The organism is Micromonospora sp. DT231 (assembly GCF_049847025.1).
Taxonomy (GTDB): Bacteria; Actinomycetota; Actinomycetes; order Mycobacteriales; family Micromonosporaceae; genus Micromonospora.
Window position 1 is genome coordinate 275,017 of record NZ_JBNCNO010000001.1, and the last position, 115,343, is coordinate 390,359.

Consider the following 115,343-nt stretch of genomic DNA (forward strand, 5'->3'; position numbering starts at 1 on the left):
TTGTGGTGCGGGGGTCGCAGGAGCATCGTGCCGCGCTGGCAGCCGACGCCGTCGACCCGTTGCCGCCGCTCGCGCCTGCCTCCGCGCAGGCGGTGGACGATGCGGAACGGGTGCTCGGGCACCCGCTGCCGCCGCTGCTTCGACGCATCTACCTGGAGGTCGCCAACGGCGGCTTCGGTCCCGTGTTGGGCGTCGCGGGCGGTGGCACGGACGACCTCGGGCGTACGGCGATCGACCGGCTCAGCCCTCGAGAACCCGCCGGCCTGCTGCCGATCGCCTATTGGGGATGCGCGATCTACTCGTATGTCGACTGCCGGGGTCGGGGCGCGATGATGTGGGGCTTCGACCCGAACTCGGGCCTTGGCGAGCACTCGTTCTACGCGGAGGGGATCTCTCTCGTGGATTGGCTCGACGGGTGGCTCACCGGGAGCCTCGAGCAGCCGCACCTCGAACCCGATCAGACGCGTTCGTGGAGCGGGACCACCTCCGAGGGAGCGAGCTGACGCAACTCCTGCGGCGGCCGGCTCGTTGGTCCGTCGGGGCGGATGGAGGCGGACGATGGCGGCGGGGCGGGGTGCCGAGCTGCTGCGTCCTTCCAGCAGCGCGGGCCGCGCGACGTTCCTCGAGCTGTTCTTCGACCTGGCGTTCGTGGTGGCCGGAGTGTTGGCCCTGGTCGCACTGCTCGACATGCTGCGCGGCAGGGGAGCGCCGTTGGAGCCTCCCGCCCCGCCGATCGGGCGGGAGGCAACCGACGTTCGCGACCCCGAGGCGTGACCCGGGGCCGTCGCTACAGGCCCAGACTCCGCAGGGTCGGCACGGTCTTGCCCACCCAGGCGAGGGCGGCGTCCTCGCGGGCGCCCTGGGTGCGCTGTGTGCCGGCCAGGAACCACAGGAAGTAGGTGGTGTAACCGGGTGCGCTGACCACGGTGTGGTAGCCCTCGGGCATCATCTGCATCACATGCTCGCGGATGGTGACGTTCTCCTCGTACCCCTCGTCGGTGTAGACCCGGCTGATGCCGAACCCGTCCGCCGGGTTGACGCGGTAGTAGTACATCTCCTCGTGTGCGGCCTCGGCGGGCAGGTCGTCGACCTTGTGCCGGTGCGGCGGGTAGGTGCTCCAGTTGCCCGAGGGCGTGTAGGTCTCCCCGACGATGAGCCGACGCGCGGGCAGGTCCGGTTGGGCGACCTCGGTGAGGATCTGGTGGTAGTCGCGGCCGAAGTTGGCCGCTCCCCAACGGCCGGTCGCGACCTGCTCGGGCGCGATGACGTAGGGGTCGGTGGCCAGGTCGCTGGGGGCGCTGGGGAGGGCGATCTCCACGTCGGTGACGGCCTCGACGGTGATCGAGGAGCCGGCCGGGAGGTAGACCGAGTGCGGCTTGCCGGAGAACACGTCCGGGCGGCTGCCGACCTGCGGGAAATGGTGGTCGGCGACGGTGAAGTTGGCGGTGCCGCCGAGGATGACGGCCAGGATCTCCCGGTCACCGGACTCGCCGGTCCAGGACTCACCGGCCGACAGCCGCAGCAGGGTGAAGTCCAGCAGCCGACAGGGATTGACGGGCAGCGTGTTCCGGCCCTCGGCGGCGGGAATGGTGCAGTGGTAGCGGTAGTCCATGGTCACCTTTCACAGGATGCGGGGCGGTGCGGGTCGGTCGGGGTGCTCACCAGGGGCTGGTCCAGCCGGGGATCGTGGCGCGGGTGAGGGCTTCCAGGTAGAAGTAGTCGCCCCACAGGGTTCCCTCGTCGACGCCGACGTCCTTGGGTTTGTCGTAGACGCCGTGCAGGATCAGCGCGTTCGAGCCCGGCTGACCGCCGGTGGAGTAGTGGTCGATGAGCGAGCGCAGGATCTCGGCGGCGGCCGTGCGGTACCGGCCGGCGCTGGCCGGGTCGGTGAGGTTGTCGGCGAGTTCGAGCAGGCCGCAGACGGCGATGGCCGCAGCGGAGCTGTCCCGCTCCTGGCCGCTGCCGTCGCCGAACTCCAGGTCCCAGTACGCGACGTGGTCCGCGGGCAGGTGGGCGAGGAAACGGTCGGCGCAGGTCATCGCGGCGGCGAGCAGCGCGGGGTCGCCGAGGTGCCGGTGGTTGAGGCTGAACCCGTAGATGCCCCACGCCTGCCCGCGCGCCCAGCAGGAGTTGTCGGCGTGGCCCTGTTCGGTCTCCCCGCGCAGCGGCGCGCCACTGGCCGTGTCCCAGTAGAAGGTGTGGAAGGTGGTGCCGTCCGGACGCAGGATGTGCTGGCGCAGTTGCGCGGTGTGCCGACCGGCCGCGGCGGCGTAGCGGTCGTCGCCGGTGGTCTGGCTGGCCCAGAAGAGCAGCGGCGTGTTCATGAGACTGTCGATGATGGTGCGGCCCCGTTGGCGGGGGTCGTTCAGGTCGCCCCAGGCCTGGATGATTCCGGCTGGTTCGAGGACGCGCGTCATCAGGTGGTCGGCGGCGGCGAGCGCCGCGCCTCGGGCCCGCGGATCGTTCGTCCGGCGGGCCGGGGTGACGCAGGAGAGGGTGTAGAGGAACCCGAGGTCGTGGGTGTCCAGGTCGACGCCGCGGTCCACCCGATCCGCGAAGCTGTCCACGTGCGACAGTGCGGCCCGCAGGTGGCGGTCGTCACCGGTCAGGTCGTGGGCCAGCCAGAGCTGGCCGGGCCAGAAGCTGGTGGTCCAGCCGACGTTGGCGCCCTCGGGTTGGCCGGCGCTCGGTGGCCGCAGCGGGTAGCGGTTGGCGTCGGTGGTGTCCGCGGGGTACCGGTCGCCGAAGGTGGCGATGTTCGCCTCGACGGTACGTATCGCGGCGGCCACCGCGGCCGCCGTGGCCTCTGCGTCGGAGCTGGGACGGACGTCGGTCGCCGTCATGGATGCTGTTCTCCCTCGTGGGTCCGGTCCGGTGCCGGGCGGGTGTGTCATCGGCGTCCCGGCTCGGTGGCCGGGACGTGTGGGTCAGGCGCGCTGGGGTGCGGCCGTCGGTGGGTCGAGGGCGGCGCGCAGGGTGAAGCGGCTGTTGGCCCAGACGACGTAGAGCAGCGGCGCGGCGGCGAGGCCGAGCGCGATCGCGGGGCGGGCCGCCAGGAGTTGGGCGAGCAGCACGAGCACGAGCAGGGACACGGCGGTGAGGTACCACCGACGCACCGCCAGGTACACGCAGGTGCGGGCCACCTCGCGCAACCGCGCGGTGGGCCGGTCGGCGAGGGTCACCAACCCGAGCAGCGCGGTCGCGACGGTGAGGACGATCAGGGTCGCCAGCACCGGCAGGGCAAGTGCTCCGACCCGGTGGCCCCACGCGGCACGGGCGTCGACGGCGAGCACCACCAGGGCGGTCATTGCCGCCGCCGTCCAGAGCATCGCCGGCCGGGCGGTGGCTCGCCAGGCGCGGCCGTAGGTGCGCAGCACGCCGCCGGTGTCGCCGGCCGAGTAGGCGGACATGACCGCGAAGGCCGCGCAGAGCCCGGGCGCGCAGAGCGGGGCGGTCAGCGCGTACAGCGGCCAGGACCGCGCCGCGTCGGTGGTGAACGCGAGCGTCACCAGTGGCAGGCAACCGAGCACCAGCAGCAGGTTGGTGGTGAGCGCGACGTAGACCCCGTCGAAGACGGCGGTGATGGTGTGGTGGCGCGAACGCACGGGCCTCAACCCTTCAGTCCGGTCGAGGCGACGCCCTCGATGAAGTAGCGCTGGCCGAGCAGGAAGATGACGGCGACGGGCAGCACGGACAGCACCGAACCCGTCATGATCAGCGCGTACTCGGCGTTGTACTGGGAGATGAAGGTGTTCAGCCCCAACTGGATGGTGCGCAGTTCCGGACTGCGCAGGTAGACGAGCGGGCCGAGGTAGTCGTTCCAGGTGGTCGTGAACATCAGCAGGGCCAGGCTGGCGAGCGCCGGCCGGGACAGCGGCAGAATGATCCGCCGGTAGATGCCGTACTCGCTGAGCCCGTCGACACGCGCCGCTTCGCTGAGTTCCTCGGGGATCGTCTCGTAGAACTGCTTCATCAGGAACACGCCGATCGCGCCGAACGCCTGGATCGCGACGATCGACCACAGCGTGTTCGCCAGGTGCAGCTTCGACATGAGGATGAACTGCGGGATCATGTACGACTGCCAGGGCACCGCGATCGTCCCGACGTACGCCAGGAAGAGCAGGTTGCGGCCGGGGAAGCGGACGCGGGCGAAGCCGTAGGCCGCGAAGCTGCCGGTGAGCACCTGCAGGAAGGTGACGATCACCGACAGCAGCAGGGTGTTCCACAGCCACGTCGTCATGTCCGAGCGCTGCCAGATGTCGACGTAGTTGCGCCACACCACCGGATCGGGGAGCCAGGTGATCGGGATGGTGAAGACGTCGTTGTTCGTCTTCAACGACGCCACCACCATCCAGAAGAACGGCAGCAGCAGCCCGGCCGCCGCGAGCACCAGGGCGGCGTACCCGAGGATCCGCCCGCCCAGGGACCGGACCCGTCGGCGGGGCGCGCGGTTGCCGGGCGCGGCGAGGGCCGGGGTGGGCAGGGAGAGGTCGGTCGCGGTCATCAGCTGTTCCTCCGCTTGTTGACCATGAACTGGATGACCGTGATGCCGAAGCAGATGGCGAACAGGACGATGGAGACCGCCGATGCGTAGCCGAACTGGTTCTCCTCGAAGCCCTTCTGGTAGATGTACTGCGAGAGCACGAGTGTCGACTGGCCCGGTCCGCCGCCGGTCATCACGAGGATGAGGTCGAAGACCTTGAAGCTTTCGATGGTGAGCAGCACCGTGACGAAGAACGTCGTGGTACGTAACCCGGGGAGGGTCACGTGCACGAACCGCTGCCACGGTGAGGCGCCGTCGGTCTCGGCCGCCTCGTAGAGCTGGGCCGGGATGGTCTGTAGGCCGGCCAGGAACAGCAGCATGTAGTAGCCCATGTACCGCCAGGTGCCGACGATGATGACCGCCGGCATCGACCAGGTCGCCGACGCGGTCCAGCCCGGCGGATTGTCCACACCGAGGGCGCCGAGGAGAGCGTTGATCGGGCCGTACTCCGGGCTGAACAGCTGGTTCCAGACGACCGCGATCGCCACGATCGAGGTGATGTAGGGGAAGAAGGCGATGGTGCGGAAGAACCGTACGCCGCGCAGTTTGCGGTTGAGCAGCAGCGCCAGCCCGAGTGCTGCCGCGAGGGTCAGCGGGATGTGGAAGACGGCGTAGTAGACGGTGTTGCGCAGTGCGGTCCAGAAGCTCGCGTCGTCCCACATCCGCCGGAAGTTGGCGGTGCCGGTCCACTCGGCCACCCCGAAGACGTTCCAGTTGGTGAACGCCACGTAGAACAGCACGACGACGGGTAGCAGGGTGAGCAGGGCGAAGCCGAGGAAGTTGGGAAGGATGAACGACCAGCCGGCGACCGTGTTGCGCGACACCAGCCGCCGGTTCCTGGGTCTCGTGCGCGGCAATGTTGCCATAGGGAGTCTCCGGAAGCGTTCAGCATGACGGCGGGACCGGCGTGCGGCTCAGGCGCGCCGGTCCCGCCATCAGCTCACTGGTTGAGGACTTCGTTCTTGGCGCGGGTCTGCGCCTTGCTCAGCTCCTCGTCGACGCCCTTGCTGTCGGAGAGGATCGCCGAGTGCGTCTCGTTGAGAAGGTTCTGCAGACCGGCGGTGTGCTTCGACACCGGGTTCTCCGGCTTGATGGTGTGCTTCGAGTAGGCGAACTTCGACAGCTCGTCCTGCGGTACGCCGTCCAGCCCGAACAGCGACGTGGTGACCGCGTCGGTGACCTGGGCCGGGGTGATGCCGATCCCGGCCAGCGCCTTGCCAGCCTCCGGGCCGGCCGCGTACTTGAGGAAGTCCTTGGCCGCGGCGGTCTTGGACTTGCTGATCTTCGGGTTGATCCCCAGGCCGGTCGGGTCACCGAAGGTGACAGGCGTGGCGGAGGTGCCGGTGGTGGACTTGTCGAACTGGGGCGCCGGCGCGATGCCCCACTGGAACTTGTCGGCGTCACCGGTCTTTCGCTGGTTGAGCAGCGTGGCCACGTACCAGGTGCCCATCAGCAGCATCGCCGACTGCTGCTTGCCGAACTGCGCCTGGTAGGTGAGCTTGTTGGTCTTCGCCGTGCCGAACGTCGGCTGCGCGCCGGACGCCTGCAGGTCCAGTGACTTCTCGTAGTACGGCTTGAGGAAGCCGAAGTCCCCGGAGAGCAGGTCCGCGTTGGGGGTCTGGGCGAGCGCGAATCCCTGCACCGTCGACTGGAAGGTGTGCTGGTAGGCGCCTGTCGCGTTGGAGCCGGCCCCCTTCAGCCCGGTGTGCAGTCGCTTCGCCGCGTCGGTGTAGTCGTCCCAGGTCCAACTGCCGTCCGGCGGCGTCACCTTCGCCTTGGCGAACAGGTCCTTGTTGTAGAACAACACCCACGAGTCCTGCCGGTACGGCACCGCGTACGCCTTGCCGTCCACCTGGTACGACGCGAGCCCCGGGGTCGAGCCGAGACCGGAGGCGGCGTCGGAGACGTCGAGCAGCTGGCTACCGCTCTGGTACGTGTAGAAGTTCTTGAGGTTCTTCATGACGTAGACGTCCGGGGCGGTGCCGGCCGCCAGGTCCGTGATCATCTGGGTGTCGTAGTCGTTGCCCGGGGCGTACTCCTTGAGCTCCACCGTCACGTTCGGGTGGGTCGCCTTGAAGCCGTCGGCGAGCGTCTTGAACTCCGGCGTGGACGACAGGCTCCAGCCGGCCAGGGTGATCGTCACCGGGGCGTTGGGGTCGACTGGCTCGTCGCCGCCGCCGCAACCGGCGAGAACAAGTGTCAGGGCCGTCGCGGCGCTGATGACGGCCGGTATCGCACGCTTCATCCCTCTCTCCTTCAGGTCAAGGGCCCGGACGGGCCCGCACTGCTACCAGGCCGCTGGGGTGGGCCGGGCATGCTCCGTGTCCAGACGGGACGACGTGCTGATCCCGTCGGGCCAGTCGACCGCCAGGTGGAGGCCGTGGCCGTCCTCGTCGACCACGGCCTGGCATGCCTGCCCGCCCGTGGTCACCGGCGTCCTGGACAACTCGGTGAGGGCGGCGACCCATGCACCCGGCCGGACGGGGTGGTCCAGCCAGGGCACGACCAGCCCGCCGGCCAGGGGCCCGCCCTGCGGGACGGCGGTGACGCCGGCCGTTCCGCCGCCGTGCACGCTCTCCAGCCTGCTGGTCAGGCCGGCGGCGGTCACGGCCGCCACCCCGCCGCGGAGGTCGGTCGTCGCATCCCCGGCGATGGCCCAGCCGCCGACGCGCAGCCGCAGCGCAGCGGCCTCGACGCCGTCGGCGAGGTCGTCGACGCGGGTCAGACGCAGCTCCCAGGGGCCGCGGACCAGCGAGTACACCGTGAGGTGCCCGGCCGCTCGGGACCGGCCCCGGAGGCCGCCGCCGTGATCGCGTTGACCCGGATCCGGATCGACCCAGTGGGCGAGGGCACGTGACCCGGCCACACCCACGCCGTCGGCGTCGACGCGCACGGTCAGCAGGCGCATGCCGGCGCGGTGGGTGACCCGACCCGCGTCGTCGACGAGAGTGACGGACTGGTCGAGCGGGGTGGCCCAGCCGCTGTCGTCGAGGACGGGGGTGGTGGCGGTGGAGTAACCCAGTCGGGCGTAGAGCGGGGAATCCGAGACGGTGGCACCCTCGACGGCGTGGTCGGTGCCGTGGTTGACGACGCGGACGATCCCGTCGGCACGGGTGCCGGAGACCAGCCAGCCGGGCGCGTGTATCGCCCGTACCGTGTCCCGCTCCCGCACCGGCAGCGGCTCGTCCGGGGCCGTCCAGACCGGATGGTCGGCGGGTAGCGCGATGCCGAGCAGGCCTTTGCAGGCCCAGTACGGCGAGCCCGGCCCGGAGTACGACTGCGCGAGTCGCGGCCACGGCCCGTGCCAGCCGAGGGTGAGCAGGCCGCGCTCGTCCGGGGCGCCGTTGGCGACGAAGTGGCGCACGATGCGGGTGGCCGCGCCGCGCAGCCGGCCGAGGCTGACCGAGGGCACGCCGGCGATGGCGCCGACCCAGAACGGCGCCGCCGCGGCGAAGCGGTAGGTCAGGCTTCGCCCCTGGATCAACGGCGACCCGTCGGCGCCCACGAGCGCGACCGCGTCGCCCAGGAAGCGGTCGAGGCCGGCCAGGTCCCGTTCGCGGCGCGGCTCGGCCAGGTCGGCGGCGCCGGCCATGCGGGCCCACAGCGTCGGGTAGAGGTGCAGGGCCCAGCCCACATAGTGGTCGTAGGCGCGCTCCGGCCCGTCGGACATCCAGCCGTCCCCGCGGACGAAGCCGTCGTGCGTGGTCAGGTCCTCGTTCATCTCGTCGAGCGAGTGCGGCCCGCCCACCGAACGCAGGAACGTCTGGACGACCAGCCGGAACCAGACCCAGTTGATCCGGGGGTACGTGTCGTCGCCGACCGCCGGACGCAGATAGTCCACCACCCGCTCTCGCACCGCCGACGGCAGCCGGTCCCAGATCCACGGGCGGGTCAGGTCCAGGACCAGCGCGATGGAGGCGGCCTCCACCTTGGCCTGGGGGTGCTCGTCCAGGCGCACCCAGCGGTCCGGAGAGCTCGGGTCGGTGCCGGCGGCGAGGCCGGCCGCGTACCGGTCCACGAGGTCGTCCACGCCCACTCCCCGGGCACCGGCGATGCGGAAACCCGCCAGCAGGAAGGTGCGGGCGAAGCCCTCCAGGCCGTCGATGGCCCGCCCGTAACCGCCCTCCGGCCCGGGAAAGGTGACCAGGGCGTGCCCGGGTGACGCGTACGGCCGGGTGGCGGCGAGCATCCGGTCGGCGAGGGCCAACCAGTCGTCCCGGCTCCAGGTCGCGGCGGTGGTGGCAGCCGGGTCTGTCCCCGGTGCCGGCCAGCCGGCCGTCCCGAACGTCATCCGAGGTCCTGTCGCATCGAAACGTCTCCGTGGAAGGTGGCGAGCGGGGCGTGCCCCTGAATGTGACGCGCAGGCATCCGCAGGGTTTCCGAAGTAAAACGCTCACAACAGAGCAAGTCAATGCTTCTCCTCGACCGATGTGAACACACCTGATCAAAAGAACGCACGTTGCGGCCTCGATGGGCCGTCCCCGCAGGACCCCGACTGCCATAAGTGCTCTGATACGATCAAAATCGTTCAGACTCGCTCTACCAGTCCGAGGGGCCATGACCGTCGCAGAGCGCTTCGCGGGCCCTCTGGCCGCGGCCTGGCCGGGCAACCGCACCGACCTGCTGGCACGGGCACTCGCGCCACCGGACCGATCGTTGCCGGTGCCGCCGGCGCGCGAGCGTGCCGTGTGGGCGCACCCGCACCCACCCACGCTACGACAGCTGCGCAGCCGGGCCGAGGACGACCTCGCCGCCCCCTGGCCACTCCCACTGGCCCACCAGTACGCCCGGTACTTCCGCGACGGCGAACGCGACGCGTACGAGCAGTTGGTCTTCGCCCGGCAGCGACGCCTGACCCGGGCCACCGTGCTCGCCGCGGTCACCCTCGATCCGACCTGGCTGGACGAGGGGGTCGACGGCGTGACCCTGCTGTGCGAGCAGAGCAGCTGGTGCTGGCCGGCGCACGACGACACCCACACCGTGCACGGCGCGGTGCTGCCGACCGTGACCGATCCCTACCTCGACCTCGGCGCGGGGGAGGTCGCCGCTCAACTGGCCTGGGTCGACCACCTGCTCGGCGAGCCGCTCGACGCGCACGCCCCCGGCCTACGGGCCCGGATCCGGCACGAGGTCGAGCGGCGCGTGCTCACACCGTTCGCCCAGCGCCGCGACTGGCACTGGCTCGGCCTCGACGGCGACGTGCACAACTGGAACCCGTGGATCCACGGCAACGTGCTCGTCGCCGTGTTGCGCCTGGTGGAGGACCCAGCCCGGCGCGCCGGGCTGGTCGACCTGGTCATCGAGGGGCTCGACAGGTACGTGGCGTCACTGCCCGCCGACGGCGCCATCGACGAGGGCTACGGCTACTGGTGGAACGGCGCGTGCCGGGCCCACGAGGCACTCGACCTGCTCGCCCACGCCACCGGTGGCGCGCTCGACGGTGCGCCGGCCGACGCCCTGCGGCACACCGTCGCCTTCCCACACCGGATGCACCTGGGCGGCGACTGGTACCTCAACCACGCCGACGGTTCGGCCCGGCCCTCCGGGGGCCAGCCCTGGCACGCCCTGCACCGGGCCGCCCGCCGGGTCGAGGACTCCGACGCGTTGGCGCACGCCGCGGCGCACCGCCGTCCCGACGCGCCCGTCGCGGACGAGGCACACGGCCTGGGCCGGCTGCTGCGGGCGTTGACCGACCCGGCGTGGATCTCCGCCACCCCGGCGTCACCACCGCTGCCACGCGACGTGTGGCTGCCCTCCGTGCAGGTGCTGCTCGCCCGCGCGGCGGCCGGCAGTCCCGACGGGCTGACCCTGGCGGTCAAGGGCGGACACAACGGCGAACACCACAACCACAACGACGTCGGCAGCTTCGTGGTGGCCCTCAACGGGGTGCCGGTGATCGTCGACGCCGGGCGTCCCACCTACACGGCGCAGACCTTCGGCCCCGGTCGGTACGACATCTGGACCATGCGCGGTGACTGGCACAACGTTCCGCGCGTCCGCGGCACCGAGCAGGCGCCCGGCCGCACCCACGCCGCCCGGCACGCCACCGCCACGACCGGCGGCGCCGACGCCGAGTTGCGTCTGGACCTCGCCGGGGCGTACCCGCGCGCGGATGTCCGGCACTGGTGGCGCAGCTCCCGACTGGAGCGCCAGCGTGGACGGGTCGTCATCGCCGACGCCTGGGAGTTCGACCCCCCAGAACCCGGCCAGGCTGCCCCGCCGACCCACGTCCACCTGCTCGTCGCCGGCCAGGTCCGGCTCGGCGACGGCCGCGCCGAGGTCACCGCGCCCGACGGCGCCGGCCGACTCGGGCTGCGCTGGCAGCCGGCATCGGCGCCCTGCGCCGCGACGATCCGGCAGATCACGGACCCCCTGCTCGTCGACGTGTGGGGAGAACAGCTGACCCGGCTCGCGATCGACGTCACCGCGTTCGGCCCGGCCGGCGAACTCGTCGTCATCATGCAAGAGCTCCCACCGCACGAAGCGTTCCTCGGAGGTCCCCCATGACCAAGGACAATCCCGTCGTCACCACGGCGGAGTCCTCCCGCGGGCCGCTTCAGGTCGTCCGCCGCCAGCAACTGTTGGCAGCCCTGCACCGCGACGGCTCGATGCGCGTCTCCGACCTGTCCCACGCGCTGGGCGCCGCGCCGGTCACCATCCGGCGCGACATCGCCGAGTTGGCCGCCGAGGGGTTGGTGCGCCGCGTCCACGGCGGGGTCGCCCTGATCCTGCCCGACGACGTCCCGGCAGCAGACGAGGCACCGGCCGCCGGCCTGGACCCGCTTGTCGGGCGCGCCCTCGGCATGCTCGTGCCCTCGTTGGACTACTACTGGCCGGACGTGGCGCGCGGGGTCGAGGGAGCCGCCCGGGAGCTCGACATGCGCGTGGTTCTGCGCGGATCCTCCTACGACACCGAGGACGACCAGCCGCAACTGGCCCGCCTGGTGGAGCGGATGGACGTCGACGGGCTCATCATCGCGCCGAGCATGGACGCGCCGAGCGCCGAGCGCACCATCGACTGGCTCGACCAGGTCGGCGTCCCGGTCGTCCTGCTGGAACGTACCGCCACGGTGGGCAGTCACCACGCGGTCATGGAGTCGGTGGTCACCGACCACGCGCTCGGCGCGGCCATGGCCGTACGCCACCTCACCTCGCTCGGACACCGCAAGGTCGGCCTCGTGCTCGACGCCAACAGCCCCACCAGCCAGCACGTGCGGCGCGGCTGGCTCGACGCCACGACCGAGTGCGGCCTCGACTCGGACGCCACGGTGGTGGCCGTGGCACCCGACGCGCGGTCACCGGAGCGGGACGCCGTCCTCAACGACGTGCTCGACAGGTGCCGGGCGACCGGGACGACGGCGTTGCTCGTGCACGCCGACGCCGAGGCCATCGCGCTGGTGCAGCACTGCGAGGAGCGGCACCTCTCCGTCCCCGGTGACCTGTCCATCGTGGCGTACGACGACGAGGTCGCCGGGCTCTTCAGCCCGCCGCTGACCGCGGTCCGACCGCCCCGACGCTCGATCGGACGGGCCGCCGTACGCCTCGTCGCCGACCGGCTCGTCGACCCCGGCCGCCCCACCCACCGGATCGTCATCAGCCCGTCACTGCGGATCCGGGGTTCGACCGCGCCGCCACGCGCGTAGGTTCCCTTTCCGTCCTCGGCCACCGGCGCAGGACATGGCACGATGGCCGTGTCCTGCGCCGCCGGTGGCCGGGCGCGACACGTATGGAGTCGGGATGTCAGAGCTGGCCGGCGCGCCGGTGCCGGGGTTGACGAAACTGTGGACGCACGACCCGGTCACCGCAGGCCCCTATCGGCTGGTCGGGCGGCTGGGCGCGGGTGGTCAGGGGGTCGTCTATCTCGGTGAGGACGACGCCGGTGACCGGGTCGCGGTCAAGATGGTGAACGTCGATCTGAGTGATCCACGGGCGCGGTCGCAGTTCGTGAAGGAAATCGCCGCCGCACGCCGCGTCGCGCCGTTCTGCACCGCGCAGGTGCTCTTCGCCGAGGTGGACGGTGATCGGCCCTACGTGGTCAGCGAGTTCATCGAGGGCCTGACCCTGCACCGGCACGTCCGCGAGCGTGGTCCGGTGACCGGCAACGCCCTGCACCGGCTCGCGGTCGGCACCGTTACCGCGCTCGCCGCGATCCACAGTGCCGGCGTGGTGCACTGCGATCTGAAGCCGGACAACGTGGTGCTGGGCGAGGACGGTCCCCGGGTGATCGACTTTGGCATCGCCCGCGCGTTGGGCGTCACCGACACGGCGACCAGCCGGGTCATGGGGACCACCGCGTACATGGCGCCCGAACGGTTCCGCAACGACGCGGTCGGTCCACCCTGCGACGTCTTCGCCTGGGCGGCCACGATCGCCTTCGCCGCCGGTGGTCGGCCGCCGTTCGGCAACGACTCGCTCTTCGCCGTGATGCACCGGGTGCTGAACGATCCGCCCGAGCTGCCCGCGTTGCCGCCCGTGCTGGACGAGCTGATCCGGGAGTGCCTGGCCAAGGATCCGGCGGACCGGCCGGCCGCCGAGCGAGTGCTGGTGCGGCTGCTCCGGCAGGACGGCAGGGTCGCCGCTCCGCTCCCTCGGGAGAGCCTGCTCGAGGTCGGCAACGAGACCGCGGGCGCGCCGACACCGAACCACCCGCTGCCCCCGGTCACGCCGACGGCAGCGCAGCCGCGCCCGACGCAGCCGCGGATACCGACCCAGGTCCAGCCGACCCAGCCCGTATCCCTTCCGGCGGCGACGCAGCCGGCGTACCAGCCGGTGGCGACGCAGCCGGCGTACCCGCAGGCGCCGACCCAGCCGGGATACCCGCCGGTGGTGACGCAGCCGGGACACCCGCCGGCGCCGACCCAGCCGGCATACCCGCCGGTGGCGACGCAGCCGGCATACCCGCAGGTGACGGAGCGCAGCGGTGGCGCGTTGCGGCGGCTGCGTCGGGAGGCCTCGGATGCCTGGGGCATCTCGACCGCGCTCTTCCTCGGCTCGGTCGGCGCCGCCGCCGGTTACGTCGCGTCGAGCGCGGTCGGCCCGGCCGCCGCGGTCGGGGCGGTCGCCTTCGTCGTGGTCTACCTGGTCCGGCTGCTGGTCGCGACGGCGATCGGGGGACGGTCCGACCGGCTCTGACAGGTGTGCCGGGGTCGGGGTCGCCGGCTGGCGCGGGATCGATAGGTTGACTGCCACCGCCCCGCCCGCCGAGGAGGACGCCCCGATGCCCCCAACCGCCACGCGTACGCGGCAGTGGTTGCCGTACACCGCCGCCGTCACCGCCGGGCTGGTGGTCATCGCCGGGGCGTTCGTGATCGTCCGGCAGCGCGACGCCGACTGCACCACCACGCTCGAGGTCAACTCCTCGACGGAGAAGGCGGCTCTGCTCGTCGACCTGGCCGAACGCTACAACCGCAAGGACCGGTCGATCGATGGCGGCGGCTGCGCCCAGGTGCACGTCAGCGCGTTGAACTCGGGCAAGGCCACCGAGGCGCTGGCCGCCGGCTGGACCAACACCGGCCTGCCGCAACCACAGGTCTGGTTGCCGACGTCGAGCCTCTGGACCGGCCAGCTCCGGCTGCTCGACCAGGCCGCCGGGCGGGATCCGCAGACCCCGGACCAGTACCCGTCGATCGCGAACAGCCCGCTGGTGATCGCGATGCCGCAGCCCAAGGCCGACCTGGTACGCCAGCGCGGGGCGCTGGGCTGGGGGGAGGTCCTGGGCCTCTCCGGGCGGGAGGGGTGGGCCGGCTTCGGCAAGCCGGAGTGGGGCCGCTTCACCTTCGGCAAGGACAACCCGAACCTGTCCACCTCAGGGCTGGCGGCGACGATCGCCACGTACTACGCGGCGGCGCAACTGTCCAGCGACCTGACCCGCGCCGACCTGGCCAACCCCGCGGTCACCCAGTTCGTCAGGCGGATCGAGGCCAACGTGTCGCACTACAGCGACGACTCGGTGGAGCTGTTGCGCAGCCTCGCCGAGGCGGACCTGGCCGGCGGGGCGGGCAGCACCGGCGACATGAGTGCCATCGTCCTGCAGGAGGAGCTGGTGGACCTCTACAACTCGGGCGCGCTGAGCCCCCGGCAGGACGGGCAGGAGCGGGGCCGCCGGCCGAACGTGCCGCTGGTCGCCGTCCATCCGAAGGAGGGCACGTTCAACCTGGACCACCCGTTCGTGGTGCTGCCCTCCGCCGATGGGCGGCAGCAGGCGGCGGCTGCCGACTTCCAGAAATTCCTGACCGAGGACGACCAGCAGAAGAGCTTCACCCGCCTCGGCTTCCGGGATCACCAGCAACGCGCCTCGGCGGAGTTGCTCGCCAGCGTCGGCCCCGAGCCCACCGCCGGACTCACCTACTTCAAGCCCCCGGATCCGCAGGTGGTCGGCGCGATGCTGGACGGTTGGCCTACGCTCCGCAAGAAGGCCAACATCCTGATCGCCCTGGACACCTCGGGGTCGATGGACGTGCAGGTCGGCACCGCAGGTAACCGTTTCCAGGTCGCCTCCGCGGCGGCGGACAAGGGCCTCGCGTTGCTCAACACCGAGGACCGGGTGGGTCTCTGGTCGTTCTCCTCCGAGACGCCACCGAAGCGCCCCTACCGGGAGGAGGTTCCGCTCGGCGAGTTCGACGAGAAGCGGATCAACAGCAAGATCGCCGGCCTTCACGTCGCCGGCGGCACCGCCCTCTACGCGACGATCCGGGCCGCACACCGGGAACTGCTCGAGAGGTACGACCCGCAGCGGATCAACGCGATCGTCGTGCTGACCGACGGCAAGAACGAGTACAACCAGGACAACGACCTGGACGGGTTGCTCGCCGAGGTGGCCCTGGACCCGGATCGTCCGGTGAAGGTGTTCTGCATCGCCTTCGACCGCGATTCGGACTTCGCCACCCTGGACCGGATCGCCAAGGCGTCGTCGGGCAAGGCCTTCGACGCCACCGATCCGGCCACCATCAACGAGGCGTTCGTAAAGCTGGTCAGCAGCTTCTGACGCCCGCGACGGGGCGGGGGAGACTCACCGGCCCCCGGGAGACCTGCCCGCGTCGACCAGACCGGTGGGGGAGGGCGTTCGGCGTCGGCCCGAGGCCAGCAACGGCTCACCCAGCAGGAGGGCGACTGTGGCGAGGGTCAGCAGTGCCCCGACGAGGAACGCGCCGCGGACCCCGAATGCCGACAGCGCGGCCCCGCCGACGAGTGCGCCGGCGCCGACGCCGACGTTGAAGGCGGCCGAGTTCGCGGCGAAGCCGATCTCCGTGCGGCCCGGGCTGACGTGCAGGATGCGCGCCTGGGTGGCCGTGAAGATGGGTGCGGCGGAACAACCGAGCAGCGCGAGGCCGGCGATCACCAGGGCCGGACTGCCCGCTGACTGGAAGAGCAGCAGCATTGCCGCCGCCTGCGCGGAGACCGCGAGCACCAGGGCCGCGCGCGGACGTCGGTCCAGCAGGTGGCCGAGCGTCACGACGCCGACGATTCCGGCGCCGCCGTAGACGAACAGCAGTGGGCCCACCATGCGTGCCGGGAAGCCGGCGACCTCGGTGATGAACTCACCGAGGTAGGTGAAGCAGGTGTACAGACCGGTCATCGCCACCGCCGTGGTGAGCAGTACGACCACGAAGTGCCGGCGGTCCGGGGCCGAGCCGAACGCGGCGTGGCTCTCCTCCGGTCGGGTGGTGGGCAGCAGCACGGCGATGAGGGCGGCGACGACGAGCGCGCTGATGCTGAGAACGATGAACGGCAGCTGCCATCGGCTGTGTTGCGCCAGCCAGGTGCCGGCGGGAACGCCGAGCAGGTTCGCCAGCGAGCCGCACACGGAGGTCACGGCGAGGACCCGGCCGCGTATCGCGGGTGTGAACAGCCCCACCGCCACCGAACCCATGACCGCCCAGAACACCGCCTGTGCGACGGCCACGACGATGCGAGCACCCAGCAGGACGCCGTACGAGTCGGTGAGTACGGACCCGACGGTCGCCACGGCCAGTACGACAAGCACGCCGGAGAGCACGAAACGGCGGGGCAGGTGCCGGGTGAGGTGCGCCATCGGCAACGACACGACGGCGACGGCGAGACCGTAGCCGGTGACCAGGAAACCGGCGGCCGGGAGGGACACGCCGAGGTCGGACGACATCAGACTGAGCAGGCCGATCGGCAGGTTCTCCGTGGTGTTGAAGATGAAGGCGGAGAGGGCGATCGCCAGCAGGACGCTGACGCGGCGTCCGACATCGAACGACATTCGTCTGTCGTTCCCTTCGAGTCAACGGGTGTCTGCCGCCAGCTCGCCTCCAGGATCACGATGGTGCCGATCCCCTCCGACGACGGTGGCACGGAATGGATCAGTACATCCTGCAGGACACGTTCCCGGAGGTGTTCGCGGCCGACGTCGACCCCGGCACCGCCGAGATCATGGCAGCGACGCAGCGGCCCGCCTCGGCGAGCGCCCAGGAGGAGGGCGTGACGAAGGCCGCCTGGAAGACGATCCCCTCCTTTTCGTCCTCCGTCGCCCGAGTGGGGTCGGCCGAGGCGTGAGACACGTTGGCGATCATCGATGGATTGGCCCATCGTCGACCTATGACATCGCGGCGCCCGTGTCGTACCTCGTGAACACCTCTTCGGCCACACCGCACCGCCGCCCCCGGACCCTGATCGGGGCGGTCACGGCCGGCCTCCTCGTCGTCTGCGCCACGCTCGGCGGCGTGCCCGCGCCCGCCTCCGCCGCGAACACGCTCAGCATGCGGGGCGCCGACGTCTCCTCGTTGCAGCGCAGCCTGGATCTGGGCGCCAGGTACTACGACGCCGGAGGGGTCGCCCGCGACCCACTGGACATCCTCAGGTCCGCCGGCGTCAACTACGTCCGCCTGCGTGTCTGGAACAACCCGGCCAGCGGCTACAACAACAAGAGCAGGGTGTTGGCCCAGGCGAGGACGGCCAGGGCGAAGGGCCTCAAAGTGCTTATCGACTTCCACTACTCCGACACCTGGGCCGACCCCGGCAAGCAGTACAAGCCGGCCGCCTGGGCCGGCCACAGCCTGAGCCAACTGGGCACCGACGTGTACGCCTTCACCTACGATGTCTGCTCCAGCCTCGGTCGGCAGGGCACCCCACCGGACAGCGTGCAGATCGGCAACGAGATCAACGTCGGGATGCTGTGGAACGAGGGCAAGGTCGTCAACAACGACTTCGCCCCGCTGGCCGGGCTGCTGAAGCAGGGCTACAACGCGACGAAGGCGTGTGGCGGCGGCATCCCGGTGATGATCCACACCGCCAACGCCGACAGCACCGCCAACGCCAGGTGGTTCTACGACGGCATCCGCGCCCAGGGTGTGCAGTGGGACATCACGGCCCTGTCGTACTACTGCATGTGGCACGGCACCCTGGCGAACCTCTACAACACCATCGTCGACCTGCGCGGCCGCTACGGCAAGCCGGTGGTGATCGCGGAGACCGCGTACCCCTTCACCCGCGACAACGCCGACAGCGAGCCGAACGCCATCGGCAACGCGACGTGTGACGGCATCAGCGCGACCTGGTCCGGGCAGGCCCAGGAGTTCGACTGGGTCCAGAACACGGCCCGCAACGCGGGGGCCGTCGGCGTCTTCTACTGGGAACCGACCTGGTACGCCGTCCGTGGCAACGGCTGGGACCCGGCCAACATCAACGGCACCGGAAACCAGTGGGACAACATGGCCGTCTTCGACTGGTCCGGGCGGGTGAACCCGGGCGTGCGCTGGACGCCCTGACCCGCCGGGACGCCCCGAAGGCCGCCGCCGGGCCCGGCGGCGACCTGGGGACGGCCACCGCCGGTCCGGTCCGGCGTCAGAGCCGGGAGGTGAAGGTGGCCAGGAAACGGTGTGGGGTGACCACGCCGGCGTTGTCGAAGCAGATCACGTCGACGTCGGCGTTCGTGGCGTACGGCCAGGGTTGGGTGAGGTGGCAGTAGTTGCTGCCGGCACCCTGCGCGACCACCTGGACGTGTGTCTCCTTGAGACCGACCTGCGGGAAGGTCGCCAGGTAGCGGCCGGCGGGCGCCAGCGGCGCCACCGTGTTCGCGCCGACACCGAGCACCGAGTTGTCGTTCGTCGGACCGCCCACGGCGGTGCCGAGGTAACCGAAGTGCGACGGTGGCGCCAGCGAGCCGATCACCGGCCGCCGACGGTGGTAGGAGAGGACGAAGTCGGTGTTGACGAACGCGCCGGCCTGGTCGTAGCAGAAGACGTACACCTGCACGCCGGTGCCGACCGCGCCCCAGGAGGAGACCTTGCACCGGCGCGGGCCGGCGTTCGGCTGCACGGCGGTGACCTGCACGTTGCCGGCGAGCACCCCGGCCAGCCCCACCCCGGGTAGCCGCACCAGGTACTGCCCGACGCCCACCGGTCCGGCCGTGTTCACCGCGCCCGTGGAGTTGTACGACTGCGCCACCAGGGCGCTTGCCCACTGCACGTACGCGTGGGAGGTGCCGGCCGGTAGCACACCGGAGCTGGTCGTCCAGAGCACTGTGAACGGGGTGTCGTCGCGTGTGCCGCCCGGCTTGTGGCACTGCACGTCGACGATCTCGTCGACGCCGGACTGGAACCAGCGAACCACCTCGCAGTAGTGCCCGGTCCGGTTCACCGGGGTCACGTGCGGCACGCCCCGCGCGCCGGCGCCCACCTGCGGGAACCGTACCTGGAACCGGCCCGGCGCGAGCTTGATGCCGGTGGCCCAGGCGGCCGGGAACGCGGTCTTCCAACTACCCCACTGCCGGCTGGTGTCCAGCACGGTCCAGACCGCGACGGTGGGGTCCTTGACGTACGCGAAGCCCCAGCGGTCGGCGGTGGCCGCCGCGGCCGGCGCCGCCGGCACGAGCGCGCCGGCGGCCAGGACGGCGGCCAGTGCCGCGGTGACGAACGATCGGAGACGCATCTATTCCTCCATTCGACGGGAACATGTCGGAGAGGAGTGTGCGCGTGGTGACTCCATGGTCACAGTCGGCAAGCGTGTGCGGCGATGTCGGCTGTCCGCCACTCCTGACCGAGTTGCCGCACGAGCCTCCGGCGGTCTGGCCGCTGGCGGGGGATTTCCCCCGGAACCGACACCGCCGGCCGGCGGCCGACGCCGTGGCCGCGACGGTGCGTCAGTCTCAGCACATCGGGGTGCGGCTGGTGCGAGACTCCGACGAACTGGGGGGCCGAGGCCGATGGCGCTGCTGTGGTTGCCGCGCTGGCTCCGCCGACCGGTCCGCGTCGCACCGCCCCCCGGCCACGAACTCTTCGTGGAGTGGCACGGCTCGGCCGCGGTGATCTCACACGGGGACGATCCGCCGTCGCTGCTGTGGCAGCTGGTGCGTACCGCCGTCGCGGCGTCCGACGACGTGCTGGTCCTGACCTCCGAGCGCGCCGTGCGCAGCGCCGCCTGCGGTGGCGTGCTGCGCGGGGTGGTCGAGGACGCGGCCCAGGAGTGGGGCGTCGGACGGGTCTGGGTGGCCGCGAGCGGCCTCGGCCGGCCGGACGAGGCGTACGCCTCCTGGCTGACCCGCCTGGCGGCCCGCACCGGCGTCGAACTGCTCGCCCCGGACGGTCCCGTACACGCCACACCGGACGGCACCCTCTACGCGGCGGGCGGCACGGGCGCCTGGGGTTGGCGGTCCTTCCGGCCGGGCGTCAGCAGCCCGGTGGTCGGCAACCGCTACCCGGCCCCGTCCTGGGAGCCGGCGTTGCCGGACCAGGCCGTGGTGCTGCCCGGGCTGGTGGCCGACCCCGTCCCCGCCGGAGTGCTTCTGCGTGCCTCGGCCGCCGCACCCGCCGCGGTGGGTGACCCGGCCTTTGACATGCCGGTGGACCGATACCGGCCGACGCTGCTCCTGCGCCATGTCGGCGAGCCACCACCGGATCCCTGGTCGCTCGCCGGGATCTTCGCGGGTCTGCCGGCGAGGACGATCGTTCGGATCGAGACCGCACTGCTCGACCCGACGGCACCGCCGCCGCGCGCCGACTGGGTGACCGCACTCGCGGCGGCCCTCGACGAATCGGCCGCCGTCGCCGAGCCCATCGGGGTGCCCGAGCCGGGCCAGCACCGACGGGCATCCGGCCAGTCACCACCCGTGCTGAGTGACGGTTGGGTACGCGCCAGCAGCCGCCTCTACCGCCACGCGACAGTGCCGGACCTGCTCGCCGAGGTGGTCCCATCCGGCGTCCTGTTGCGCACGGCTGGCGCCCGTCAGCCCGACGGCATGGCCTTCGTCGACCCCGCCGAGTGGGTGCTGGCGGTCGACGTCCGCGACTCCGACCGACTGGTCGACCAACTGTGCCGGATGCTCGTCGCGGCCGGCGGAGCACCGGGCCTCACCCTGGTGGGGCAGACCGGCGAGGCGACGAGGGTACGCCTGGAAGCGGCGCTGCGCGCCGAGGCGGCACCCCTCGCGGGGCTGCCGGTGGACGTCCGGGCGACCTCGGCGACGGGGACCGGCCAGCCTTCCGTGGCGACCGATCGGCGGAGCAGCGTCGCGAACCAGGCGACGCTTGCGGTGCCGCTGTCACCGCGTCCGCAGACGGCGGCGGTCGCGGCCACGTCGGTGGAGGCCCCCGGGCGGGGCTGGCCGCCGGCGACCGCGCACCAGTTCGTGGATCCGGCCAGGGCGGCGCAACGTTCGGCGGAGCCGGCCGTGGCAGCCGGGGCCGTGCACCAGTTCGTGGACCCGGCGGCGCCGGCCGCCGCCGCGCGGCGGCACGTGGAGTCCCTGCCGGTCGCGAGACGGTCGGCGGCCGCTGCCGAGGCGCTGCCGGGCGCCGGCGGCCAACCGGCCGTGCAGGATCTGACCGGCGAGCCCTCACCCCCGCCTCGACCGGCCGCCGGTCCGCCACCGGTGATCACCAGCTCCGGGCCGTACCTGGGCGAGCCCGAACGCCCGGTTGTCGCCAGCGCCCCCGCCTCGGCAGGCGAAGGAGCGCTCACCCCCTCGCTTCGAGGCGCGCCTGCCGCGTACCCCGGTGGGCGCGCGGTGCACCGTTACGCGCCGGCCGTGGCGGACCCCGCCGAGGACCGGGCCAGCACCGCAGCGGAACAGCGCGACCTCGCGGCCAGCCTCGGCCCGGCCTTCACCGACTCGATCACCACCGTCAACGCCGCACTGGCCGCGTGGCCCGCGCTGCGCCAGGGCATCTCCGCGTCGGCGAAGACGGACTTCGTCGCCGTGCACGTCTTCTTCGGCCGGTCGGAGGCGGGGGCGGCCCGGCTCAACGCGGGACTGCGGGCCGGGCGGGCACCGACCCTGCCCGGCTACCTGCCGTGCCTGGTGTCCGGGTTGCGTCGCCTCCCGCCGTACCGCCGGGCCATGCTCTGCCAGGGTCGGGTGGCCGACCAGGCGCGGCACCTCTACCCCGAGGGCGGCCTGCTGGTGGAGCCCGGCTTCCGCAGTGTCAGCGGCGCCACCGACCTCGCCGTGGAGGGTGCCGATGTCGACTACCTGGTCTGGTCGCGTACGGCGCGGCAGGCCGGCGCGCTTGCCGAACAGCAGGATCTGGACGAGGCGGTGTTCCTGGCCGGGGCCCGGTTCAAGGTGCTCGCCGTCCGTGAGGGAGCGGTGGCGGCGGATCGCGTCGGCATCCCGACGACCGCCGTACTGTTGCGGGAGGTGTTGCCCGACGAGCAGTCCGTGTCCGGTCTGGACGATGCCGACCGGAGCGTTCTGAGCCGCCTGGAACGGGCGCTGACCCGGCGGAGAGCGGCCTCGCCTCGCCTGCTCACCGACGCGCACACCATCGAGCGGCTGCTCGGTCCACCGCTCGGTTACCTGGAGGAAGCCGGGGCGTCTGTCGGTGCCGGCACCGACTGACCCTCCGGTCATGAGGGATAACCCCCAACTCCGCCGGTACGGCGTCGGAAACCGCCGCGTCGGCGTTCGCCGTCGCATGCTCATCCGGTGCGGGTGTGACAGGGGGGTGGAGCCGAGATGCGAACGCTGTCACTGCGACCGCGCGGCAACCTGACGGTGGGCAGCCGGGAAAGCGTCGACGGGTCGGCGTACGCCGTCGCGCCGTCGACGAGCACCGGATAGCGGGAGCGGCCCGGCATGGACACCCCCATTCCTGACTGGTTGAACCACATCTTGAACTTCTTCGTCGGCGCGACCTGGCCGACGGGCAGTGAGAGCGGGATGCGGGCGCACTCCGGGGAGTGGGAGCACCTTCGGGACGTTCTGGATACGGCCCAGGAGACGCTCGTGGCTGAGCGTTCTCGGGTGCCGGCCGTGTTGAGCGGAGTGTTCGCCGACGGGGTCACGAAGTCGCTGGACAGCCTCGTCGACTACATCGACCAGTTGCGGTCGACTGTGGAAAGCATGCGCAAAGACCTGAAGAACGGTGCGGCCGAGCTTCAGGAAAAGAAGATCCTGCTGGTGGTGCAGTTGGCGCTGTTGGCCATCCAGTTGGCCTGGCTCATCGCGTCGCTGTTCGGAGCGTTGGCGATTCCGCTGGTTGTTGGTGGGTTTCGCGCCATCATCACCGCGATTCTTCGCAACCTCTTCGTCGAGATCGGGCAGGAGATCGCGCAGGAGCCGCTGCTGATGATCGTGATTCAGGCGGCGCAGGATGCCGATGGGGTGCGGGAGGGCATCGACTGGGACGCGATCAAGAAGACTCTGGTTCAGACGGTGATCGCGGGTGCGGCTGCCGGTCTGGCCAATTCCGCTGCTTCGGGTGCCGTCGACTGGGCGGCGGGGAGGATCGCCAAGGTCGACCGGGTGGGTGCGGACGGCACGCTCTACATCACCGACGGTGTGTTCCGGGCCGGCGCCCTCTTCACGAAGGGCACGGCGCAGGCGGCCGTGGCGATGCCGGCTGAGGCCGCCGGACAGGCTGCGGTGGGGGCGCCGATCGAGTGGCGGTGGGGGACAGCGACCAGCGCCTTCGTCGGCGGCCTGTACGAGGGCAACGCCGCTACTCCGGAGCAGTTGGCCAACGGCCTCAACCTGCCGGACCTCAACGGGTACGACGAGGCGGCCCCCGTGGGTGGCGACGGGCAGCAGGGCGGTGGCGACTCCGGCGTCAACGGCGAGCAGGAGAAGCCGACGAGCGAACCACCCGCCTACTCCGTCGACGACGGCAACAACAGCGGCATCGACTGGGACAACGAGAAGTTGGTCGGCGACGAGAAGTTGGTCGGCGACGAGAAGAGTGACGCCGGGACCGGAGAGACGTCGGCCGCCACCGATGAGGTTCGGCAGTCCCTCCTCGGGGACAGCGGCGCCGGCGCCGGGCTGGGCGCCGGGTTGGGCGCTGGGCTGGGTGCCGGGTTGGGCGCTGGGCTGGGCGGCGGGTTGGGTGCCGGGCTGGGTGCCGGCGCGTCGAGCGCAGCGGATCAGCAGGCGTCGACAGGCGCGGGAACCGGCGGCATTTCGGAGGGTAGCGCGGCCGGCTCCGGCGTTCAGTCGTCCAACGGCGACGCCGGCGCGGCCGTCAGTCGTGGGGCGGGGATCGCCGATGGCGTGGCGAGTGGTGGTGTGGCGGACGGCCACGCGGCCGGTGGCGTGGCCAGTGGTGGTGTGGCGGCCGGTGGCGTGGCGAGTGGTGGCGTGGCGAGTGGTGGTGTGGCAGACGGCCACGCGGCGAGTGGCGTGGCGGCTGGTGGTGTGGCGAGTGGGGGTGCGGCGGCTGGTGGTGTGGCGAGTGGGGGTGCGGCGGCTGGTGGTGTGGCGAGTGGGGGTGCGGCGGACGGTGGTGTGGCCAGTGGTGGTGCGGCGGACGGTGGCGTGGTGGACGGGGGTGAGAGGCAGGGTGCTGGCAACTCCATAGGCCAGGGCGGGACGAATGTGGCCGGCGGTGTCGCGGGCACGCCAACCGGCGACGGCGTCGCTGACCGGTCGGGCGGAGGGCTCGGCGATGGTTCGCCTGTCGGCTCGAACGAGAATGCCGGCCACCTGTCGGACGGTTTGCCGGCCGAGAACATCGTTGGTGGCCAATCCGGCGAGGTCGCGCAGAGGGACGGCGCTCGCGTCGGCGGTGACCAGATCACCGGCGGCCAGTCCGCGGCCGGAGCCCCGGAAACCGGTGGTGCTGGTGGTGCCTCGCGGGGTGGTGTGGGGTCGGGTCCGGGACAGGCCGACGGTGGTGTGGCGTCGTCGGGTGGTGTGGCGTCACCGGTGGGTGACGCTGGCGGTGCCCGAGGGGAGGGGCAGCAGCGCGCACAGGTGGGCGCGGGCCAGTCGCTCGATGGCGGCGCCGCCCGATCGGGCCCTCCGACCACGGTGGTCGGGGGCGACGGTACTCATGGGGCCGACCGTGCGACCACCGACCCGGGCAGCTCAGCCGACCTGCGGACCGTCTCGGACCCCGGTGTCCAGCAGACACCGGGCTTCGGCACCGACCGGTCGGACGGTGCGGATCCGTCTCTGCCGCGGTCCGCAGAGGACTCGGTGGGCAGGAGCGATCCCCGCAGCGGCAATGTGGAGCGCCTGCTGGCGTCGTCGACCCAGGATGTGTCGCACGTGGTGGCCAACACCCGCGCCGCGTTCGTGGGTGCGCAGGACGCGATCATCGGCGCGCTCCAGGCGTCGCCGCCGGACCGTGGCCCGGAGGTGGCGGCCGCCCGCGACTCGGTCCGGTCGGTCCAGCAGTCGCTGACGCACCTGGAGGAGTCGCTGCCGAGCCTGTCGAAGCAGCAGGCGAGGGCCGACATCGCGAGGGTGCTGACCGCGTACGACTCGGCGCACCAACAGGTGCGCAGCGTCGCCGGCGCCGCGCTCCTGCCGTCGGTCGACACGCTTGTCGGCCCGAGCCGCCCGGAGGTGGTGGGCGGAGACCACTCGACGGTGCCGACGTCCACCGATCAGCGGTTCCATCCGGCTGCTGTCGACCAGGTCGAGCATCTGCCGGCAACGGCGCAGTCGCCGGCCAGCGAGCCGAGCAACGGACCGGCCAGCGAGCCGGCCAACGGACCGGTCAACGAGCCGGCCAACGGACCGGCCAGCGAGCCGGCCAACGGACCGGCCAACGGACCGGCCAGCGAGCCGGCCAACGAGCCGAGCAGCGAGCCGAGCAGTGAGCCGGGCGGCTTGGGCCCGGTCGGGCAGGGGGCGGACGGCGTCGCCCCGGAACGCGGCGATGTGGATCGGCGGTTGTGGTCGGCGGTGGGCCAGTTGCCGGCCTGGGACAGGGCGGCGGACTGCGCCGATCGGGTCGCGGGGGTGCTGCGCCGGGTCGGCGTGCCGATCGTGGCCGAGGTGGATGGCCCGCGAGTCCGGGATGTGGTGGCCCAGTCGCTGGGAGGTTGGTTCGGGCCGGCGGGTGGTGTCGGCCGGTTGGCCGGGTTGTCCGTTGGCGCGATGACGCCTGTGTGGTTGCCGCCGACGGGCAACGGCGAGACGCCGGCACACATGGCCCTGGTGTGGCGTGCTTCCGGGTCACGGTTCGTGCTGGTGGAGACGCAGGGGGACGTCTCGCCGGACGGGTCCGACAGTCGGTTCGTCGACTTCGAGGTGGATCGCCCGCCGGGGGAGTTGCGGGGCGCGGTGCGGTTGGTGTCCGACGCCGACGGCGCGTTGCGGCAGGTGGACCTGACGAGCGGCGCGGTGCTGGCCGGCGCCGCCGAGTCGGCGCTGCCGACGCGTGGTGACCGGCTGGCGGACGCCCTCCTCGACCGGGTGCCGCACACCCACGAACCAGGCCTGATCGGCGGCGAACTGGAGGGCTATGTCCGCATCGGCGCCCCGGTGCGCCCTGCGACAACCGCCCAACAGGAGGCGTGGCTGGGCGAGACCGTCGCCACGGTGCACTCACTCGGGCTGACGGTCAAGGGCGAGAACAAATCCCCGGTGTACGGCCGCTACTCGGACCGCTGGTACCCCGGTCTCGCTCATCTCCGAGCGGTCGAGGGGCGGCATTACCAGGGCCACCGGCAGGAGCTGTGGCTCGCCGCCGAGGTGGTTTACGACCCGGGTGCGGCGGTGCCGGGGGAGGAGGGAACCGTCCCCTTCACCGTGGCGCAGTATCACGGCCTCGGGAAGGCGCTCATGCGGTGGCTGCAGGACGCGGGACGCATCGGGCTGACGATGGGCGAAGCCCTGCAACCGTCCGCGGACTGGCAACGGGGGTATCTCGACGACTGGCTCAACCAGGTCCCACCGGAGAGCCGCGACTACGCCGACGCGCTGTACCAGGCGTTGCAGACCCCGGACAACGTCCAGGTCGAGCAGGGCATGGCCGATCAGACGCTCTTTCATCCGACGAACGTCCATGGGCAGAACATCAACCTGCAGCTCTCCGCGGGCGGATCCCTGGCGGCGCTTCCCACCTTGATGAATTCCGCCCAGTGGGACGCCGCGGGGCTCGGCGTTGCCACCGCCGGCACTGTGTCGGAGGCGGTGGGGGTCGCCGACCGGATTGCCCGGCGCCTGATGGCCGACTTCGTTCGCTCCCTTGCCCCTGGGCAGCCCCTCTCCCCGGCCGACATCGAGGACCTCGTGCAGTTCGAGGAGCCGACGCAACTGCATGGCGCCCTCGTCCAGGTCCTGACGAATGCGACAGGCGAGGTGATCGGTCCGATCGCCGGATCCAATATCAGCAAGAACTCGGTGCTCCTGCTCAGCCGGCAGGACATGATCCACTACGGTGCGAACCTGCCCCCGGCGGTGCGTGACTACGTCAGCCGCAACATCCTGGACATCACCAACGCGATCGAGAACGCCTACCGGCAGGAGCAGCAGGGCCTCGGTAACCACCCGGCCGAGCAACAGGGACTGTCGTGGATCGATGCCCTGTACCGGGTTTCCGGCACGGACCGGCGGTATTCGGTGCGACAGCTGATCCAGGAGGGACTCACCGGCGTGCCGGTGGTGAACATCAGCCAGGCTGACCTCTTCGGAAAGCTGGCCAGCTTCCCCCCACACCTGTCGCCCGACGGCACGCGCGCGATCTTCGTGGTGGAGAAGCGGAACAACCGCGCGCACCAGGACGCCACCCCCGGGGTGCAGTACGACCCGTACACCACGCTCGACAGCACCGACGACTTCGTCGCCGACATGCTCGCCCTGACGAACGAGGCGCACGAGGTGGCCGAGCGTGCCCGGGCCCGCTCCGAGCAGTGGGCACCCACCGAGACCGCGCCGTTTGGTGGCGTCCAGGCGGCGGCACAGGCGTACGGCGCAGCGCACGGCCAGCTCACGCCGATCCCGAACTCGGTGCTCAACGTCGACGCGCAGGGCAACTACTGGCAGTCGACCGCGCAGGGCTGGGAACTGGTCGTCGATCCGGATCTCGGCGGCTACGCCAACAACCCCTGGGTGTACGCGCTGACGAGCGTGCAGACCAACTCCGTCGCCCGGGTGGACCATCTGGTGCCGGCGACAGTCGACGGCGTGCGGCGCGCCGCACAGGAGGTCCTGGACCAGCTCGACGGGTTGGCGGATCGGGTCGAGTCGGCGTTGCGGGAGGCGCTGACCGACCAGGCCGGCACGGCGGACGGCCCGGACCGCACCGAGCAGGTGGAGACGGCCAGGGCGGTCCTCGACGCGGCCCGGCAGGGGCTCGCCGGTGTGGTCAACTCGGACCAGAGCCGTTCGGGGCCGGCACGCGAGCACTTGCGCGACGCGCTGCTCCAGGTGGACCACGCCCGCCACGAGGTGAACCGGGCGACCGGCGCGGAGACCGTACCGACTGTGGAACGCCTGCGGGGCGCGGCGACCGAGACAGTTGACACCGAGGTGACCCCGCGCTCGTCCGGCGCGCTGCCGACGTACACCGTGGGTCTGGCCCGTGTCGACGACGCCGCGCAGCTGGTGGCGGCGCTGCCGGGCAACGCGCAGGACATCGTGCAGGCGTTCGTGTCGCTCCGGGACGACCGGCTGGATGACATCAGGACCGCTCTGGGACAGCCGGGCTCGTCGGCCGCCTTTTCCGCGGTCACCGCGTTCGACCGGCGACTCCTCGCCCTGGAAGCGGGCATGGCCGGCATGTCCGAGCAGACGCTGAGGGCTGGCCTCGTCGACCTGGTGCGCGACTATCGGGTCGCCCGAGGCCAGCTGCTGGCGCTGACCTATGACCAGGACCTGCTCCCGCCGGTCGAGGCGATGCTGGAGTCGTCGACCTCGGACGACGACACACCGACCGGCAAGGGGAAGGGCAAGGCGACGTCGAACACCCGCGGCGCCGGGGGACAGGGCTCGTCGGCGACCGGGGGCGGTGGGGCTGGGCGCCCGTCGGGTCCGGGCGGTGGCAAGGGCGCGGACGGTCCGGGCGGTGGGGCTGGGCGCCCGTCGGGTCCGGGCGGTGGGAAGGGCGCGGACAGCCGGGGCGGGGCCCGGGACGGCGGTGACGAATCCACCCCTGCCCCGCGTGCTCCCAGGGCTTTCGCCGACCATCCCGAGGACGGTGAGCTTTACCCCAATCCGGAGATCCACGCGATGCTCCGGGAGACCAAACTGCTCCTGAGTACGGTGCTCGAACCCGGGCAGCGCGACGCCCAGCACGTCGCCGACAAGGCCGACAAGAGCCTCCGGGACCACCGGGACGAGGTACGGGCGGCGACGCAGACCAGGAACGACCTGGCGAGTGCCGAACAGACGGTGCGGGACCGGCAGCAGCAGACGGATGGTGCGGTGCGGGCGCTACAGGTCAGCCAGGGCGAGGTGGCCGCGGCAACGAAGGCGCTGGCGGACGCGACCGAGCAGCTCGCAGAGACCGAGCGGCAGCACGACGCCCTGCGGGAGACGCGTGCGGACGCGGAGCGGGCCCGGGCCGAGGCCGAAGCCGACCGGGCCGCCGCGCGAGCCAAGATCACCAGGCTGGAGGACGAGCGGGACACGGCGCAGGACCGGTTGGAGGAGATCGAGGAACAGCTCGACAACCTCAACCAGCAGAGCCTCGCGACGCTCGCCCCGGCTGAGCGTACCGCCGGTCAGCGGCGCCGCATCCACCTCATGGCGGAACAGGCCCAGCTCAACGAACGGCTCGACGCGATCGTCGGGGAGGGGCGGCAACAGGGCGCCCGGGGCAGAGCAGCCGACGCCGCCCTCACCAAGGCCAGGGCCACGATCACCACGACGGACAAGAGCCTGGAAACGGTGACGGAGAGCCTGCGCCAGCGGCGCGCCGCCCTGGACGGCGACGACGGCCTGCGGGCACGCCTGCGCCATGCCGAGGAGGAGCACGCCGAGAACAGGGCCACCGCCCAGGCCGCCACGGCGAGCCGGGACGAGGCCGCCGCGCAACGGGATGTGCTGCGTACCGAGGTCGAGCGCCTGCCCTCCGAGACGGACCTGGCGAACACCACGACCCGCCTGACCCGGGCGGCCCGGGACGCCGGCATGGTGCGTGACTCCGCCACGGCGCGAGCCGATGATGCCCGCGAGGCCCTCCACGAGTGGCAGGGCATCGCCGACGAGCGCGAGTCGGACCTGACGATCTTCGGCGATCGTGACGAGGCCGAAGGCGATCGTAGCTATCTGAGTATCGGCGCCGAGGGCGTGATCACCGAGCAGGCCGCGGCTCGGATGCGGGAGCTGGCGCTCGCTGCCGTCCGCCCGCTGGGGCGCTGGACTCAGGACGCGGAGATCCAGGGCGACATCGCCCGCCTGACCACACCGATAGCGTTGGTGGATGATCTGCCGTCCTCCACCGGGCGCAGCGGGTCGGTACAGGTGGTCGGAAGCGGCCGCCACGCGGTACGGCTGACCTTCCACTCGACGCTCACCCGACACGACGAGCGGGACCTCGCCCCGGACTACCCGCCGCCCCCGGTCACCCAGGGCGAGAAGCGGCGCTTCTCGGATGTCTCCTCCACCAGTAGCCACAGCAACATCAACTACCGCGACTTGCCGCTGCCCATCCAGGAGTTCCTGGGTCTGGGGACGACCGGCCCGCTGCGGGTGCTCAACGTGTCGGCGGTGCCCCGGCTGACCCACAACCGGCAGACCCGCACCGCCTTCGTCGAGACCGGCACCGGGCCGGCGACCATCGAGCGACTGCGGGAACCAGGACTGGCGCACTTCTACACCTGGGAGATGAGGGTCACGGCGGAGCCGGCGGGCCGCCCGCCCCGGCTGGTCACGCCCCCGGGGCGACCCACTCTCGACGATCCCGACGACCCCTGGCAGGACATCGAGGGCGACCCGGAGTCGAACAGCGTACGCGAGCGGTTGGTGGTGTTCTTTCCACAGCACATCGCCGTGCCGGATCCTCCGGAGGACACCACAGTGGCGGACGACGCGGCTCTCGCCTCGTACCCGATGTCACTGGACACGCTGCACGACCCAACGGAGCTGCCGCTGCGCATCCTGAGCGAGTTGCCCGGTCTCATCGCGGAGGCACGCGAGCGGAGCAGGGCCGCCGGGGGCAGGAACGCCGGCGGTCGGCGCGCCGGCCGTGGCGCGCCGGCCGTGCGCTCGCCCCGCCGTGGCCGCCGGCTCGGTGCCCGGCGGGGGAACCGCGCGGGGCTGCTCAACACGAGGTCGCAGAAGCACATTTTCAGCTTCGCCGGGCACGGCAACATGCACAACGTCTTCCAGCGGGCGCGCGACGGAGCTGCCTACAGCGACCCGATCCACGACGCGAACGGCAGACTGCTCGGCGTCCTGCGCCTGTCGGGAGTGCCGTTCACGGATGACACCAGCCGTATCGTCAGCCGGGCCAGCGACAACTCGCTGGAGTTCCTGACCGAGGCGCAGATGACCGAGCGGGGATCGGTCGTGCTGCGCAACGCTCTCGACCTGCCGGTCAGCGGAGGCGTGACACTCCTGAAGGCGCCGACCAAGGGGGCCACGACTCCCGGCACGTTCTTCTCGGGCGGCCCCTCGGTTACCCTCGGCCTGGGGACCGGTGCCACCATCGGCCACAACAGCGGGGCGGTCTCGTTCGTGGGCCGCGGGTTCCGGTCCGGCCGGGAACCCGACCCGAAACGGCCCGGCATGGCACCCGACCCCACGGCCACCAAGGCGATCCGACGGGGCATGGTCGCCGACGTCGGCATGAGGTGGAAGCTCGAACTGATCACCGGCGGGAAGGAGCGGCACGCCGCGCCACCCTCCCGCACGTGGTCCGGGAACTCCGCCGGCCATGGCGCCCGGGTGCGATACCTGCCGTACACGCTGCGCGACGCGGACAAGGTCCGCCACCCACCGCGCGGCGTCGTCGACGGTGACGGTCCCGGCATGGCGGTCTTCAAGAACTTCACAGTGGCCCCCCAGGGGACCGCCGAGGATCCGCGACCGGACCTGGACATGCAGGTGGAGGACTACCTGCGCAGCGAGGGGTACCTGCCGAAGACCGCGCCGGCCACCGAGCTGCTGGCGAAGAACCACAGGCGTCTGCTGGAAACTAGCTCCGGCGCGCACCGGATCGGCATGATCGGTGCCCTGCGCGGCACCGGCCTGTGGGTGCCCTACGACAAGCTCACCGCCTCCGGGACGCACCGGAAATGGATCAAGTACTCCATCCCCGCCGACCAGGACCCGGAGGTGGGGTACGAGGGTCTCACCGACGAGCTCGGCGCCAACATGACAATCGACTCGTTCTTCCGGCTGGACAGCGTCCGGTCGATGTTCCGGTCCAAACGCGCCGCGCTCGACGGCAACCTCAGCCTGCCGGTCCGGAAGTGGCTGAAGAAGCGGCTGCCCGGCTGGACGAACTCGGTGCTCAGCGGCACCGTGATCGGCAAGACCTGGGAGAACACCACCTCCCTCGGGTACGGCCAGGTCCCTGGCCGGTCGGTGGTCCTGGACACCGAGCAGGACCAGGCGATGCACAAGTTCGTCCTCTCCACGAACCTTCGCGCCGAGGCATACGACGAGGGCCACGACACACCGGACGAGACGTTCACACCGGGGGACCAACCCGTCTCCTACGAGGCGTGGGTGCCCGACATGCGCGTGCTGACCGCACCCGCGCCCCGGCGCGGGCCGATCAGTCACCGGGCCCTTACCGAATTCGACCACGCCATGCTGAGCGTCGGACCCAGCCTGCCGAACCTCGCGGGCATCGACGCCGTCCGCGGCAGCGCCGCGCTCGACGAGATGTTCGCGGAACTCGCCACGAGCCAGTTCGCCCCGCTACAGGAATGGCTCAGCAACCTTCCGGACATCCTCGTCGCACGGTGGTCGAAGCTGATCGGCAACAACCCCGGCTGGCCGACCACCCTGTCCGCGCACACCCGCCGGGTCTTCATCAGCGAGGAGCGGCTGCTGGCGGTGATGGACGTGGCGCTGCGCGGCGCGCACTCCTCGGAGCAGGCATTCGAGCCGGGCTTCCTCGCCGACGCGGAAGGCCGGCACGAGTTGCAGGCCTACATCCATCAGGTGCCCCGGTACGTGCCACAGCCCCGGGACTACGAGCTCTACGTGGAGGACGGGATCCCGGTCACCGGCACCAGCGCGTTCACCCGGAGCCGGGAGGAGACGCGGTACCACAGTGCAGGCGCCAATGCGGTGCACCCCCATGGCAACGCGCCGAGTGCCACGTACCTCACGTCCACGCGTGAGCGTGTCAGCGATACCAAGACGCTGGCGGGCACCGACTACCGGATCAACAACATCAGCGCCCGCATCTACACGATCACCATCCCGGTCACGATGGTCGGTACCTTCACCGGGGCCTCCCGCAACCTGGTGAGCAGCCTCCGCTCACTCTTCGGCGGGATGTGGGAGGCCGCACTGCCGGCGACGGCGTCGGACAGCGCGATCGACGTCGAGGACGGCATCCAGGCGCTGGTCAGCATCCTCGACATGGCGACCATCTGGCGGGATCTCGAGCGGTCCTGGCCCGACGTCGACCACTTCGCCGACATCGACGGTGTGCCGGCCGACTTCCAGCGGCCTGTCGACTTCATCGCGGGTCTGCCCCCCGCGCTGCACGCCCAGGTCAAGGCCGCCCTCGACCTGTTGCCCCCCGAGCCGGGCGAGAAACCGGGCCCGGACGCCGTGTATCCACCACGACGGATCAGCCAGCGGCTGGGCCTGGGTGACGCCTCGGTGCTGGACATCAGACTTCCCGCCGGTCGGGAGCTGCTGCACCACACGCTGCGCAGCCTGAAGGTGGACGCCGACGGCGCCACCGACCTGGGTTCCAACAGCTACTCGGCCGGGCTCTACGACTGGATCACCCTGCACGCGTCGAGCATCGTGACGCGCGGCGACATCCGCCGGTACTTCAGCTCCGGGCCGTCCCCGTACCCGGTGGTGGTGGCCGGGTTCCAACGCGCGATCACCCACCGGGGCGGCACCATGGTGGTCGACTACAAACTGCTTGCCCGCCCCGACCCACTGCACGACCCGCTGCGGCTGCACGGCCGGAAGATCCCCCACCAGATCGACCCCTCCACGACCGGCGCCGTCGACGAGAACGGTCGCCCCTTCGATCCGGTACCCGCGCCGGAGTCCGACATGGAGATGCACGGGACCCACCTGGAGTCCCGGGGCAAGGCGAGGCAACGGGTGAAGTCGCACACCGGTCGCCTCTCCGGCCCCGTGCACACGAGGGCGCAGCGGCACGAGCCGGTGCGGCTGATCGGGGGGACTCCGCAGATCGAGCTGTCTCGGCAGCGGAGCGAGGCCGACCTTGAGCGGGACCGGCAGGAACCGCGGGTGATCACCAAGTCCAAGGGTGGGCTGGCCCGCATGTACTACCCCTTCGAGATCAGCGTCGACGTGCAGGTGATGACACTGAAGGATTGGCTGATGACGGCGATCACGCCGACCATCTATTCCTGGGCGAAGTCGCTCTGGACCAATCCGGCCAACGAGGCGGGCCAGGAGTCTTGGCTGAAGGCCGGCGCCGTGCTGGAGTTCATGGCGGCCGACGGTTCCACCCAGCCGTTGGTGCCGGACGGTACGGGACGCCCGCCCGGGGTCACGGTGTTGCGCGGCGACCCGGCGGGGCGGGAGACCCTGCACGGGGTCCGGATCAACCCGACCTCCCGGGCCAACGAGATGGGCGGGTTCACCCTCGGCGCGCTCCGGTCCTTCCGTCCCACCGAGGGGTTGGGACCGGAGTTCCGGGTGAGCTGGTTCAGCGGCCTCCCCAAGCTGCAGGAGCTGGTGCTCGAGGTGCTTCCCGGCGTCAACCAGTGGGAGCTCACCGGGTTCGTGGACGGGGAGGTCGGCGGGGGCAACCTCTACTCGTTGCTCAAACGCGGCGGAGTCGAACAGACCTTCCCGAGTGGAGGGATGGGCGTCGGTGTCGACGGCACGTTGACCATCAAGACGATCGCCGCGTCGCCCTGGCGGCCCCCCGCCGAACAGCACAAGCCCAACCCCGGCGACCCCGATGTGCCCGTCGACTTCGTGCCCGGCCACGACGCCAGCGCGGTGTTCGAGTACTTCCCGATCGTCGGCAAGGTCCTGACCTCCACCAGCCAGGTCGAGCAACGCGTGACCGTGGCACTGGCCCCCCTCGTCTCGCTGAACCAGGGCGACGGGGTCCGGGCGGCGAGCAGCCCCACTGTCACGTCGCGCCAACTGGACTCCGGCGACGCGTCGGGCGACAGCGGCGGTGGCACCAGTTCGGCGGGTCGGCCGGAGTTCGGTGCGGCCCCGGGTGGCCAGAGCTTCATCAACTTCACCATCCTGGGCGTGTCGTTCATCGGCTCGGAGACCATCGGCGCGAGTACCCAACTGCGCTGGTCCGACCGACGCGGCCGGCGTTTCGCGCCGGCCAAGACCGGCTCCCACAAGGAGAAACACCCGGTCGTACTGCGCCAACGCGACGTGCTCCTGGAGATCACCGGCGAGACCTCGACGGTGTCGAGCGTCGTCTGGGAGGGCATCGTCGACACGGTCCGCAACGCCGGCCAGACCGTCGGCGACGCGGCCAAGTGGGTCGAGGATCTCGCCGGCTTCGGCGGGTCCGTCGACGCCCTCGCCGAGCGGCTGAGCCCGGACGCCCCAGTGGGGAGCAAGACAACGCGGACCTGGCTGCTCGCCGGCACCGTGGAGACCCGGATTCCGTTCGCCCTGGTGGATCCCGGCCGGCAGGTCGACGCGGGCGTCTACCTGCCCGGCGCGGCCGACCGGGACACCCATGTGGACGCCATCGAGGGGCTGCGGGGACACCCGGACGCGCCGATGGTGATCGGCCGCGGCATCACCGTGGACGGCACGACCACCATCGGCGGCCGAACGGCCGCACGGGTCCTGGACACGTTGGAAACGGCGGGCGTCTCCCGTAGTTCGCCCCTGGTCGTGATGGCCGGGACGGACCGGACGTTCGTCGAGGAGCTGTCTCGCGGGTGGGTCGGTCCCGTGTTCGCCAACCGGCATGTGGTGGTCGACAAGGACGGCCAGGTGCTCGGCTACACGAACGAGGAGGTCCGCGACGGCCTGCGAGCGGCGCACAACTGGGAGGAGTTCCGGGGTGGTCGGTTCCACAAGGAGCTTCCCTCGCACAACCTCGCCGACGTGCTGGCCGAGCGGTACGGCTCCGACAGGCGACCGCCGGCTCCGGTCCGTACGGAGTCGCAGCCGGTGTCCCTGACGGCACCGTCGGCCAGCCGGCCGCTACCGCCCGACCACCAGCCCTACGAGGGCGCACGCAAAGCCGACGGTGTCGGGAAGCCGAGGGGTGTCCTGAAGGCCAGCGGCGTCGGGAAGGCCAGCGGCGTCGGGAAGGCCAGCGACAGCGGGAACGCCGGTGGCGGGGGGCGGCAACGGAGGGTGCACTGGGCCTTACCAGAGGATTCCAGTCCGCCCACCGGTCCGCCCACCGGTCCGCCCACCGGTCCGCCCACCGGTCCGCCCACCGGTCCGCCCACCGGTCCGCCCACCGGCCCGCCCACCCCGGGGCCGGGAAGTGGTGACCTGGCCGGTGCGACGCCTGCCGACCGCAGCGGGTGGACCGAGGTCGGTCCGCCCCGGGTGGCGAGCGAGGTGCTGACCAGGCATCCGTATCTGCGATCGAGCGGCACGGATCCCACCACCTCACGGACCGACTGCGTCTTCGCGTCGATGGTGACGGACCTGCGGATACGCACGGGGGGGCAGGGCTCGTTCGTCGTTCCGGAGTCGGTGGCGACCGAGGTGGGCGTGCTGTCCTGGTACGCCGGGCATCCGCTGCGGGACGTCACGGGCTTCGACGCGGTCACCGAGGCGATGCGCAACGCGACTGACGGCGCCGCCGGCATCGTGGTCGTCAACGGCGCCGACGGCGACGTGGCGCACGCGTTCAACGTGTTCCGCGACGACGACGGTGAGGCCACCTACTGGGACGAACAGACCGGTCAGCCCGCGACGGCGCCTCCCGACCCGTCCCGGATCCGGTTCGTGGCCACCACCGAGGGCGTACCCGATCCCGCCGCGCCGCCGGTCGCGCCCGCACCGACGGACGGCGCGGTGAACCTGGCCGGAGCGTCGGCCGACGACGGACCCGGCACACCGGCCCCGCACCGGTGGCCGGCCGACGGGTTCGTCAACAATCCCGACGAGTTCCGGGCCGTCGAGGACGACGTGCGCCACCGTCTCGACGTGGGTGACGATCCCCTCCCGTACCGCACCGGTGGCGTGCTGTCCGGCCTCGCGCCCGGCGCGGACGCCGCGCTGACCCTGACCCTGGGACTCGACCCGGCGGATCCGGCACGTGCGTCGGTCGACGGCGGCGCCGTGGCGGCGCGGCTGCGTCGACCGGAGAACGTCACGGTCGCGCCCGATGGCGGCACGGTCACGATGCGGATCACCGACGACTCCGCGGACACCTGGACCGACCTGCGGGAGCTGGTCCGTCACCTGCGCTCCGCCGGCGTACGACAGGTGCACGGCGGCATCGAGGCCGCTCTCGACTCCGCTGCCGACACGCAGGGCCTGGCCACGCTCGTCGACGGGTACGCGGCCGAGTGGGGCGTGCTGCTGGCGGCGACGGCCGATCCGCACACGGCGCCCGGTGCCCTCCTGCTCACGCCGGACGCGATCACCGCGCGGATGCCCGCCGCGCGGCTGGACCTCGGCACCATCCAGGCGCAACTCGCCCTGGTGGTGGCGGTGCGGGCCGTGGACCACACCTCGATCGTGGCAACGCCGGGCCCCAGCGCCGTTGCCCGCCCGTCCGCCGCACGGGCCCTGATCGACCAGGTCGGGACCGGGCCGGCACACCGACGTGACCTGGCCCGGCTCTTCCACCTCGGCGGCCGGGTCAGCCGGGACGACGAAATGCGGTCGGAGTCGGCGACCGACTCCCTGGAGGGCTCTGCGGCCCTGACCGGTGACGGCCTGCGTAGGTTGTTCGGCGAGGTCGTCGCCGCCGGCCGCGGCGTCGATCCGGCCGGTCGGGCGACGGTGGCGGACTGTCTCGCGGTGGTGCAGGCGCTGGTGTCGCGGCTGTTTCCGGGTGGCCCGCTGGCGCACGCGGTCCGGGTGCCGCGGACGCGGGACGACTCGGATCTCGGTCGGCCGGCGGAGGCGTGGCTGGGGGATCGGCGGGACTGGGAGCGGTTCGACGGCTGGGACGGGCTGACGGCGCGGCTGGGCGCGGATGACCTCGGCCGGCGTTCGGTGGCGGTGGTGTTGGTGGAGCGGACGCGGTCGGGGTTCGGGCACGTGTACGCCGCGTATCACACGGCGGACGAGGGTGTGCTGTGGCTGAACCTGACCGATCCGGGGGCGACGCCGCGGGTGGGCGCGCCGCAGGAGACACCGGGGGAGTACGACGCGGACGTCCACGCACGTGCGCTGGTGATCGGTCCGGACGGTGTGGTCCGCGGCGGCGGCACGTCCCGGCGGCCGCTGGCCGAGGCCCTGCTGGACCCGGTGGCCAGCAAGGGGTATCGCGGCGGCGGGCTGGAGGGTGAACGCACCATGCCGATGGACCTCCACGCCAACGACTCGGAGCAGGCGTCATCGGACGGCATTCTCGCCCGTGCCCGCGACGGCAGCTTCCACATCGAGGTGGAGCACAAGGAGCTGCGCTATGCGGCCCAGGAGGCCGAGGACGGCGAGCCCCGCGGGTACCTGCTCCCCGGCGACCCGGCCAGCGGCGACCCGGTGTGGGTCGCCATGCCCGAGCTGGTCACCGGGATCATCAGCAACCTGCCCGGCGAGCAGGGCCGGATCGAGGACACCGAGGACTTCTGGCGGCAGCTGCAGGAGCTGGAGGACCGGTTCGAGGCGGTCCAGGGGCCTGCGGGCCTGCCCACTGTCGCCCTGCCCGCGACTCTCGCCTCCGCCGAGGTGGTGGCCGAACCGGCGGCCAGCGGGACGATCGGTCCGCCACCGCGAGGTGACGAGGGTGGTTGGCACTGGCACATCTCGATGGGTACGCCGATCGAGCGCCTGTCGCGGTTCCTGGCGCACGTCGGGGAGCGCACCTGGCGCGACAGCTCTGTCACCTACGAGTCGGCCCCGCTCGGTCTGCTCGCCTACCGCACGAAGGAGAACCAGCAGGACGGGGTCGCCTTCGGTGATCGCGAGGCAGAGCACGTCCTGCGGTACTTCGCCGGTGCGGGTCAGGTGCCCAGCGCCCGGGTGCTCGACGCGATCAAGGGTGTGCTCGCGCTGGTGTACGCACACACGGCCGGGGCCGCCGAATACCTGCTCGCCCCGATGAGCCTGACCAAGGCACACGTCGCCGCCCTGTCCCGGCCCGCGTTGGGCCTCTACGTCCGACAGTTGCCCTGGTGGGCGCGGCTCTATCTGAGCGATCAGGCGGACGCGATCCACAACCGCTTCGCCCGGTTCTACCTCGACCACAACAACGGCTACCTGGACGAGCTCGGAGCCGTGGCCGGCGCGGGGGTCGGTGTGCGGTTGTCGAGCCGTCAACAGCCCTGGACCGCGTCCCGCGCCGCACCACTGATGTCGCCGATGATGTACCTGCTCTCGGCGCTGCACGGGAAACTGGTCGACCAGCAGCACGTGTTCCCCGGGATGACGACGCACGACCAGCTCGACACGGCGGACGGCAGCCTTTCGGCCGAGCTCGGAGTGGTGGAGGTGCGGTCCTACGGGGCCCGCCGGGGCACTGTCGCGCAGGCCCGTGTGTGGTACCAGGAACTCGCCAGCCTGGCCCGCGACCTGTACCTGGAGGTGAAGGACCTACCACCGCTGCGGGAGGAACCGCTGCCGGAGGCCGGGCCGACCACCACCGCGCAGGCGCGCTCGGTCACGGCACCGCTGTTCGAAGCCGTCAGCCGAGCCCTCGCCGACGACCTGCCGGGCGCGCTCGACGCGCTCGAGCCGGCCCGCCGGCACCTGACGGTCAGACAGCGGGCCCAGTGGGCCATGCAGTTGACGTCGCTGAACCACACGCGGGTCGTGGCGGACGGTCCGGCAGCCAGAAGTCCGTTGCTGGGTCTCGCCGCCGAGATCGCGATGCCGATGATCAGCCTCTGGCTGGCCGCGCCCACCTGGGAAACCGCGAAGCGGGAGTGGCAACCGCTCAACGACATCCTCGCCGTCGACGGCGGCCGGCAACTGGTGCCCTTCGTCCAGGAGATTCTCCTGCCGGACGATTTCGACGACCCGCCCTGGCAGACGGTCGGCGGTGGCGGCGAGGCCGCGCATCAGGCGGCGGCCGCGGTCATCGACCTCGCCAGTGCGGGCGTCGGGAACGAGGCGCTGGCGCTGCTCGCCGCCGACGGCGCCGATGCCCGCCAGGACGCGTTGCGCGCTCTGGTGGCCAAGGCCGACCCGGATGAGTACGACAGGTTGCACCGACTCATCGAGGTGGCCAGCCCGCCCGCGGCCGACGTCGCGATGCTGACGGCCCTCGGTCGTGTTGCCGGTGACGACGTCGACGCGGCGGAGCTGATCATTCGGGACACGGTGGTTCACCTCGACTCCACGTCCCGGAACTACTGGGTCCGTCGGTTGAGCCACCTGGGCGAGCGCGGCGACATCGGTCTCCCCGAGGTGGACCGGCTGATCCTGCTCATCGCCGACGCACCGGAGACACCGTGAACGACTCGGGGCCGCGTCTCGTTTGAACAGGCGCGTCCGGCACACCGTCGGGCGTGGATGGAGGCGAGCACGTGGCACGGGTCGGGAACGAAGAGGGGCGCTACCGGATGGTCTGGGCGGCGGGGGAACGCAGCGTCAGCGCCGACGACCCGGCGGCGCTGCTCGCCGAACTGATCGCGGGATACCAGGCAGTGCCGGAGGGGAGGCGCCGGGCGGTCCGCACGGAGCACGCCGAGCTGTCCCTGCGGCGGATCCAGCGGCGGGTGCTCGACGCCTACGACTCCTTCGACTGCGATTCGGAGGAGATGCAGGTCCTGCTCAACGACCGCGCCAACCGCAGGGTCCCGCAACGGTGGTCGGCCCCGGTGCCGCTGGTGCTGATCGACGCGCACTTCGCCGAGGCCGGCGCGGATCGCCCCCGCGAGGCGGGCGGGCGGATCATCTGGCTGGAGACCGAGGACGAGGAGTCCTACGTACGTTCGCTGGCCGTGGCCGGTGAGATCTTCCTGGTGATCCGGCAGGACGCCGTCGGTGCGGCAGCGGGTGGGCGTGGCCGCCCCGGCGTCGGGGCGGCGGTCGGATGACGGCGCCGGAGGTGCCGCGACCACGCACCGTGCGGCCGGGAGCCATCCCGAGACGGCGGGCGATCGTGGGTCGCGCGACGCAGTTGGACGCCCTCGACGCGGCCCGTGCGGCTGCCGCGACCGGTGGCGGGTTCGCACTGGTCCGGGGTCCGGCCGGCAGCGGCCGGACGTCGCTGCTGGAGGCGGCCGCGGGTGCCTGGCGTACTGCCGGGGTGGTGGTGCTCCGGGTGGCACCCGCCGCACCGGGCGACACCGCCGCAGGCTTCGCGGCGCTGCTGAACGCCGTTCGCGACCAGTACGAGCTGCTGGCCGACCCGCCCCTCGCCGGCCCGCTGAGCGCGCTCGGTGCGCTCTGCGACATGCCCGCCGGCGAGGATGCCGGACGTGGCATCGCTTTGGCCCAGCAGGCCGCCGCCGCGTTCGCCCTGATCGGCCGGCGGGGGCCGACGGTGCTGATCGCCGACGACGCCGGTCCCGCGCTGGCCCCTGCGCTGGCCGCCGCCGTCCGCGCCGGTTGCCTCGTCGTGGCCGCCGGAGGGCCCGGCGACGGCCGACTCGGCACGCTCGCCGACGTCGTGGTGGACCTGCCGCCGATGAGCGCCGAGGCGGTACGCGGAATGCTCGCCCGCCGGTACGCCGTGCCGCTCGACGACGCGGTGCCCTCAGCCCTGTCCACCGCGCTCGGGCCGCTGGCCGGGCACCCCGGCACGGTGCTGGAGGTCGCACACGAGTTGACCCGGACCGGGCGGCTCGCGGTCGTCCGGGGGCACCTGTGCCTGCTGGACCCGCACGCCCCGATCGCGCTGCCGACGGACCACAGCCTGCTTGCCACGCTGCGGGCGCGCGGCCCGGTCGCCGTCCGGCTGGCCACCATGGCCGCCGTCACCAGGTTCGGCGTCGACGACCTGCCGCTGTTCGCCGACGCCACCCGCGGGCGACTGTCCGACTACGGCTGGATCATCGACGAACTGATCGACGACGGACTGCTCGTCGCCGGGCCGCGGGACGGGATCGTTCCGCAGAGCCCGGCGCTCACCGCCCGCCTGATCGCCGATGCCGGCCCGGACGCGGTGGCCCGCCTGCACCGCGCCTGTGCCGCGGCGATGTTCCGCCGAGCCGCGTCCGGCCGGCCGGCGGACGGGGCGGCCCTGGCCGACCAGGTCACCTCGGCGGGCGTCGCCCTGCCGTTCGACAGGCGTACGGCGGTGACCCTCGCCGCCACGGCCGACGAGAACACCGACCGTGCGCCGGACCGGGCGGCGCACTGGCTGCGCGCCGCGCTCTGGCACGCCGGCGACGGGCGGGCCGGAGACGACATCCTCGCCCGGCTGCTGCGGCTGCTGGTGCGCACCGGCCAGGTCGCCCGCCTCGGCGAGGTGGTGGACACGGCCATCCAGCGGGGCCACGGCGCGTCGTCCCGGCACGCCGCGGACCTCGCGGCCGCCGCCGCGCTTGTCGCCGTGCACACCGGAGAGCCGGTGCCCACCACCATCCGGTCCGCTCTGCGGGGAGCACCGGCGGGCCAGGCGATCGTGGACCTCGCCGACTGGTGGCTCACGGGCGGACCGCCCGCGAAACCGCAGCCGGGGCCGGAGCCGGCGCCGGAGCGGGAGCCGGGGCCGCCGGTCGCCCTCGCCGACGCCGGAGCGCTGCTGCACCCGGCGGAACTCGGTGTCCTGGCCGACGCCGTCGGCCCCGGGCTGGCGGATGCCGGCCCGGCGACCGAGGAGTTGCTGCTGGCCGGCGAGACGGGGGACGTGGCCGCACTCCTGGGGCTGGTCCTGGGTCCGCACCGCTACGGCGTGCCGAAGGACGGGCTCCTGTCCGCGTACCACCGGTTGCACACCTGCCAGGCCGGCGGCGACCTCTCCGGCCTGCTCTCGGCCGCCCGCGAGCTCGACCTGACCGGCGCTGAGGCGCCCCTGCCGCGCTGTCTCGCCCGGCTCTGGGCGGCCGAGGCGCTCGGCCTGCTGGGTCGAGCCACGGAGGCGCCCTCCTGGCTGCGCTCGGTCCCGGAGGAACCGCCGTACGCGGCACTTCGGTGGTGGGCCGCGAACGGGCCGGCCGGGGAGGCCCAGACGGCGCAGGAGGCGGCCCGGCGGTTGGGAGACGGGCGGCGGGCGTACGAGAGCCACCGGCGCCACGGCAGCCGCATCGGCGTCGAGCACCTCCTGGTACGCGCGGCGGGTCTCGCGGCACGGTTCGGTCTCGGCGAGCAGATGGCCTGGTTGACGGCGGTGGTCGACGCCGACGCGGCCGAGCCTCGGCGTCGGGTCAGCAGGCAGACGACGCTGCTGGTCCAGGCGCTGTGCCGGAGTGACGCGAACGCCGCCGCACGCGGTGTCGATCTCGTCCGTGCCGGTGGGAACCGCCTCGCCCTCGCGTACGCCTGTCTGGCGCTCGGCCGGGTCGCCGAGGACCCTCGGCCGTGGCTCGTCGAGGCACAGGCGGTGGCGAAGACGATGACCTCTGGTTGGCTGCGGTCCGCCGTCGCCGCCGCGATGCGGGAGCGCGACGTCCGCCAGCCCCGCACCCGTACGCCCCGGACGGGGTTCAGCCCGGTGGAGACGCACATCATCGAGTTGATCGGTCACGGACGGACCAATCGGCAGATCGCGGCGCAGGTGCGGATCAGCGAGAAGACCGTCGAGAACCACCTGACCCGGCTCTTCGCGCGTACCGGCTGCCGCTCGCGTGTCGAACTGGCCGCGGTGAGCCTCACCACGGACATCCTCGGTCCGGCGTCGTGAGCGTCGCGGTGAACCTCCCGGTCGACCTCGACGGGCCCACCCTGACCGTGCTCACCGGTCCGGCCGGCATCGGTCGCACCCATGCCCTGCGCACGCTGCGCAACGCCGCCACGCGGGCCGGCAGACCCGTTCTCGACCTGCGGTTGGCGCCGGAGTGTCGGCACGACGCGGGATATCTCGCCGGGCGGATCCTCGCCGCGCTCATCCCGACCCCCACCCGGTTGGCCGCCGGTCGTGGCCACGCCCTCACCGGCGAGCCGCCAGCGCACGCACTCTCCCGCGCCCTGCGGCGACACCCCGGCCTGGTGCTCCTCGTCGACGACGCCCAGTGGGCCGACGCCGAGTCCGTCGAGGCCCTGCGCAACGTGTTGCACGAGGTGTACCCGGTGCCCGTACGGTGCGTCGCCACCCTGCGTTCCGACGCCGTCGGTGCCGACCCGGACCAGTCGGCCGCCTTCGACCGCCTGCGCCAGGGAGGGCTCGTGCGGATCGAGCGGCTGCGGCCGCTGTCCCGTGCCGACGTCGACGCGCTCGCCCGCCAGGCATTGCAGGCAACGCCACACGACTCCCTCTCGGCGCAGCTACACCGACTCGGCCGGGGTGTGCCCGCCGCGGTGCTGGCCGTCGTCGAGGGTTACCGGGCCGCGGCGGCCCTGCGGATCGTCGAGCGCCGCGCCTACCTGACCGATGCGGCAAGCACACCCCGGATCCCCGCCGAGCACGACCTCACCCGGCCGGTACGCCAGCTGGGCCCGGCCACCCACACGGTCGCCCGCGCCCTGGCAGTGCTCGAACCGTTGGGCAGGGCCGTCCCCGGGCTGATCGGACAGGCGCTCGACACCACACCGGAGCAGGTACACCGGCAGCTGGATGCCCTGCGCGCGGAGGGTTTCGTGCGGGAGCATCGGCGCGGCTGGCGGATCCGGGTGCCCGCGTTGGCACTGGCCCTGCGCGCGGGTCTCGGCCCCTACGAACGACGCCGGCTCGCGCAGGTGGCCGTCGAGGCGCTCTGGTCGGGCGCCGCCCGGTGCGCGGATCCGGCGTACCTGCCGGATCAGGTCGCCGCCGCCGGTGGCCTGGTCGACGCCGAGCGGGCGGCGGCGCTGCTGCGCCGGCACGCGGACGACGCGGGCGTACGCGCGCCCGCCGCGGCGGCACGCTGGTGGGCCGGTGCGGCCGACCTCAGCGGCGATCCCGCGGACCGCGCCGAGGCCCTGCTGGCCCGAGCCGTCGCCGAAGTCGGCATCGGCGGGTACACCGTCGCCCAGGCGCAGATGCGCCACCTGCTCGGCGAGTACGCCGACGCTCTGCCCGACGCCGCCCGGCAGGAGGCCGAACTGCTCGCCCTCGCCAGCGCGCGGGGCGCGCGTGCGGCGCCTGACGTACAGGCCATCGCGGCCGGCGAACCCTGGCTGCCCGAGGGTCCGGTGCCGACCCGGACGACCCGGGCCGCGGCGCTCTGTTTCCTGGACCGCTGGGCCGAGGCCGTGAGTCTGCTGCCGTCCGACCCGGCCCGCTCCGACAGCGAACTGCTGATCGGCACGCCGATCACCGCCGGCAGCGCCCCGGTGGCCGACGCTTCGGCTGGCGATCTCCCGGTGGTCGATGCCTCGGCCGGTGACGGCTCGGGCGGCGGCGTCCCGGTGGCCGGCGCTTCGGCTGGCGATCTCCCGGTGGGCGGCGCTTCGGCCGGTGACGGCTCGGGCCTCGGCGGGTCGGTTCGGGGCGCTGCCCGCCGACGTTTCGCGGACACCGTCGCGCGGGTCAGCCTGGCGGCGGTCGTCGGTGCGCTGGACCGGGCGGATCGTGAGCTGACGGCGGCCGGCCTGACGGTGGACGATCTGCCGCCGCCCGAGCGGTGTCTGGTCCACTGGCGCGCGGGCCGGTGGGACGCCGCGAACGACGCCGCGCTGCTCGGTATCGCAGCCGATCTCCCCGTGACCCGCCCGGTGGCACACAGCACCGTGCATCGGGCGGCGGCCGAGATACTGCTCGCCCGTGGTTGGCCGGTGCGGGCCCGCGCACTGCTCGACGCCGCCCGCGCCGACGCCGCCCCGTTGCCGTACCTGCTGGCACCCGTGGCGGCCGAGGCGGAGTGGATCCTCGGCGACGCGCGGGCCGCCGAACGCGTCGTGGGCGACGCCTTGGCCGCCGCCACCCGGCACGGGCTGGTCGTCGGCCTGGACGAACTCTGGCTGGTGGCCGCGGAACTCGCCACCGAACGCGGCGACGGCGAAGCGGCCCGCACCGCCGCCGCATCCGCCGTGACGGCGGCGGACCAGACCACCGCCATCGGCGCGCTGCGGGTCGCCACCGCCCATTTGATCGTTCGACCGGACCGGGTGCGGGCCGGGGACCTGGTGGCACTGGCCCGGGTCGTCGGTCAGCCCCACGAGGTGGCCAGGGCGATCGAGCGGGTGGTCCGCTGGACCGGTCGGAGTGTCGAGCTGCTGGGTGAGGCGTACGAGATCCTCGGCGACCTGGGTGCGATCCTGCACCGGTCCCGGGTCCGCCAGGCGATGCGCGACCATGGCATCACGGTGCCGGGACGGGCGCAGACCCTTGCCGAGGGCGAACGGTTGCTCGCCGCCCTGGTCGCGGAGGGACTGTCGAACCGACAGTTGGCAGCCGCCACGCAGAACAGCGCGAAGAGCATCGAGGGCCGGCTCACCCGACTGTTCAACCGCACCGGCTACCGGTCCCGGGTGGAGTTGGCCACGGCCGTGCTGCTCGGTGACTACCGCATCGGTTGAGGCCGCCACACGTCTGGTGCGGGCCGATGCCCGAGGAGGTTCGGCAGGTCCAGGTCGACTCCTCTCGCCCGCTGCCGCCAGCGCCCGCCGTCGGTGTGCAGCACCTGCTCCACCCGGGTGTCGTCGTAGGAGCCCGGCGGCAACAGCAGCGTCACACCGTCGGCCACCAACTCGGGCAGGCGCGACCGAATCGAGGTATGGGCGGCCAACGCGGCGGCGCTGGCCCGCGCGTCGATCGCCCGGCCCGCCGCCACCCGAAGACGTACCAACAGATATCCGTCGCGCACCGACGGTCGACCCTGGTGCAGTGGCAGGAAGTCGTCGGTCGGCTCGTCCCCGGGGGCCGGGATCAGGGCCCAGACGCCAGCCCTCCGCCCACCTGCGGGCCAACGCACCACGTCGTCCGGGAGACCGTCCGTGCCGTGTCGCGCCCCGGTGCAGCGCAGCACGATGTCATGTCCGGGTAGCGCGGTTTCCTCCTGTGGCCGCCCGGCGTCGTCGATGTCGTAGCCCGCCTGTAGCCGCGCCTGGTCGAGCCAGCCCGCCGGCAGCAGGAACTCGCCCGCCGCACCGGCGACGCGGTGACCCAGGTCCGCCGGTAGGTCACCGACCCGGTCCAGGTCCACCAGGCCGCCGGCCTCGACCCGCAGGCACAGCAGATGCTGGTACGGGTGGGCACGGGCGACGCGCTCGCCGTCGAGGTCGCCGACGAGGAACAGGTCGGCCGACGGCACACCCTCGACCGCGACCCGCCGCGGCGACCACGGGCTGGCCAGCCAGACCCACACGGGGTCGGCGTTCACCTCGGGGCGGTCCGGCAACCACCGCAGACCGTGTGGCCGGCTGCCGGGTGCGGGAACGGTCAGTGCGGGGCGCGGGCTCGGTGCCGGCAACACCCGCTCGGGCGGCGGCGCGGCTGCCGCCGGTGCGGCGGGCGACCGCTCGGCTGCCGCCGGTGCGGCGGGCGACCGCTCGGCTGCCGCCGGTGCGGCGGGTGACCGCTCGGCTGCCGCCGGCTCGGCGGGCGACGGTCCCGGCGCAGGTGTCGACGGCTCGTCCGCGCCCCGCCGACGCGGGATCAGCCAACCATCGTCGTTGCGCCACCGACCGGTCTCGGCCCGCAGATCCGCATCGGCGGCGCGCAACCAGCGCGCCGGGCGTCGCTGTTCGTCGACGGCGCGGGCCAGGCCGTCGCGGACCACGACGACGGCGCCGGGGGCCAGCGACCAGATCTCGACGCCGAGGTCCGACTCCAGAACGCTCAGGTGCTCCCGCAGGCCCTCGGTCCACTCGTCCGCCACCGGGGTCAGCAGTTGGAGGTCGGCACCCTGCCACCCGGCGTTCGTCAACAGTGCCCGCAGCTCGACCGCGCTCACCGCGAGGTGGCTGCCATCTGGGTAGCGCAGAGCGAGACGCCCCCCGTCGAGAATTGTCAGATCGACGAGCGTCATGCCCGGCTCGGCCGACAGGTCGGCGTACCGTTCGAGGAACGTGACCTCCGACGGCCGAACCGAGCTGATCAGCGCCACCCCGCCGGCGGCGCTGACCGTGGGCCCGCCACCGGGCACGAGCCGTCCGTCACGATCGGTCTCGAAGCGAGCGGCGCCCGGCGCGTGTGGGGGGCGGTATTCCCGCCAGCGGGTGACCGCGCCGGAGCGGTCCCGGGCGGCCAGGTCCAGGCAGCCGCGCAACAGCACTGCCTCGCCGCCGACCTCCGGGGCCCACACCGTCGCGCCGGTCGCCTCGGCCAGTGCCGTCACCTCGGTGTCGAGGCGCGCGCACTGTGCGGGATCGTCCGGCCAGCGCATCCACAGGCGCAGGTCACCGCCGTACAGGAACGTCGCGGACAGGGCTGCGGCCACGTCCTGCCCGGAGTGCCGGCCCGGTCCCTCCCCGGCGGCGTCCTGCCGGTACGTCGAGAGCCGGAACTGGCCGGCCCGAGTCGCGAGGGCGACCGTCACCAGGTCCGGATGACCGACACCGAGCCGGGCGGCAGCGGCCCGGCGTACGACGAAGTCCTCGCGGTTGGCGAACTCCAGGCCGCCCGCCAGCGGCAGTGTCGCCAGCCCGCTCCTCGGCAGCACCAGGCCGCCGGCCAGGTCGAACCATCCGGGCCGGGTGGTCTGGAGTGCGGTGGGCTGCACCAGGACCCAGTCGACCACCGCCCCGCTGACCCGGTCGACCGGGACCGCCTCGGCCGGTCCGGCAAGGCCCGGGCCGGTCCGGCGCCGCACGGTCGCTCCGGCGGGCGCGACCAGGACGTCGCAGCTCAGCGCGGTGGCGACCTGCCCGAACAGGGCCGCGTCACGGGCACCGTCGTCGACGAGGATGCGAAGGTCCCGTCCCGCGACTCCGAGCGCCCGCGCGCTTTCGGCAATCTCGTCCGCGGTCAGGGCCGTGCTGTCATCGGCTTGCCGGGCCAACCCGCCGTCCTCGGTGCGGGCCAGCACGAGGTCGCACAGACCGTCGACGGGTAGCGGCAGATCCATCGGGGAAACCTGCTCCGGGCCTGCCCCGAGCGTGCGCTGTCGGCTGGGTCGCAACGTAGTCCTCGCTCTGTGTCCCGCCTCGGGCCGGCACCGGCCGCGAGGCGTCCATTCTGGGCGTACGCCCGGCGCTGGGCCAGCTCACCGTCCGGTCTGGGCCGCGACCGGTGGACCCAGCCGCAACGACCACCGTGCCGCGGGTCCCGCGCCGACGACAATCGGTACGGTTCGTTGGGGGCTGTGCGACAGGGCGCGGAAGGGAGCCCACCGCGCCACGGCATCGGGGCCCGCGCACACCACCACCCGTACCCCCGCCGACGATTCCTCGGCTGCCAACTCGGCAACGGCGTCGACCCGGCGGCAACCGTCGGGTGCCGCGTCGCCGAGCACGTCACCGACCACCACCACGTCCGTGTCGGCGTCGAACTGGCCCAGCAGGGTCAGCGTGTGCCGGCGGCAGGCGGCCAGGTCACCCCCGAGGGTGAGCACGTCGGGGGCCACCGCGAGGTCGATCCACAGTCGACGCCCGTCCCGGTCGCCCAGCACGAGAGGCGCACTCGACGGTGGCGGTCGCTGCCCGTCGGTCAGCCACCCGTAGGGGGATCCCCAGCGAGCCGGTCGTGCGCCGACCAGCCGCACGGTCGCCCGGTCCGGGCCGCAGGTCAGATCCGTGACCAGGGTGGCGAACGGGTTGGGACGGGACAGCGGAAGAAGGCCGGCCGCCCGGACGTCGGGCACCGCCCGAGCCGGGGTGCGATCTGCGGCTCGCGGCGATGGGACCGCCACCGGCGGCGGGGCGGGTGGCGTGGTCGTGACCGCCACGAGCGGCCGGGTGGGCGGCTCGATCGCGACCGGGGGTGGCGTCACGAGGGCTGGCTTCGCGGGCGCCGGGGGAGGCGGTGGCTCCGCCGGCGGCTCGGTCATCGGTGCGGGCCGTGGATCCGGGGGAGTCGCCGTCGGGACGGGCCGGACCGGGCTGCTGGCCGGTGCGGCGCCGCCACGGGCGGGTCGATGCCGTGCACGGAGGGCCACGTGTGCCCAGAGCAGCAGGAGCACGGCGAGCGCGATCAACGCCACCCGCAGCCCGGTCGGGGACCAGAGGGCCGACAGCTGCGGCAGGGTGACTGTGGACGGTGCCGGCGGGTCGACGGGTGCGGTGGACGCGGTCGACGGCCGGGACGGTGACACCGCTGTCGGTGCTGGCGTCGGTGCCGGAAGGGCGCCGGTCTGGACGCCGGGGCCTGTCGCGTCCCGGGGCAGGACGAGGATCCAGCCGGGCTGCAGACTTGTCGCGTCGGTCAGCCGACGGCCGTCGGGTTGGAGTCGCCCCTCGTTGAGCGCGAAGATCTCCGGGGACCGATTGCCGTTGCCGAGTGTCTTCGCCGCGATCGCGAAGAGATACTCCCGTTGGCCGTCGACCGGAGGTCCGACGACGTAGTACTTGCCGGTCTCGCCCGGGGCGCGCAGCGTCGAGGTGGGTGCGGCGACGGCCGCCGGAGCGGTCACCTGTGTGCTGACGCCCAGCATGAGCAGGCAGAGGCCGAGCACCGCGAGCCGTCGTCTCATCGTGGCATCGTCCTTCGCCGGGGTCGTCGGGTGCTGCCGCGATCCAAGGATCGTCGGAGGAATGGTGAACCGGGGCGTGCCACCCGTCGTTCTCAGGATGTTCTCCCGAGATCGGAGGCGTTATGAGGGGAATTACACCGTATCCGCAGGGCCAGGGCAATATCGCCGACGCGTGCCGCGATGCCGCGGCCGGCATCAGTACGCAACTCGACCGGCTACGCGCCCACCTGGCGAGCCTCGACCCGACGCGCCTGCGGATGTCCGCCTCCCGTCGCGACGCCCTGCTGACCGGGTACGACATCTACGCCCGGATGCTCGACGACGCGCTTCACGACATCGCCGGTGACCTGCAGACGGAGGCCGACCTCCGGCCGGCCGATCTGGCGCTCGCCGCCGGTGGGTCCCGATGAGCGGCGCCGAGTGGGCACCGGTCCCCGACGGCGCGGGCGACCCGGCCGACCCGGGGCCGGCCATCAACGCGCTGGCCACCGATGTCGCCAGGCGGCTCGCCACGCTGCGCGAGCAGTTGGAGCCGACGCGGGCGCGGTGGGCCGACAGCCACGACTACCTCGATCCGGCGGAGGAGTGGGCCATCGCGACGGACGGTCTGCTCGGCCCGACCGGCGTGTTGGGCATCATCAGCGACGCGGTGCGGATCACCCTGCCGGACCTTGTCGGCACCAGGTGGTCCGAGCGTACGTCCGGCCTTTCCGCCGGGCACGGGGGATCGGCAGCGGGTGGCGACTGATGGCCGCTGCCGCCACCCCCCGCGGGGAGTGACCTCCCATGGTTACGTCCACCTGCGTCGACGCCACGATGCGGACAAGTGTCTGCATGCTCGTGCTCGGTCTGCTGTCCGAGGTGGAGAGACGCGACGTCGCCAGTCACCTGGACCACTGCGCGAGCTGCCGGGCCGAGCGGGAGGACATCGGCCACACCGTCGACACTCTCGGCCTGCTCAGCGCCGCACACGTACGACGCTTGATCGCCGATTTCGGGGCGGGTCCGGCCGAGCCGGACCGTACCCCTCCTGGTGATCACCTTTTCGGCGCACCCGGCGCCGCGCCGGCGCGGGACCGGCCCGCCCGCGCCGAGGCTCCGGTCGTGATCGTGCGCGAGACCCGTGCGGTGCCCCGTCCCGGCGTCCCCGACGACGTCCGTCCGGTGACCCGGGCCCACCCGCCCGGTGCGGCCGACCGGTACCGCGCCGGACCCGGTGAGGGTTTCCTGCCCCCACGACCCGCGACCGGCCCGTTGTCCCGTGGCCCGCACTCGCACCGCCGCCCCAGGCCACGCGGTCGGCGCATCGGTGGGGTGGTGGGCCTGACCGGCCTGCTCGCCGTCGCGCTCAGCACGACACTGCTCATCGAGCCCTGGAACGCCACTGACTCGCCCGGCCCGGTCGTGGCGGTGGCGACCACCGACGACGGCGTCAGCGGCGTGGAGTTCTCCGCGGTCCTCTACGACGACGACGGTCAGGTCAACCTGCGGGTCTCGACCGACGGTCTGGCGCCGGACGCGTCGTACCAGCTGTGGGCACGCACCACGGCGGGCGAGGAGTTGCTGCTCGGTCGGCTGAACGGCAACCCGGGCCGCGGCGGCTACGCCGGTGACGTCGCGGTGTCGGTGGACGACCTGAGCCAGCTCAGCGTCCGTCAGGTCGACGGCGGGGTTCTGGTGACGGCCGACGTGGTCAAGGGATCGCCGCGACCGGACGGGGGACCGGATCCGACGTGAGTCGAGCCGACGCGCGACCCGTCCAATCGCGACCGCACCGAGCCGCACCGACCGGTTCGATGTTTCGGCAGGTCAGCGTACGCAATGGGGTTCCGACGTCGAGCCGGTCCGCGAGGGTCTGCCAAGATTCCTCGGGAAAACCCCCACGAACACTGAACGCGGGTACCGATGCACTCGTTATCGCTGCCATGAACCAGGCCGCGGGGAACATGCTCTCGGGTGCGTCGTCGCCGGAGCCGACCTACGACGACGCGCTGCGGCTCGCCTATGAGACACATGGGCCGATTCTGCTCAACTACCTGCTGCGTCTCACGATGGGCAATCGTGGCCTTGCCGAGGACATCGTCCAGGAGACGCTTGTGCGTGCCTGGCACCATCCGGAGGCGCGGACGACCGAGGGTCAGTGGAGCCGGGGCTGGCTGTTCACCGTGGCCCGACGCATCGCCATCGACCACCTGAGGGCGGCCCGGGGCAGGCCGTCCGAGCAGCTCGACGAGCGCATCGAGGAGCGGCACGCCGCCGTGGACGACATCGACCGCCTGCTCAACGGCCGCGAGGTGCGTGACGCCGTGGCCAGGTTGCCCGAGCGGCTGCGCAGCGCGCTGATCGAGATCTACTTTCAGGAACACACGGTCGCCGAGGCCGCGCGCAACCTCTCCATCCCCGAGGGGACGGTCAAGTCACGGACCTTCTACGCGCTGCGGGCGCTGCGCGAGGATCTCGCCGGGCGGGGGTTCACCATCTGAGTGGCCCACCGGCAGAAGTTCCGAAGTTGGCCCGCCCAACCGTGAACCAACCTGTCGCTCGGCTCGTTCACAGCGCACACCCGTCGGAGAGGGAAGCAACCGTGACACTGAGATCGGTGATCGGACGCCTGGCCAACCTGCACACCTCGGGCCGGCGCGCATGGGGTTCACTGCGGACGACCCGTCAGCGGATCGAGGCCGGGGTCGCCTTCACCGCGGCCGTCGTCTGCGTCGTGGCGGCCGGCCTGCAGGTCGGGCCGGCGTTGGCCGAGACCACAGTCGAGGGTGAGCCGGTCCCCGCCGACGTGCTGCCGGCGATCGTCGTCGGCGCCACCTCCTGCCCGGCGCTGACCGGGCCGCGACTCGCCGCACAACTGATGGCCGCCTCGGGGTTCAAGGCGACTGCCGTGTCCGAGTCCGGCGAGGGCATCGCCGGACTGGACTCCCGGGCCTGGCAGGCGTGGGCGCCGTGGCAGCAGGCCCAGCGCGCCGACGTCCGAGCCAACGTGCTCGCGCTGGCGCACCGCACCTGCGAGGCGATCGGTCAGGTCCGGGCCGGCGGTGCCGGCGGCGACCTCTGGAAGGCGGCCGTCGCGGCCGACAAGGTCGGTCTGGACGCGGTGGTCAAGGCCAAGGGCGTGCCGACGTCCGCCCAGGAGCACGTCGACACGGTGGCCGGGTACGCCAACTGGTACGCCAAGCAGCCGCAGTTCTCGGGCGCGACGAAGCCGGCGCGGCCGTCCGCCACTCCCGCCGCGGACAAGGTGGGCATTCCCGAGGAGTACGTCGACGCGGTGGTCCAGGCCGGTCAGGTCTGCCCGTCGACCGTGTCCGCTGCCCGGATCGCCGCGCAGCTGAGGTCGCTCTCGGCCTTCAACCCGAACCTGAAGGGCAGCGGCGGCGGCCAGGGCATCGCCCAGTTCACGCCGTCGCTGTGGGAGGAGTACAAGCCGTCCGACAGCGCATCGGTCTGGGACCCGCAGGTGGCCATCCCCACCCTGGCCACCGCGATGTGCGACCTGCGCAACCAGCTCTCCGGAATGAACCTGCGCCAGTCGGGGGAGGAGACCGACCCCTACTCGCTGGCGCTCGCGGCGTACCAGTGGGGCGTCACCGCGGTGCGGGCCAGGGGCGGAGTGCCGCGTGGCGCCGCCGTTCCGCAGCTCGTCGACACGGTCGACCTCTACCTCGACGCGTACACCTCGGACAGCCGACTGGCCAGCGCGTTCCCGTCACCGTCGGTGAGTCGCCCGGCCCCGCCGCCGTCGCCCTCGGCATCGCCGTCCTCGCCGCCGTCCTCGCCGCCGTCGTTGTCGCCCTCGGCGGTGCCCACCCCCGCGCCGACGAAACCGGCTGCGCCACCGACGCCCGCCGCGACTCCGTCGCCCGTGCCACCGCCGCCGGTCACCGCCCTGCCGGCGAAATGGGACCCGGCCGTCTCCTACCAGTTCATCAACGTCCTGAACGGCCGGGTCATGGAGGTGCCGGGGAAGGACAACGTCACCGCCGGCGGGACGACCATCCAGCTCAGTGACAACCTGCATCAGAAGGACCAGTACTGGCACGTCGCCAAGGCCGCCGATCCCAGGTACGTCGTGATCACCAACGCGTTCAACAACAAGGCACTCGGCATCCGTGGTGGCTCGATCAAGGACGCCGCCGAGTTGGTGCAGCTCGACCCGGCGTTCGACAACCCCAACCAGCAGTGGTCGTTCATCGACGGCGGCACGTGGGTCACCCTCATCAACCGCAATTCCGGCAAGGCGCTCGACATCCTCGGTGACGACTGCTGTGGCAAGCACGGCACCCCGATCACCCAGTGGAGTCGGCAGAGCTGGGCCGTCGACCAGCGCTGGGTGCTCAGCAGATGACAGGGACGCGGGACACGGATCGACGCGGCGCGACGGGCTGGGTGGCGGCGATCGTCGCGGCGGTCGTGCTCGTCGCCGGCGCACCCGCCGCGCCGGCGCGTGCCGCACTCGACGAGTACGTCCTCTACTACACCGTCACCTCGGCCTACCAGGGCAAGCCGGAGAACCTCGGCGAGATCGCCGGCCGGTTGCTGGGCAACTCGTCGCGCTCCACCGAGATCTTCAACCTCAACACGGCCCGACGGCAGCCGGACGGCGGCGCGCTCACCGACCCGAACACCCTCCATGCCGGTTGGTACCTGGTCGTGCCCTGGGACGCGGTCGGGGCGGGTCTCCAGCACGGCGTGTTGCCCAACACCGCTCCCGCCGCCGCACCAGTCGCGAGTGCTCCGGCCCTCCCGCCGCAGGCGTCCACGCCGCAGGCACCAGGCGTTCCCGCCGTTCCCGCCGTTCCGGGCAGGCCGTCGCCTCCGGCCTCCCCTCCCGGCGGAACGCCGCCGATCCCCACCCTGACACCGGGCCCGGCGCAGATACCGTCCGCGCCGCCACCACCCGCACCGCCGGGCAAATGCGTCACGGCGACCGCCGCCAGCGCACCGTCGAACTGGGCCACCGTGCGGCTGGCCGCCGACCTGGCCTGGCCGCACACCCGGGGTGTGGGGCAGCTCGTCGCGATCGTCGACTCCGGTGTGGACGGTCGCGCGGCTCAACTCGTCGGCCGGGTGTCGGTCGGGGCCAACATCGTGACCGGAGACGGCCGCGGGGACAGCGACTGCCTGGGCACCGGTACCGCGATGGCGGGCCTGGTTGCCGCGCAGCCGGTGGACGGGGACGCTTTCGCGGGTGTCGCCCCGGAGTCGGTCGTCATGCCGGTGCGGGTGGTCACCGACGTGCCGTCCGCGGACGCGGTCGCCCAGGCGACGGCCATCGAGGTGGCGGTCTCCGCCGGGGCGACGGTGATCGCGCTCGGCTCGTACGTGGATGTCACCGCCGAGGGCGTGCTGCGGGCCATCGAGGCGGCGCTCAGCCGCAACATCGTCGTGGTGGCCGGCGCTCCGGCCGGTACGGGCGCCGCCGCCCCGCCGGCGGAGCTGATCAGCGTCGCCGGTGTCGGCGTGGACGGCAAGCTCCTGGAGGAGTACGCCGCGGACCTGGTCGACGTGGTGGCCCCGGGGGTCAACGTCTCCAGCATCGGCATCAACGGCACGAAGCAGTTCGTCGGCAGCGGCACGCAGTACGCGGTCGCACTTGTCGCCGGCGAGGTCGCCCTGGTGCGTGCCGCCCACCCTGACCTGTCGGCGGCGCAGGTCGCCCACCGGGTTCGGGCCACGGCCGACAAGATGGGTGACGCGCAGCCGGATGCCCGGTACGGCGGTGGCATGATCAATCTGGAAGCCGCGGTGACCCGGGAGCTGCCCGAGGAGGCGACGCAGGTGTCCACCGGTCGGCGTTCCGGTCAGAGCACCGGGGGCGACGGCACCCGGGTCGCGTTCCTGCTGACCGTACTGGTGGGGCTCGTGCTCAGCGCGCTGCTCGTGTTCCGCCTGCGTCGCAGCGTACGGCGGGCCGAGACGGAGACCGGAGGCGAGGACGATGGATTGGACGCGGACTGGCCGGCGGGAACCGCCCCCGACGAACAGCCGAGTCAGCCGACGCTCACCGGCGCGCACTGAGCGACGGTCGGTTTCGTGACAGCACAGACGTCCCCGGTCGTGAACTCCCCCGTGGGCAGTTCCGTTCTTAGAAGGTCGGGGACCGCGGGCGACCAGCCGCGCGGGCGAGGGATTGAGGACTTGGTGCGACATGGCTGACGACGTGTGCGACGAGCCCCAGCTCCGCAGCGCGCTCGGCGTGTACCTGGCCGGCGGGTTGGCCGAGGACCAGCGCGACGCGGTCGAGAGCCACCTTGCCACCTGTGCCCCGTGCTCCGCCGAGGCCGACGCGCTGACCGAGGCGGTGGCGATGCTCGCCCTGCTCTCCGACCTCGACCACCGGGAGTTGGTGGCCGAGTACGGCGTCCCGCCGAGCGCGACGGTGGCCGGTCCGGCCCGTGTCGACGAGCGGGAAGCAGCACCGGAGCCACCGCCAGCGCCCCCCGCGGCGCAGTCGGCTCCGCCGGTCACGGCCCGTACGGCGGAGCCGGCCCGTGGACCTGTCGCGAACCGCGCCAGCACCGGTCCGGGGCGTACGCCGACCACGGCGGCCACCCGGCCCGGCCGCCAGCAGCGCCGGCGGCGGATGAGACTCGCGGGCGCCGGGCTCGCCGTGGTGACCCTGGTCTTCGCGGGTCTGCTGGTCGGCCAGTCGCTGCGTGGCCAGACGACCACCGGGGACCTGGCGGTTCCGAAGGGCCCGGACACCGTCGTCACGCTTGTCACGAACGCCACCGACACGCCCAGCGGTGCCACCCTGTCGGTGGTCGTCTCGCAGCAGGCCGGCGCGGTGAACCTGCGGGCGACCCTGGCCGGCCTGCAGGTCGGTGCGTCCTATCGGCTGTTCGTCACCGACGTCGACAAGCAGAGCTGGGAGTTGGCCGTGGTGACCGGCGGGGACTTCCGGCAGGAGGTCGCCCGCGGCTGCCCCGTGCCCTTAGACCGACTCGACCGGTTCAGCGTCACCGCGGCCGACGGGTCCCTGGCGGTCGTCGCCGTCGTGGACCGGGCATCGCGGTCGGCGACCCCGCGCTAGCCGTGGCGGGAGGCCTGGCCGGCGCGGTGGTCGTGGCGTTCACGATCGTCACCGGCTGGCCGGTGGCCGTGGCCGCGCCCACCCCACCGGCGCGCGCCGGCGGTTGCCTGCGTCCGCCGGAGACCGTCGAGACCGGAGTGCCCTGGGCGCAGGAACGACTGGGCGTGGAGCGGGCCTGGCCGCTGTCGCGCGGTCAGGGCGTCACCGTGGCGATCGTGGACACGGGCGTGGCCACGAACAGCCCGCAACTCAGCGGCCGGGTGCTCGCCGGCGTCGACCTCACCGCCGCCGGCCGGCCGCGCGCCGACGACGACTGTTTCGGCCACGGCACGTTCATCGCCGGCATCATCGGTGCGGCGCCGGCCGCGGGCACCGGCTTCGTGGGCGTCGCACCCGAGGCGCGGATCCTGCCGATCCGGGTCGCCACCAGCACGGACGACGGAACGGCGGCGCTGCTCGCCAAGGGCATCCGCACGGCGGTGGACGCCGACGCGGACGTCATCAACATCTCCGCCAGCACGTCTGCCCCGGAGCCCAGCCTGGTCGAGGCCATCGCGTACGCCGAGGCCAGGGACGTGGTGGTCGTCGCCGCCGCGGCCAACAGCGCCCAGCACGGCCAGCAGGTGGCGTACCCGGCGGCGCTGCCCACCGTGCTGGCCGTCGGCGCGATCGACGCCACAGGTGCCCTCGCCGGGTTCTCGCAGACCGGCCGGCACCTGGGGTTGACCGCACCCGGTGTGGACGTGGTGAGCATCGGCCCCGGCGGGCCGGGGCACTGGCAGGGCAGCGGCACCAGCTACGCCGTACCGTTCGTGGTCGGGGTGGCCGCGCTGGTCCGGGCGTACCGGCCGGCTCTGACGGCGGCCGAGGTGCGGCACCGGCTGCTGGTCACGGCCGACCACCCGGCGGTGGCGTTGCCGCACCCTGGCTACGGCTGGGGCGTGGTCAACCCGGCCGCCGCCGTGGCGACCGTGCTGCCCGAGGAGGACGCCGCCCGGCCCGGCCTGCCCGTGCCGGCCGCTCGCCACCCCGACCTGCCGACCCCCGACCCGATCGGGCGCTACCTGGTCACTCTCGGTGCGGGGCTCGCCGTCGTGCTGACCGGGCTCGTCGCCCTGCTCACCGTGCTGATGCCCGCCGGGCACCGACGCCGCTGGCGGCCCGCCCGCGTCGTCGAGGTCCGCCGACCGCCGACGACCTGAGGCCCCGGTACGACATCACTGCTCCGGCCGGTCCGGAGTCGGCACCTCGGGCGTCTGCACCAGGCGGACCGAGCGCCGGCGGTCGATGTACTGGCCGCGGGCGGTGGGTAGCGTCCGCGGCCGGATGTTGCCGAGGAAGGTGCCCTCCTCCCGGGGGCAGGAGAACAGGATCGCGGGAGAGCCCAACTCCCAGGCCCGACGCAGCACCGGGCTCATCATCGCCCGGGAGGCGCCCACGGTGCTCCGCGCGATGATCAGGTGCAGCCCGATCTCCGCGCCGTGCGGCAACAGCGGCAGCAGGGGTTGCAGCGGCGAGTCCCGGCCGCCCTCGATCAGCTCGAAGTCGTCGACGATGATGAACAGCCGGCCGCCGGTCCACCAGTCCCGTCGGGGCAGCCGGCTCGGCGGGACATCCGGGCCGGGCAGCCGGCCGGTCAGCACCTGACCCGCCTCGGCGATGGTCGCGGTGAGGCGCTCCGCCGACATCGAGTAGCCGATCTGGTTCGCCTGCGGGATCGCGTCGTGCAGCTCGCGGCGGAAGTCGCCGAAGACCACCCTTGCCTCGGCGGGCGGGTGGTGCGCCGCGACGCTGCGGGCGATGTGCCGCAGCAGGTTCGTCTTTCCGGTCTCGGTGTCCCCGAAGATCAGCAGGTGTGGGTTGGCGTCGAAGTCGTGCCACAGCGGAGCCAGGCGTACGTCGTCGAGCCCGAGCGGGACGCGGATCTCGGCCTCGCGGGTGGGCGCGGTCGCGACCGGCAGATCCGCGACCGGCAGCACCTCCGGCAGCAGCCGTACCTGCGGTGCGCGCGGTGCGGTGGGCACGTCCAGGGCCTCGACCAGCTCGGCCGTCGCCTCGGCCAGGTCCTCGGTCTCCGGGATCCCGTCGATGCGGGGCAGTGCCGTCAGGAAGTGCCGCCGGTCCGCTGTGATGCCCCGGCCCGGGATGGCCGGCACGGTCGCCGCCACCCGGCTGTTGACCTCGGACTCCACCGGGTCGCCGAGCTTCAGCTCGAACCGGGTGCCCAGCACGTCCCGCAGCCAGGGCCGGATCTCCGACCACCGACCGGCGGAGACGAGCAGGTGAACGCCGAAGCTCAGGCCCCGGGCCGCGATCTCACCGAAGCGGTCGTCGAGCTCCTGGAAGTCCTGTCGTGCCGTATACCACCCGTCGATCACCAGGAACACGTCTCCGTACGGGTCCTCGTCCTGGTATCCGCCGGCCTGCCGGGCCCGCCGGTAGCTGGTCATCGAGTCGATGCCGTGCTGGGCGAAGATCTGTTCCCGGCGGGCCATCAGGTTCGTCAGCTCCAACACGGTACGGGTCACCCGGTCGCGGTCGAGCCGCCCCGCGACGCTGCCCACGTGCGGCAGCCGCGACAGTGCCCCCAGCGCGCCGCCGCCGAAGTCGAGACAGTAGAACTGCACCTCGGCGGCGGTGTGGGTCAGCGCCAACGCGCTGATCAGCGTCCGCAGCAGGGTGCTCTTGCCGCTCTGTGGGCCGCCCACCACACCGACGTTGCCCTTGCTGCCCGCCAGGGAGGCCAGCAGCAGCTCCCGCCGTTGCTGCGCGGGCAGGTCGACGAGCCCGATCGGCGCGACGAGCTGGCCGGTGCCGTACCCGCCCACCGGGGCCAGACCGAGGGTGGGGTGGTCGATCAGCGGAGGCAGCAGCTTCTCCAGCGTCGTGGTCTCCGTCAGCGGCGGCAGCCACACCTGGTGCGCGGCCGGGCCGTGCCCGTGCAGCACGGACAGCAGCACGTCGGCCATGACCGGCGGCTTCTCCTCGTTCTCCTGCGCCTCGTCCGGCTCCGGCGTCACCGGCGCCTCGGGGCGCAGATACTCGGTGCCGAACGGAACGAGACCACCCTGGACCGCCTGGAGGCGGCGCTGGTGCGGTGGCCGCCACGGCCCGGAACAGTAGGCGCCCTTGAACCGGATCAGAGTCTGGGTGTCCGGTCGCAGGTAACCGTTGCCCGGCACGTTGGGCAACTCGTACGCGTCCGGCACACCCAGCACGCTGCGGCTCTCCATCGAGGAGAAGGTCCGCAGACCGATCCGGTACGACAGGTGGGTCTCGATCTGGTGGATGCGCCCCTCGTCGAGGCGCTGACTGGCCAGGAGTAGATGCACACCAAGGCTGCGGCCCAGCCGGCCGATCATCGCGAAGACGTCGATGAACTCGGGTTTGCTGCTGAGCATCTCGCTGAACTCGTCGACGACGATGAAGAGCGCCGGCATCGGCTCCAGCACGACACCCTCGGTCCGCGCCTTCTCGTAGTCGCGCCGGGACGGGTATCCGCTCGCCCGCAGGTGCTCCTGGCGACGGTTCAACTCACCGGTCAGCGCGTCCTGCATGCGGTCGACGAGCTCCAGCTCCTCGGACAGGTTGGTGATCACGGCCGAGGTGTGCGGCAGCCGCTCGAAGCCGAGGAACGCCGCCCCGCCCTTGAAGTCGACGAGGACGAGGTTCAGCTCCTCGGAGGTGTGCCGAGCGGCCAGCGCCAGCACCAGCGTACGGAGCAACTCGCTCTTGCCCGAACCGGTGGCGCCGATCAGCATCCCGTGTGGGCCCATGCCGCCCTCGGCCGCCTCCTTGATGTCCAACTCGATCGGGGTGCCGGTGGCCGACATGCCGATCGGCACCCGCAGCCGTTGCGCCGCCGTCCGCCCGGCCCGGTAGGCGGTCGGGTCCAGGGCGGTCAGATCACCGAGCTGGAGCAGGCCGGCCAGGTCGTAGTCGGTGGCCAGCGGCTCCTCGGTGTCGGTGCCCGCGCCCACCCGGTAACGGGCCATCGACCGGGCCAGCGCCGCCGCCGCCACCACACCCAACCGGTCCGGACGGCACAGTCGGCTGCTGCTGGACTTGCCGAGGTGGTCGAAGGAGACGATGTCCAACTGCTGCTCGGTGGCCCGCACCAGCAGGGTGTGCGGGTGCGCCTCCCAGCCCAGCGTCGCGCCCACGTCCAGCGTGAGCACGTTGCGATAGCCCTCCATTCCGAGGCGGTGGCCGGCCGGCAGGCGTGGTCCGTCGAGGACGAGCACCACGAACGGCTCGATGGCCGTGACCGGGGAGTCCGGTTCGTAGCCGGGGCGGTCCTGCACGTTCAGCGTGGCGAGGGCCTCCTCGATCTCGGTCCCGTCGGTGGCGAACCTCCGCCGGGTGCCGGTCACGTCGGGAACGGTGTCGTCCTGCACGTGCGGCAGCCACTTGGCCCAGTCCCATTCCGGGCCCCGGGCGGAAGCGATCACCACCAACAGATCCTGCGGGGAGTGGGCGACGGTGAGCTGAGCCAGGATCGCGCGCACCGTGGACCGGGCCACCGACACGTCGCCGCCGAACCCGATCCGCGCGAAGCCGCGCAGGTAGATGGCGATCGGCGCGTCCTGCAGGGTGGAGTAGGCCCGCAGGAAGCGACGCAGGGCATGCGCGGCCAACGGCTCCAGATCCTCCAGCGGCTTACTGTTCGGTGCGGCCAACCGCACCGTGGAGCGGCGGGTACCGAGCCCCACACGTACCTCGCCGAAGTCGTTGTGCGCCGTACGCCGCTCCCACAGCCGATGACTGAGCGCCATCGACCACAGCGCGCCCGGGTCCGGGTGCAGCCAGCGGGCGGCGCGCCGCTCCTCGGTCAGCGCGGCACGCACCTTGCGCCGAACCTGGCCGAGGTAGCGCAGGTAGTCGCGGCGCTCACCGTTGAGCCGGTGCTTGTGCTGCCCGGCGTTGCGGATCAACGGCACGATCAACATCGCGATCGCCGAGAGCACCATCAGGCAGACGCCGACATAGGCAAGTGCGCCCGCGTTGGGTCGCAGGAACATGAGCACCATCGCGAGCGAGGCGATGGCCATCGGCGCCAGCATCAGCACGGCGCTCAGGCCCCGCTCGGCCGGCTCGGGGATGACCGGCGGCTCCTGGAGCGCGATCTCCTCGGCCGGCGCGACCGGGCCGGCGCGGCGAGCCCTACGGACGTACGGCACGGTGCCCACGTTCGTCTCCTTCGGTGAGGGGTTTCCCTCCGATCGGCCCGGTTGCCTGCCGAGCACCCGTCGGGCGCGCGACAGCGGGCTTATCGTCCTGGGGATTCGGCGCTCGACCCGGAAGCGATGTCGGAGGCCGCGGTCTCGCTTGTGGAGGCAGACCGGGCACCGGAGAAACGAACAGCAGTGACCATAGCAGGAGGGGGCGGTTGTGGCGGAGACACGCGTTACCCCGGATCAGTTACGGGAGATCGGCAAGAAGATCGGCGCCCTTCTGGAAGACCACCAGTCGGTTTTCAACAAGCTGGCGAAGATGGAGCCGAACGCCGGCAAGTTCGACGCGGCGACCTGGCTGGAGGATCTCTTCGTCGATCGCCGGGACGGAATCGTCGAACACGTGAAGTACCTGCAACGGGCATTCGACGAGATCAACACCGGCCTGTACCAGATCGCCGACGACTACGAGCGGATCGACGGGAGCAACGCCGACGCGGTGTCCGCGTTCAACAAGGACGCCAAGAAGGTGGTCGGCGGGATGGGTGACGCCGAGTTCGAGCCGACAAAGGTGAAGGAGCAGTCCAGCTACAAGACCGGCGACTACGGCTCCGAGGTGGACAAGTCGACGATCGACCCGGAAAAAAACCTGATCAAACCCTTCAAGCCGGGCGACATCGAGGGCATGGACGAATTCCTCGACATCAAGGGCATCGGGCCCAAGGACGACACGAACCTCGACCTCCGCGAGAGCCCGCAGCTCAAGGACATCGACGGTTATCCCGACTCGCGGCTCAGCGAGGAGAGCGCGGAGGAAAAGCCGGAGGAGGAGAAACCGGAGGAGAAGAAGCCGGACGAGAAGAAGCCGGAGGAGACGCCGCTCTCCACCGGTGAGCACTTCGATCCGCATCACGAGCCGGTGGGGGAAAAGTACGTCCACAACCCGTCCAACGACGAGGATTTCCGGGGCAAGACGTACCGGTACTACGAGATCGACGGTAAGCACCAGACCGGTCCGGGCGGCGTCGAGATCTGGTGGACGGACCTGCAGCCCTACTACTACGACGGCCGCTACTACCGTCCGTACGAGCACTGACACCCCCCGAGATGGAACGGTTGAGCACGCAGCGCCTCTCGGCACCCGTACGTCTCCGGTTCGTGCTCGGCTCGCGTGCCGTGGACGTGGCCCTGCCCGGGGACGCGCCGCTTGTCGATCTGCTGCCGTCGGTGCTGCTCCAACTCAACCCCGAGGCCGCCGACCACGGCGCCGAGCATGACGGGTGGGTGGTGCAGCGCGTCGGCGAGCCGTCGCTGGACGAGGAGCACTCGGCCCTCGAGCTGAACCTGCTCGACGGCGAGACGCTGCACCTGCTGCCCCGGGCCGAGCAGTTACCGCCGATCGACTTCGACGACCTGGTCGACGGCGTGGGTGAGCAGGCACGTACCAGCCCGTGGCGCTGGACGGTTGCCCGCACCCGCGCGATGCTGCTCACCGACGGCGCGGTGCTGCTGGCGGTGGGCCTGGTGGTGCTCTGGCTCGGCGGGCCGGCGGTGGTGCGTGCCACCGTCGCCGCGGCGCTCACCGTCGTGCTCCTCGCCGCCGCCGGCCTGGTCAGCCGGGCGGTTCCGGACCCGCAGACGGGGACGTTGCTGGCCATGGCGGCGGCGGGATACTCGGCGACAGCCGGTTGGCTCGGGGCGGTCGCGATCGCCCCGCACTCGGCACTCTCGGTGCGGATCTGCCTGGCGGCACTGGCCGCGGTGGTGACGCTCGCCGCCGGGCTTTCCGCGGTGGCCGACGCCGGTCTGCTCTTCGCCGGTGCGCTCGCCCTCGCGGTGACCGTCGCGCTTCCGGCGCTGCTCACCGCGGCGGGCCCGGTGACCCCACCGGAGGCAGCCGCGTGTGGGCTGGTCTTCTCGATGGTGGCGGCGTTGATGCTGCCGCCGGCCGCGTTCCGCCTCGGCGGGCTGACGTTGCCGCTGCTGCCCGGCAAGCCCGAGCAACTCTCCGAGGACATCGACCCCGAGCCGCACCGGATCGTCGTGGAGCGGGGGAGCGCGGGTCTCGCGTACCTGGCCGCGCTCACGATCGGGGTGGGTGCCGCGCAGGTCCTGATGGCCGCGGCGCTGCTGGTGGCCGGCGGGCGCTGGGAGATGATCCTCGCGTTGCTGGCGGCCACCCTGCTGGGCATGCGAGCCCGGCACCTGAGCGGCCTGGTGGCACGCTGGGCGACGATGACCCCGGCCGTGGCGCTCGTCCTCTTCACCCTGCTCCGGTACGCCGCGGACCAGGGGACCGTGGCGCGGGCCGCCGTCCTGGTGCCCACCGTGGTGGCGGCCGCCGGCGCGTTCCTGACCGCGGCGTCCACCCTGCCCGGCCGTCGGCTGCGGCCGTACTGGGCGCGCACCGTGGACGTGCTGGAGATCCTTCTCGCGGTGGCCCTGATCCCGGTGCTCGGCGCGGTGCTCGGGATCTACCAGATGGTCCGGGCCTGGGCCAGCTGATGGAGTCCCGCAAGGATCAGGTCCACGCCTACTTCTACACGGTCAGCCGCCTCAACTCGGCGGTGATGCAGGGCCGTCCCGACCCGCACGAGCCGCCGAACCAACGTCCGCTCCTCGGCCTGGTCATCGGGATCCTGCTGGCCATCGTCGTCGCCGGTGGCTTCGGCATCTACGGCATCTTCCGACCCGGCGGAGACTCCTCCTGGCGGCAGGCGGGTGTCGTCATCGCGGTGAAGGAGACCGGCGCGCGGTACCTGCTGATCGAGGGGCAGCTCCGCCCGGTGCTGAACTACGCCACTGCCCGCCTGGTGCTGGGCAGCGGCAGCCCGGCACGCCTCGTCCAGGTCTCCCGCAACTCGCTGAAGGGCGTACCGGTGGGAGCCCCGATCGGCATATCGGGCGCACCCGACACGGTGCCGGTGGCGGGCCGGCTCTACTCGGGTGCGTGGACGGTGTGCGCCCAACCGCCCGAGCCCTCGGGCACGGCCGCCACCATGCTGCTCCTGGGTGACCTCGTCCGGCCTGTCGCACTGACCGACCGGGAGGGGTTTCTGGTCCAGACGACCGACCGCCAGCGATACCTGGTCTGGCAGGGACGCCGTCACCACCTGGCCGACCAGGCCGCGGTGGCGCTGGGCTACGCAGCCGTCGAACCGGTGTCCGTGACCCCGGCGTGGCTCAACCCCATCCCGGCCGGTCGGGACCTGGCCTTCCCCGCGGTGGGCGACCGCGGGCGGCCGGGACCGGCGATCGGCGGGCGAGCCAGCCTGCTCGGCCAGGTGTACGAGGTACGCAAGCCGATCGGCGACGCGCCTGAGCTGTTCCTGTCCCGTTCGGACGGATTCGTGCGGCTGAGTCGTACCGCCGCAGCCCTGGTCCTGGCTGATCCGGCGATTCAGGCGGCGTACCCCGGAGGTGGGGTCGCGCCGATTCCCGCGCGGCCCGACGAACTGGCGGGCGCCACGGTCGCCAGTAGCACCGAGTTCGTGGACGGCTATCCGCCCGAGCCGCCGAAACCGGTGAGCGGTGCGTCAGTGCTGCCCTGCGTGGGCTTCCGGCCGGCGAGGGACGCGGTGACTGTCACCCTGACCAGGATCTCGACGTCGGCGGCACGGTCCGCCCTGCCGGTGCCGCGGACCGCCGTCGCGGCGGGCGGCATCGTGGACCGGATCCTGATCGCCGCCGGCACGGGGGTGCTCGCCCGCAACCCGTACGCGCCGGGCGGTGGTGGGGCGCTCTATCTCGTCTCCGAGTACGGAGTGAAGTTCCCGCTGCCGCCCAGGGGTGCGGAGGCGCTCGGCTACGCCGGCACGACGCCTGTCGACGTCCCTTCGGAGTTGCTGGAACTGCTGCCGACCGGTCCGGCGCTGGATCCGGCCGCGGCGCTGGTGAGCGAGACCTGGGGTGGTTGACGGGGGTTTTCCCCGCGAAGGGACCGGTGGGCCCGCTGCGGCGGTGTTGTCGCCAGACCCGCTGGTTGCATGAGCCCCACCAGGCGAGAAATACCGGATCACCACAGTCCAGAGCAGGGAGAGGAAGCCATGGCGAACGGTAATACCACCCTCGATCCGAGTACCGCCAATCGGGTCGCGGGGGACCACCGACAGACGGCCGGCGACGTCGACGCCGCGAAGAACAGGTTCAGTGCGGCTGTCGACCTGATGGACGACTACTGCGACGGCGCCATGATCAAGGCGTTGCTGGAGGCGCGCGACGACTGGATGGAGGAGGTGACCCGCATCGTCGCGGACCTCAACGAGATGGCCGGCAACGTGGACGGCACGGTGCAGGACTTCGACGAGCAGGATCTGGCGAACGCCGGCCAGGTCGGTGCCATCGGTGTGGGCATTCTCAAGGACATCTGAGCCAGCACAAGCGATCGGAAAGGGGACCGGCCATGTCCGGCAACGGCCTCATCGGCTATCAGTACGACCAGATCTTCGAGGGCATCTCGCAGATGCAGCGGGTCAACCGTGATGTCGAGGGTTACATCGAGAAGTTGTCCCAGGAGACCGGCCACGCGCTCGACACCTGGACGGGGCCGGCGGCCGCGAACTACAACCAGCTCTCGAAGCAGATCGAGGACAACTTCGCCGACATGAACACCATCGTCGCGGAGTTGGCCAAGGAACTGGGAATTCGTGCCGACGACATGAAGGAGCAGGACATCCGCTCCGGCAACCGGTTCGGCAACCGCTGAGCGTTTCGAGGTGACGCCGGGGGGCCCGCGGGCTCCTCGGCGCATTCCGGCAGATCGTGACGAGTCCGAGCGGTGGGGGAATCGTGCCAACGGGTGAAGTTGGGTCCTTCGACGAGAAGAGCCCACCCACGGGAGAGACGTTCCGCAACTATGGGGTGTGGACGGAGATCGGCCCGTTCGTCGCGGACATCACCGAGCCCGGTCTCAACGCCGAGGGCGGCTGGGCCGAGGCGGAGGAGGCGTTCAACAAGGCGGAGGTCGAACTCGACCTCGTCCTGGAAGATTTCGACAAGCTGGCCAAAGAGCTGACCGGTGGGGCGAAACCGGCCTTCGCCGGAGAGGCCGCCGCCGCCTTCGACACCCATGTCGCGGAGGTGGTGGGGAAGAGCAGGAAGGGCGTCTACAACGTCCTCGACAGCAACGCCTACGGCACCAAGATCGGTGACGTCGGCGATGCCATCGTGAGCTTCCGCCGGGATTTCTGGGACATCATCGAGACCGGTCACCGGCTGACCGACCGGCTGCGGGACTGGGTCGTCTCCGAGATGGACAGGATCTACACCGGAGTCGACGACCAGAGTTCCAAGCAGGCGGACCTGGAGCGTGGGCTGGGCCAGGCCTACCAGGCCGGCGAGCGCTGGATCATGTCCAACCTGCGGGCCCGGCTGATGGAGTTGTCCACGACGTACCAGGACCTCGGTGGCCGGCTGCCCAAGCTCGACATCGCCGTGTTGAAGCCGATCGACACCAGCAGCGGTGACGACAAGAAGAACGAGGGCGGCGGCAGTGGCGGCGGCAGCGGCAGTGGCGGCGGCAGCGGTAGTGGCAGTGGCAGCGGTAGTGGGAGCGGTAGTGGGAGCGGTAGCGGTAGCGGCGGCGGGAACAGCGGCAGTGGCAGCGGTAGTGGCGGAAACAGTGGGAACAACAGCGGTGGCGATGGCCGTGCGAAGGCCCTCGACGAGGCCGAGGGCGCGGTGTCCGAGGCCATCGACGATCTGAAGAACGGTGACCCCACGCATGACGCCGCGCTCGACGAGGCGAAGAAGGCCGCGACCGACGCGATCGAGGGCCTGTCCAACGGGTCCGGCAGTGGTGCGCCACCGACAAAGGGCATCACGACCCCGGCGGAGCTGGCTCCACTGACCTCCAGCGGGGGAGCGCCCTCCGGTTCCGGCGGTGGTGCGCCGATCGGCGGTGGGAGCTCCGGTGGTGACGCCGCGCGGGACAAGGCGCTCAGTGACGCGAAGGGCGCGGCGACCGATGCCATCGATGACCTCAAGAACGGTGACCCCGCACGTGACGGCGCGCTCGACGACGCCAAGAAGGCGGCGTCCGACGCGATCCAGGGGCTCGGCTCGGCGGGTGCTGGTGCGCCCCCCACGAGCGGCGGCCCCGGCTCGGGTGCGGCGCCTGGCGCGGGTGCGCGCAAGGACGCGCTGAAGGATGCGAAGAAGGCGGCCGACGACGCGATCGATGGCCTGTTGGGTGCTGGCGGCGGCGTCCCGGTGACGTCCGGTGAACCCGGGAGTAAGAGTCCCGGTTCCGAATCCGGCAAGGCGGGGGGCGGCTCGGGTACCCCGGGTGAGGCCGCCGAGCAGGCGCGCAGGGACGCCCTCGAGGATGCCCGGGAGGCGGCCGACGACGCGATCGACGGCCTCGCCGGCGGCGGCGATTCGAAGGACGGGACACCACCGACGTCGTCGGCCGACCCGGTCGCCGAGGAGGCGCGCAAGGACGCGCTGGAGGATGCCCGGAAGGCAGCCGACGAGGCGATCGAGGGTCTGCAGGGCGGTTCGACCGCCGATCCGGCCGCCGAGCAGGCCCGCGACAACGCGTTGGAGCAGGCGCAGGAGGCGGCCGACGAGGCGATCGAGGACCTGATCGAGAAGCCGACAGGTGATCCGGAGGTCGACGCCGCCCGCAAGGACGCGCTGGAGGATGCCCGGGAGGCGGCGGACGAGGCGATCGAGGACCTGAAGGACGAGGACGCGGGCGACAGCACCCCGAAGGAGGCGCGCGAGCGGGCGTTCGACGAGGCGCAGAAAGCCGTGGACGGCGCCATCGACGATCTTGACGGCGGGAGTACGACGGGCGGTGGCGCGGACGCCGAGGCCAAGGAGGCCCGCGAGGACGCCCTCGCGGACGCCCGGAAAGCGGCCGACGACGCGATCGAGGACCTGACGGACAAGGGTGACGGCCAGTCGGGCAAGGGTGACGGCCAGTCCGACAAGGGTGACGGCCAGTCCGACCGGGGCGGCAAGGAGGGTGACGGCAAGGGCGACGGGGCCGCCGAGAAGGCCCGCGACAGCGCCCTCGTCGAGGCCAAGGAGTCCGTCAACGACGCGCTCGACGACATGATCGAGGACGAGCGGGCCGGCAAGGGTGAGGGCGACACTCCGGCCGAGCGCGAGACACGGGTGGAGGCGCTCACCGACGCCAAGGAGGCCGCCGACGAGGCCATCGACGACCTGCTCGACGAGACCGGCGGCCACTCGTCCATCTCGGACTACCTCAACGGCAAGTCCACCGCCGGCGCGGACGGCGGCTCAGGTGGCGGTTCGGGTGGCGGTCCCGGTGGCGGCCCCGGCGGCGGTTCGGGCGGCGGGTTCGGCGGTGGTGGTGATGGCGGTGGTTCCGGCGGCGGCGGCGACAGGGGTGGGGAGAACCTGCCCGCCCCACTTGAGCTGGCGCCGGTGGTCTCGGGAGATCCCGGCAGTTCTCCGTCGTCCGCGTTGTCGGCCGGCGCTCAGGCCGGTCAGGGCGCCGGGTCCGGAATGCCGATGTCCCCGCCGATGGGTGGCGGCATGGGCAACCAGGGCGATCGGGACCGCGAACGCAACACCTGGCTCGTCGGCGAGGACGGCATGTGGGGCGACGACGGCGAAGCGGTTTCCAACAAGGCCGTGGGGAGGAACTGACCCGTGGGCAGCGCGAGAAGAGGCCCGACCGGGCAGCCACAGACACTGCAGGACATCGCCCACGCTCTCGACGCGGCGTCCCCGGCGGACCTGGAGACGTCCGCCCGACTCTTCGACGAGGCCCGGAGTGGCCTGCGGGCGATCGCCGAGTCGCTCGACCGTGCGCTGGGTGAGCTGGACGACGCGTGGCGGAGCACCCAGGCCACAGTTGTCCGACTTGGCGAACCGTCACGTCGTACCCGGCAGTTGGTGCACCGCCTGGACGACGCCGAGTGCGGACAGCAGTTGCGGGTCACGGCGAACGCGCTCGGTGTCGGGCAGGCGCGGGTGCGGGACCTCCAGGTGCAGCGAGCCGCGGACAGCGGCCCGTCCGACGACGAGTGGGACCGCCGGGCGCGGGTCGTCCTCCAGGGCCTCGCCGAGACGTACCGCGAGGTCGGACTCGGACTCGGCGGCCAGCACCCACCGACGGCCGAGACCGTCGACGAGCCGGGGATCCGCCAGGCCCTCTCCGCGTCGGCGCGGGACGATCCGCCGGGGGTCGTGCTCGCGGCGGACCCCACTGCCGCCGACCTCTTCCGCCCGGCGGCCCCGACGGTCCGGGCGGGTCAACCCGGCGACGCTGCCGCTCCGCCGTCCGGCGGTGGTGGCGGGGCGGGCGGCGGCGGCCTCCCGATGATGCCGCTCATGCCCATGGGCGGCATGGGGGCCGGCATGGGCGGCATGGGCGGCATGGGCGGCATGCAGAGCGAGGCCGGTGGGCAGCGCCGCAGCAGCACGCTCGCCCAGGGCGACCCGACCGTGTGGAAGGACGCCGATGCCGGGTGGAACGTGCTCGGGCGCAGCGAACGGGTCGACGAGCACATTCGGGAAGGGCTCCGCAAGGAGCTCGGGGACGGGAGGAAGGGTGACCGGAATGGCTGACCAGACCGACCACGGACCAGGCGGCTCAGGACTGAACGCGGTCTTCGCCATGCTCGCCGAGGAGCGGCGCAAACTGGACGAGTTCCAGGCCAAGATGCGCGCGGCGAGCACCACCGTCGAGTCGCCCAACAAGATGCTCAGCGCCGTGTTCGACGGCCGGGGCGAGCTGGTGAAGTTGACGTTCAACAACACCAAGTACCGCGGCATGGCACCCAACGAGCTGAGCAGCCTGCTGGTCGAGACGCTGCGCCGGGGCCGCGCCGAGGCGTTCGGGAAGATCGACGAAATGGCCGGCCGGGACCTGGCGCCCGGCGTCTCCTTCGGCGACCTGGCCGGCGGGAAGGTGGATCTCGACGTGGTCGTCGGATCACTGATGACCTCCGCGATCGACCTGCCGTCGATCGTCCGGGCCGCCAAGAGCGAGGCGGGCCGGGCCGATGGCTGACGAGACGAGGATCGACCCGGAGGGGGCCCACCATCTCTTCAAGGTGGTCGGCAGCGTCGCCGACGACATCGACGACGCCCTGACGCGGGTCAGGAACATCCGGACGAGCCTCAACGAGCCGTGGGGCACCGACGAATACGGTCGCAAGTTCGCGCAGCAGCAGGAGCCCAACGCCGAACAGACGCTGGGTTACGTCGCGACGGTGCGTGACGGGATCAGGGAGCTGGCCGGTGAGGGGCATGGCGCGGTCGACGCGCTCGTGGACCAGGACAAAGACAACAGCGCCAACCTTTCGTAGGTCCGCGTAACCAGCCGCATCGGGGAGTCTCGGTGTCTGTGGAGGTAGGACGAGCGTGAACCAGCGGCGAATCACCGTCACCCAGTCGGCGGTCTCCGGGTACCGGACACTCACGGACGCGCTGGCCGCGGCGTCGGACGGGTCGGTGATCAGCGTCCAGCCCGGCAGCTACACCGAGAACCTGGTGCTGACGAAGATCGTCACCATCACCGCCGAGGACGGGCCGGGCACCGTGAAACTGACCGCGCCGTCCGGCGTACCGATCGTCCTCGCGGCGGAGTCGGCCGCGCTGTCCGGGCTGTCGATCATCGCGACCGACGCCGACAGCCCGGCACTGGCCCTGGTGATGGGCCAACTGAGCGTTACCGAGTGTGAGCTTGTCGCGTCGTCGTGGGCCGCCGTCTTCGTCCGGGACAGCGGCTCGCTCACCATGCGCGCCAGCCTGGTGCGCAACGAGGTCGGCGCCGGGGTCGTGGTGACCTCCTCCACCGGCAGCGTGCTCGACGACTGCCGCATCGAGCGGCTCGGCACCTCGGGCGTCGTCGTCGCCGAGCGCGGCGAGCTACGGGTCCGCGCCTGCACCGTGCGGGACGCCGGCGGCAACGGCATCTGCCTCAACGGCCAGGGCCGGATCTCCATCGAGGACACCGAGATCATCGGTACGAGCAAGCCCGCGCTCGCCGCCGAGCAACAGTCCACGGCCACCGTGCGTCGGTTGAGTATCCGGGACACCAACGGTGTCGGCATCTACCTGGCCACCGCCGGGGCGTGCCTGCTGGAGGACTGCACCGTGGACGGCTGCGCCGCCGACGGAGTCTTCACCGACGAGCGGTGCACACCGGTCCTGCGCCGTTGTCGGGTCAGTGGGGCCCGGCGTACCGGATTCCGTTTCACAGGTCGTGCGGGCGGTCGGCTGGAGGCGTGCGTCGCCACGAAGATCGACGGCGTCGGCGTGAGCGTCGACGACCGTGGCACACCCGAACTCATCGACCTGGTGGTCAGCGACTGCACCGAGGTCGGGGTGCACCTCGACGGTGGCGCGGACCCGTTCTTCCAACGGATGCAGGTGCACGGCTGTGACGGAGCGGCAGTCGAGGTCGCCGGCGGTGCCCGTGGTCGGTTCGAGAATCTCACCATCGAACGCTGCGGTGGCGTCGGCATCTCGGTCAGCGGCCGCGCCCAGCCGTCGCTGAGCGGTCTGAGCATGCGGGGCGGTGCCGCCGCGGGTGTGGTCGTCGCCGATGCCACCGCCTCGTTCAGTGACTGCGACATCGCCGACGCGGGTGGCGACGGTGTGTCGGTGGGCGCCGGTGGGGACGTCTCGCTGACCGGGTGCAGGGTCCACGCCGCCGAGGGCGACGGATGCGTCTTCGGCGACGGGTCGCGGGGGACGGTGACCGACTCGGAGTTCACCGCGAGCGGTGGCGACGGCATCGCGGTGCGGACCGGCGGTTCGGTGCGGCTGATCGGCTGCGTGGTGCGGGACAACCAGGGCTCCGGGGTACGGCAGACCGTGCCGGACAGCCACCTGACGGTCGAGGAACTCGTCAGCTCCCGCAACAGGCTTCCCGACGCGTACGGCACGGCCGCCGTTGCCACCGCCGCTAGCGCCCCCGCCGAGACGACGCCCGAGGGGGAGCGGCACATCGTCGCCCGCGGCTCCGACCCGCTGCGTGAGTTGCAGTCCCTGGTCGGACTGCACGGGGTGAAACAGGAGGTGACGTCTCTGATCAATCTCAACAAGATGTCCAAGCGCCGTCTGGAGGCCGGGTTGTCGGCCCCGCCGATGGCGCGGCACCTGGTGTTCGCCGGTGCACCCGGCACCGGCAAGACCACAATCGCCCGGCTGTACGGGCGGATCCTCGCCGAGCTGGGGGTGCTGCGCGAGGGGCACCTCGTCGAGGTCGCCCGCGCCGACCTCGTCGCGCAGATCATCGGCGGCACCGCCATCAAGACGACCGAGGCGTTCAACTCGGCCCTCGGCGGTGTCTTCTTCATCGACGAGGCGTACACCCTCAGCAACAGCCGTGGCGGCACCGGGCCGGACTTTGGTCGGGAGGCCATCGACACCCTGGTGAAGCTGATGGAGGACCGCCGGGACGAGGTGGTGGTCGTCGCCGCCGGCTACTCCGCGGACATGGAACGCTTCCTCCAGGCGAACCCCGGTCTGGAGTCACGCTTCAGTCGGACCATCGAGTTCGCCAACTACACGCCCGCGGAGCTGGTGACCATCGTGGAGAACCAGTGTGTCCGGCACGACTACCAACTGGACCCCGCCGCCGCATCGGCGCTGCTGACCCACTTCGACCGGATCCCCAAGGACGGCACCTTCGGCAACGGCCGGGAGGCGCGAAAGGTCTTCGAGCGCATGGCGGACCTGCAGGCCTCCCGGTTGGCCGCCGCGGCGGATGTGACGACCGCCGAGTTGGCGCTGCTCACCGTCGAGGATCTGCCGACCGCCGTGGTCGGGGTGGGCGTCGCCGGGGTGTGAGGTAAGGCTCAGCCGACGCAGCACGCCGGAAACACCGGGGCCTTATCATTTCCCGACATGCGTCGCGTCCGGCTTGACGAGGCGTGCCGTGGGCGGCATCCCACCGATTGACAAATTGTTGTCCCGAGTCAACTATGTGGTGGTTCTCGGGGTGGGGTGCGGGTGGAACGAGATGAGACAGGATTGGTGAGTCTCGCGTGGGAGCGGTCTCATCGGTTGCTCTGGATGCGTCCCGGGTGTCGCCGGTGATGTTCGAAGCCGCAGCGCCGCTGAGCAGCGGCCCACGGCGTGGCTCCGCGAACGCGTTGCGGTGGGTCGCGGACAACCTCGCGGTTGTCGGGCCGGACCCGGACGGCACGATCGTCGCGATGGCACGCCTGTTGCCCTCGGAGCGTGGTGTGGTGACAGTGGTCGGCCAGATCGTCGACCCCGACGACTGGGCACTGATCACCGAGGTCCTGCCGATCGCGGTTCCGCCCGGGGCGGCTGCCCGCCTCGCGGTCAGCGGCACCGGCACGACCCCGACAACCGGGCCGCCGCCGGCCGCGACCCTGGCCCGCCAGCTCCAGGCCGACGTGTACGCGCCGAGCGGTCAACTCCTGCTCGTTCCCGGCGGCGGCCTGTTCGCCGTCGACGGGTGGCGCTGGTTCCGGGCCGACGGCAGCATCTCCGACGGTGGCCACCGGTACCCGCCGCCGCACTGGGAGGCCGAGGTCGACACCCTGGTCCGGCACGTCGGCTCGGGCATCAGAGCGCACTGCGTGCCGGCCGGCCTGTGGCTCTACGCCGACTCGCCGGAGCTGCCGGCACCGAGCCCGGACGACCTGGCGCTCGCGGTGCCGATGGACGCCGAGCGGGTGACTGTGGTGCTCGGGCGTCCCGGCGCGGCCACGCCCGGAGTCGAGGCGACACTGTCGATCCTCGACGCCCTGGACCCCTCGATGGTCATCGCCCCGTACGGCGAGGCCACGGACGAGGCGATGCGGTTGGCCGTCACGATCGCCGACCGCTGGGACCGCCCGGTCGAGGTCGCGGCGGGCCTGCCGATCCTGGACGACGAGCACCGACTGGTGTCGGTCGCGATCGATCCCGGCGGCGACACCTGGTGGACGCCCCCGGTGGCACGGCTGCGGTGCGCTCCGGGCGTCCCGCCGACGCCGGTCGGGACTGTCGACTTCCTCGCGGACCTGCGACCGGCCGGCCCCGGCACGTTCCGGCTCGACGAGCGCTGGGTGGTCGAGCCCACCCAGTTCGGGCTCTGGGTGCGGCCCCCCTTCGCCGGCCAGCACACGGGTGACGTCCGTCGCCGTCCGTGGCATCCGCAGTGGTTCACGATCGTCGTCGGCCTGCCCGGTCTGCCCCTGTCCGACGACGTGTTGCCGATCCTGCACCTGTTGTTGAACCGGCTGCCGGGCAGCGTGCGGGCCCGAACGCGGTTCGTTCCGGAGGAACTGAGCCATCTGCTGGCCCCCGACCCGGTCGACCGACCCGACGTGGTGCTCGCGGCACAGCGCTCGACACCCCCACGCTGGTGGCACCGCGACGACCGGCTCTTCGCGGTGTTGCTCACCGCCGACGCCCGCGCCGGCACGGTGCACACCGATGCGGGCGAGGTCGAACCCGGCCAACTGGGCGAGATCATCGCCGCGTACCGGGAGGCGGATCCGCGTCCGGTCCTGCTGGTGTCCTCCGTGCCCGTCGCCCCGGAGATCGAGCAGCAGGTGGCCGACCAGATGCAGGTCGTGACGATCGGTCGACGGGCGGACGGCTGGTGGGCGAGCCTGCCCCGCCGGGTGGACCGTACGCCCCGCCCGGCGGTGCGCCTCGCCTCGTCCTTTCCCTTCCGGGAGGAGGACCTGGCCGAGCTGCGGGCACCGACCCGGTCCACGCCGCCGCGCGCCCAGGGCGCCCCGGATGACGACGAGCCGTTGTTGGCGCTGGCCCGGATTGCCGAGGAATCCGCCGCGGACATCCGGCGACGGACCGACGGGTCCGGGCTCCGTACCGTGGTGGCCGCGCGCGGGCCGGACTGGCGGCGGCCGTTCCTTCTGGCGGGCCAGCCGGTCACGGCCTGGGACTTCGCCACTGTCGTCGCCGACCGGCGGCCGGGATGGGTCGGCGGCGGCGAGGTGGTCTGGGTGGAGGGTGGCCAGCTGACCGAGCCCCTGCTGCGGCTGCTCGCCAACTACCTCGGCTGCCCGGTCGGCGCACGGGCACTGCTGGTGGAGGACGCGCCGCCGGCCGCGCTCGCGTCCGGATGGTGCGCGGTGCCGCCGCGTGTCGACGGTGGAGAGAGTGGTTCCGGCCAGGACGAGCACGGATGCTGCACAGAGCGGGAGAGTCACGAGCATGGAAAGTCCTGAGCGAGGGTCGACGTCCGAGTCCGTGCCCGCCGGCGAAGGCCCAGGGGCAGCGCGCCAACCGACGCCGGAAGCCGGTGACCGGGGCTCGGGCGCGAGCGTGCCAGCGGCCCCGGGCGAACGCCGACCCGCCGTGCAGCGGGCAGTGGCGCTGAGCGGACTGCCACCCTTCGCGACACCGTCCCCCGATTCCGCGACAGTTGCGCCGCCGCGGTCCGCGCCGCCGGTCCCGATCGCCGACCGTACCCGGATGCCGGTGCCGCGCCGGCCCGTCGAGGACCGATCGGACGCTCCACCGACTGTGCTCCGGCCACCCAGGCCGGTCACACCGGCGTCGACCGCGCCACCGGCGGTGCCGGTGGCCACCGCCGCTCCGGCCGGCACGCCGCCAGCTCGGCCGGAGACCGTCGCCGCCCAGCCGGACGCCGGGACCCCGCTGCCGCCGGCACCGCTTCCGGCGCCGGTCGACCGGTCGTCGGACGACGCGGCACCCGTTGCTGCTGCCACGCCGCGCACCGAGCCGATGTCGCCCTCAGCCGCCGCGCCTGCCGAGCTGGAGGCCGCGCCGGACCAGCCGACCGCCGCGACCGGGAGTCGTCCCTTCGGAGTTCTGCTCCGGCCCTGGTCGGTGTCGCTGCTGCTGGTCGGGCTGGTGGCGGTCACCGCGATCACGCTCGGCAGCCGGCTGCCCGACGATCGCGCCGAGGGCCCGACGCCCCCGCCCGGGGACGGCGAGATCGTGATCACCGCGGGTCCGGGTTACGGGCCGCCGCTGCCGCCCGGGAGTGGCCCGCCCGCCGCAGCGCCCACCTCGTCGGCGTCGGGCCCGTCGGCCCCGTCGGCGTCCGCGCCACCCGTTCCGGCGCCGCCCGCACCGGCATCGCCCGCGACGACCCGCGCCCCCGCCAGCAGCGCCGCGAATCCCCCCGGCGGTTCGGCGCCGAAGACCAACGGCGCCGTCTCCGGCCTGGCGAACCCCTCGGGCAGAAACCTGGCGTTGCGCCGCCCGGCGACCGCCTCCAGTGCCGAGAAGGCCTGGTGGAACGCCTCGTACGCGGTCGACGGCGACGCGACGACCCGTTGGGGCAGCGTGTTCGCCGATCCTCAGTGGATCTCCGTCGATCTCGGCGAGGTGTATGCGATCACGACCGTGACGCTGAACTGGGAGCACGCCTACGCCACCGCCTACCACGTCGACGTCTCGGTCGACGGCGCCTCCTGGAAGAGGATCTTCGCCACGACGGCGGGGGCGGCTGGCCCGGTGCTCATCCCGGCTGACAAGGCGGCCGCGCGGTTCGTCCGTGTCACGGGCACCGAGCGCGTCAACCAGTACGGCTACTCACTCTGGGAGTTCGGGGTCTCCTGACGACACGTGCGCCCGCCTCGATCAGGCCGGGTCACCGACGTCGCCGCGATCGAGGGGTGACCAGGCCGGACCCACGCTGACGCTCGTCGATGTTGCCAGCGCGCATCCAGACGTGTTGGAATGGGCTCATATCGCCGCAGCGCGGGGGCAACCGTGCTGAGAACGGCCAGCACGGGAGCAGCGCAGTGCCGGCAGCGCGCCGCCTTGGCGGGCGCTCGCCCGCCGTATCGCCGGGCCATCGCCATGACGACGGGCGTCCTGCCGGGCAGGCATCCGCGCCCACCGTACGTATCTGCCAGCGCACAGACCCGGCGACGAGGTGAGAAGCAATCATGGTTTCCCGAGAGAGTTTCGCGGGTTGGTACCGGCACCGCCTGGTGTGGGTGGCGGTGATCCTGCTGGCGGTGTCGGCCGGCGCGGTCGTACTCGTCAACCGGGACGACCCGGAGACGAAGCCGGCGGATCTGCAGACGCAGATCATGGCCCGGATGCGGACCACGCTCGAACAGGCGGACCCGGGGCAGCACAACCACGCCGGGCACAATGCCCAGCAGGCGGCCGCCGCGGAGAAGCCGGCGGTGATCTGCGGGGTCCGCGTCTACGGCTACGAGCCGACCGAGGTCACCGCGCTCGCCGACGTACGCACGGTCTACGGCTTCCACCTCTGCGGAGTCGCGGAGCGGGGGCGCCCCTGGGACGTGGCGGTCAAGCTGGCCGGTCCCGTGATCATGGACATGTCCAAGGAGCCGCCGGGCATCCAGGTCGTCGAGGCGACCGCGGAGGTCATGTTCACCGACCGGGTGAAGCAGATGTTCCCGGCCAAGTACGCGGAGTTGGCGCTCAAGGAGGCGCTTGCCGAGTCGGAGATGGCCGACCAGCGCCGCCGGTACGACGCCGCGGCCGGGCTCTGACCAGGCCAGGTGGCCATACCCGGACCTCGGGCGTCACTCGCGGACACCTATCGCGACGACGGGCCGCGACCGCATGGCGACCCGAGTCGAGATCATGATGGCGGCCGAGCCGAGCAGCGCGGCGACCGCGACGATTCCCAGGTAGACGAGCGGCGGAACGGACGGGATCGGCATCCTGGTCAGCGCGAGGCTCGTGCCGACCACCGACGGGGTGGCGGCCAGGCTTCCGATGAGGACTGCCGCCACCACGATGATCCTCGTCTCGCCGCGCATCATCGCGAACACCTGGCGGCGGGTGGCCCCGACCAGTTGGAGCAGCGCGAACTCGCGAAAGCGTGCGGCGGTCGCCATCACCAGGGTGTTCACCACGGCGATCGCGAGGTAGCCGAGCAGGACCGCGTTGAGGATCAGACCCGTGGCCGACTCGCCGGCGACCGCGGCGCTCTGCGCGGCGATGAACGACTCACGGTCGTTCACCCGAACGGTCGGGAGGTGCTGGACGGCGGCGCGCAACGCGTCGCCGAGCGCCCCGACGTCGGTGCCCGCGGACGCCGCGACGAGCATCGCGAAGTCTAGGCGGTCGGTGGTGTGCTCCAGGACAAGGTCGTGCGGCAGCGTGACGTCACCAAGGCCGAGCCCCCTGTCGTACCGCGCCACCACAGTGGGTCTGATCGGCGTGCCGTCACCGAGGCGGAGGTCGACGGTGTCGCCGAGTGCGGCGCCGAGGGTGTCCGCCGCCATCCGGCTCAACGCCACCGTGTCGCCCCGTAGGTTCGCGACATCGCCGTCGAGCACGTCGAGATCCATCGTCTCGGCGAGCCGGTCACCGATCACCCCCTGAGCCGCGTAGGTCCTGATCTGGGAGCTGCCCACCGGTCCGAAAACCGCAAGCGTCCGCGTGCGGACGACGGGGGTCACCGTCGAGACACCGGAAACCCCCCGGAGTACGTCCGCGACCTCGGGCGACACGCCGGCGGACGTGGACGTGACCGTGTAGTCCGCGCGTAGTCCGTCGGTGGCCTGGTCCTGGGCGGCCGCGCTCGCGGTCGTTCCGCTGAAGAGTTGCCCGGCGGCCAGGGTGATGCCCATGATCAGGGGAGTGGTCGCCGCGGCGAGTCGCCGCGAGTTGGCGTGCGCGTTCGCGGTCGCGAGGAACCCACTGACGCCCGACCGGCGGTTCAACCAGGGTCCTAGCACGCTGACGGCGCCCTGGAGCAACCGCGGCCCCAGCAGCGCGACGGCGAAGATGAGCAGGAACGCGGAGAAGGCCGCACTCTCCGCGGCCCCCTCGCCGGGCAGCGCCAGCGGCAGCACGAACGCCATGGCGAGACCGGCGGGGACCAGCAGCACGCCGACGGTCAATCGGATCCACCCGAGTGTGGGTGGTTCCACCGCGGCCTCGCCGAGCGCGTCCACCGGCCTGAGCCTGGCCGCGCGCCGGGCGGCTATCCAGCCGCCCAGACGAGCGCCGACCAGGCACAGCACCACTGCCCCGAGCACCGGCAGCGGGCTGATCGACAGCTCGAAGTCGTCGGGTACCGCGCCGACCAGGATGAACGCTTCGCGGAGGAGGAGGCTCAGGCCGATGCCGGGAATCACCCCGAGCACCGCCCCCAGCGTGCCCACCACGATGGTCTCGGCGGAGATCATGCCGAGCACCTGCTTCGGGGTCGCGCCGACAGCCCGCAACAGCGCCAGCTCCCGCAGCCGCTGCCGGACGGACAGGGCGAGCGTGCTCGCCACGACGACCATGATGACCAGGACCATGCTGCCGCCGAACGCCAGGGACAGCTCGCTGATGAACGAACGCGTGTTGCCGATGTCGAGGAACTCGGCCTCGCTCCGGTCCCGGTGGGCGTAGACGACCACGTCGGCGAGGGCCGCCTCGATGGCGCTCGCCAACCCGTCGGCACTGACACCCGGTGCGGCCAGCACACCTATCGCGTCCACCCGATCCGGTTGGCCGGTCAGTTCCCGGGCCCGGTCGTCGGTGAAGAACACGGCGGACTGCCGGGCGAGTCGACCTCCGGGTGGACCAGCGATGCCCACCACCCGGTACGTCGACGTGTTCGAGCCGACCGCGAGTCGCACCGACGCGCCGACGGTGACGCCGGCCCGCTCGGCCAACGCGGAGTCCAGCACCACGTCGTTCGGCCCGGTCGGGGCCCGCCCGGCGGTCGTGACGAACGGTCCGAGCGCCGCCGACTGCCAGCCATGCCCGAGCGTGGGAGTACCGGCCGGCCCGGCGAGCACCTCGGCGTCCGCCGTCACGAGGCTGACCGGGACGGTGACGTCGGCGATCGCCTCCCGCACGCCAGGCAGTCGCGCGACGTCGCCGACCAGGTCGGCCGGTAGAGTGGCCCGCTCGCCGAACCGGGGATCCACGTCGTCGGCCACCGGCAGCGCCTGCCTGGCGCCCACCACCAGGTCGGCAGCCTGGTAACGCTCGGGCGGCACGCCCGAGCGCTCGCTGCTCTCCAGCAGGATCCCGCAGGCCGTGATCACCGCCGAACCGCACAGCACCGCGACGAATGCCGCCACGAACCCGCCCTTGCGCCCCCTGATCGTGCTCCAGGCCAGCGCCAGCACGCGCTTCGACAGCACCCGGCGACTCACGGCTCTCCCAGGTGGGTCATCCGCTCGGCGATCTGCTCGACGGACGGTCGGGCCATCTCGCCGGCCAACCGGCCGTCGGCGAGGAACAGCACGGTGTCGGCCTGCGCGGCCGCCACCGGGTCGTGCGTCACCATCAGCACCGTCTGCCCCAGGTCGTCGACGATCTTCCGGAGCAGTGCCAGGACCTGCCGGCCGGTACGGCTGTCCAGCGCACCCGTCGGCTCGTCGGCGCACACCAGGTCGGGCCGGTTGATGAGCGCCCTGGCGATCGCCACCCGCTGTTGCTGGCCACCGGAGAGCTGGCTCGGGCGCCGGTCGTGCTGCTGGGTGAGCCCGACCGCGGCGAGGACATCCGTGAGTCGTTCGGGATCGACAGACCTCTCGGCCAACCGGACGGGCAACGTGACGTTGTCCGCCACGGTCAGCGCACCGAGCAGGTTGTACGCCTGGAAGACGAACCCGATCCGGTCCCGGCGCAGCTCGGTCAACCCGGTCTCGGAGAGGCCGGACAGGTCCGTGTCACCCAGCACGACCCGGCCCGACGTCGGGCGGTCCAGACCGGCCGCGCAGTTCAGAAACGTGCTCTTGCCGGACCCGGACGGGCCCATGACGGCGGTGAACGTGCCGCGCGGGAACCCGGCCGTGACCCCGTCGAGAGCGCGTACCTCGTTCCTCCCCGACCCGTAGACCTTCGACACCGAGTGCAGTCGCACGGCGCACGGTGGCGTCGTGGACATCGGCATCGCGTCCGGCGGCCGCGACCCGGTCGTGGTGGCCTCGACCAGCGCGCCGCGCCGTCTCGATGGGTTCCTGCTGTCGCACCTCATTCGTCCGACGCTAGGGTCCGCGGTATCGGATACCGATACCCTGTACCACCGGATGCGAGGTACAGCTGGCTGTAGTGCCGCGGGCGGTGGCCACCGGGCAGACTCGCCGTCGTGTCGGGAACGCGAGGGGACGCCACCCCGAGCAGAAGGGGCATCCGGTGACGTCGGCTCGACGATGGGCGCAGGTGTGGCGGGCCGGGGTCTACCTCCTGGGATCGCTGGCCACCGGGATCGCCACGCTGCTCGCGCTGCCGCTGCTGTGGCATCCGAGGCTCGCCCGACGGTGGGCGAACTGGCACCGGGACCGCGCCGGGCGACTGCTCGGGACGCCGTTGACGTCCCGCCCGCCCCTGCGCGCGAGGGGACGCCAGGCGTGGACCGATCCGGCCACGCCCCGCGACCTGCTCTGGCTGCCGGTGAACGTCACCACCGGAGTGGCGCTCGGCCTGTTCGCGCTGCTGTGCGTGGGCAACCTCCTGACCGCGGCGGTCGCCACACCACTGTGGTGGGCGTTCGCGCCGGAGAGTCGACCACGGCTGTTCGTCGACATTCCGGTGACCGACTGGGCGGCGGCCCTCACCCTCGGTCCGCTGCAGATCCTGCTGCTCGCCGCGCTGGCGTACCTGGCGTTCGTGCCGATCGCCCGCGCGCACGCCCGGCTCTGCCTGGTGGTGCTGTCGCACTCGGCAGCCGAACAGCTCGCCGACCGGGTCGCCGTGCTGACCCGTACCCGGGCGGACGTGCTCGACGCGCACGGCGCGGAGCTGCGCCGCATCGAGCGCGACCTGCACGACGGCACCCAGGCGCGGCTGGTGGCCATCGCGATGCGGCTGGCCGTGGCCCGGCGGGCGCTGTCCGACAGTCCCCGGGACGAACAGTTCCTGGAAGGACTTCTCCGCGACGCGCACGAGGGAACCGAGGAGGCGATGACCGAACTCCGCGACGTGATCCGAACCGTCTACCCGCCGATCCTCGCCGACCGCGGTCTCACCGGCGCACTGACCGCCGTGACGGCCCGCTGTGGCGTGCCGACCCGGCTGGACGTCGACAACCTCGAAACGGTACCGGCGGCGGTGGAGTCCGTCGTCTACTTCGCCGTCGCCGAGGCACTCACGAACGTCGCCAAACACAGCCGGGCGACCACGGCCGGCGTACGGGTGCGCCGCACGGCGGACCTGTTGTCGGTGGTTGTCACCGACAATGGTGCCGGCGGCGCCGACGATCAGTTGGGCACCGGTCTGGCCGGCATCCGGCGTCGGGTGCTCGCGCTCGACGGCACCGTCGACGTCGACAGTCCGGCCGGCGGGCCGACGACGATCACCATGGAGCTGCCGTGCGGGTCGTGATCGCCGAAGACAACGTGCTGCTGGCCAGCGGACTGGAACTGCTGCTCACCAGCGTGGGGTTCGACATCGTCGCGATCGCGGGCGACGCCACCGGCTTCCTCACCGCTGTCCGGGACCACCGGCCCGACGTCACAATCGTCGACGTCCGGCTGCCGCCGTCATTTCGCGACGAGGGCATCCGAGCCGCCCTGCAGGCCCGACGGGAGCACCCCGGCCTGCCGGTCCTGGTGCTGTCGCAGTACGTCGAGCAGCAGTACGCCGCCGAACTCCTCTCCACCACCGGTGGCGGCGTCGGCTACCTCCTCAAGGACCGCGTCAGCCGGGTGGACGAGTTCGTCGACGCCCTGCGCCGAGTAGCCGCCGGTGGCACCGCCATGGACACCGAGGTCATCGCCCAACTCCTCGTCAACCGCAGCGACCCGATCGCCGTCCTCACCCCCCGCGAACGCGAGGTCCTCGCGCTGATGGCGCAGGGGCACGACAACAACACAATCGCCGGCCGGCTCGTCATCACCGACAACGCCGTGCACAAGCACATCGGCAACATCTTCCACAAACTCGGCCTCGCCGTCACCGACAGCGGCCATCGCCGCGTCCTCGCCGTCCTCGCCTACCTCAACGGCGCGGGCCACACCGACGGCGACTGAGGCTCTCCGCGCGAAGACCTCTCCACGGCTCGACGGCGCATCTCCTGAACGCGGCGCTACCGCTCGAGGTGGAGCGTGCCGGCGATGCGGTCCACCGCCTGCTTCGCCTCGACCAGGCTCGCGCCGGTCTGGTTGCGGTAGGCGCGAACGGCGTGAATCGTCCGGCCGCCCTCCAGGTGCCGGACGACCTCCGGGTCCACGGGCTCGGCGATGCCGAGGTGATCCATGATCAGATCGAGCTTCCGCTGCACGGCCGCGAGTTGGGTCGCCGAGCGGCGCCTCTCCTGGGACATCGCCCCGACCGCGATTCCCACCGACCCGATCGCGGCGATGACGAGAAACGTTGACACCCACGGATCCATCCGCACATCCAATCACCGCCGCGCAAGCGAGGGCACCACCGAGTCGGCACCGTCCGCAGCACTGTCGACCGCCATCGGCGTGCGCGGGGCCGGGCCGGATGTATCCGCGTCGGCGGCGGCGCGACGTGTTGCGGCGCCGAGGCGGCGATACGGTCCCCAGCCGCGTGCGCGGCCATCTCGAACGCGGTCCGGTCGGTGTCGGTCAGCCTGAACGCCTGGGCCAGCAGCCGAACGGTGCCGGAGCCCGGCGCCGCGACCTGGCCGGATTCGATGTAGCGGATGTGGCGCACGCTCAGGCCGGCCTTCTCGGCCAGTTCCTGGGTGATCAACAATCTGGTGCGGTGCCTGCGGACGACGTCGCCGAACACTCGGGCCCTCGGACGCGTCAGGCGGCGCCCCCAAGTGCGCCCGCATCAATGAACATGCTAGTAACCCCCCGTGGTCATCGGGAGACAGTATCGAGCTGGTTCTGTCGATCACTAGACTGCGGTGGCCGGACGGGCGGACCGGTCAACGATCACGAAAGCGCGAGGACCATGGCCAGCAACGGGATCGTCGTGCTCTCCGGCCCTCCGTGCTCGGGCAAGACCACGGCGCGAAAGGTTCTGGCGCGGCAACGGGCCACTCCAGGCCGGGTCCACCTGGAGGTCGACAGCCTGTTCGCGCTGCTGTTCCCCGACTCCGATCGCAATCGTGACGACCGCATGCACGCGTACGCCGGCGCGCACCTCCTGGCCCGCATGCTTGTCGACGGTGGAGAGACAGTGGTCCTGGAGTGCACCTACGCGCGCCGTGACCAGCGCGCCAGTCTCCGGGAAGCGTTTGTCGGCTCCGCCGCGCCACTGTGGGTCGTCGAGTTTCTCGTGACTCCCGACGAGGCCGTGCGTCGGTTCCGGGAGCGTCACCAAGCCACGGATCTCGACGAGACGCTCGTCCGCGAGCGGGCGGAGGCGTTCCCCTACTTCGACGGAGCCCTCCGCGTGGAGTCGTCCTCGGAGGCCCCGGAGGAGCACGCACAGCGCATCATCACCTGGCTGCGACAGGGCCCTCGACCGGTGGACCGGGACGCGTGGGTCCGGTCCGGAAGAGCCTGGAACTGAGGGCCCGGTCGTGGTCAGCCCAACGAGAGAGTCACGTCGTCGACGTCGAAGGCGGTGACGCCGTTGCCGGCGGTCTCGCTGGCGAGGAAGCTGACCGTCGCGGTGCGATCGGTCGTCGCCGTCCCGGTCGACATCCCGTACTGCCGCCACGGCGACCCGCCGTCGAAGGCCAGCGAGAACCTCGTCTTCGGGGGTACCCCGGTGACGGCCAACCCGACATTCAGGTAGTCGCCGCGGCTGGTCTCCGTGGTGGTGGTGCGGACCCAGAAGCGGACCGTCAGGTCGCAGCCGGCCGGCACGGTGGCTGTGGTGCGCAGCAGGTCGCCACGCGTCACGTCCAGTCCCGCGAAGGTGGCGTACGCGTTACCGGCGTGCGCGGGCCGGGCCGGGTCGCCGAACACGACGATGCGGGGGCCGGCGGTCCAGCCGGTGGTGCCGTGCTCGAAGCCCGGGTTCGGGTGGATCTGCCCGGCGCAGGGCGCGTCGGCCGCATGTTGGACGGGGGACGCGCCGCCCGTGACCAGGAGCAGCAGAGCCGCGGCCGAGGCGGTGGTGACGAGGGCCTTCATCAGTTCTCCTCATGGCAAGACATTCGGGACGGTCGATATCATCTGACCATGCGTGCTGCCCGTCCGCGCGTCAAGGCCTTGGTGGTGTCGGCTCTGCTGCTGGCGGCCGGACGTCGTCCGGGCCGGTGCGACTCCCGGTGGTCGGGCATGCTGTGCGGATGCGACAGGTCACCGTGCTCGGTAGTTGCGGTGCCTTTCCCGAGCCGGGCCGTGCCTGTAGCGGGTTCGCGATGGAATGGGGCGGCTACCGCCTGGTCCTCGACCTGGGCTACGCCACGCTGCCGCGGCTGCTCGGGCACTGGCCGGATGGCGCCGTCGACGCCGTCGTCATCACCCACGAGCATCCCGATCACTGCATTGACCTGCACGGGCTGTTCCGGATGCGGTTGTACGGTGACGTCGCTGGACCACGGCTGCCGTTGTACTGCCCACCCGGAGTGCTCGACCGGCTCGGCGGCCTGGAGCCGGACGCCGACCTACGGGCGGTCTTCGACGTGCATCCGCTGCCCGGCGCCTACCGGGTGGGACCGTTCGACCTGACCGGGCTGTCGCTCCCGCACTACGTGCCGAACGTGGGCATCCGACTACAGGCGGACGGGATGGCCCTGGCCTACTCCGGGGACACCGGCCCGACCCCCGTGCTGGCCGATCTCGGTCGCGACGCCGACCTGTTCATCGTCGAGGCCACCGACCATGCCGGCGAGACCAACCAGCCGACACGCAATCTGATGACCTCCACCGAGGCCGGTCACTGGGCGCGCCGGGCGGGCGCCCGCCGACTGATGCTCACCCACTTCTGGCCGGGCAATGACCGGGCCGCCGCCGTGGCAGCCGCACAGCTGGAGTTCGACGGTGCGGTGCTCGCGGCCGAAGAGGGCCTCGCCGTCCGGCTCGGGACAGCAGATCGCTGATCACCCCGCCCGCCGTGACGCGCACCGTCAACGGCGGCCGGCGTCACCGCTTTACGGGTGGGCCGCGCCCGATCTGCTGCTGGCCCGCTGAGGTAGTGTCGGGCCAGCTCAGCGGGCCGTGGCAGGTCGGGCAGAGGCTGCCTGCGGCACCTCGGGCCGCGTGACCGGAGGAGTCGATGCCCAGATGACGGCAGAGCGGTCTTTGCCCACCCAGGACGAGGTGCTCGGATACTTCGACACGCTGTCGAACTGGGGGCGGTGGGGCGACGACGACGAGCGCGGGACGTTGAACCACGTCACCGACGACGTCCGGCTGGCGGCGGCCCAGGCCGTTCGCCATGGCAGGAGCGTGTCGTGCGCGTGGGAGATCGCCGTACCGGAGGACATGGAGCGGGCGACGACGACGTGCCCGTGTGCCGCCGACATGCCCGGTGCCGAGAACATCCCGGTGCCCGCGTTCCACGCCGACCGGCGCTGGGGTTTCTCGACCGAGCGGCTCGGCATCACGTTCCACGGCAACACCCTCACCCACATCGATTCGCCGTGCCACCTCTTCTGGGACGGCGCGATGTACAACGGGCGGTCGCACTCGTTCGTCGACGCCGCGACCGGATCGGCGTGGGCGGCCGTCACGGCGGCGGCGGACGGGATCATCACCCGAGGTGTCCTGCTGGACGTCGCGGCGGTCCGCGACGTGCCGTGCTTGGAGCCGGGGGAGGGTGTGTTTCCCGACGATCTGGAGAAGGCCGAGCGACGCCAGGGTGTGCGGGTGCGACCCGGCGACGCGGTGCTCCTGCGGACCGGCTTTGGTCGTCGCCGGCACGAGACCGGCGCGGCCATCGGTCTCACGCAGGCCGGCTGGCATGCGTCCTGCCTGCCGTGGCTGCAGGAACGGCAGGTCGCGCTGATCGGCGCGGACACCCCCCAGGACGTTCAGCCGTCGGGGTACGAGGACGTGTTGATGCCGGTCCACGCCGTGAGCCTCGTCGCGATGGGTCTGTGGCTGCTCGACAACTGCGACCTGGAGGCGTGCGCCGCGACGGCGGCTGAGCTGGGCCAGTGGGACTTCCAGCTCGCCGTCGCGCCGATCCGCTTCGCCGGCACGTCCGGCAGCCCGGTCAACCCGATCGCCACCTTCTGAGCGACGGTCGGCCCGGGGCCGTACATCTCCGGCATGGGCCGCGAGGACCAGCGTAGCGACACCAGTCGATATTGCTGGATCGGCCGCGGGTGTGCTGGAATGGCTGGCATCGCCGCAGCACGGGGGCAACCGTGCTGGAAAACGGGCAGCACGGGAGCAGCGCGGTGTCGACGTGGAGCCACGTCGGCAGACGCCGCCGCATCGCCGGGCCACTTCCACGGTATTCCGGCTCCACCCACACGGGTGGGGCCCAACATCATGGAGGATGACCATGCGCCGTTTCCTCGCGGTGTGCACCGCCGCCCTGATCCTCGGCACCACGGCCGGCAGCATTCCGGCCGCCGCGTCCGGTGCCTCCTCGCGCTCGTGCACCCGTGGCCTGCTCTTCTGCGAAGACTTCGAGCGGTTGCCGCACGGCGGTGCCAGCTCGTTGGACTGGGGCATCGACACGCGCAACGGCACGCTCACCGTCGAGCGTGCCCGCCACGGCAACCAGGTGCTGCGTGTCCACACGGTGGACAACGGGCGCGCATTCCTGCGCGTCGACGACTTCGCCGCGCCGGGCAACCGCTTCTACGGCCGGATGCGGCTGCGCGTCGACGCCTTCCCCACCGCGCCCGACTGGGCGCACTTCACACTCGTTGAGGCGACCGGCAGCGGTAGCCCGGAGGTCGTCCGTCCGGTCGGCGGCCAGTACGCGCCCACGGTCCCCGGGATCTTCTGGGGTGTGGGCGCCGACGGCGGCCCGACCGGCGACTGGACCAACTGGCGGGAGTCCGCCCCGGTCACCGAGGACACCTGGCAGTGCTTCGAGTGGAAACTCGACCCGACCGACAACCGCGTCACGGTGTGGATCGACGGTGTGGCGAACCCGGACCTGACCGCTTCCACGACCGAGCACGGCGGCAACGACGTGCCGTTCATCCTGCCGACGGTGAACACGGTGAAGATCGGCTGGCAGCTCTACCAGGGCGGCACCACACCGGGGGAGTTCGACCTCTGGATCGACGACATCGCGCTCTCCACCAGGAGGCTCGGCTGCTGATCCCGTTCGCACGTGTCACGGCGGCCCGTCACCGGGCCGCCGTGACCGGCCCCGCCGGTGGGCGACACCGGCCGGCGGCACGGACGCGAAGCGTCAGCCAGGTTTGACGCTGGCGAGGTGGACGAGCAGGTGCACCAGCCGGTAGGCCTCGGCGATGTCGGCGGCGCGGAAGGCGACCGTCCGGCCGCCGGCCAGGCGGCTCACACCCGGCACCAGGAGCGCGAGGTCGACCATGTACGGGCCGTACAGGTCGACCTCGACGTCCACCGGCCCGGTCAGCTTCGGCGCGGGGATCGACGCGCGGCGGGTGACCGCGTCGGCGGCAGCGCGGCGCAGCCGCTCCCGCGCCTCCTGCGGGTGCAGCGCCACCGCGGCGGCCTGACCCAGGGTCTGCTTGACGGCGACGGTGACCGCCGAGGGTGCCAGCTCGCTGAATTCGGCGCAGGCGGTGTCGTCCCCACTGAGCAGTACGACAGGCACGCCCAGGTGTCCCGCCATGGCGGCGTTGAGGCCGATCTCGCCCAGTGACCGTCCGGCCACTCGCACGTCGAGGATGGCGTCACTGATGGTGTGCGCCAGCACGGCGGGCCCGGCGCCGGCCCGAGCGTGATAGCCGATGAACAGGACAGCGTCGGTCTGCTCGTCCAGCCCGGCGAGCATGCCCAGCGGACGGGGTTTGCCCCGGACCAGGTGAGCGCGCCTGTCGAGGTCCTCCGGCAGGAGGTTCCGGAACGTGCCGTGTGCGTCGGCGACCCACACCACGGCCGCGGGTTCGGCGTCGAAGACACCGGCGATCGCCGCGTTCGCCTCGGCCGTCATCAAGGCCCGGCCGCGCTCGTAGTCGTACCGATCCGGATTCGTCTCGCTGGAGTGCACGATCCCCGAGATGCCCTCCAGGTCCACCGAGATCAGTGCCTTCATGGTTCTGGGACCCTACGCGCTCCCGGCACCATGGTCGACCGCACCACCACCCACCGTGTACGAGTAGGGCACCGCGGCCACCTCCGTGGCGAATCCGGTACGGGCGTCGAGGGTGGTCACCGTCAATGACCCGGTGACCGGTTCTCCCACCGGTTCGTCGGCGCTGAAGAGCACGGTGACCCGGCCGCTCTGCCCCGGCGTCAGCGTCAGCGGCGTGGTGGGCCCGGTCGACCCTTCGACCACCCGCCGCCAGTGACTGCCGGTGGACGAGGTGACCCGCCGGTCGGGGAGTCGGGTCAGGGCGTTCGCCTGGCAGTCCACTCGGGCCGGCGGTTGGGGAGCACCGCCGAACGGCCCGGCCCGGTTGGCGTTGCAGATCCAGGTCGTGGCCGACACCTCCGTCGACGAGACGAGCACCTCCGAGTGCCGGCCGGCGGTTCCGGCCAGGTCCGGGTCACCGACGTAGTAGCCGTTCTCGCCGTACGGCTGCGTGTCCAGCACGTGCGGCACCGTCGAGTCGGCCGCCATCCGCAGCCGCGTCGTGCCGGTCGGCACCGCGAAGCGAGGGTAGACGTCGACGGCGGACACCGGTGTCTGATACGTCGCCGACGTCACCGGCCGCAACGGCACCTCGCCCACGGCGTCCAACCGGGCGTCCACGAGGTACGACGCCGGCGCCGTACCGGTGTTGGTGATGGTGAGGGTGGCCTCGGTCGGCCGCCCCGCCGGCAGCGCGGCTCCCGCCGGGACGCCGGTGGCCAGCACCGACGCCGGGGCGAACCCCACCCGGCCGTGGAACGGCTGGCTGGTCCGGACCGTGGCGGTCGGTGCGGTGAGCACCAGCACCACGGTCCAGCGACCTGGCTGCGGGGTACGCCGGACCAGGTCCAGCCGGGGCGGCGCCGTGGTTCCCGCGGAGCGCGAGCTGCTGGCCGCGAGCGGCATCCCGGCCGGGTCGACGAGCAGTCCCCACACCTCCAGCCCCGGGTCGTCGCCGGCCCGTACCGACACGGCCAGCGCGGGCTTCCCGGCCGGTACGTCGAACTGGAAGCTGCGCCGCTGCCCGAGCAGCGCCCACCCGGCGAGGGCGCCGTTGCCGCCGGAGAAGGTGCCGCCGAAGCTGCCGCCGGCGGGACCGGTCGGGATCAGCGCCCGCAGTCCCAACGGAAGCGCCGCGTAACCCGTCGCGCCGGCGACGGTCACGGCGGCCGACGAGTCACCGGCCGTGGTCGGCAGGCGGACCGGCAGCGAGGCGGTCGTCGTACCGCCGGGCGGCACGACGACCGAGGGGCCGTCGCGCACGGTCAACCGCAGCGCGGTGACGTCGTACCGGACCGCACCCACCGGCGGCGTCCCGTCGTCGCGGGTCCAGATCGCCACGGTCCAGCGGCCCGGCCGCGGTCGGGCCACCGTCACCCGCCCGTACCCTCCGTTGCCCAGCGGCAGTGAGTAACCGGCGAGCCGGCCGGCGGGATCGAAGACGCTCACCGCGACGGGCGCGGCATGCGCTCGGGGGTCCCAGGCCACCGCGGCCTGGAGCTGGTCGGTACCGCCGGGCACGGTGACCGGCACCCGGCGGGCGCTCGCCGGTACGCCGTCGGCGTCGACGAAGGCTGTCCCCGCCCCCGCGGCCGGCGTCACCTGACCGACGGCGAGGCTGCGAGCCGGCGCGGTGGACCGCAGGCCGACGGTGACGCGACGGGCACGCCCGCCCGGATTGGTGAGGTGCACCGCGACCGGTGTGACCTGCCCCGCCGCGCCGGTGACGCGCGCCGTCGAGGTGGCGACGAGCAACCCCGCCGCGTCCCGCGACACCGGCCGACCAGCGGCGTCGGCGGGCTGGGCGGCGGGAGCCGGATGGTCGGTCAGAGCTGCGGCCAGCCGCACCGCGGCGAGGGTGTCCACCCGCCCGGCGCCCTGCTGGTCGGCCGGCTGGCGCAGGTCGGTCGCGGAGCTCAGGAGGATGCGTTTGACCTGCTCGGGGGTCGGGGAGTCGCCGGTATGCCGGCGGACCGTCTGGATCACCAGCGCCGCCGCCCCGGCCACGAACGGCGCTGCCGCGCTGGTGCCGCCGAACAGGAAGAACGGGCTGGGGGTGCCGCCGTCGAAGAAGGAGACACAGCTCTGGTAGCGCGCGGTGTCGGTCGAGCAGGCAGCCCACCCGGTGTCGCCGGGCGCCACCAGGTCGACGGTGCGGGGTTCGGTCTGCGCGGTGCCGCCGGAGCTCAACGCGGACACCGAGTCGGACCGGTGGCCGCCGTCGCCGAGCGGCGACCCGCCGTACCCGAGCTGGCCGTAGGCGCGCAGTTGGGTGCTCGCGCCGACGGCGATGACGTCCGGGTCGCTGGCCGGCGAACCCAGGGTGCCGTCCGGCCCGGCATCCCCGCTGGCCACCACCACTGTCACCCCCGCGGCGACGGCCGCGTCGTTGGCCAGCCGCAGGGCGTTGGCGGCCGTGTCCGGATAGCCGTAGCCCACCAACGACTCGTTCAGCACGTCGACGCGTTCGTGCAGCACCGCCCACTCGATGCCCTGCAGGACGACCGACGTGGGCGCCGCGACGTTGCTGAAGACCTTGGCGACGTGCACGGTGGCGGCCGGTGCGACGCCGAGGATCCGCATCGGACACGGTCCGTCGGGCCGGTGCGCCGGATGCGCGTACCGCCCGGCGTCGTAGACGCCGACGCCCTGGGCCGCCACGACACTCGCGTCGCCGAAGGATTCCAGGATGTACGAGGGGGCGTCCAGGCCGTCGCCGGTGAAGTCGGCGTAGCCGGCCACGACCGACCGCCCGTCGCGGACGAACTCGGCCGCCGCCGGGTCGATCGCCCCGCCGAGCACGCCGACCCGCACCCCGGACCCGTCGGCCAGGTCGTGGGCGCCGGGCCCCAGGGCCGATCCGACGGTACGCGTCAACGCCAGCCCTTCCGGTTCGGTCAGCGGCGGCTCATCCGGCCCGGCGCAGCTACGGGCACCCGTCGCGGCTCCGTCGACCGGTGGCGCGGGCCGGCGCGAAGCGACCGGTTGGCGCAGTCGCAGCGGGGTGTCGGGCAGGACGGCTCGTACCCCGGGTCGGGTCGCCAACTCGGTGACGGCCCGCTCCGGCAGGGTCGTGGCGATGGCGTTCACCAGGCGCAAGGGCGCCACCCGGGTGGCGCCGACGCGGCGCAGGTCGGTGAGCATCGGCTGCTGGTCGGCGGTGATCCGGGCGGCCCGGTCGGCGAGCGGTCGCCCGCCGGCGGTGTCGTGCTGGTCGGCGAGGACGACGATGACGGCCCGGACCGGACCGGCGCCGACCGCCGCCGGTGGGGCCACGGCGGCTACCGGTCCGGTGGCCAGGGCCGGCGTCAGGAGGGCGGCCAGCAGTCGGTGCGGGGCGGTCAGTGGCACGGTGGGCGTCCTTACGTGCTGGTGGTGGCGGTGGACGAGCCGATCAGGCGGCGGCGCGACGTTCGGTGACGAGGACCCAGCCGAAGGTGGCGAGTTGCAGGGCGACGAGCGCGAGGAAGCCGACGCCGTTCCAGAAGGCGAGCCCGTCGACCGGAGCGTCGAGCCCGTCGACGGCCAGCCGGACCATCGTGACCATGGCGGGCACCGTGAGGGCCAGCAGCGCCGCGGTGACGGCGAGCGAGCCCAGCAGGTAGAACGGCGCGTACCAACGGATGATCCGCAGTTCCCGGACCGGCACACCGCCGAGGTCGTGCCCGGGGTCGCGGCCGACCAGCCGCCGCACCTGGTTGGCCAGCCACCGCCGGGTGTCACCCATCAGGTCACCCAGCCGCAGCCAGTTGCCCAGCACGTAGTAGACGTCCGTGCGCATGAACACCAGGAACTGGTAGACCACCGACAGCGTGAGCGTGTAGACGACGCCGCGCACCAGCCGCTCGTGCACGCCGGCGAGTTGCAACACCAGGCAGACCGACATGAGCAACAGGTCCCAGGTCAGCCCCGCCAGGTACGGGGCGTACCGGCGGCGTCGGGGCACGGACCGGACGGCCGACATCTCCGTCTGCGCCACCAGGAACCACAGCCTTCGGCTGATCGAGAGCCGTCCGGTGACGCCCAACGCCCGCACGGTGGCCGCGTGCGCCAACTCGTGCAGCAGCACCAGCACCCACGCCACCATCGCGACGACCAGGGCGTTGGCCAGCACCCCGTCCAGCAGGAACGCGTCGGCCGGGGCGGGCCGCAGCGAGGGTACGAGCGCCAGTAGCGACGGCACGGTCAACCAACCGCCGACGTAGAGCAGCCGCATCGGCGGCGCGAGCAGCCAGGCCACCCGGTGCGGGGGCAGGTTCGCCAGCAGCGCCACACCCCGGCGGGACACCTCGGCGGCGACCGGTGGGGTGCCGTTCTCCGGCGCGTTCCCGTCACCCGTCGTGGCGTCCACGCGCAGGAAGCCGCAGGACGCGATGCCGTCGAGGAAGTCGGCGAGGTCCGGCTCGGTGCCGTACCGGTCGGCGAACCGCCGGCGGACCTCGCCGAGCGGCAGCCCCTCGCCGAGCCACCGGACGAGGTCGACGCCCTCGGCCGGCAGCTCGACGAAGTCGCCGGTGTCGACCCGGCCGACCTCGCACACACCGTCCTCGCTCTCGCCGATGTGCAGCGGATGCAGCCGGACGACAGTGGTGTCGGCGAGCGTGCTGGTCACGCCGCGGACCCGGAGGCGACGGTGGCCCGCGGGCCGCCGGGGCGGGGCACCCGACCGTCCGGGCCGCAGGCGGCGCAGTCGTCGAGCAGCGTGCCCTCGGCGAACTGCGTCTCCATCCGGTGCACGTCGACGACGAGCTTCCGGCCGACGATGACCGGCTCCGCCATGCCGGTGAGGTGCTTGACGGCCTCCAGGGCGGCCAGGTTGCCGATCATGCCGGCCATCGGCGCGTTGCACGGGTTGATGGTCCGGTCGCCGATCACCCCGACCACGTACTCGGCCATCGGCGTGTACTCCGGGTGGTTGGCCGCGGCGTCCTGCTCGACGCACTGGAAGCAGGCGGTCTGGTAGGGCACGTGCAGGAAGAGGCTGACCGTGAGCCCGTCGTTGGAACCACGCATCCACGCGGTGCCCTCCCGCAGGGCAGCCTCGTTCAGCCACTGGTAGAGCGTCAGGCGTGGCCGGTCCGCGGCGCAGATCACCAGGTCCCGGCCGGTCATGGCGGCGCGGGCGGCCTCCACCCCGTCGACCCGCGCGTTACGTGCGCTGATCCGCACGTGCGGGTTGATCTCGGTCAGCCGGCGGACGGCGGCGGTCACCTTGGGCTGCCCGACGTCGGCGTCGGTGTACAGCACCTGGCGGTTGAGGTTCATCAGCTCCACGTCGTCGTCGTCGACGAGCAGGATGTCGCCGACCCCGATGGCGGCCAGGCTCATGGCCACGTACGACCCGAGGCCGCCGATCCCCAGCACCGTGACCCGGGCGTCGCGCAGCCGGAGCTGGAAGTCGGCCGCGGTCAGCGGCGGCTTGTGGAAGTACGAGAAGAACTCCAGGTTGCGCCGGTACCGCTCGCGTTCCACGGCCGGCAGCCGAGCCGGCGGGGGTACGGCGGCGTCCTCCACGAAGCCCATCCCGATCAGCGCGTCGACGGAGTCGTCGACGTCGCCGGCGCTGATGCCCGGATCGTGCTCCGCCATCGCGTCCGCCAGTTCGGGCCGGGTCCGGGTGCCGTCCAGCAGGCTCAACAGGTGCCAGGTATTGCCGCGCTCGTCGTCGACCATCTCCGAGGCGATGCCGTAGTCGCCGCCGCCGATGCGGATGCGGCCGTCGCCCAGCGGGATGGGTGGAAACACGCTCTTGATGCGGGGTCGCCTCATCCGTACTCACTCCTTCGGGTGCTCAGGTCGTGGTGGCGGTCCTGGTCACCGCCCGCACGGGCGGTGACCAGGACACTCGGGTCAGCAGTCCGTGCAGGGGCTGCAAGCGCAGATGACAGTGGTCTCGATCTTCTCGAGACGACGGATCTGGATCTTCATGGCGACACCTCCCTCCCGGGTCTTCCGACCGGCCCGACCGTGACCGGCGGAGGCCGCCGGTGCCCGGACCAGCACCTCGGTGAAGTCTGTGGCGGGCCGCCGGGCCGTGGGTGAATCCCGGACGATCCCGGATGGCCACCACCGGCGGCCCTCCGGTGCGCTCGGCGGATCCGATCAAGGACAAATCAGGTGACGCCGCCGGACCGTGCGGGTCTAGTAGGACGACAAGCCCGAGATCAGGACCGTGCAGGAGTCGCCGTGACCGAGTCGCTGCCGAGTGGAGGCGGTGTGGCGCCGCCGGATCCCGGGCCTGCCGACTCACTCGACGACGTGGCCCAACGGCTACGGATGTTGAAGGTGTGGGCCGGTGACCCGTCCTACGACACGATCAAGAGTCGGATCAACGCCGCCGGGAAGGCCACCGGCCGGCCCGGTGGTCTGCTGGCCAGGCGGACGACGGTCGCCGACTGTTTCCGGGACGGTCGACGGCGGCTCAACACCGATCTGGTGATCGCCATCGTCGAGGCCATGCACCCGGACGTCGGGTACGTGGCGCAGTGGCGGCAGGCGCTTCGGGTCGTCGGCGGGGAGGCCCGAGCGGCATCGCAGGTGCGGGTCCAGGACGACCTGCCGCAGGATCTCCCCGGTTTCGTCGGTCGTACCGCCGTGGTGAACCGGCTCCGACGGGAGCTACACAGGAGCGACCTGGACGACGACCCGGTCGTCCTGGCGATCCAGGGCATGGCGGGCGTCGGCAAGACCCACCTCGCCATCCACGCCGCGCATGCCGTGCACCGACGGAAACCGTTCGACCGGATCCTCTTCGTCAACCTGCGCGGGTTCCACCCCGACCCCGGTCAACCGCCGGCCGACCCGGCCTCGGTCCTGGAGGGCTTCCTGCGCCTGCTCGGCGTCGCCGGCCAGCAGATCCCGTACGACCTGCCCGCCCGGGCCGCCGCCTACCGCCGCATCCTGGCCGGCACCCACACGCTCGTGGTGCTGGACAACGCCAGCGACGCCGAACAGGCCCGCCCGTTGCTGCCCGACACCCCGGGCTGCCCGGTGCTGATCACCAGTCGACGCGACCTCGGCGACCTGCCGCACGCCACACGGCTCACCGTGGGCCTGTTCACTCCGGACGAGTCGGCCGCGCTGCTCGCCGGGGGCGGCCCGCCCCTCCCCGCCGGCCCCGACCCGAACGCGGTGGCCCGGATCGCGCAGCGGTGCGGCCACCTCCCCCTCGCGCTCGGGCTGGTCAACGCGCACCTCAGAAGCACCTCCGGCTGGACGCTCACCGATCACGCCGACCGGCTCGACGAGCGTCACCACCAGCGCCGCCTCGACGTCAGCGTGGAGCTCGCCTTCGACCTCTCCTACCGCGAACTGCCCACCGAACGGCGACGGCTGCTGCGCTTCGTGGCGGCACATCCCGGCGATGACTTCGACGCCCGGGCCGTCGCTGCCCTCACCGGCGTCCGCCCGTCCGACGCGGAGATCCATCTGCGCCACCTGCACCGGGACCACCTGCTGCAACAGGCCGTCCCCGGTCGGTACGCCCTGCACGACCTCATTCGCGCGTACGCCGCCGCCCGGTGCGGCGACGAGGACCCACCACCCGAACGGCGGGCAGCCCTGACCCGTCTGTTCGACTACTACGCGGCCACCACGGCCGCCGCCGTGGGCGTCCTGTACCCGGCCGGATCGCACCGCGAGCCGTCATCCGGCGGCGTGCGGGTCGCGGCGCCGCTCGACGCGGACACCGCCCGCGGCTGGCTGGACACCGAGCGCCCGGCTCTGGTCGCCGTCGCCGCTCACACCGCCGCCCACGGCTGGCCCTCCCACACCACCCGGCTGTCGGCCAGCCTGTTCCCGTACCTGCACGGCGGGTATCCCACCGACGCCCTCGCCATCCACGAGCACGCGCGTACCGCCGCTCGCCGTGCCGGTGACTCAGCCGGACAGGCCCACGCCTCGACCAGCCTCGGCGCCACCTACGCGCAGCTCGGCCGGTACGGGCCGGCCACCGAGCACCTCCAGCAGGGCCGGAACCTGTTCCGACGGGTGGGTGACCAGGTCGGCGAAGCCCGCGTACTTGTCAACCTCGGTGTCATCGAGTCGCAGCTCGGCCGCAACCGATCCGCCGCCGCCAGCTACGGCCGAGCCCTGACCCTGTTCCGGCAGGCCGGCCACCAGGCCGGGGAGGCACACGCGCTGAACAACCTCGGTGAGGTCGAAGCGCAACTGGGTCGGTACGGGCTGGCCGCCAAGCACGTGCAACGGTCCCTGATCCTGTTCCAGCGACTCGGTGGCCGTACCGGGGAAGCCTGGACGCTGAACACCCTCGGCGACATCGAGATACGGCTGGGTCGGCACCGGGCCGCGGGGATCCACCTGGAGCGGGCCCTGGCCGTGTACCGCCAACTCGGCAATCACACGGGCACGGCCTGGACGCTGAACAGCCTCGGCACGCTGCACACCCGTCTCGGCCAGACAAGCCGCCATCACCAGCAGTCGCTCGACATCTTTCGCGAGACCGGCGAACGGTACGGGGAAGCCAGCGCGCTCAACGGAATCGCCGAGGCGGCTCGTGTCACGGGCAACGTCGCCGACGCCCTTGTCCACCACGGGGCGGCACACGCGATCGTCGTCGAGATCGGCGCGTACCACGAGCACGCCCGTACCCACGCCGGCCTCGGTCACGCCCACCGCGCTCTCGGGGCCCCCACGTCCGCCCGTGCTCACTTCCTACGGGCGCTCACCCTCTACGCCGACCTGGACATGCCCGAGGCCGAGGAGATCCGCGCCCACCTCACCGCCCTCGACGGCGACGGCGTCGAACCCGGGAGCCCGGACCTGACGGGACAGCTCCTGGTGAGCACCGTGAGCTGCGGTTGATCGGCGCCGTTCCGCCAACTCCACGGTGACGCGCTACTCGGGTACGCGGTCGGGCCGCGGACCGAGCTGGCTGATCTCGTACCCGTCGGGGTAGCTCCTGGCGTTGATCCCGTCGGCGAACAGCGCCGTCTTCCGGGGCGCTCCGAACCACCGCTGCGCCCTGGCCCGCGTCTTCAGACCGAGGTGCAGGCCGGCCCGGACCGGCCACGCCGGCGCCTCAACCCGCATGGCGCGGCGGAGCGGCGCATCGTACATCGCGCTGACCAGCGCGTTTCCCAGCGGCGCGAGCATCCGGGGGATCCGGGTGAGCATCAGCATCCGGGTGGCCCGCTCGATGGCCGCCGCGTCGTCGTTGGGCTGGAGGTGCACTGCGTCGTGGGTGTCGAACCAGGTCTCGAACTCGTCGTACGACCCGGGGATGTCCGTGATGCCCATCCGCCGGCCCAACTCCCGGTAGAACAGGTATGTGGCCTGCCGCTCGTGGCAGCAGGGCGGGCGCCAACCGTACTCCCGCAACCACCGCGTCGGGACCACCACGAGGCAACCCAGGACGTAGCGGAAGTCGTCGTTGCTGATGTCGTACGGGCGGTGGATCTGGTTGACGCGCCGCAACGCGTCCCGGCCACGAGGCTGCTCGAACCCGTTGAGCACCATCTCGTACATCAGCAGGCCGGTGTCGTCGATCCGCTTCTGGGTGCGGTCGGTCAGCTCACCTGTGGTCGTGTGCACCGCGGCGATGGCGGGAATGGAGAAGGACCTGTTGAAGGCCAGGTTGAGCCCGAGTTTCAGGTCCCACGGAAACTCGTGACGCAGCATGGTCTGGTAGATGGCCAGGTAGTCGCGCTCCGGGTCGAGAGCACGGGTACGGGTCAGGTTCGCGTAGCGGCCTCTCATCGGCGGGCGTCTCCAGCGGTGAGCTTCCGGGTCGCGCCGAGCGTCTGCGCCACCACAGGTGAGCGGGCGTAGGCGTCGGTGACGAGCGTCAGCCACGCCACCTCGCCGGCGTAGCCATCGTCCGGGCGGTGCAACTCGTCCGCGGGCTGCGGGGTGGCGGCCACGAGACCGGCGCCGTGCCGCCGCAGCGCGCAGGCCAGGTGTGCGGCCTCGACGGCTGCCTGCCGTTCCTGTGTGGTCAGTCCGGCCTGCTCGGCGAGCTGCTCGGCCAGCGTCGTCACACCGACGTCGCTGTACGGGCGCAGTGCCAGGCGGCCGTCGCGGATCTCGGCCACCCGGCGGGTCAGCGCGTAGTCGATGTCGCGCGCCGCCGTGAGGGGCCGGCGCAGGGCGGGGTCGAGTTCCAGCTCGGGCAGGGCCGCGATGAGGTCCCGCCAGAGCGGTTCGAGCCGCCGGTAGGAGTGGAAGTCCTCCCACCGGCGCGTGATCCGCAGGGTGGGCCCCCACGCCGGCATGGTGAGGCCGATCGTGATGAGCAGCGCGCCGATGGTCACCAGGACCGCCGCGATCTGTCGCTCACCGGTGGGTTGGTGGCCGGCCCAGTAGGCGACGAGATACACGATCTTGTTGACGCTGTAGAGCAGCGCGAAGGCCGCGCCCACCGCGGTGATGCGCAGGCCACGGCGCAACCAGGGCCGACCGCAGATCTTCGCGAAGCTCCAGCACAGCCGGGTGATGTCGAAGCAGTAGGCGAAGAAGCCGAGCACCAGGAAGATCAGCAGGTAGGCGGTCACGACGGGGTCGGTCGCGTACTCGACGGTCAGCAGCACCGGGTCGTCGTAGCTGAGGGTGTAGGCGAAGAGGCCGGCCATGACGAGGAACGCGAGCCCGGTGATCCACACCCAGACGCGGGCACGGGCGGCGGCCTTCGTCGGGGGAAGCGCGAAGTGCAGGAGCATGATCTCGGCGTTCGCCGAGATGGTCAGCGCGCAGCCATGGGAGATGACCTTGGCCAGGTTGGGCAGGCCGGACGCCTGGTCGATGGCGGACGCGATCGGCGGGATGGCGGCGGTGATCCCGGCGGCGAAGGCTCCGAGGCCCACACAGATCGCGCGGCGGGCCCGGCTCGGGTGCCGGCGCTGGAGTCGCACCATGTAGACGACGGCGATCCAGCCGGCGACGGCGCACACGGTATACAGGACGGTATCCATCGCTCCGCTACCAGTGGGGGTGCTCGAGTGAGTGCCGGAGCCGGCCGTACAGCTCGGCGTCCTGGCCGTCCAGCGGTTCGTCGTCCACGTCGCCGCGCCCGCCACGGAGCCGACGCAGGAGCAGCGAGCCGATCATCTCGGCTTCGCGTTCCTCGGCCGCGGCGTAGTTGCTGCGGCCGAGGCTGCGCTGGACCAGTTGCGGATCGAGGTCGGGCAGCAACAGGCGGGACGCGTCCGCGTCCAGTACCTCGGTCGCCCGGTGGCCGGCGAGCAGGTGACCCAGTTCGTGGCCGATGATCAGCTGTTGGTGCAGCGGCGAGGTGTCCTGTTCGAAGAAGATGGCGTCGAAGTCGCCGGTCGGCACGCACATCCCGCACACCGTCTGCGCCGGCAGCTTGATCGGCACCAGGTGGATGGGCCGGCCGCGGCGTTGGCCGAGGACGTCGCACAGCGTCTGGATGTCGAACGGCTCGGGCACCTCGAGCTCGGCGACGATCCGCTCGCAGCGCTTGCGTAATCGGTACAACCTCACGTCAGCGTTCCCCTGCTCGTCGACGTACTCCCATCGGAGGATGTGCACGGCTAGGTGCGCTCGCCGGGCCCGGAACCGGTGACGCCAGCACCCTCGGCCACGGCTCGCAGGCGGACCACCATCTGCTCGATGAGCTGGGTGTCGGTCGCCGAGAGGCCGTTGTCGGCGAGCACCTGGCGCAGCGCCACCTGCTTGACGTCCATTCGACGCAGCTCGCTGAGCAGCGTGATCTGGTCCTGTATTCGCCGTGCCGCCGCGTCGTCGACGAAGTAGCCCGAGTTGACCCCGAAGGCGGCGGCCAGGGCGCGGACGTGTGAGGTGCGGGGATCACGTGCCACGCCGCGGCGTAGCTCTCCGATGTAGGCGGCGCTGATCGTGACACCTGTCTCGGTCGCGGCTATGTTGATCTTGTCGGCGATCTCCTTGTTCGTGTACTTGCGCCCCGGCTCGTCGGAGTCGCCGAGCTCGTCGCGAGTGGGGCGGATCTCGTCGAACAGGTATTCGAGCCTCGCGGCCAGCGTGTCGAGGGGCGGCAGCTCCTGCTCTGTGTGCCGATCGTCGGCCATGATTCTTCACCCTCCAGGCACCGAAACGACAGTGTCGCAGATGGATGCGGCAACGAAACAGATGTTGACACCCGCACGGAACGTGAGCGTATGCTCGCTCCTGTTTGGAGCAACGCGTGTTGAGCGATCGGCCAATCTGCTCAACGCCCGTTGCGTGGCGGACGAACCCGAGGTCCGCCAGCCGAACGGGGAGGCGCCGTGGGAGGGGTCAGCTCCGCAAGGAGCACAACGGGGGGACTCCTCCTGCGCCCGCGCCTGGCCGTGCGGCGTGCAGGGTGTCCTCCAGGTGTGTGATCGCGGCGATCGCGACGGTGTCGACGCCGGCCCCGGTCGTGGCGACGATGCGTCGGGCGAGCCGGATCGCGTCGTCCGGGCTGGCGGCCTGAAACAGCAGCGGCACCAGGACGCGGACGGCGGCGCACCTCCCGTCGATGTCTTCCAGCAGACGGGGATGCCGCTCGACGAGCCGGGTGAGGCGGTGGTCGAGCACCGCGTCGAGCATGGGACGGGCCCGCCGCCGCAGGGCGGTCCGTAACTGGGCCCTGCCGTTCGGCCGACGGAGCAGGTCGGCCGGGTCGGCGCCGGCGGCGAACTCGGCCACCAGCAACGGGCCGGGCAGGCGTTGCTGCCGCAGCAGGCGCCAGGCCCGGTCCACGGCGGCGCAGCCGGCCGGGTCCGCGTCGAATGCCGCCACGACGCCCTGCGCGGCGCCGGGCAGATTCCGCAGTATCGCGGCCTGGTCGTCGGTGAGTGTGGTGCCGCAGGGCGCGACGGCCACCGCCCCCGAGGGGCCCGACCGGGAGTACGACAGCCACACCGCGAGGACGTCGGCCGGCCCTTCCACCAGGACCGGTGTCCATCGTGCGCGGATACGCTCCTGCTGCTCGGCGATGCCGAACAGCAGTTGTCCCTTGTCGTAGATCGCGCTCCGCGGGCTGTTTATGTACTTCGGTACGCGCACCACCGAATCAGGGCGGCAGCGGCCGAGGAACGCCACGGCCTGTCCGGCGGGACCGCGTACCGGGAACATGATCCGGTCGCGGAAGACGTCGATGAGCCGGTGTGGGTCCGATCGGGTGCGCCGTGCCACGCCGGCGCCTACCACCTCCTCCGCCGTGAAGCCGGCGGCGAGCAGGTGGTCGGTGAGCGAACTCCAGCCCGGTGGGGCGTATCCGACCCGCCACGGCCACTCCCGCTCGACGAGAACACCGAGGCCGCGGTGGGCGAGATACGCGCGCGGGCCGTCGGCCTGTCCCAGTTGGGCACGGTAGTACGCCACCGCGGCCTCGACGGCCGCCAGGAGCCGCGCGGACTCGGGCCCGCTGCCGCGTACCGGGGATGTCGGATGATGGGGTCGGGGAACGCCCATGGCCTACCTCCGGTGTCCACGCTAGGCCAACCGGTCCCTACCGGCCAGGAGCGCTGGGCCGCTCGCGGCGGGGGCACAGTGGACCGGCGGCCGAGGGCGGCGGCGAGCGCGGCCTATCGCTGCCCGGGCGGCCCGCCGGCCCAGAGCGCGGCGACGAAATCGTCGGCGCTGATGGTTGTCGGTCGGTCGCTGACCTGACCGTCGCCAAGTTCGATCACGCGCCAGATGCCGTCGTCTCTGCGGGCGAGGTCGACGGTGACGAACGGTAGGTCGAGGGCGGCGATCAGGGGGGTGAGGGTGGTGAGGTCGATGCCTGGGGGTGGGAGGTCGTCGGGGCTGTCTGGGTGTGCGCCGACGAGTACGCAGGCGCCCCCGATCCACCAGGTGCGTACCTCGGCGGTGGTGAAACGCTCGAAGGCGCGCAGGACGAAGCCGCCGGTGAAGTCGTCAGCGCGGAGCTCTCGGAAACGGCTGGCCACCCGCCAGGCGGGGGAGGGGTCGGTGAGGTCGGGGATGAACGCCGCCTCGTGCCAGTGGTGTTTCATCGACTTCGTGTAGTCGCGCAGCACGGCGGCGCCGCTGCCGAGCCGTGCCCGGGCTTCGTCGAACGCGGTCCGTTTGGCGCCTGTCGTCCAGGTGGAGGTGGGGGTGACCGGGGCGAGGCGGTCGTACCAGCCGGGGAGTTCGTGGGCGCGGCGGTACTGCTCGGCGCTGGTGCGCAGGGTCACGCCGCGGGCGGCGAGGGCGTCGGCGAAGCCCGCGTACCTGTCGCTGCGGAGCATCCACCCGCGGTAGACGGCGACGCCACCGGCGGGCACGGCCGTGACCGCGGCCTCTGGCTCGTCGCCGGCCAGCGCGTCGTGGTCGACCACCGCGACGTCGATCCCGGCGGCGCGTGCGGCGTGCGCTTCGGGTGCGAAGTGGTCGTCGGGCCGGCGCGGCCGTAGGGGGTTCGCGGGGACCAGCAGCAGCATCCGACCATCGTGCCGCAGTTACGGCAACGGGCTCCACCCGAGATTCGATCGGCCCGGCCGGTGGGCACGCCAACGGCGGCGACCACGGTACGTCGTCCCCGTGTCCCGCTAGCCTGGTCACGGCACGGGCGGTAGCAGACAGGGACAGACGATGACGCTGAACAGCACGGTGGCCGCGGCGATCGCCGAGCAGGCTCTGGCGGAGTTGCAACAGGTGCCCTACCCGGCACTCGTGCCGCTGCTCGACGACAGCAGGAAAGCGGTCGTGACCGGTGCCGACGGCAGGCAGTACCAGGTGGTGACGTACGCGTTGCCGGATGTGGATGACTGCGTGCGTGTGGTCGTCGCGGTCGACGACGGCGGACGATCCGCCTTCAAGCCCCTGGTCCGCGACATCATCGTCGCCCCCTGACGGTGCGACCCGGACCACCGGGCGGGTCAGGGACGGCGGTTGGCTCTGACGACCACGTCGTGGATCGAGGCTGCGTGGCCGCCGTGCCCCGGCAGGGCCCGGTGCGACTCCCGAGCGGTCACGACCTGCCAGACGAGCGGGTCGAGGCGCGCGGTGATGTCGGCGGCTGTCACCGAGGCCGAGGCGGGCGGTCCGGTCTCGTCGTGCCCGTGCCCGGTGCCGGAGGCGTGATCCTGGTGGTGGAGGTGGCCGACGATGAGCAGGGTGCCGGCGGGGGCCACCCAGGACGCGATGCGGTCGTAGAAGTCCAACTGCGGCATGGCGGGATGCGCGTAGTGGGTGGTGACCAGGTCGTACCGTGTGTCCGGCTGCCACCTGGCCAGGTCCGCCTCGACCCACCGCACCCGGGCGGCGACGCCGCTGGCGGCGGCGCGCTCGGCCGCGCGGGCGAGCGCCGTGGTCGCGATGTCCGCCGCGGTGACCTGCCAGCCGCCGGTGGCGAGCCAGATGGCCTCGGCCCCGGCGCCGCAGCCCGCGTCGAGGGCCGTTCCGGGCGATAGGTCAGCGATCTCCCGTACCAGGTGCGGATTGGGCTGGCCGGCGGCCATGGCGGCGGCACGATCGCCGTCCCAGATCCGGTCCCAGTAATCCTTGTCGAACGAGTGCGTCATCAAGGGTCTCCGTTGGTGGTAGGGACGCGGCCGGCGCGTCCACAGCCGCTCAACAGTGACCAGTAGCGGACCGATCCGCAAAACTTCTTGCCAAATGGCAAACTGGGGCCATGGACGAGTCGACTGACCGGACCCTGGACGCCGTCGGGCCGAGGCTCAAGCAGCTACGGCAGCGCCGCGACATCACCCTCACCGACCTCGCCGCGGAGACCGGCATCTCGATAAGCACCCTCTCCCGGCTCGAGGCCGGCCTGCGGCGCCCCACCCTCGAACAGTTGCTGCCGCTGGCCCGCGCGTACGGCGTCACTCTCGACGAACTCGTGGACGCGCCGCCGACCGGCGACCCACGCGTCAACATGCGCCCGCTGCCCACCAGCGACGGCTTCACTGTCGTGCCGCTGACCCGCCGACCCGGAGGCATCCAGGCCTACAAGTTCGTCCTCCCGACCGGGCGCGACGACGCCGAACCCGACCTTCGTACCCACGAGGGTTACGACTGGGCCTTGGTCCTCAACGGCCGACTCCGGCTCGTGCTCGGCGAGCACGACCTCATCCTCGAACCCGGCGAGGTCGCCGAGTTCGACACCCGCACCCCGCACTGGTTCGGCGCCACCAGCTCAGGCCCTGTGGAGTTCCTCAGCCTCGTCGGCAAGCAGGGCGAACGCGCACATGTCCGCGCCGCCCCCCAGCGCCACGAATCCAGTTAGAGACGCGTACGCAGGCAGGCGACGGCCTGGCGGCGCGTGAGGTCGACGACGACAAGCCTGCCGCTCTCCTCCCACACGGTGAGGGTGTCGGCGTGGCGTCGCACGCCGATCGCGCCGACGGAGGGCGGAAACACCACGCGCAGGTTGCCGTCGGCGATCTCCACGGTGGTGTCGGTGGGGCGGTCGACGCGCATGCCCCCGCCGGTCAGCAGGGTCGGCTTCGCCTCCACCATCCGGGTCGGCGCACCGTGCCCCCGCACCTCGTACGTGTCGGTGTGCTCGTCGTGGCGGGTGGTGATCAGCGCCGAGGAGGCGAGCAGCGCGACGCTGGCGAGGCCGTCGAGGTCGACAGGTCGGCGCATCCGCAGCATGAGCGCGGGCAGGTCCCAGCGCCACACCTCGGTGTGGTCCGCGTCGGCGCCCGGTTGACGGGTGATCCGGAGCAGCGCGGCGAGGCTGGTCGGGCTCCGGGCGATGTCGAGCACCGCGATGCCGGGGTCCAGTTCGCGCCACGTGACGCGGGGGACGTCGGCGGTCAGGTCGACGAACGCGATGCCGTCGTCGTCGACCACGGTGAGCAACGCGCCGTCGTAGCTGGGCAGCACGTGGTGCGCCGTGATGGCGACGGGTGGCCGCAGCCGGCGGGTGCTCAGGTCCAGGGCGCGGACTTCGCCGGAGGTGCCGCGCCGTGCGACGAGCAGGACGTTGGCGCCGTGATCGGCGACGACGAGTTGGTGTGCGGGTACGTCCCACCGGGCCCGGGTGCGGCCGTCCAGGCCGATCAGGCGTACCCCGAACTCGCCGTGTGCGGTCAGGATGGCGCGGCCGCACGTCGACGGCGCACCACATATTGTGCCGGCCGGCGTCGTGGACGTTCCGCGATGTTGTGCCGGCCGGCGTGGACGTACCGCGCCGACGTCGGGTGTCACGCGTCGCGGCGACGGAACGTCAGCGCGGCCAGGATGAGGGCGCCGAACGTCCACGCGATCGTGGCGGCGGCGCCGTGCGACGGGTCGAGGGCTGCGGTGTCCGGCAGGTAGGCAGCGCTGGCGGTGGACCCGGCCCGCAGCAGCGGTCCGGCGACGAAGTACAGCCCGAGCAGCAGGATCGCCGCGGACACGGCGCTGCGGACGACGCTGCCGACCGCCGCCGCCAGCAGTGTGGTGAGCGTCAGGTACCCGGTCGCGCCGGCCGTCCAGCCCGCCCCGTCGGCCGGCAGGGTGCTGGTGGCCGCCGTCGCGGCGGCCACCGGGAGCGTCAGCGCGGCCAGCGCGAGTGCCTTCGCCGCCTCCAGGGGCAGACGGCGGGGCATCGCGAGCAGTGTGGTCCGGATCTGGTCGCCCTCCTGGTACTCGGACGTGGCCGCCAGCACGCCGAGCACCAGGAAACCGGCCTGGGTGTAGCCGAGCGGACCCAGGGCTGCGTTGTCGCCGAGACGATCACCGCGGGACTCGGCGGACGCGTACGCGTACGTCAGCAGGACGGTGGCGGCCCAGGTCAGCAACGCGGTCCGGCGCAACGACGGCAGGGTCAGCAGTTTGCGCAGTTCGGCGCGGGTGGCGTTCACGCGTCGCGCCGCTGGAACAGGACGGCCCCGACCGCGAGCAGCGCGAGGATCCAGGCCGTCATCACCAGGCCGGCGGTCACCGGCGCAACCTCGACGGGGAAGTCCGCGCCGCGGATGAACATCTGCGCCCCGACGATGTCCGGTAGGTAGGAGGCGAGGTCGGTGACCTTTGTCAGCAGGTACGAGACGGACACCACGGAGCTGTTGATGATCAGCAGTGTCAGCGGCACGATTCCGTTGCGGGTGATGAGCGTGATCGCGTACGCGAGGAGCGCGGTAAGCGTCCAGTAGAGGATCGCGGCGGCGATGCGCGTCGCGGCGGGTACCGGCGCGTGGTCGCCGTGCAGCACCTGGGTGAGGGTGAGGGTGGCGGCGGCGGTGACCGCCGCCTGTGCCGCGACGACGAGCACGAGCGCGGTGGTCTTCGCCGCGAGCAGCCGCAGCCGGTTGGGCACCGCGGCGAGGGTGGCCGTGAGCTGGCGGGCGCCGGGGGCGTCCCGAGCGGTGGACGTGTATTCGCTGCTCACCACGATGACGCCGAGGACCATCGGACCGATCAGGCCGATACCCAGGTCGTTCAGGCCCAGGTCGGACGTGTCGGTGAGGGTGCCGTCGGCGATCGCGCGGCGGGTGTACGGCGCGTTCAGCAGGACGACCACGGGAGCGATGAGGGTGCCCAGCACCAGGCCGATCCAGGCGGTGGGCAGGCCGAGCAGCTTGCGGATTTCGGCGCGGACCAGGTTCACCACGGGCCACCCGCCTCGGTGGCGGTCAACGCGAAGAAGGCGTCCTCCAGGGTGCGGTGACCGCCGGTGACGTCGGCGAGCCTGCCGTGGGTCACGACCCGACCCTTGTCGATCACCACGACGTCGTCGGCGATCTCCGCCAATTCGCCCATCAGGTGACTGGAGAGCAGGACGGTGCGGCCCTGTGCGGCGCTGTCGCGCAGGAATCCGCGCATCCAGCGGATCCCGGCCGGGTCGAGCCCGTTGACCGGCTCGTCCAGGACCAGCACCTCCGGGTCACCGAGTAGCGCGGTGGCGAGCCCGAGCCGGCGGCTCATGCCCAGGGAGAATCGGCCGGCGCGCTTGCGTGCGTCGCCGGTCAGGCCCACGGTCTCGAGGACCTCGTCGGCGCGGGAGTCCGGCAGGCCGTTGCTGGCGGCCACCCAGCGCAGGTGGGCACGGGCCGTGCGGGCCCGGTGCGCGCCGCTGCCGTCGAGCAGGGCGCCGACAGTCGTCAGCGGGCGGTCCAGTTTCCGGTACGGGTGTCCGCAGATCAGCGCGGTGCCGCTCTGCGGGCTGTCCAGGCCGAGCAGGATCCGTAGCGTCGACGTCTTGCCGGCGCCGTTCGGACCCAGGAAGCCGGTGACCCGGCCGGGTCGGGCCTCGAAGGTGACGTCGTGCAGGATCCGCGTCCCGCTCTTGGTCTTGCTGACGCGATCGATCGTGATCATGGGTCGAGTCAACAGGTGAGCCGACCCGCACACATCGGACCGTTCTCGGATCCCCGCGGCCCGGTCGGTCCACGGACCGTCAGACCCTGGTCTGAGAACTACAGTCGGGGAGGTGAACGTCCACCCGCGCCCCTCCGGACGGTCCAGGATCGTGCCGGTGGTCGCCGTGGTGGCCACCGTGCTGGTGATGGCCATGTGCACGGTCGGCACGCAGGGCCCGCTCGCCGTCGTGCTGCCGCCGCTGATCGTCGGTGGCGCTGTCGCGGCCGCGGTGTGGGCGGTGCGGCGGTCCCGCGCGGACCGCACCGCCTACGAGTCGCGGCTGACCGCCTGGGCCGCGTCCGAGGCGGTGCTGGCCGAACGGTTGCGGATCGCCCGCGACCTGCACGACATCGTCTCGCACGGCCTGGGTCTGATCACGGTCCGCGCGGCGGCCACCCGGCACCTGCCCAAGCCGGCCGAGGTGCAGGTGGCGCTCACCGACATCGAGGACGCGAGCCGGCACGCCACCGCCGAGCTGCGCCGCATGCTCACCGTCCTGCGGGAGCCGTCCGCCGCCGGCCGCCGTGCGCCGGTGGACAGCCTCGACGACCTGCCCGACATCGTGCACGCGGCGTCGCTGGCCGGGATTCGGGTACGGCTGACGGTCGAGCAGCTCGGCCCGGTGTCACAGGGCGTACAGGTCGCCGTCTGCCAGACCGTGCGGGAGGCGCTCAGCAACGCCGCGCGGCACGCGGGACCGACCGACGTGCGGGTGTCGGTGCACCGGGACGGGACCCACGTGGTGGTCACGGTGGCGGACACCGGCCCGTCGGTCGACGGTTGGCGAGCGTCGCCGGGCGCCGGCCACGGGCTGGCCGGGCTGCGGGAACGGGTCGGCAGTCTCGGCGGCGCCCTGTCGGCGGAGCCTGTCGACGCGGGCTTCCGCCTCACCGCGCGGATCCGGGACGAGGCGGCGTGAGCGACATCCGGGTGCTGCTGGTGGACGACCAGGCGCTGCTGCGACACAGCCTCGCCATGATCATCAACAACGAGCCGGACCTGGCCGTCGTCGGCGAGGCCGGTGACGGCGCGCGGGCTGTGGCGTGCGCCCGTACCACCCGCCCCGACGTCGTCCTGATGGACGTTCGGATGCCGCACCTGGACGGCCTTACGGCCACCCGTCGCATCTGCGCCGACCCCGCCCTGTCCACCGCCCGCGTCCTGGTCCTGAGCATGTTCGAGCTCGACGAGTACGTATACGAGGCGTTGCACGCGGGAGCCTCGGGTTTCCTGCTCAAGGACGCCCGCCCCGACGAGCTGATCGAGGCGATCCGTCGTACCCACCGAGGTGAGTCGCTGTTCGCGCCGTCGATCCTCACCCGGCTCGTCGCGCACTACGTCACGGCGCCCCGACCCGATCGGCCGACGCCGGCACTGCGGCGGTTGACCGGCCGTGAGGTGGAGGTGCTGACGCTCATCGGTGGCGGCCTGTCGAACGACGAGATCGCCACCGCCCTGGTGATCTCGGTGAAGACGGTGAAGACGCACATCACGCACCTGATGGCGAAGCTGGCCGTACGGGATCGGGCGCAGCTCGTGATCGCGGCGTTCGACGCGGGCCTGGTGCGGCCACGCCGCTGAACCCGACGGGTCCTGGGTCAGCTAGGGCGTGTGAGGATCACCTGGCCGAGTTCCTGGGTGCATCGGGTCAGCGCGACGTAGAGGCCGTTCCAGCCACGCGGTTCGGCGGCGATGCCCTGCGGGTCGACGAGGAGTGTCGCGTCCCATTCCAAACCCTTGGCCTGGGCGGCGGTGAGCACCGGCACGTCGCTCAGGACTGCCAGGAGTTCGGTGATGCGGTCGGCGGGGGCGACGATGCCGACCGTGCCGCCACGCCACCGTTGCCGAAGCTGTCGCACCGCCTGGGCGGCGGCGCCGGCAAGCTCGGCGGGTGTGGTGGTGAGCTCCCAGGGGGCGATGCCGGAGGAACGCACCGCCCGTGGTGGCGCGTTGTGGCTGCCAGCTCTCGTCAACACCGGCCCGGTGAGGTCCATGACCTCACGCGGGGTCCGGTAGCAGATGGTCAGTTCCGCGGCGGTCCAACGGTCTCCGAAGACTGCCTGCACCGCCTGTGCCCAACTGCTGTGCCGGTGCGCCGCCTCCGCCTGGTCGATGTCACCGACCGCGGTGATGGAGCGACTGGGACAGCGCCGTACGACCATCTGCCACTGCATCTCGGACAGCTCCTGCGCCTCGTCGACACAGACATGGCCGTACACCCAGCCGCGCTGTCGGCGGGCGCGGTCGGCGACGAACTCGCCCTGGGGTTGCGGGGCGTCGACCTCGCCCAGCAGGTCGGCGAGAGCGTCGAGCAGGGCGATGTCGCTGGATGCCCACTCGGCTGGCTCGGCCGAGACGGCGGTGATCTCCGCCGGGGACAGCCGCGGTGCGAACCGGGCCAGCAGGGTGGGGTCGGTCAGGAGAGCACCCAGCAGGGCCTCGGCGTCGAGGGTGGGCCACCAGGCCTCGACGAACCGGGCGATGCTGGCGCTTCCGGCGATCCGCGAACGAAGATCCTCGACCTCCTCCTCGGAGAGCACGCCGTTGACGTCGCTGCCGGTGGGAGCCCGGCCGAGGTGGTGCTCGCGCGTGAGGTCCCGGTCGACGCGGGCGAGGATGTCCTCGAAGCCCTCCTCCATCTCTTTCATCAGTGTCTCGCGCTGCTCGACGACGGCGTCGGCGAGGAGGTGGTGCAACTGCTCGGCGAAGACCGCGCGGGCGCGATGGTACGGCCGGCCCTGCACCGCCGAGGCGAGCGCCTGCGCCACCGTCGCGGCGGCGATGGCGTAGAACTCGCCCTCCCAGCGCAGCTTCAGCTCACGGGGCCGGGGGAGCAGCGACGTGACGTAGCTTTCCAACGCGGGTTGCCAGAGGGCCCGGCCCTTGATCTCGGCGAGCTGCCGGCTCTCGTCGCGGGCCACCCGGATTCCCGGCAGCAGGGTGTCGCAGGTCGCCGAGACGACTGCGGTCTCACCGAGCGCGGGCAACACCTGGGCGATGTACTGGAGGAACCGTGGCGAGGGGCCGAGGACCAGGACCGCCTGCTCGGCCATCGCCCGGCGGGCGAACAGCAGGTACGCGACGCGGTGCAGGGCAACCACGGTCTTGCCGGTGCCGGGGCCGCCCTGAACGATGAGCGGGCCGGTCGCCTCGGCCCGGATGATGTCGTCCTGCTCGCGTTGCAACGTCGCGATCGCCGTCGACATGTGGCCGGTGCGCCGCCGGTCGAGGGCGGCCAGGAGAGCGCCCTCACCGACGAGTTCCGCCGACAGGGTCCCGTCCAGTGGCTCGTCGTCGACGCCGACGACTGTCGATCCGGTCGTCCGGATGTGCCGGCGACGTGCCTGGCCCTGGGGGTCGACAGCCGTCGCGGTGTAGAACGGCCGAGCCGCGGCGGCACGCCAGTCCACGAGCAGTGGCTCACTGTCCTCGCTGTCGTCGCGCAGACCGATGCGGCCGACGTGCAGCACCGTGCCGTCGAGGCCGTCGAGGCGGCCGAACACCAGTCCGTCCCGTGCTCGCCGTAGCTCTTCGTACTGTTGACGGAGCATGCGCTGTCGGGCCTGTTCCACCGGGTCCAGGGCCTCGGCGGAAAGCTCCACCCGGAGGTGGTCGACCAGCCTGTCGCGCCGGGCCGTGGCCAGGTCGAGAAACGTCTGTTCCTCGGCGACCGCGGATCGGCGGGCGACGTCCTCCGCGGCGGCACTCGGCGGTGCGCCGTCGGAGGTCCCCTCGCTGAATCCAGCAGTGCCGTTGTGCGGAGCAGAATCCTGGCGCATTCGCAATCCCCGTGCTTGTGGTCCCCGGGCCGCGGATGAGCCCGCAGCCTATTCCCGGGCGAGCATAGAACTCATTCTCCTCGTCGGCCAGAAGATCTGTCGCCAGAGACGGGAATCTCAATGCCTTGCGAAAGGTGGCCTCAGTCCATCTGTATTCGTTTTGACATTTCGGTGATTACCTGATCTGAAGGCGGCCACTCCTGTCGGCTCGGGCGGCCCTCGCTGCCAGGGCTGGACCGGCACCGCCAAAGCCTTACGCCACAACGCATACCGATCGCCCGCGATCCTCGGCGTCATCCCACCCCGGAGACCCGATATCTCCCACACCCGCACGGTTACGCTGTCGCCGCCGGTCTGGTGCCGGGAGCGAAGCGGAACTGCACTGCCTCCATCAGCGAGCGCCGACGGGTGTTGTGGAAGGCCGCAACCCGCCAGCCCTCTGGTCGGCGCACCAGGGTGTAGGTCTGGATTTTGGAAAGGGCGTGCCGGCGGCGGCCCTTGTGGGTGTCGCCCCGGCCGACCACGACCGCGATGTCGGGGCCGAGGAACGTGGTGCTCAGAGTTTCCGAGGCCATCCGGGTGCCCTTGGTGAAGGCACGGAACAGGGCACGGTGGCCCTCGGTGATGTCGGCCCGGCCGTGGTAGAGGGTGCCGACGAATGTCACGTACGACGCGTCCTCGGTGAAGGAGCGTCCGAACGCGTCGGCGTCGGCGGCGTCCCAGGCGCGCGCGATCGCGTCCATGACCTCGGCGATCGCCGCCAGGTCGGCGGAGCGGTCGGGATGGCTCATGGGTCTTCCTTCCGGGTCGTCTGCTGCCGATGCCTATATTGGCTCCGTACAGGCAGAATCTGCATGCACGCAACATCTGCACGTGTGCAGAGATTAGCGCAGAAGGAGTCGTCACGCCATGGCCGACGCCACGCCACCGCCGGGTCTGCCCGCAGGGGCCCATGAGTCGCTCCAGCGCTATCTCGACGCGGTCACCGCACACACGCAGGCTGCGGCGGACGCGGCGGGGCTGCACACCACCGACTGGGCGGCACTCAGCGTCCTGAATCTTGCCGGCCGGCTGGCCTCCGGCGAGCTGGCCGAGCGCACCGGACTGACCACCGGCGCGACGACCCGGCTGATCGACCGGCTGGAACGGGCCGGGCACGTACGGCGAACCGCCGACCCGACCGATCGGCGGCGGGTGCTTGTGGAACCCGTCCCCACGCTCGACGTGGACACCATCGTCGGCCCGGCCCGGCAGCGGCTGGGCGAGCTGTTCCAGCAATACCGGCCAGAGGAGTTGGCGGTGCTGTTCGACTATTTCGACCGCGCCGCCGATGCGCTTCTCACCGCCACCCGCGAGGTGCGCGCGCATACGGCCCACCGCAGCGGCCGGCTCTCCTGAGACGAAGACGGGCACTAGCATTCCCCGCGTGATCGAGGAGCTGATCGAGAAGGTGGCCGTCGAGGACGACGAGGCCATCGAGGAACTGTCCGCCATCGCGGACACGGACCCGCAGAGGCTGGCCCCGCACCTCGGGTACCTGCTCGATCGGGACGTGCTGTGGCCGGCGACGTTGTACCGGGCGGCGGAGGTCGACGTGGTCCGCCGGGTCATCGAGCGGATCGACGGCGGCACCACGCCGGACGACCTCAACGAGCTCCTCCTCATCCTGGCGC

At 72.1% G+C, this 115,343-nt stretch carries 80 protein-coding genes and 1 pseudogene (2 of these 81 only partly in view); 47 read left to right on the plus strand and 34 right to left on the minus strand.

The window, feature by feature from the left end; translation table 11 throughout:
- Together ACPXBU_RS01210 and ACPXBU_RS01215 are read left to right on the plus strand one after the other, a co-directional pair.
- On the plus strand, positions 1-503 hold the 3' portion of the coding sequence (locus ACPXBU_RS01210; protein WP_425755733.1) for a hypothetical protein. Its footprint begins 142 nt before the window's first position; 503 of the gene's 645 nt are visible here — the last part of the coding sequence; the start codon falls outside the window, past its left edge; it ends in the stop codon at positions 501-503.
- Positions 504-558: 55 nt separating this feature from the next.
- On the plus strand, positions 559-774 hold the full coding sequence (locus ACPXBU_RS01215; RefSeq protein WP_425755735.1) for a hypothetical protein: 216 nt from the start codon (positions 559-561) through the stop codon (positions 772-774).
- 13 nt (positions 775-787) lie between these two features.
- On the opposite strand, the gene iolB is transcribed toward ACPXBU_RS01215, so the two are convergent.
- The 7 genes from iolB to ACPXBU_RS01250 all read right to left on the minus strand — a co-directional run bounded on the left by iolB (position 788) and on the right by ACPXBU_RS01250 (position 8,834).
- Entirely contained in the window at positions 788-1,612 is an 825-nt protein-coding gene (gene iolB, locus ACPXBU_RS01220; RefSeq protein ID WP_393369096.1) for a 5-deoxy-glucuronate isomerase, read from the minus strand.
- Positions 1,613-1,658: 46 nt separating this feature from the next.
- Positions 1,659-2,843: a glycoside hydrolase family 88 protein gene (locus ACPXBU_RS01225; protein WP_425755737.1), complete on the minus strand. Its 1,185-nt coding sequence runs from the start codon at positions 2,841-2,843 to the stop codon at positions 1,659-1,661.
- Between the two features lie 84 nt (positions 2,844-2,927).
- Entirely contained in the window at positions 2,928-3,605 is a 678-nt protein-coding gene (locus ACPXBU_RS01230) for a hypothetical protein (protein WP_425755739.1), read from the minus strand.
- 5 nt (positions 3,606-3,610) lie between these two features.
- The gene (locus ACPXBU_RS01235) at positions 3,611-4,504 is read right to left on the minus strand and encodes a carbohydrate ABC transporter permease (protein ID WP_425755741.1); all 894 of its coding nucleotides are present in this window, start codon (positions 4,502-4,504) and stop codon (positions 3,611-3,613) included.
- Positions 4,504-5,367, minus strand: coding sequence for a carbohydrate ABC transporter permease (locus tag ACPXBU_RS01240; RefSeq protein ID WP_425755743.1), 864 nt, complete (start codon positions 5,365-5,367; stop codon positions 4,504-4,506). Before ACPXBU_RS01240 ends, ACPXBU_RS01235 begins: the two co-directional genes overlap by 1 nt.
- A gap of 116 nt (positions 5,368-5,483) precedes the next feature.
- Complete coding sequence (locus ACPXBU_RS01245; RefSeq protein WP_393368328.1) at positions 5,484-6,788, minus strand: ABC transporter substrate-binding protein; 1,305 nt, start codon at positions 6,786-6,788, stop codon at positions 5,484-5,486.
- Positions 6,789-6,830: 42 nt separating this feature from the next.
- Positions 6,831-8,834 carry a DUF2264 domain-containing protein gene (locus ACPXBU_RS01250; RefSeq protein ID WP_425755744.1) on the minus strand — a complete coding sequence of 668 codons (2,004 nt, stop codon included), beginning with the start codon at positions 8,832-8,834 and terminating at the stop codon, positions 6,831-6,833.
- Positions 8,835-9,100: 266 nt separating this feature from the next.
- Between ACPXBU_RS01250 and ACPXBU_RS01255 the strand changes: the two genes are divergently transcribed.
- The 4 genes from ACPXBU_RS01255 to ACPXBU_RS01270 all read left to right on the plus strand — a co-directional run bounded on the left by ACPXBU_RS01255 (position 9,101) and on the right by ACPXBU_RS01270 (position 15,527).
- The gene (locus ACPXBU_RS01255) at positions 9,101-11,050 is read left to right on the plus strand and encodes a heparinase II/III domain-containing protein (protein WP_425755745.1); all 1,950 of its coding nucleotides are present in this window, start codon (positions 9,101-9,103) and stop codon (positions 11,048-11,050) included.
- Positions 11,047-12,186, plus strand: coding sequence for a substrate-binding domain-containing protein (locus ACPXBU_RS01260; protein WP_425755746.1), 1,140 nt, complete (start codon positions 11,047-11,049; stop codon positions 12,184-12,186). The genes ACPXBU_RS01255 and ACPXBU_RS01260 overlap by 4 nt, the downstream gene beginning before the upstream one ends.
- A gap of 94 nt (positions 12,187-12,280) precedes the next feature.
- Positions 12,281-13,675, plus strand: a complete 1,395-nt coding sequence (locus ACPXBU_RS01265) for a protein kinase domain-containing protein (protein WP_425755747.1) — start codon at positions 12,281-12,283, stop codon at positions 13,673-13,675.
- A gap of 85 nt (positions 13,676-13,760) precedes the next feature.
- Complete coding sequence (locus ACPXBU_RS01270; RefSeq protein ID WP_425755748.1) at positions 13,761-15,527, plus strand: extracellular solute-binding protein; 1,767 nt, start codon at positions 13,761-13,763, stop codon at positions 15,525-15,527.
- 24 nt (positions 15,528-15,551) lie between these two features.
- On the opposite strand, the gene ACPXBU_RS01275 is transcribed toward ACPXBU_RS01270, so the two are convergent.
- Positions 15,552-16,766, minus strand: a complete 1,215-nt coding sequence (locus ACPXBU_RS01275; RefSeq protein ID WP_425755750.1) for an MFS transporter — start codon at positions 16,764-16,766, stop codon at positions 15,552-15,554.
- A 95-nt stretch (positions 16,767-16,861) separates the two neighbouring features.
- Between ACPXBU_RS01275 and ACPXBU_RS01280 the strand changes: the two genes are divergently transcribed.
- Together ACPXBU_RS01280 and ACPXBU_RS01285 are read left to right on the plus strand one after the other, a co-directional pair.
- Positions 16,862-17,059 (plus strand): hypothetical protein, encoded by a 198-nt coding sequence (locus tag ACPXBU_RS01280; protein WP_425755751.1) that lies wholly within the window; start codon positions 16,862-16,864, stop codon positions 17,057-17,059.
- A 116-nt stretch (positions 17,060-17,175) separates the two neighbouring features.
- Positions 17,176-18,270, plus strand: a complete 1,095-nt coding sequence (locus ACPXBU_RS01285; protein WP_425756672.1) for a glycoside hydrolase family 53 protein — start codon at positions 17,176-17,178, stop codon at positions 18,268-18,270.
- A 76-nt stretch (positions 18,271-18,346) separates the two neighbouring features.
- Here the strand turns inward: ACPXBU_RS01285 and ACPXBU_RS01290 are convergent, their stop codons facing one another.
- On the minus strand, positions 18,347-19,432 hold the full coding sequence (locus tag ACPXBU_RS01290) for a hypothetical protein (RefSeq protein WP_425755752.1): 1,086 nt from the start codon (positions 19,430-19,432) through the stop codon (positions 18,347-18,349).
- Positions 19,433-19,706: 274 nt separating this feature from the next.
- On the opposite strand from ACPXBU_RS01290, the gene ACPXBU_RS01295 reads away from it, so the two are divergent.
- From ACPXBU_RS01295 to ACPXBU_RS01315, 5 genes are all read left to right on the plus strand, one after another.
- Positions 19,707-22,340 (plus strand): hypothetical protein, encoded by a 2,634-nt coding sequence (locus tag ACPXBU_RS01295; protein WP_425755753.1) that lies wholly within the window; start codon positions 19,707-19,709, stop codon positions 22,338-22,340.
- Positions 22,341-22,577: 237 nt separating this feature from the next.
- Positions 22,578-40,370: a toxin glutamine deamidase domain-containing protein gene (locus ACPXBU_RS01300; protein WP_425755754.1), complete on the plus strand. Its 17,793-nt coding sequence runs from the start codon at positions 22,578-22,580 to the stop codon at positions 40,368-40,370.
- Positions 40,371-40,441: 71 nt separating this feature from the next.
- Entirely contained in the window at positions 40,442-40,954 is a 513-nt protein-coding gene (locus tag ACPXBU_RS01305; RefSeq protein WP_425755755.1) for a hypothetical protein, read from the plus strand.
- A gap of 65 nt (positions 40,955-41,019) precedes the next feature.
- Positions 41,020-43,704 carry a LuxR C-terminal-related transcriptional regulator gene (locus ACPXBU_RS01310; RefSeq protein WP_425755756.1) on the plus strand — a complete coding sequence of 895 codons (2,685 nt, stop codon included), beginning with the start codon at positions 41,020-41,022 and terminating at the stop codon, positions 43,702-43,704.
- Positions 43,701-46,457, plus strand: a complete 2,757-nt coding sequence (locus ACPXBU_RS01315) for an AAA family ATPase (RefSeq protein ID WP_425755757.1) — start codon at positions 43,701-43,703, stop codon at positions 46,455-46,457. Before ACPXBU_RS01310 ends, ACPXBU_RS01315 begins: the two co-directional genes overlap by 4 nt.
- On the opposite strand, the gene ACPXBU_RS01320 is transcribed toward ACPXBU_RS01315, so the two are convergent.
- Positions 46,442-48,946, minus strand: a complete 2,505-nt coding sequence (locus ACPXBU_RS01320) for a hypothetical protein (protein ID WP_425755759.1) — start codon at positions 48,944-48,946, stop codon at positions 46,442-46,444. The two genes, ACPXBU_RS01315 and ACPXBU_RS01320, sit on opposite strands and share 16 nt — an antisense overlap.
- Positions 48,947-49,084: 138 nt before the next feature.
- Positions 49,085-50,509 (minus strand): hypothetical protein, encoded by a 1,425-nt coding sequence (locus ACPXBU_RS01325; RefSeq protein ID WP_425755761.1) that lies wholly within the window; start codon positions 50,507-50,509, stop codon positions 49,085-49,087.
- Between the two features lie 122 nt (positions 50,510-50,631).
- On the opposite strand from ACPXBU_RS01325, the gene ACPXBU_RS01330 reads away from it, so the two are divergent.
- The 8 genes from ACPXBU_RS01330 to mycP all read left to right on the plus strand — a co-directional run bounded on the left by ACPXBU_RS01330 (position 50,632) and on the right by mycP (position 58,753).
- On the plus strand, positions 50,632-50,919 hold the full coding sequence (locus ACPXBU_RS01330) for a hypothetical protein (RefSeq protein ID WP_393368353.1): 288 nt from the start codon (positions 50,632-50,634) through the stop codon (positions 50,917-50,919).
- Positions 50,916-51,257, plus strand: coding sequence for a hypothetical protein (locus ACPXBU_RS01335; protein WP_393368355.1), 342 nt, complete (start codon positions 50,916-50,918; stop codon positions 51,255-51,257). Before ACPXBU_RS01330 ends, ACPXBU_RS01335 begins: the two co-directional genes overlap by 4 nt.
- A 38-nt stretch (positions 51,258-51,295) precedes the next feature.
- Positions 51,296-52,246, plus strand: coding sequence for a hypothetical protein (locus ACPXBU_RS01340; RefSeq protein ID WP_425755763.1), 951 nt, complete (start codon positions 51,296-51,298; stop codon positions 52,244-52,246).
- Positions 52,247-52,434: 188 nt separating this feature from the next.
- Complete coding sequence (locus tag ACPXBU_RS01345) at positions 52,435-52,992, plus strand: sigma-70 family RNA polymerase sigma factor (protein ID WP_425755765.1); 558 nt, start codon at positions 52,435-52,437, stop codon at positions 52,990-52,992.
- 101 nt (positions 52,993-53,093) lie between these two features.
- A complete protein-coding gene (locus ACPXBU_RS01350; RefSeq protein ID WP_425755767.1) occupies positions 53,094-54,863 on the plus strand; it encodes an RICIN domain-containing protein in 1,770 nt (589 codons plus the stop codon).
- Positions 54,860-56,536, plus strand: coding sequence for a S8 family serine peptidase (locus tag ACPXBU_RS01355; RefSeq protein WP_425755769.1), 1,677 nt, complete (start codon positions 54,860-54,862; stop codon positions 56,534-56,536). The genes ACPXBU_RS01350 and ACPXBU_RS01355 overlap by 4 nt, the downstream gene beginning before the upstream one ends.
- Positions 56,537-56,666: 130 nt before the next feature.
- Positions 56,667-57,551, plus strand: a complete 885-nt coding sequence (locus ACPXBU_RS01360; protein WP_425755771.1) for a zf-HC2 domain-containing protein — start codon at positions 56,667-56,669, stop codon at positions 57,549-57,551.
- Positions 57,552-57,553: 2 nt separating this feature from the next.
- A complete protein-coding gene (mycP, locus tag ACPXBU_RS01365; RefSeq protein WP_425755773.1) occupies positions 57,554-58,753 on the plus strand; it encodes a type VII secretion-associated serine protease mycosin in 1,200 nt (399 codons plus the stop codon).
- A gap of 15 nt (positions 58,754-58,768) precedes the next feature.
- Here the strand turns inward: mycP and eccCa are convergent, their stop codons facing one another.
- Positions 58,769-62,740, minus strand: a complete 3,972-nt coding sequence (eccCa, locus tag ACPXBU_RS01370) for a type VII secretion protein EccCa (RefSeq protein WP_393368368.1) — start codon at positions 62,738-62,740, stop codon at positions 58,769-58,771.
- A gap of 202 nt (positions 62,741-62,942) precedes the next feature.
- Here eccCa and ACPXBU_RS01375 point away from each other — a divergent pair, with 202 nt between their 5' ends.
- From ACPXBU_RS01375 to ACPXBU_RS01435, 13 genes are all read left to right on the plus strand, one after another.
- A complete protein-coding gene (locus ACPXBU_RS01375; protein WP_393368370.1) occupies positions 62,943-63,821 on the plus strand; it encodes a WXG100 family type VII secretion target in 879 nt (292 codons plus the stop codon).
- Between the two features lie 20 nt (positions 63,822-63,841).
- The gene (gene eccD, locus ACPXBU_RS01380) at positions 63,842-65,230 is read left to right on the plus strand and encodes a type VII secretion integral membrane protein EccD (RefSeq protein WP_393368372.1); all 1,389 of its coding nucleotides are present in this window, start codon (positions 63,842-63,844) and stop codon (positions 65,228-65,230) included.
- The gene (eccB, locus tag ACPXBU_RS01385) at positions 65,230-66,642 is read left to right on the plus strand and encodes a type VII secretion protein EccB (protein WP_425755776.1); all 1,413 of its coding nucleotides are present in this window, start codon (positions 65,230-65,232) and stop codon (positions 66,640-66,642) included. Before eccD ends, eccB begins: the two co-directional genes overlap by 1 nt.
- Positions 66,643-66,771: 129 nt before the next feature.
- Positions 66,772-67,095: a WXG100 family type VII secretion target gene (locus ACPXBU_RS01390; protein ID WP_393368376.1), complete on the plus strand. Its 324-nt coding sequence runs from the start codon at positions 66,772-66,774 to the stop codon at positions 67,093-67,095.
- 32 nt (positions 67,096-67,127) lie between these two features.
- On the plus strand, positions 67,128-67,430 hold the full coding sequence (locus tag ACPXBU_RS01395) for a WXG100 family type VII secretion target (protein ID WP_357073452.1): 303 nt from the start codon (positions 67,128-67,130) through the stop codon (positions 67,428-67,430).
- 83 nt (positions 67,431-67,513) lie between these two features.
- Complete coding sequence (locus ACPXBU_RS01400) at positions 67,514-70,348, plus strand: hypothetical protein (protein WP_425755779.1); 2,835 nt, start codon at positions 67,514-67,516, stop codon at positions 70,346-70,348.
- A 3-nt stretch (positions 70,349-70,351) separates the two neighbouring features.
- Complete coding sequence (locus ACPXBU_RS01405) at positions 70,352-71,272, plus strand: hypothetical protein (RefSeq protein WP_425755781.1); 921 nt, start codon at positions 70,352-70,354, stop codon at positions 71,270-71,272.
- Entirely contained in the window at positions 71,265-71,717 is a 453-nt protein-coding gene (locus ACPXBU_RS01410; RefSeq protein ID WP_425755782.1) for a YbaB/EbfC family nucleoid-associated protein, read from the plus strand. The genes ACPXBU_RS01405 and ACPXBU_RS01410 overlap by 8 nt, the downstream gene beginning before the upstream one ends.
- Positions 71,710-72,015: a hypothetical protein gene (locus tag ACPXBU_RS01415; protein ID WP_425755784.1), complete on the plus strand. Its 306-nt coding sequence runs from the start codon at positions 71,710-71,712 to the stop codon at positions 72,013-72,015. The genes ACPXBU_RS01410 and ACPXBU_RS01415 overlap by 8 nt, the downstream gene beginning before the upstream one ends.
- A gap of 55 nt (positions 72,016-72,070) precedes the next feature.
- A complete protein-coding gene (locus ACPXBU_RS01420; protein ID WP_425755786.1) occupies positions 72,071-74,506 on the plus strand; it encodes a right-handed parallel beta-helix repeat-containing protein in 2,436 nt (811 codons plus the stop codon).
- 245 nt (positions 74,507-74,751) lie between these two features.
- Complete coding sequence (locus ACPXBU_RS01425) at positions 74,752-76,869, plus strand: hypothetical protein (RefSeq protein WP_425755788.1); 2,118 nt, start codon at positions 74,752-74,754, stop codon at positions 76,867-76,869.
- A 247-nt stretch (positions 76,870-77,116) separates the two neighbouring features.
- Positions 77,117-78,232, plus strand: coding sequence for a discoidin domain-containing protein (locus tag ACPXBU_RS01430; RefSeq protein WP_425755789.1), 1,116 nt, complete (start codon positions 77,117-77,119; stop codon positions 78,230-78,232).
- A gap of 332 nt (positions 78,233-78,564) precedes the next feature.
- Positions 78,565-79,143: a hypothetical protein gene (locus ACPXBU_RS01435; protein ID WP_425755791.1), complete on the plus strand. Its 579-nt coding sequence runs from the start codon at positions 78,565-78,567 to the stop codon at positions 79,141-79,143.
- A gap of 33 nt (positions 79,144-79,176) precedes the next feature.
- On the opposite strand, the gene ACPXBU_RS01440 is transcribed toward ACPXBU_RS01435, so the two are convergent.
- Together ACPXBU_RS01440 and ACPXBU_RS01445 are read right to left on the minus strand one after the other, a co-directional pair.
- Positions 79,177-81,759, minus strand: a complete 2,583-nt coding sequence (locus ACPXBU_RS01440; protein WP_425755792.1) for an FtsX-like permease family protein — start codon at positions 81,757-81,759, stop codon at positions 79,177-79,179.
- Complete coding sequence (locus tag ACPXBU_RS01445; protein WP_425756673.1) at positions 81,756-82,502, minus strand: ABC transporter ATP-binding protein; 747 nt, start codon at positions 82,500-82,502, stop codon at positions 81,756-81,758. Before ACPXBU_RS01445 ends, ACPXBU_RS01440 begins: the two co-directional genes overlap by 4 nt.
- Before the next feature lie 242 nt (positions 82,503-82,744).
- On the opposite strand from ACPXBU_RS01445, the gene ACPXBU_RS01450 reads away from it, so the two are divergent.
- A complete protein-coding gene (locus ACPXBU_RS01450) occupies positions 82,745-83,932 on the plus strand; it encodes a histidine kinase (RefSeq protein ID WP_425755794.1) in 1,188 nt (395 codons plus the stop codon).
- Positions 83,920-84,579, plus strand: coding sequence for a response regulator (locus tag ACPXBU_RS01455; RefSeq protein WP_425755795.1), 660 nt, complete (start codon positions 83,920-83,922; stop codon positions 84,577-84,579). Before ACPXBU_RS01450 ends, ACPXBU_RS01455 begins: the two co-directional genes overlap by 13 nt.
- A 56-nt stretch (positions 84,580-84,635) precedes the next feature.
- On the opposite strand, the gene ACPXBU_RS01460 is transcribed toward ACPXBU_RS01455, so the two are convergent.
- Both ACPXBU_RS01460 and ACPXBU_RS01465 read right to left on the minus strand, forming a co-directional pair.
- Complete coding sequence (locus ACPXBU_RS01460; RefSeq protein ID WP_425756717.1) at positions 84,636-84,929, minus strand: hypothetical protein; 294 nt, start codon at positions 84,927-84,929, stop codon at positions 84,636-84,638.
- Positions 84,930-85,135: 206 nt separating this feature from the next.
- A pseudogene (locus ACPXBU_RS01465) lies at positions 85,136-85,309 on the minus strand (helix-turn-helix domain-containing protein); the annotation flags it as partial.
- 168 nt (positions 85,310-85,477) lie between these two features.
- Here ACPXBU_RS01465 and ACPXBU_RS01470 point away from each other — a divergent pair.
- Positions 85,478-86,041, plus strand: coding sequence for an AAA family ATPase (locus tag ACPXBU_RS01470; RefSeq protein WP_393368397.1), 564 nt, complete (start codon positions 85,478-85,480; stop codon positions 86,039-86,041).
- A 14-nt stretch (positions 86,042-86,055) separates the two neighbouring features.
- Here ACPXBU_RS01470 and ACPXBU_RS01475 read toward each other — a convergent pair whose 3' ends face one another.
- Positions 86,056-86,610 carry a hypothetical protein gene (locus ACPXBU_RS01475; RefSeq protein ID WP_393368399.1) on the minus strand — a complete coding sequence of 185 codons (555 nt, stop codon included), beginning with the start codon at positions 86,608-86,610 and terminating at the stop codon, positions 86,056-86,058.
- 158 nt (positions 86,611-86,768) lie between these two features.
- Here ACPXBU_RS01475 and ACPXBU_RS01480 point away from each other — a divergent pair, with 158 nt between their 5' ends.
- The 3 genes from ACPXBU_RS01480 to ACPXBU_RS01490 all read left to right on the plus strand — a co-directional run bounded on the left by ACPXBU_RS01480 (position 86,769) and on the right by ACPXBU_RS01490 (position 89,707).
- A complete protein-coding gene (locus tag ACPXBU_RS01480; RefSeq protein WP_393368401.1) occupies positions 86,769-87,521 on the plus strand; it encodes an MBL fold metallo-hydrolase in 753 nt (250 codons plus the stop codon).
- A 184-nt stretch (positions 87,522-87,705) separates the two neighbouring features.
- The gene (locus ACPXBU_RS01485; protein WP_425755798.1) at positions 87,706-88,662 is read left to right on the plus strand and encodes a cyclase family protein; all 957 of its coding nucleotides are present in this window, start codon (positions 87,706-87,708) and stop codon (positions 88,660-88,662) included.
- A 265-nt stretch (positions 88,663-88,927) separates the two neighbouring features.
- Positions 88,928-89,707, plus strand: coding sequence for a hypothetical protein (locus ACPXBU_RS01490; RefSeq protein ID WP_393368413.1), 780 nt, complete (start codon positions 88,928-88,930; stop codon positions 89,705-89,707).
- Between the two features lie 93 nt (positions 89,708-89,800).
- Here ACPXBU_RS01490 and ACPXBU_RS01495 read toward each other — a convergent pair whose 3' ends face one another.
- Genes ACPXBU_RS01495 through ACPXBU_RS01510 form a run of 4 tightly spaced genes read right to left on the minus strand, consistent with a single transcriptional unit; the run spans position 89,801 to position 96,436 of the window.
- On the minus strand, positions 89,801-90,628 hold the full coding sequence (locus tag ACPXBU_RS01495) for a M55 family metallopeptidase (RefSeq protein WP_425755800.1): 828 nt from the start codon (positions 90,626-90,628) through the stop codon (positions 89,801-89,803).
- Between the two features lie 12 nt (positions 90,629-90,640).
- Complete coding sequence (locus ACPXBU_RS01500) at positions 90,641-94,018, minus strand: S8 family serine peptidase (protein ID WP_425755802.1); 3,378 nt, start codon at positions 94,016-94,018, stop codon at positions 90,641-90,643.
- Positions 94,019-94,061: 43 nt separating this feature from the next.
- Entirely contained in the window at positions 94,062-95,279 is a 1,218-nt protein-coding gene (locus ACPXBU_RS01505; RefSeq protein WP_425755803.1) for a hypothetical protein, read from the minus strand.
- Entirely contained in the window at positions 95,276-96,436 is a 1,161-nt protein-coding gene (locus ACPXBU_RS01510; RefSeq protein WP_425755804.1) for a ThiF family adenylyltransferase, read from the minus strand. The genes ACPXBU_RS01505 and ACPXBU_RS01510 overlap by 4 nt, the downstream gene beginning before the upstream one ends.
- Before the next feature lie 417 nt (positions 96,437-96,853).
- On the opposite strand from ACPXBU_RS01510, the gene ACPXBU_RS01515 reads away from it, so the two are divergent.
- The gene (locus tag ACPXBU_RS01515; RefSeq protein WP_425755805.1) at positions 96,854-99,490 is read left to right on the plus strand and encodes a tetratricopeptide repeat protein; all 2,637 of its coding nucleotides are present in this window, start codon (positions 96,854-96,856) and stop codon (positions 99,488-99,490) included.
- Between the two features lie 33 nt (positions 99,491-99,523).
- On the opposite strand, the gene ACPXBU_RS01520 is transcribed toward ACPXBU_RS01515, so the two are convergent.
- The 6 genes from ACPXBU_RS01520 to ACPXBU_RS01545 form a co-directional block, all read right to left on the minus strand.
- The gene (locus ACPXBU_RS01520; protein ID WP_425755807.1) at positions 99,524-100,384 is read right to left on the minus strand and encodes an oxygenase MpaB family protein; all 861 of its coding nucleotides are present in this window, start codon (positions 100,382-100,384) and stop codon (positions 99,524-99,526) included.
- Entirely contained in the window at positions 100,381-101,595 is a 1,215-nt protein-coding gene (locus ACPXBU_RS01525; protein WP_425755809.1) for an MAB_1171c family putative transporter, read from the minus strand. Before ACPXBU_RS01525 ends, ACPXBU_RS01520 begins: the two co-directional genes overlap by 4 nt.
- A 7-nt stretch (positions 101,596-101,602) precedes the next feature.
- Positions 101,603-102,127, minus strand: coding sequence for a hypothetical protein (locus tag ACPXBU_RS01530; protein ID WP_425755811.1), 525 nt, complete (start codon positions 102,125-102,127; stop codon positions 101,603-101,605).
- A gap of 50 nt (positions 102,128-102,177) precedes the next feature.
- Complete coding sequence (locus tag ACPXBU_RS01535; RefSeq protein WP_425755813.1) at positions 102,178-102,693, minus strand: hypothetical protein; 516 nt, start codon at positions 102,691-102,693, stop codon at positions 102,178-102,180.
- A 208-nt stretch (positions 102,694-102,901) separates the two neighbouring features.
- Positions 102,902-104,062, minus strand: a complete 1,161-nt coding sequence (locus tag ACPXBU_RS01540) for a toprim domain-containing protein (protein WP_425755815.1) — start codon at positions 104,060-104,062, stop codon at positions 102,902-102,904.
- A 113-nt stretch (positions 104,063-104,175) separates the two neighbouring features.
- A complete protein-coding gene (locus tag ACPXBU_RS01545) occupies positions 104,176-105,036 on the minus strand; it encodes an ATP-grasp domain-containing protein (RefSeq protein ID WP_425755816.1) in 861 nt (286 codons plus the stop codon).
- Between the two features lie 151 nt (positions 105,037-105,187).
- On the opposite strand from ACPXBU_RS01545, the gene ACPXBU_RS01550 reads away from it, so the two are divergent.
- Complete coding sequence (locus ACPXBU_RS01550) at positions 105,188-105,448, plus strand: hypothetical protein (protein WP_393368434.1); 261 nt, start codon at positions 105,188-105,190, stop codon at positions 105,446-105,448.
- A 26-nt stretch (positions 105,449-105,474) separates the two neighbouring features.
- Here ACPXBU_RS01550 and ACPXBU_RS01555 read toward each other — a convergent pair whose 3' ends face one another.
- Positions 105,475-106,119 (minus strand): class I SAM-dependent methyltransferase, encoded by a 645-nt coding sequence (locus ACPXBU_RS01555; RefSeq protein WP_425755818.1) that lies wholly within the window; start codon positions 106,117-106,119, stop codon positions 105,475-105,477.
- Between the two features lie 110 nt (positions 106,120-106,229).
- Here ACPXBU_RS01555 and ACPXBU_RS01560 point away from each other — a divergent pair, with 110 nt between their 5' ends.
- On the plus strand, positions 106,230-106,826 hold the full coding sequence (locus ACPXBU_RS01560) for a helix-turn-helix domain-containing protein (protein ID WP_425755820.1): 597 nt from the start codon (positions 106,230-106,232) through the stop codon (positions 106,824-106,826).
- Here the strand turns inward: ACPXBU_RS01560 and ACPXBU_RS01565 are convergent.
- Genes ACPXBU_RS01565 through ACPXBU_RS01580 form a run of 4 tightly spaced genes read right to left on the minus strand, consistent with a single transcriptional unit; the run spans position 106,823 to position 109,849 of the window.
- Positions 106,823-107,755, minus strand: coding sequence for a hypothetical protein (locus ACPXBU_RS01565; protein ID WP_425755821.1), 933 nt, complete (start codon positions 107,753-107,755; stop codon positions 106,823-106,825). The genes ACPXBU_RS01560 and ACPXBU_RS01565 overlap by 4 nt on opposite strands.
- Positions 107,752-108,393, minus strand: coding sequence for a hypothetical protein (locus tag ACPXBU_RS01570; protein WP_425755823.1), 642 nt, complete (start codon positions 108,391-108,393; stop codon positions 107,752-107,754). The genes ACPXBU_RS01565 and ACPXBU_RS01570 overlap by 4 nt, the downstream gene beginning before the upstream one ends.
- Entirely contained in the window at positions 108,390-109,139 is a 750-nt protein-coding gene (locus ACPXBU_RS01575; protein WP_425755824.1) for a hypothetical protein, read from the minus strand. Before ACPXBU_RS01575 ends, ACPXBU_RS01570 begins: the two co-directional genes overlap by 4 nt.
- Positions 109,136-109,849 carry an ABC transporter ATP-binding protein gene (locus ACPXBU_RS01580; RefSeq protein ID WP_393368450.1) on the minus strand — a complete coding sequence of 238 codons (714 nt, stop codon included), beginning with the start codon at positions 109,847-109,849 and terminating at the stop codon, positions 109,136-109,138. Before ACPXBU_RS01580 ends, ACPXBU_RS01575 begins: the two co-directional genes overlap by 4 nt.
- 112 nt (positions 109,850-109,961) lie before the next feature.
- Here ACPXBU_RS01580 and ACPXBU_RS01585 point away from each other — a divergent pair, with 112 nt between their 5' ends.
- Together ACPXBU_RS01585 and ACPXBU_RS01590 are read left to right on the plus strand one after the other, a co-directional pair.
- Positions 109,962-110,810 carry a sensor histidine kinase gene (locus ACPXBU_RS01585; RefSeq protein ID WP_425755826.1) on the plus strand — a complete coding sequence of 283 codons (849 nt, stop codon included), beginning with the start codon at positions 109,962-109,964 and terminating at the stop codon, positions 110,808-110,810.
- Positions 110,807-111,472, plus strand: a complete 666-nt coding sequence (locus ACPXBU_RS01590) for a response regulator transcription factor (protein ID WP_357239979.1) — start codon at positions 110,807-110,809, stop codon at positions 111,470-111,472. Before ACPXBU_RS01585 ends, ACPXBU_RS01590 begins: the two co-directional genes overlap by 4 nt.
- A gap of 17 nt (positions 111,473-111,489) precedes the next feature.
- On the opposite strand, the gene ACPXBU_RS01595 is transcribed toward ACPXBU_RS01590, so the two are convergent.
- Both ACPXBU_RS01595 and ACPXBU_RS01600 read right to left on the minus strand, forming a co-directional pair.
- Positions 111,490-113,670: a HelD family protein gene (locus ACPXBU_RS01595; protein ID WP_425755829.1), complete on the minus strand. Its 2,181-nt coding sequence runs from the start codon at positions 113,668-113,670 to the stop codon at positions 111,490-111,492.
- Between the two features lie 335 nt (positions 113,671-114,005).
- Positions 114,006-114,461: an SgcJ/EcaC family oxidoreductase gene (locus ACPXBU_RS01600; protein ID WP_425755831.1), complete on the minus strand. Its 456-nt coding sequence runs from the start codon at positions 114,459-114,461 to the stop codon at positions 114,006-114,008.
- A gap of 118 nt (positions 114,462-114,579) precedes the next feature.
- On the opposite strand from ACPXBU_RS01600, the gene ACPXBU_RS01605 reads away from it, so the two are divergent.
- Both ACPXBU_RS01605 and ACPXBU_RS01610 read left to right on the plus strand, forming a co-directional pair.
- On the plus strand, positions 114,580-115,068 hold the full coding sequence (locus ACPXBU_RS01605; RefSeq protein WP_425755833.1) for a MarR family winged helix-turn-helix transcriptional regulator: 489 nt from the start codon (positions 114,580-114,582) through the stop codon (positions 115,066-115,068).
- A gap of 28 nt (positions 115,069-115,096) precedes the next feature.
- Positions 115,097-115,343: the 5' end (the start) of a hypothetical protein gene (locus tag ACPXBU_RS01610; protein WP_425755835.1), read on the plus strand. 704 nt of this gene lie beyond the right edge of the window; only the first 247 of its 951 coding nucleotides appear in the window; it begins with the start codon at positions 115,097-115,099; its stop codon lies off the right edge, out of view.

Coding starts and splice junctions, on each gene's coding strand:
- ACPXBU_RS01545 (WP_425755816.1), bottom strand. CDS start 105,036: ATGCTGCTGCTGGTCCCCGCGAACCCCCTACGGCCGCGCCGGCCCGAC.
- ACPXBU_RS01345 (WP_425755765.1), top strand. CDS start 52,435: ATGAACCAGGCCGCGGGGAACATGCTCTCGGGTGCGTCGTCGCCGGAG.
- ACPXBU_RS01300 (WP_425755754.1), top strand. CDS start 22,578: ATGGACACCCCCATTCCTGACTGGTTGAACCACATCTTGAACTTCTTC.
- ACPXBU_RS01245 (WP_393368328.1), bottom strand. CDS start 6,788: ATGAAGCGTGCGATACCGGCCGTCATCAGCGCCGCGACGGCCCTGACA.
- iolB (WP_393369096.1), bottom strand. CDS start 1,612: ATGGACTACCGCTACCACTGCACCATTCCCGCCGCCGAGGGCCGGAAC.
- ACPXBU_RS01495 (WP_425755800.1), bottom strand. CDS start 90,628: ATGAAGGCACTGATCTCGGTGGACCTGGAGGGCATCTCGGGGATCGTG.
- ACPXBU_RS01235 (WP_425755741.1), bottom strand. CDS start 4,504: ATGACCGCGACCGACCTCTCCCTGCCCACCCCGGCCCTCGCCGCGCCC.
- ACPXBU_RS01435 (WP_425755791.1), top strand. CDS start 78,565: ATGGTTTCCCGAGAGAGTTTCGCGGGTTGGTACCGGCACCGCCTGGTG.
- ACPXBU_RS01480 (WP_393368401.1), top strand. CDS start 86,769: ATGCGACAGGTCACCGTGCTCGGTAGTTGCGGTGCCTTTCCCGAGCCG.
- ACPXBU_RS01260 (WP_425755746.1), top strand. CDS start 11,047: ATGACCAAGGACAATCCCGTCGTCACCACGGCGGAGTCCTCCCGCGGG.
- ACPXBU_RS01540 (WP_425755815.1), bottom strand. CDS start 104,062: ATGGGCGTTCCCCGACCCCATCATCCGACATCCCCGGTACGCGGCAGC.
- ACPXBU_RS01390 (WP_393368376.1), top strand. CDS start 66,772: ATGGCGAACGGTAATACCACCCTCGATCCGAGTACCGCCAATCGGGTC.
- ACPXBU_RS01600 (WP_425755831.1), bottom strand. CDS start 114,461: ATGAGCCATCCCGACCGCTCCGCCGACCTGGCGGCGATCGCCGAGGTC.
- ACPXBU_RS01330 (WP_393368353.1), top strand. CDS start 50,632: ATGAGGGGAATTACACCGTATCCGCAGGGCCAGGGCAATATCGCCGAC.
- ACPXBU_RS01470 (WP_393368397.1), top strand. CDS start 85,478: ATGGCCAGCAACGGGATCGTCGTGCTCTCCGGCCCTCCGTGCTCGGGC.
- ACPXBU_RS01360 (WP_425755771.1), top strand. CDS start 56,667: ATGGCTGACGACGTGTGCGACGAGCCCCAGCTCCGCAGCGCGCTCGGC.
- ACPXBU_RS01395 (WP_357073452.1), top strand. CDS start 67,128: ATGTCCGGCAACGGCCTCATCGGCTATCAGTACGACCAGATCTTCGAG.
- ACPXBU_RS01580 (WP_393368450.1), bottom strand. CDS start 109,849: ATGATCACGATCGATCGCGTCAGCAAGACCAAGAGCGGGACGCGGATC.
- ACPXBU_RS01270 (WP_425755748.1), top strand. CDS start 13,761: ATGCCCCCAACCGCCACGCGTACGCGGCAGTGGTTGCCGTACACCGCC.
- ACPXBU_RS01430 (WP_425755789.1), top strand. CDS start 77,117: ATGCCGGTGCCGCGCCGGCCCGTCGAGGACCGATCGGACGCTCCACCG.
- ACPXBU_RS01335 (WP_393368355.1), top strand. CDS start 50,916: ATGAGCGGCGCCGAGTGGGCACCGGTCCCCGACGGCGCGGGCGACCCG.
- ACPXBU_RS01290 (WP_425755752.1), bottom strand. CDS start 19,432: ATGCGTCTCCGATCGTTCGTCACCGCGGCACTGGCCGCCGTCCTGGCC.
- ACPXBU_RS01340 (WP_425755763.1), top strand. CDS start 51,296: ATGGTTACGTCCACCTGCGTCGACGCCACGATGCGGACAAGTGTCTGC.
- ACPXBU_RS01485 (WP_425755798.1), top strand. CDS start 87,706: ATGACGGCAGAGCGGTCTTTGCCCACCCAGGACGAGGTGCTCGGATAC.
- ACPXBU_RS01265 (WP_425755747.1), top strand. CDS start 12,281: ATGTCAGAGCTGGCCGGCGCGCCGGTGCCGGGGTTGACGAAACTGTGG.
- ACPXBU_RS01550 (WP_393368434.1), top strand. CDS start 105,188: ATGACGCTGAACAGCACGGTGGCCGCGGCGATCGCCGAGCAGGCTCTG.
- ACPXBU_RS01525 (WP_425755809.1), bottom strand. CDS start 101,595: ATGGATACCGTCCTGTATACCGTGTGCGCCGTCGCCGGCTGGATCGCC.
- ACPXBU_RS01520 (WP_425755807.1), bottom strand. CDS start 100,384: ATGAGAGGCCGCTACGCGAACCTGACCCGTACCCGTGCTCTCGACCCG.
- ACPXBU_RS01510 (WP_425755804.1), bottom strand. CDS start 96,436: ATGAGGCGACCCCGCATCAAGAGCGTGTTTCCACCCATCCCGCTGGGC.
- ACPXBU_RS01225 (WP_425755737.1), bottom strand. CDS start 2,843: ATGACGGCGACCGACGTCCGTCCCAGCTCCGACGCAGAGGCCACGGCG.
- ACPXBU_RS01320 (WP_425755759.1), bottom strand. CDS start 48,946: ATGGATCTGCCGCTACCCGTCGACGGTCTGTGCGACCTCGTGCTGGCC.
- ACPXBU_RS01325 (WP_425755761.1), bottom strand. CDS start 50,509: ATGAGACGACGGCTCGCGGTGCTCGGCCTCTGCCTGCTCATGCTGGGC.
- ACPXBU_RS01555 (WP_425755818.1), bottom strand. CDS start 106,119: ATGACGCACTCGTTCGACAAGGATTACTGGGACCGGATCTGGGACGGC.
- ACPXBU_RS01215 (WP_425755735.1), top strand. CDS start 559: ATGGCGGCGGGGCGGGGTGCCGAGCTGCTGCGTCCTTCCAGCAGCGCG.
- ACPXBU_RS01255 (WP_425755745.1), top strand. CDS start 9,101: ATGACCGTCGCAGAGCGCTTCGCGGGCCCTCTGGCCGCGGCCTGGCCG.
- ACPXBU_RS01445 (WP_425756673.1), bottom strand. CDS start 82,502: ATGCCGATGTCCACGACGCCACCGTGCGCCGTGCGACTGCACTCGGTG.
- ACPXBU_RS01605 (WP_425755833.1), top strand. CDS start 114,580: ATGGCCGACGCCACGCCACCGCCGGGTCTGCCCGCAGGGGCCCATGAG.
- ACPXBU_RS01560 (WP_425755820.1), top strand. CDS start 106,230: ATGGACGAGTCGACTGACCGGACCCTGGACGCCGTCGGGCCGAGGCTC.
- ACPXBU_RS01280 (WP_425755751.1), top strand. CDS start 16,862: ATGGATCAGTACATCCTGCAGGACACGTTCCCGGAGGTGTTCGCGGCC.
- ACPXBU_RS01355 (WP_425755769.1), top strand. CDS start 54,860: ATGACAGGGACGCGGGACACGGATCGACGCGGCGCGACGGGCTGGGTG.
- ACPXBU_RS01410 (WP_425755782.1), top strand. CDS start 71,265: ATGGCTGACCAGACCGACCACGGACCAGGCGGCTCAGGACTGAACGCG.
- ACPXBU_RS01415 (WP_425755784.1), top strand. CDS start 71,710: ATGGCTGACGAGACGAGGATCGACCCGGAGGGGGCCCACCATCTCTTC.
- ACPXBU_RS01295 (WP_425755753.1), top strand. CDS start 19,707: ATGGCGCTGCTGTGGTTGCCGCGCTGGCTCCGCCGACCGGTCCGCGTC.
- ACPXBU_RS01535 (WP_425755813.1), bottom strand. CDS start 102,693: ATGGCCGACGATCGGCACACAGAGCAGGAGCTGCCGCCCCTCGACACG.
- ACPXBU_RS01250 (WP_425755744.1), bottom strand. CDS start 8,834: ATGACGTTCGGGACGGCCGGCTGGCCGGCACCGGGGACAGACCCGGCT.
- ACPXBU_RS01275 (WP_425755750.1), bottom strand. CDS start 16,766: ATGTCGTTCGATGTCGGACGCCGCGTCAGCGTCCTGCTGGCGATCGCC.
- eccB (WP_425755776.1), top strand. CDS start 65,230: ATGGAGTCCCGCAAGGATCAGGTCCACGCCTACTTCTACACGGTCAGC.
- ACPXBU_RS01595 (WP_425755829.1), bottom strand. CDS start 113,670: ATGCGCCAGGATTCTGCTCCGCACAACGGCACTGCTGGATTCAGCGAG.
- ACPXBU_RS01490 (WP_393368413.1), top strand. CDS start 88,928: ATGACCATGCGCCGTTTCCTCGCGGTGTGCACCGCCGCCCTGATCCTC.
- ACPXBU_RS01475 (WP_393368399.1), bottom strand. CDS start 86,610: ATGAAGGCCCTCGTCACCACCGCCTCGGCCGCGGCTCTGCTGCTCCTG.